We start from the raw sequence: 115,343 nt of genomic DNA on the forward strand, positions 1-115,343 counted from the left end.
GAAGGCGCAACCTGCCGAGGTGGTGAAACGGGTACAACCCTTGCACACCTCTGCATTCGACATCGCCTTGCCTGATAACTCGGTCGACAACATTTTCTGCATGCGTTTGCTCCATCACGTCGGTGAAGCCGAGCATCGACTGGCCATTTTGCGTGAATTCGAGCGCGTCACACGTGATAGCGTGATCCTTTCCCTATGGGTGGACGGCAATTTCAAAGCGTGGAAACGCAAGCGCCTCGAGAAAACCCGTGCGCAGGGAGGTTACCAAAATCGCTTTGTGTTACCGGCTGCTACGGTTGAAAAGGAATTTGAGCAGGCGGGTTTTCTCATTCAGGAACAACTGGACTTTTTACCGCTCTATGCCATGTGGCGGGTCTACGTATTACGCAAGAGGTAACAGAATGGCAGTGCAGTGTGCAGCAGAAACGGACGTCGCTCCTCAGGATCGCTTCGACTATTTCTGGAATCAGCGCGGTGAATGGGTCGAAGAACCCAACGTCCGTCGCGGTGGAGAAAGCGGCGTGCAGCGCGTCGTGAGCAGCAATGGACAGTTGCTTTACGTTAAACGTCAGACCGGGCATATCTATCGCAGCTTGCTGCATCCATTCGGTCGGCCGACAGTATTGCGCGAGCGCGATGCGCTCATCGGCCTGAACCTGCTCGACGTTCGCGTTCCGGAACTCGTTTTCTGCGGTGCACAGCGCGATCCGGTGCATAAATGGCGCGCATTGCTGATCACCAAGGCGCTGGACGGCTTCGAGGAAATCGAACACTGGTACGCTGGCGGCGGTCGCGAGCGTCACGGTGAGGCTGTGCATGATCGCGTGTTGAAGGAACTGGCCGAGAGCCTGGCCCGGATGCACAAGGGCCGCTGGCAGCACGGCTGCCTCTACTTCAAGCACGTATTCGTGGGCATCACCGGCGAAGGCGAGGCTTGCAAAGTTGAAGTGGCCTTGATCGATCTGGAGAAAGGCCGGCAGCGTTTGACCGCCCGGCAAGCGGCGACTCATGACATGAAGCAATTGCGTCGCCACTCGTCGTTCAGCACGACGGACTGGCAGAAACTCGTCTACTTTTATAGGACGGCGTTTGGCAGCGCTATCAAGGGTTTATAGCAATGAAACTCGAAATTGCACGAGGTGTATTTTTATTAGGTGCCTTGGCAGTTGCTTCTCTGGCGGTGGCGGCTTGGGAGCAGCCCCGCACGCAAGTCCTCAGTTCAGTGAATGGCGACGCGCACTGTCCGTTGCCACGTGTTGCGAAGGCATCCGTGGCATCCCAACCCGATCATGATTTATTGCTGTTCATGTTCGGACTTTCTCAAGGATTGAGGCCACAAAGTTGAACAGATTGAAGCCCAAATAAAAGGCCTCGCTAATGCGAGGCCTTTTTTTATGAAGAAGACTTGCACAACTCAATGTGGGAGCGGCGGTGCGGCGATCCGACTTGCTCGCGAATGCGGTGTGTCATTCAGCATTGATGTGACAGGTACATCGCATTCGCGAGCAAGCCCGCTCCCACAGGTTATGTGTGTTCCCTAGGGTTTATCGGGTTTTGCCAAAAGCGTGTACACGCACGGCAGCACAAACAACGTAAACAACGTCCCGATCGACATCCCCGTGGCGATCACCATGCCGATGTCGAACCGGCTGACGGCGCCCGCCCCCGTGGCGATGATCAACGGCACCATACCGAACACCATCGCAGCGGTGGTCATCAACACCGGACGCAAACGAATGGCCGCCGCTTCCTCCACGGCTTCGCGCGGCGTCAGGCCTTTGTCCTTGCGTAACTGGTTGGCAAATTCGACGATCAGGATTCCGTGTTTGCTGATCAGCCCGATCAACGTCACCAGGCCGACCTGGGTGTAGATGTTCATGCTCGACCAACCCAGGAACAGCGGGATCAGCGCGCCACAGATTGATAGCGGCACGGTGACCAGAATCACCAGTGGATCGCGGAAGCTTTCGAACTGGGCCGCCAGGACGAGGAAAATGATCGCCAGCGCCAGGGCGAAGGTGACCCACAGCGCACTGCCTTCCTGGACGTATTGCCGGGATGCGCCGGCATAGTCGAACGCATAACCCACCGGCGCCTCTTCCCGGGCGATCTGGCGCACGGTGTCGATGGCTTCACCCATGCTGACCAGCGGCACCCCGGACAGGATGGCCGAGTTGAGTTGCTGGAACTGGTTCAACTGCCGTGGACGCGCCCGGTCGGTCACGGTGATCAGGGTCGACAGGGCCAGCAGTTCGCCTTTGGTGTTCTTGACGTAATAATTGTTCAGCCAGTCGGGGTTGTCCCGGAAGGGCCGTTCGACCTGCGCAATGACTTTGTAGCTGCGACCTTCAATGGTGAAACGATTGATCTCCGACTCACCCAGCAATGTCGCGAGCGTCCCGCCCAGGTCCTGCATGGAAACACCCATCTGTGCGGCCTTGGCACGATCGATATCGACCACCACTTCCGGTTTGTCGAAGGCCAGGTCGACGTCGACGAAGGCGAACTTGCCGGATTCCATTGCCCGCTTTTTCACCCGGTCGGTCACTTGCAGCAGCGACTCGTAATCCTTGGCGGAGTTGATGACGAACTGAAACGGCAGCCCCTCGCCGGTACCGGGCAGGGAAGGCAGGTTGAAGCCGAAGATTTGCAAACCGGAAATGCTCTCCAGTTTGGCCTGTACCTCGGGCAGGATCTGCATTTGCGTGCGGCTGCGTTCGTTCCACGGCTTGAGCAGGAAGCCGCCGATCCCCGATTGCACGCCGTTGAAGCCATTGATCTGGAACGACGAGTAGTACTCGGGAAACGTCTTGAAGATCGTGACGAACTCGTCAGTGTAGGCGCTCAGGTAGTCGAGGTTGGCCGGTTGCGGGGCGTTGGCCATCATGAAAATGATGCCCTGGTCCTCATCCGGCGCCAGTTCCGACTTGGTGAATTTGAGCAGCACCGGAATCAGGCACAGCACGATCACCGCGAACACCAGCACCACCGGCCGGGTGTTGAGGGTGCCGTGGAGTATGCTTTGGTAACGGCGCTTGAGGCCTTCGAAAATCATGTCCAGGCGATGGGCCAGACCGCTGGGATTTTCGTCGTGACGCAGCAGGAGGGCGCACATCATTGGCGACAGGGTCAGGGCGACGATGCCCGAAATCACCACCGCGCCGGCCAGGGTCAGGGCGAACTCCTTGAACAACGCCCCCGTGAGCCCCGTCAGGAAGCCGATCGGCGCATAGACCGCCGCCAGGGTGATGGTCATCGAGACCACCGGCATGGCGATTTCCCGGGCGCCTTCGATGGCCGCATCCAGCGGCGTCTTGCCTTCTTCGATGTGCCGGTGGATGTTTTCCACCACCACAATGGCATCGTCCACCACCAGACCGATGGCCAATACCATCGCCAGCAACGTCAACAGATTGATCGAGTAGCCCATCATCTGCATGAAGAACATCACGCCGATCATCGACAGCGGGATGGTGACGACCGGGATCACCACCGAACGCAGTGCGCCGAGGAACAGGAACACCACCACGATGACGATCAGCACCGCTTCGAACAATGTTTTGATCACCTCGTTGATCGAGGCCTGGATAAACAGCGTGGCGTCGTAGGCGATTTCACCTTTGAGGTTCGGCGGCAGCTGGGCTTCCAGGTCCGGCATGATCTTGCGCACTTCCTTGATCACGTCCAGCGGGTTGGCGCCGGGTGTGGCCTTGATGCCGATGTACACCGAAGGGGTGCCGCCGAAGGAGCTGATCGAATTGTAGTTTTCCGCCCCCATTTCAACCCGCGCCACATCGCTGAGCAGCACGCGACTGTCGCCCTCGACCTTGAGCGGAATCGCGGCAAAGGCTTCGGCGGACTTGAGCTCGGTATTGGCGTTGATGCTGGTGACGACGTACTCGCCTTTCACTTCGCCGGCGGCGGAGAGGAAGTTGTATTTGCGCACGGCATCGGTCACGTCGCTGGCACTCAGGCCGAAACCGGCCAGCTTGACCGGGTCCAGCCACAGGCGCATGGCAAATACCTGGTTGCCGAGAATCTCGGCTTCAGCCATGCCCGGCAGGGTCGCCAGTTTCGGCTGGATCACCCGCGACAGGTAGTCGGTAATTTGCGGGTTGCTCAGCTCCTTGCTGAAGAAACTGATGTACATCAGTGCCGAGGCGTCGGCGGCTTCCTTGCTCAGCACCGGGTCTTCGGCGTCCTGAGGCAGCTGGTTTTTTACCTCGTTGGCTTTGGCCAGCAGTTCGGTGAACAAGCGGTCGCTGTTGGAGCCGATGCGCGCGTAGATGGAGATCACCGAGAAGTTCTGGCGACTGACCGAGGTCATGTAGTCGATGCCCTCGGCGCTGGCCAGACTTTGCTGCATCGGTTGGGTGATGTAGCCCTGAATGGTTTCGGCGTTGGCCCCGGGATAAGCGGTGGTCACCGTGATCAGGGCGTTTTCCATTTGTGGATATTGGCGCAGCGGCAATTTGCTCCAGGCCTGGAAGCCCAGCAGCACAATCAACAGGCTGACCACGGTGGCGAGCACCGGGCGGCGGATGAACGGGTCGGTAAAAGCCATGGGGATTCCTTGATCAGTCCGCGCGCGGCGGGCTGTTCTTCTCGGCTAAGGTCTTGTCGTCGCTGATCGCAATGTGTACGCCGTTGTCCAGTTTGATCTGGCCGGCCGTGACCACTTTTTCGCCGTTCTGCACACCTTTGGTGATCATCACTTGCCCATCTCGGCGCTCGCCGGTTTCGATGAAACGCCGTTCGGCGATCAGGATCGGTTGGCCCTTGTCGTCTTTTTCCAGGCTGCCGTCTTCGGCTTTTTTCTGCGCGACGACATAGACCGAGTTGCCGTACAGCGTGTAAGTGATCGCGCTTTCCGGCACGACGATGCGCGGCTGCGGGTCGGGCAACAACACTTGCAGGCTGGCGAACATCCCCGGCAGCAGTTTGCCGTCGGGGTTGGCCAGGGTCGCGCGGACCTGGACGTTGCGCGTGCTGTTTTCGACTTTCGGGTTGATCGCGCTGATGGTGCCGGGAAAGGTTTGTGTCGGGTAGGCCGCGACAACGATCTGCACCGGTTGGCCGAGGGCGATCTTCGGTACCGACTGCTCGGGCACGAAGAAGTCTACATAGAGGCTGCTGAGGTCTTGCAGGGTGGCAATCATGGTGCCGCTGGCGAGATAGTCACCGATGTCCACCTGACGAATGCCGATGGTCCCGCTGAACGGTGCGAGCAAGCGTTTTTTGGCCAGCGCCGCCTTGAGCTGATTCACCGTGGCCCGGCTCTTTTTCAACACGGCAGAGAGCCGGTCGAATTCGCCTTTGGAAATGGCCTGGCTGCCCACCAGTTGACTGCCGCGACCGTAATCGAGCTGCGCCAGCCCCAGGTCTGCCTCCGCGGTTTCGAGCAGGGCGGTTTCTACCACGCTATCAAGCACAAGCAGCGGTTGGCCGACCTTGACCTTCTGACCTGACTCGAACTGCAAATCGATGACGGTGCCGTCGGTCTCCAGGCTCAGGTCCACGCCTTGCAGCGCCTTCAGGGTGCCGACGGTGGGCAGGCGAGCTTGCCACGGCCGTTCGGTGGCAGTGGCCACAGCGACACTGATCGCTGGTTTCGGCACAGCAAAACCCTGAATCATCGTATAGATGGAGAAGGCTTTGTAACCGGCCAGGACCAGCACGATCAGCAAAACAACACCCAACATGATCAGCATGCGGCGACGCAGCATATTTCCACTTCCTTGGAGAAAATCAGGTGACTCAGTCGGGAACATTACTCCGAGTGGGAGCTTGATTCCAACTGGCAGAACTTACAGGTGGGCCAGCACGTCTGCGCGGAAGGGATTGAACACAAACCTGTGGCGAGGGGGCTTGCCCCCGTTCGGCTGCGAAGCAGTCGTAAAACCATTGCATGCGGTGTGTCTGATTCACCGGTGTTGCAGGTTTTGGGGCCGCTTCGCGACCCAACGGGGGCAAGCCCCCTCGCCACAGGGAGCATAGAAGTCAGATGAGGTGAAGGTGGTTGTCCCAGAGCCCTGCGGGTAGGTCGAGGGGTTTTGCAACAAGGCTTGTCTGGCGGCAGTCGTAGAACCGGCAGCGCCCCTGACCCGAGGTCACGACAAAGCCATCGGCTACCGCGCCGACCCCGGCGCAATCGGGAAGCGGCGCGTCCAGTCGCACTTCACCGCTGTCCAGGTCCCAGATGAAAAAGCGGTTGCCCCGTGGCGCGGACAACGCCACCAAACGCAGTTCGCTGTGCACCGCGACGCTGGCGGTGTAATGCCCCATGGCCTGCAACTGATGTTCAGGCACCGGGAAGGCTACGAACGGCTGGCCGGGACGCTTGATCGCCAGCAGCTCCGACGACTCGTGAGACGGCCCCATGAACTGCTGACCGGCGACGATGGTGCCGTCGCTGGCAATTCCCAAATGACGCACGCTGTTCATCTGCTGGGCGAGGGTTTCCTTGCTCAGCAGGGTGCCGTCGCGTTGCATCAGCACCAGGCTCGGTTCCATGGCGTTGAGGTTCATCTCGACGCGGCTTTCGGCCTCGGTGCGAATGCCGCCGTTGGCCACTACCAGGGTTTCGCCATCGGGCATCCACGACACCTGATGCGGGCCGACGCCGTGGGTCGAAATCTCGCCGCTGTGCACCAGCCGCTCGCCTTCGAACTTATACACACCGAGCAAGCCGCGACCCGGATCGGAGGTGTCGTTCTCGGTGGCGTACAGCCAGTCGCCGCTCTTGTGAATCACCGCGTGACCGTAGAAGTGCCGGTTCGGCAGCGAGGTCACGGTTTGCAGCAGCGTGCCATCGCGCAGGTCGATCAGGTAACTCTCGGTGCCAGGACGACGGGCGACGAACAGCGCAATCGGCAGCGTCGGGTGGTTGATGATGTCGTGGCAGCGCTGGCCGACCTGGGTGGCAAACACCCGAGTGCCGTCCAGCCGGTAACCGACGGCGTAATGCTTGCCATCGGTATCGTCCCGCGCCGAGAGCAGCAGCGGGCTTTTGTCCTTCTGCCTGAACAGCGTCCAGCCGCCCAGTGTCACCGCACCCAGCAGCAAACTACCTAACGTCAGAGCCTGGCGTCGCAGCATGGAACTTGCCCTCATCAGTCACCGTCGTTGGCGTTGAAGCCCAGTTGGATGCCCAGCGCCTTGGCCAGTTCGCCTTCGTGCAGGCGGTGGACGGCGTTGAGGCTGTCGTAGAGGTCGTTGAGTTGCTGGCGACCGGCATCGTCGTTGAGCATCTCGGTCAGCGAGCGCTGGTTGCTGGCGAACAGCGTCAGGGACGCGGCGTAAGCGGCGTCGATCTTGTCGGCCAATGGTTTCTGCTCGTTCGGCAACAGACCACGCAGGCCTTTGTTGTCGACGCCTTCCCACACTGTTTTGGCGGCGGCGAGGCTGGCTTCCAGGCCAGTCAGGGACGACTGGCTGCGCCATGCATCGGCCTGGAACGGTTGCGGCACACCCTTCGTCTGACGGCCCATCGGCGTGCCGAGTTTTTTCTTCAGGCTGTCGAGGGCGGTGACTTGCACACGCAGCAGATCGGCGATGGCTTCGTGGGAATCGGCGTAGCGCTGGTTCGGGAATTTGCTCATCTGCGCGAGCATGCCGTCGGTGTTGTTCCAGCTTTTCAGAATCTCTTCGGCCAGTTGTTTCTGACGCTCGCCGATCGCGATCAGCAGCGGGCAGTACTTGGCTTTCTGTTCGGCGTTGGCCACATCAGGCTTGCTGTCGAACAGGATGTATTCGTAGGCGGAAAGGCCTTGAACCACAACGCTGGATTTGGCCAGCGCGGCGGCATCGATCTGCGGCTGTGCGGTGACCAGTTGCTCGACCTGACGGCCGACGAGGTTTTTCTTGTCCGGCCAGAACTGCACCTGCCAGGCGCGATTGCCTTCGGCCAGCGGCCCGATCAGCAATGGTTGCAGCTCGGCCCAGGCTTTCTGCGCATGCAGGAAGTCGGCGCGGGCGGTGTCGAGGTTTTCCTTGCCTTCGCAGTAGGCCAGAGCGCTGACGGCCAGTTGGCGGTCGGCTTCAACCCAGCGTGTGTAGGTCGGCAGGATCACCGACTTGGCGATGGCTGCTGACGTCACGGCCTGCGGATCCTGAGGCGAACAGGCGCCCAAGGCTAGTGCGGCGAGGCTGGTGAACAACAATTTGGGACGGAACATGTCGGGCTCCCGCTATGGAATACGTATTAAAGGGAATTCAAGAACGCCAGCAACGCAGCGCGCTGCTCGGCATTGAAAGACAAAACCTGTTGCTGCGCCGCTGCGGCTTCGCCGCCATGCCAGAGCACGGCTTCGAGCAGATTGCGGGCGCGGCCATCGTGCAAAAACTGGGTGTGGCCACTGACCGCCTGCGTCAGGCCGATGCCCCACAACGGCGGGGTGCGCCAGTCGCGGCCACTGGCCTGGAATTCGCTACGGTGGTCGGCCAGACCGTCGCCCATGTCATGCAGCAGCAAATCGCTGTAAGGGCGAATCACTTGATTGGCCAGTTCAGGTTCTGCGGCGTTGGCGGCGGTGGTGTATTTCGGGGTGTGGCAGGACTGGCATCCGGCCTGGAAAAACAGAGTCTTGCCGGCCAGCACCTCGGGGGCGCTGACATCGCGGCGAGCCGGGACGGCGAGGTTACGGCTGTAGAACAGCACCAGACGCAGGATGTTGTCGCTGACTTCCGGTTCGCCCTGCGCGCCATTGCCGTTGGGCGCTTGCTTGCAAGCGGTTTGCGCGGCGGTGCAGTCATCGACGGGGCGCAGACGGGTGGTGAGGCCCATGTCGCCGGAGAACGCATGAACGTTCTGTTGATTGAGGTTGGGTTGGCCGGCCTTCCAGCCGAATCGCCCGAGAACGGTTTTTTGCTGCGCGTCATCCCAGACCCGGTTCGGGCGTCCGGCGATCCCGTTCTTCGCTTTTGCCTGAGCCTCGGCATTGGCCAGGACCGCCTCGTCGGGGATCGCTTCAAGCAGGCCCAGGCCAATCATTGGCGGCGCGACCCTGGCCGAGAAGCGCGTGTCAGGGTGCATCGGGCCGTAGCCGAGCTGGGTGATCTGCAACGTCGGCTTGCGCAACTCGACTTCGGTGCCGTCCTTGAAGCGAATCGGAACGGGCGTGTAATCGACGCGCACTTTGCCTTCCGGCACGACACCCGGCACGGACATGTCCTGCAATTGTCCGCCGTAGACCGGTTCCGGGACGACACCGAGCTGCTCGATGACCTTGGCATAGGCCGGCGCATCGGGAATCGACAGGCGTACCAGCATCGACACGGCGTTCTGCGCATCAGGCGCGGGCGGATGACCGCGGCCATCCTTGATGTGGCAGCCCTGGCACGCGTTGGTGTTGAACAACGGCCCGAGGCCATCCCGGGCGGTGGTGGTCGACGGGGCGATCACCCAGGGACTACGGAAAAAGCTGTTGCCGACACTGAAGTCCACGCGCCGTGACGGCGGCAGGTTGGCAGACGGCAGGGAAAATGCGTTCTGATCGGTCTTGCGCACGGTTGCGCTGCCACCGGACCGGGCTTCACCGGGTTCGGCTTGGGTAAAACGCGGGGCGTCATCGCAGGCACTCAGGCCCAGGGCCAGAAACAGTGCGGACAAGCGAAGAGGCAGCGAGGGCATCAGACATCCTGCAAGACGAGCAAAACAAGGGCGCAAAGTCTAACAGGGCAGGGGAGATTGAATAAGAGGAATTATCGTTTGGTTGATGTAGCGCAGGGTTTACTTGAAACGGTGATCCCCTGTGGGAGCGGGCTTGCTCGCGAAGGCGGACTGTCAGCCAACATCAATGTTGAATGTAAAACCGCTTTCGCGAGCAAGCCCGCTCCCACATTTTGATCTGCGTTAGGGCCAATAAAAAGGCGACCCGAAGATCGCCTTTTTATTCAGCCAGCGTTGATCAGAATTCGTGATCAGCGTTGTCCGGGTTCAGGTCGCTGATGCCCAGTTTGCCAGCGGCGGCTTCGATCGAACCGGTCTGCTTGACCAGCGAAGCGATAGCGTCGCGCACGATCTGGTTGCCAGCGGTGTTGCCGGCGGCGATCAATTGGTCATAGTGCTCACCCTTGTTGGCGTGATCGACCATGATCTGGATTTTGGCTTCGGTGGCGGCCAGGTCGGCTTTGAGCGCGGTGTCGGCAGCCGGGTCGGCTTTGGCCACCAGGGACGACAGGCTGGCGCCAGTCATTTTGGTGCCGTCGACGCGGGTGTATTCGCCCAGGTACACGTTACGAATGCCTTTGGCATCGTAGAAGTGCGAGTTGTGGGTGTTGTCGCTGAAGCAATCCTGTTCGTCTTCCGGGGAGTTCGCTTCCAGGGAAACCTTCATGCGCTCGCCCGCCAGTTCGCCCAGGGACAGGCTGCCCATGCCGAACAGCATTTTGCGCAGGCCGGATTCAGCTGGCTCGGTTTCCAGGGTGGCGCGGTAGTTGTCGGCCACGTTCGGCTTCCAGTTACCGACCATTTCTTCCAGGTCGCTGACCAGCAGTTGGGTCACCGACTTCAGGTAAGCGCGACGACGATCGTTATGACCGCCGGTGGCGCCTTTGCCTTCCAGGTAATCGGAAGCTGGACGGTTGCCGGCGCCAGGGCCGGTGCCGTTCAAGTCCTGGCCCCAGAGCAGGAATTCGATAGCGTGGTAGCCGGTGGCGACGTTGGCCTCGGAACCACCCAGCTCGTTCAGGCTGGCAAGTTTTGCCGGGGTGATATCTTTCACGTCGACCTTGTCTTCGCCGACCTGAACCTGGGTGTTGGCGATGATGTTGGCCGTGGCGCCCGGGTTACCCAGTGCGTGCTCGTAGGATTTGTCGACGTAGTCGATCAGGCCTTCGTCCAGCGGCCAGGAGTTCACCTGACCTTCCCAGTCGTCGATGATGGTATTGCCGAAGCGGAACACTTCGCTTTGCAGGTAAGGAACGCGGGCAGCGACCCAGGCAGCCTTGGCCGCTTTCAGGGTGTCGGCGTTCGGCTTGGCGAGGAAGGCGTCGACGGCGGTTTGCAGGGTCTTCGCGGTAGATTCGGCATCGCTGTAGACGGCGAAGACGATGTCGGCGTAATGCGCGACAACGGCTTTGGCGGCGGCCTCGTCGACTTTGCTGGCAGCGGCGGGTGCAACAGCCGGGGCCGTGGTGCTGGTGGCCGGCGTCGGTGCTTGCGCAGCGGCAGCTTTGTCTTTGCCTTCGCCACAACCGGCGAGGGAAATAGCGATGGCCAACAGACTGGCGGTAGCCAGAGGCATACGAATCATGGCGAACATCCTGCTTCGAGAGGGGTGGAAAGGCGCAGCAAGCGCGCAAAACTGCGACATAATGCAAATCTTTCGCATTATCTGTAAAGGGTTGTACCTGGAAATATTTCTTATTCAGGGGGGAGTTGTGTCGTGGATCAAGAGCGCGCAGCTTCGTTTCACTCGACAGCTGCTACAGAGTGAAACGAGGCTGCGATCTTTTGATTTCTACAAAATAGCCGCGTTACTGCGTTGGGCCTGTTTCAGATACGCGCTCAATTCCCGCGCCGGCAGCGGCTTGCTGTAGAGGTAGCCCTGACCTTCGTGGCAGCCCTCGGAAATGATGTAGGCCTCTTGCTCGGGGGTTTCCACGCCTTCGGCAATCACCTGCATGCCCAGGCTCTTGCCCAGCTGGATGATGGCCCGAACGATGGTCGCGTCGTCGTCGTCATCGAGCAGGTCCTGAACGAAGCTCTTGTCGATCTTGATCTTGTCCAGCGGCAGGCTTTTCAGGTAGCTCAATGACGAGTAACCGGTGCCGAAGTCGTCGATCGCGATCAGTGCACCGGAGCGACGCAGGCTCAGCAGGTGCTGGGCGGCCGTGCTGATGTCTTCCATCAAGCCGGTTTCGGTGACTTCCAGCTCCAGGCTGCGCGGTGGCAGGCGGTACATCTGCAGCAGGTTGTTGACCACCCGTGGCAACTCGGCGTGGTGCAACTGCACCGTGGACAGATTCACCGCCATGCGCAGGTCGACGAAACCCAGGTCATGCCACTCGCGCAATTGCTTGCACGCCTGATCCAGCACCCATTCGCCGATGGCGATGATGGTGCCGTTCTGCTCCGCCAGGGGGATGAACAAGTCCGGCGGAACCAGCCCGTGCTCGGGATGCTGCCAGCGAATCAGCGCCTCGACACCCACCACCCGGTGATCGCGATAGCTGATCTGCGGCTGGTAGACGAGGTAGAACTGACCACGGACCAGAGCGTCGCGCAGGTCTTTTTCCAGCTCGCGACGGCGGCGCATCTCGGTGTCGACGCTGGCGATATAGAACTGATAACGGTTGCGCGAGCGAGTCTTGGCCAGGGTCATGGTCTGCTCGGCTTTTTGCAGCAGTTTCTCGGTGCTGTCACCGTCCTCGGGGAACAGGGTGATGCCGATGGTGGCGCGCAGGCGAATCTCCTGATGATCGAGGGCAAAGGCCGCTTCCAGGTCATCGAGAATGCTTTGGGCCAGTTCGGCCGCTTCGTAGGGTTGTTCGATGTCGGCCTGGACCAGGGCGAACTGGTCGCCGCCGAGGCGGGCGAGGGCGCCAAGGCGTCCGCTGTGAGCTCGCAGGCGATCGGCCAGGGCCAGCAGCAGTTGGTCGCCGGTCTGGTAGCTGAATTGTTCGTTGATGCCCTTGAAGTCGTCCAGGCCGACCACCAATACCGCGACCCGACGTTGCAACTTGCCGGCGTCTACCAGGATTTTGTCCAGTTGCTGCTGTAATTGCTGGCGGTTCGGCAGGCCGGTGAGGAAGTCGTACTGGGCCATGCGTAGCAGGCTGTTTTCCGCTTCGTGGCGCAAATGGGTGTTGCGCTCGATGGACTCGAGCAACTGGTTGGCGGTGTTGATCCAGATTCCCAGTTCGTTCTTTTCGTGCCCCTTGAGCAGCGGGATTTTGTGTGCGCTGGGGCGATCCGGATTGATTTCCGTGAGGTGTTCGATGATCCGCGACAGCGGCTTGGTCAGCAGCCAGTGATAGACCAGGTACAGCACCAGCCCCATGGCCATTGCACGCAACACGCCGGAGATGAAGATGATCACCGAACTGACGATGAAACCCTGGCCGTAGGTGGCGGTGTCGAGGGTGATGCTCAGGTCGCCGTAATATTCGCTGTAAGGGCCGCGACCCACCAGTTGGGTGGTGAAGGTGCGTTCCTTGCCGAGGATCAGGTCGGTCAGCCAGCGACTGTCGGAATGCTGCAACTCGCGGGTCTTTTGCGCGAGCATGGCTTCGTTGGGATGGCCAATGGAGGCCTTGCGCACAGCGTCGTCCTGAAACAGGCCTTCGATCACTTGCATACCCATTTCCCGGTCCAGGCTGTAGACGGCCTGGGTCGAGGGGTCGCGGAACATGTCGAGGATGCGTTGGGCATCGCTGGCCACGGCCTGGCGTGTTTTATAGGCATCGAAAACGATCTGCGCGCAGCTCAAGACCACGCCAACGATCAATGCCGACAGGAGCACGACCCGGAGCAACTTCACCGACAAGCTGTTCTTGAGTTCCAGCTTCAAAGAGTCATTCCTTGTTCCGTGCGGGTAGCGTCAAGTTGTCTGAGTATTGGCAATCCGGTGATGGCAGTCAAAGGGACAATCAATCACATGGGGTTTTGCTTGTAGCTTGGCCGAAATGCTGGCGTTTGGACTATTTGCGCTGTTTGTACTGTGTCGGTTGTTGGAGCCTTCAACTTGAGGGGGATTTGGACATATTTTCCGTTTGGTTGATGTTAGACGGCTGTGGCGTTGGGGCAAGGGGCTGAAGACTGGTTTCATCGTGGGAAATCGGTCTGGTTTTTGCGGATGTACCTGTTGAGTGGTGAGGGGCGAAAGGCGAACGCCGATCCCCCTGTGGGAGCGGGCTTGCCCGCGATGGCGGCCTGACAGCCGACCAATCTCTTCCTGCCAAACATCCAATCCCTGTGCGAGCCTGCTCGCGAATGCAGGCGACACGGTCCTTCTACCGAACCTTGTCCTCGCGCCCACGCAATATCCTATCCGGCATGGCAATCGCCGCCGCCAGCCCCAGCAGCGACACCGCCGCACTGACCATCAGCAAATGCCGGAACGTCAGCAACAGCTCAGCACGCAAGGCGTTCTGCGCATCTCCCGGCGCGGCGTTCAAACCATCGAGCAAAACGTTCCCCGAACTGCCCTCGGCAATCATCGAAGAGCCGGCCAGGTGGGCGAAACTTGAGTCCTGCAACAACGCCAGCAGCAGTGCCGACATCAACGCCACGCCCACTGCACCGCCCAGTGAGCGGAACAGGTTGGTGGTGCTGGTGGCGACACCGATGTCCCGTTGTGCCACCGAGTTCTGCGTTCCGACCAGGGAAGTCGGGAACTGCATGCCGCTAGCGATCCCGCTGAGCAACATGAACAGACTACTGAGCACAAAGGCCTGGGGAGGACTGAATGCCATACCGAGAATCGAGATCGGCATGAGCAGGGCGCCGGTCAGAATCATGGGCTTGTAGCGCCCGGTCACCGAGGTTCGGCGGCCGGCGAAATACGCGCCAATCGGCAAACCCATCGCCAGCGGCAACAGGTGCAACGCAGCGCTGTCGGCCCCAGCGCCGGTCACGCTCTGGAAGCGCAGCGGCATCAACACAATCAGCGAGATCGCCTGGAAGCTGGTGAAGAAGATCGTGCACCAGCACAGGATCGCATTGCGATTGGCGAACAAATGCATCGGCAGCAGCGGCTCCCGCGCCCGGCGTTCATGCCAGACGAACAGCGCCAGTACCAACACTGCACAACCGAGCAGGCCCAGCACGTTGGCACTGCGCCACGAATGGCCCTGGCCGACCTGGGTGATGCCCAGCAACAAGGCGGTCAAGCCGATGATCATCAGCACCGTGCCGAGGTAATCGATGATTGGTTTGCGTTGCGGCACTGGCAAACCCACCAGCGTTCTATTGGCCACCAGCCAGGCACCGAGGCCCAACGGCAGGTTGATCAAGAACACCCAGCGCCATGACAGGTACTCGGTCATGTAACCGCCGAGTACCGGGCCGGCCACGCTGGCCACGGCGTACATGCTGCTGAAATAGCCTTGATAGCGGCCACGTTCCCGGGGCGGCACGATGTCGCCAATGATCGCCTGGCTGACCGAAATCATCCCGCCAGCACCGATGCCCTGAAGAATCCGCGCCAGCACCAGCTGCTCCATGCTCTGGGCCATGCCGCAGAAAAACGATGCGACCGTGAACAACCCCATGCCAAACAGCATCAACGTGCGGCGACCGTACAGATCGCCCAATTTGCCGTAGATCGGCACGGCCACCGTCATCGCCACCATGTAGCCGGAAATTACCCAGGCCAGCAGGCTGACGTCCTTGAATTGTGCGGAAATGGCCGGCATCGACACGGCGACGATGGTCTGGTCCAGCGCGCCCAGAAAGATTGCCAGCATCAGGGCGATCAACACGCTGCGAATGGCCGGTTTGGGCGTTTCAGGCTGGTTGAGATTGGTCACGGGTTTGAACCTGCGGACAGTGATTGACCCGCAAGGAGCAAGGCGAGCGGGGATGCTCGCCAGTGTAAGTCGGTAGCAGGCTATTCGATAGCCTCGTATGGAAGGCCGACGTAATTTTCTGCAATGGTTTTTCGACCGGCCTCGGAGTCGACGAAGTACTCCAGTTCTGACTCGGCAATCCGCTGGCTGAAGGCGTCGTGATCATCGAAACGGTGCAGCATCGAGGTCATCCACCAGGAAAACCGTTCGGCTTTCCATACCCGACGCAGGCAGACCTCGGAGTATTTCTCCAGCAAATCCACACGGCCTTCCCGGTAAACCTTCAGCAGAATGTTGAACAGCGTACTGACGTCGCTGGCCGCCAGGTTCAGGCCCTTGGCGCCGGTGGGCGGGACGATGTGCGCGGCGTCGCCGACCAGAAACATCCGCCCGTACTGCATCGGTTCGACGACAAAACTGCGTAACGGCGCGATGCTTTTTTCGATGGAAGGCCCCGTGATCAACGATGCTGCCAAGGCGCCAGGCAGACGGGATTTGAGTTCATCCCAGAAGCGCTGATCAGACCAGTTCTCGACGTGCTCGTCGGCCGGCACCTGGAGGTAATAGCGGGTGCGGGTGGCCGAACGCATGCTGCACAGGGCAAAACCGCGCTCATGCCGGGCGTAAACCAGCTCTTCGTGGACTGGCGGCGTGTCAGCGAGAATGCCGAGCCAGCCAAACGGATAGACCCGCTCGAACACTTTCAGGCACTCGGCGGGAATCGACTGCCGGGCCACGCCATGGAAACCGTCGCACCCGGCGATGTAGTCGCAATCGAGTCGATACAGCTCGCCGTCCTTCTCAAAAGTCACGAACGGTTCTTCGGTTTTCATCCCGTGAGGAACGACGTTGCGTGCCTCGTAAATCGTCTGCGCACCGGCCTCCCGACGAGCGGCCATCAGGTCGCGGGTGACCTCGGTCTGACCGTAGATCATCACCGTTTTGCCACCGGTCAGGGCTTGCAGATCGATGTGTACGCGGCGTCCGTCGAGGGCCAGTTCGAAGCCTGTGTGGACCAGCCCTTCGGCGTCCATGCGCTGACCCACCCCGGCCTGGCGCAACAGCTCTACCATGCCTTGTTCGAGGACACCGGCACGGATTCGTCCGAGCACATAGTCCGGGGTCTGGCGTTCGAGAATGAGGGTGTCGATGCCGGCGTTGTGCAGCAATTGGCCGAGCAATAAACCGGACGGACCGGCGCCGATAATGGCGATTTGGGTTTTCAGCATTTTCATTGTTTTTATGACTCGCAAGCTTCACACGACCAGGGCCGGTGAATAATTTTTATGGATCGAGTGCTTGCATTTTTCTCTCGCGAGTCTGTCAATTGAAGGGGAAAACTGAGCCGATACCTGTACATTCTGCCAATCGGTGCGATTATCGCCCGCCTACCCCCGAGGCCTGGATTGAAGTGATGAACAAGCCTGACCTACCTTCGATTCCAGTGTTCAAGCTCTACGGTGAAAGCCTGGATTGGCCGACCCCGGACTTGCTGCACTGTGAAACCATTTCCAAACGCAGCCGCGAACACCAATGGGAAATCAAACCCCACCGCCACGCCGATTTGTGTCAGTTGCTCTTCGTATTCAAAGGTCAGGCAGAGCTTGAAATCGAAGGCAAACGTACGCAGCTGACCGAGCCGGCGATCCTGGTTTTGCCGCCGTTATCGGTGCATGGCTATCGGTTTTCCGAGGACGTCGAAGGATTTGTCGTGACCCTTGCCGCGCCGCTGATTGCTCATCTTCAGGCGCAACTGGGCAACTCGGTGAACGCACTGGCCCAGGCCGAGAGTTATCCGGCGGGCAAGGAAGGCGAATACCTCAACAGTCTGTTTTCAGCGCTGCAAGACGAATACACCGGCCACCAGCCGGCTCGCGAAATGCTCATGCATTCGCTGGTCAGCGTGATCATGGTGTGGGTCAGCCGCCAGGTGATTTCCCGCCGCAACGCCAGCCAGCGTCCGCAACGTGCCCGGGAATACCTCAACGGTTTTATCCAACTGGTGGAAGAGACCTATCGCCAGCACGTCAAGGTCGAAGACCTGGCCCATCGGCTGGGGATTTCCGTGTCCCACCTCAACGGCACCTGCCGTGAGCTGGCGGGACAACCGGCGCTGCAGATCATGCACGAACGTCAATTGCTGGAGGCCAAGCGCTTGCTGACCTACACCAGCATGACCATTTATGAAATGTCCGACGTGTTGGGGTTCTCTGATCCGACCAACTTCACGCGCCTGTTCCGGCGTCGAGTGGGGATCTCGCCCAAGGCATTTCGCGACCGCTTGAAGGCTGATCAGGATAACGAGGCCTGATCCCCTTCGTTACTTGAGGGCGTTGAGGGTCGCGTTGTGGGGAATACAGCGTTCGAAGTTGCAGCTTGCGTATTCACGGGGTACTTGTCGCAACTGCTCAACGCGCCAGGCCGCGGTGCCATACAGCGCGAGCGTGGCCGCGCAGGTGATGAAAATCGCGAGGTATCTTCTTGTTTTGATGTTCATGGCGTTGACCTCTGAACGAATACCCTTCGGTACTACTTTCAGCATAGGTCAGCACCAGTGAGTTGCCAGCAACGCGGCTTGCGTATGTACCCCGACATTCAGAGCGCTGATACCCCCTGTGGGAGCGGCGGTGCGGCGATCCGACTTGCTCGCGAATGCGGTGGGTCAGCAACATCGTTATTGAATGATCAACCGCTATCGCGAGCAAGCCCGCTCCCACAGGGGTCTCCTTAAAGTCCGATATCCCACTCCGGCTCCTCGGGGAATCTGAGCACCAGAAAATCCAGCATGCTGCGCAACGCCGCCGGCATGTGTTTGCGTGAGGCATACACCGCGTAAATGTTCATCTGCCGGGGTTCGGCGTGGGGCAGCAGGCGGATCAGTTCGCCGCTGTGGATATGCACGCCGGCCTGATAACTGGGGAGCATCGCCACCCCGGCGCCGGCCATTGCCGCGCGCGCCAACGTGCTGGCTTCGTTGGCGCTGATGTTGCCTTGCACCGGCACTGACACCTGCTCACCGTCCTCCTCGAAATGCCAGAGGCTTTTGCCGAAGTAGGAGTGGGTCAGGCAATTGTGCTGGCTCAGGTCTTCGACCCGCAGCGGTGTCGGGTGTTCGAGCAGATAAGCGGGGGAGGCGCAGATCACCGAGCGGCAGACTGTCAGCCGTCGCGCGATCAGGTTCGGGTCCAGGTCGTTGCTGGTGCGGATCGCCAGATCGATGCGCTCATCCACCAGGTTCACCGTGCGGTCGAGCATCTGCAGGTCGATGCTGACGCCGGGATAACGTTTGACATAAGCGGCCATGGCATCCGCCAGTTGTGCCTGACCGAACGAAGTACTGACGCTGATCCGCAGCAGCCCGCGCGGCGCATCGTCCGGTTCGGTGACAGCGGCTTGCATGTCTGTGGACAGGTCGAGCATCTGCCGACATCGAGGCAGGATTTCACTGCCGGCGGCCGTCAGGCTCAGCTTGCGCGTGGTGCGATGCATCAGGCGGGCGCCGACCCAATCCTCCAACTCCGCCAGATAGCGCGAAACCACTGGCCGAGACAGGTCCAGGTGATCGGCGGCAGCCGACTGGCTGCCGAGGTCAACCACCGTGACGAACACCCGCATTGCTTGTAGACGATCCATGATTTGCCCGCTTTCAGAAACAAACTATGTTCAAGCATCGCATTTTTTGTACTGAGTCATGCAACTAAGCTCTGTCCATCGCCAAGCACGGCATTCGGACACCGGAGCAACAGATGATCGGCTTCACCTCGCTTAAACGTATTTTGCTGGCCACCGCCACCCTCGGTTTCGCCGCCCACGCAGCGGCTGCATCGACCCTGACCCTGGACGTCTACAACCCGGGCGACAAGGCGATCTTCCCGGTGACCTCGGTGTTGGTCAGCGGCGAGAAAGACGCGATTTTGGTGGACGCACAATTTGGCAAATCCCAGGCCGAGCAAGTGGTCGAAAAGATCCGCGCCAGCGGCAAGCAACTGACCACCATCTACATCAGCCACGGTGACCCGGATTACTACTTCGGCCTCGACACCCTGACCGCCGCATTCCCCAACGCCAAAGTGCTCGCCTCGCAGCCGACCGTGGACCACATCCAGAAAACCATCGACGGCAAACTGGCGTTCTGGGGGCCGAAAATGGGCGCTGACGTGCCAGCCAAAACCATGGTGCCGGATGTACTCAAGGGCGACACCCTGACGCTTGAAGGGCAGAAGTTGCAGGTGGTGGGGCTGGACGGCAAGCAGCCGGATCGCAGCTTCGTCTGGATTCCGTCGATCAAGGCTGTGGTCGGTGGCGTCGTCGTCGCAGAAAACATTCACGTGTGGATGGCCGACACCCAGACGCCGCAGTCCCATGCCGATTGGCTGACTACGCTGCATTCCATCGAAACCCTGAAACCGAAAACCATCGTGCCGGGTCATTACCTCGGTGAGAGCGCTCGTTCGCTGGCCGCCGTGCAGTTCACCGCCGATTACATCAAGGCCTTCGACGAAGAAACCGCCAAGGCAAAAGACGCTGCCGCGCTGATCGCCGCGATGAAAAAACGCTACCCGACGCTGGGTGAAGAAAGCTCGCTTGAACTGAGCGCCAAAGTCGCCAAGGGCGAGATGAAGTGGGGTGAATGAGTAATGTGGTGAGGGGATTAACTGTTGCTGTTGGACTTGTCTGTGGCTGTAGGGCTTTCCTGTGGCGAGGGGATTTATCCCCGTTCGGCTGCGAAGCAGTCGTCAACGCTTGGGACTGCTGCGCAGTCCAACGGGGATAAATCCCCTCGCCACAGATAAATCCCCTTTCCACAGATAGAGCCCTTCACCACAAAGTCCTTTCATCATCCAGATTTGTACTGATTCACCAAAATCCAACTGGAGAATGTCATGAGCAAAATCGCAATCATTGGTGCCACCGGTCGTGCCGGTAGCCAACTGCTGGAAGAAGCCCTGCGTCGTGGTCACAGCGTTACCGCGATCGCCCGCGACACTTCGAAGATCAGTCAGCGTGCCGGTGTGGTCGCCAAGAATGTCGATGCCCTCGATGCCGAAGCGTTGCAAGCGGCAGTCGCTGGTCATGACGTGGTGATCAGCGCTGCGCACTTCGCGACCCTTCCTGCCAGCGCCGTGATCGGGCCGGTGAAACAGGCCGGCGTCAAACGCCTACTGGTGGTGGGCGGTGCCGGTTCGCTGTTGCTGCCGGACGGAACCCGGGTCATCGACAGCGAAGGGTTTCCGCAGGCGTACAAGGCTGAGGCCAGTGCCGGTGCGCTGTTCCTGGAAAACTTGCGGCAGGAAAAAGACCTGGACTGGACCTTTGTGTCGCCGTCGGCAGAGTTTGTCGAAGGTGAGCGCACGGGGACGTTTCGGGTTGGCAAAGATGATTTGCTGGTGAGTAGCGAAGGGCGGAGCTGGATCACTTTTGCCGATTATGCGATTGCGATGATCGATGAAGTGGAAGCGCCGAAGCACCCTCGGCAGCGGTTCACAGTCGGATACTGAATCCACTGAAAACTAATGTGGGAGCGAGCCTGCTCGCGAAGACGGACTTACATTCAACATAGATGTCGACTGTCTGGACGCCTTCGCGAGCAGGCTCGCTCCCACAGGGTTACGCGCCAAGCCTTCAGAGCATTAGCGCGCCTGAGCCTGCTCCACCAACCACCCCATCAATTCACGCAACTTCGGCGAAGGCCCGGGTTTCTCGGGGAAAACCAGGTAATACGCCAACCCGGTTTTCACCTTCAATTCAAACGGCATGACCAGCCGCCCGGCACTCAAATCATCGCCGATCAACGACCAATCCCCGATCGCCACGCCTGTCCCTTGGGACGCCATCGACATCGCCAGGTCCAGCGTTTCGAAATGCTGACCCTTGCCGACATTGCTCAAGCGAATATCCGCAGTGGCCAGCCAGGCCTTCCAGTCCCGTTCATCCCGTGTCGGGTGCAGCAGCATGTGCTGTTCCAGATCCTGCGGCGTCATCAGCGGCACTGGACCTTCCAGCAGAGGTTTGGAGCAGACCGGCGTCAATTGCTCATCGAACAAATGAAAAGAGGCCAGCGCGCTGTCCGGTGGTGCGCCGTACATCACCGCCGCATCGAACTGCTCGCGATGAAAATCCACACCGTGCTTGACCGTGGTGGTCAATTGCACCGGCACATCCGGGCGCTCCCGTTGCCACTGCACCAACCGTGGCAACAGCCAGCGCATGACACACGTCGGGGCCTTGAGTTGCAGGGTTTCGCGCTTCTCGCCGATCTGCTCCACGGCTTCGTCGATCAAGCCGAAAATCTGCTGGACCCGTGGCAGCCATTCCCGTCCTTCGGCCGTCAGGTCAAGGCCGCGGGCCTGGCGAATGAACAGTTCATAACCCAGATGTTCTTCCAGCCCGGCGATCTGCCGACTCACCGCACCTTGGGTGATGTACAGCTGTTCGGCAGCACGGGTGAAGTTGCAGCACTGCGCGGTAATCAGAAAAGTGTGCAGCGCCGGCAGGGGAGGCAATCGTTTCATTGGGATCCAAGGTATGACGTGAGGACATGGCTAGTATGACTTTTTATCCATTGTTGCGGCTACGTGTCGCCCGTTCCAATGAGGCCATCCCTGGACCTGCCCACTCATCATAAACACTGCGCAGGTCCGGCGTCTCAAACGAACAAAAAGGGCAAAGACATGGCGACGTGCGGCGAAGTATTGGTCAAGTTACTCGAAGATTACGGGGTTGAGCAGGTGTTCGGCATTCCCGGGGTTCACACCGTGGAGCTGTATCGCGGGCTGGCCCGTTCGAGCATTAACCACGTCACTCCGCGTCACGAACAGGGCGCCGGTTTCATGGCCGACGGTTACGCTCGCACCAGCGGCAAACCGGGTGTGTGCTTCATCATCACCGGCCCTGGCATGACCAACATCACCACCGCCATGGGCCAGGCCTACGCCGATTCGATCCCGATGCTGGTGATCTCCAGCGTGCAATCGCGCAGCCAGTTGGGCGGCGGTCGCGGCAAGCTGCACGAGCTGCCGAACCAGAGCGCATTGGTCGGCGGTGTTGCGGCGTTTTCCCACACCTTGATGTCGGCGGCTGAATTGCCGGGCGTCCTGGCTCGCGCTTTTGCACTGTTCCAGGCCGGCCGTCCGCGTCCTGTGCATATCGAAATTCCGTTGGACGTGCTGGTAGAAGAGGCCGATGACCTGCTCGCCAGCGTACCCGTGAACATCGACCGCGCCGGTGCCTCGCCGAGCGCAATCAGCCGCATGACCGCGCTGCTGGCCGGTGCCAAGCGTCCACTGATTCTCGCCGGTGGCGGCGCCATCGATGCCGCCGCCGAGTTGACTGAACTGGCCGAACGGCTGGACGCCCCGGTGGCCCTGACCATCAATGCCAAAGGCATGCTCGAATCCAATCACCCGTTGCTGATCGGCTCGACCCAAAGCCTGGTCGCGACTCGCGCTTTGGTGGCTGAAGCCGACGTGGTGCTGGCGATCGGCACCGAACTGGCCGAAACCGATTACGACATCACCTTCGCCGGCGGTTTCGAGATTCCTGGCGTGCTGCTGCGTGTGGACATCGACCCCGACCAGACCGTGCGCAACTACCCGCCGAAAGTCGCATTGGTAGCCGACTCGCGCAACGCCGCCCAAGCCTTGCTGAGCGAACTGTCCCGCCACTCGCTGGCCGAGCGCCGCAACGATTGGGGCCAGGTCCGTGCCGCACGCTTGCGCGACGAACTGGCCGCCACCTGGGATGCGCCGACCCTGGCCCAGACCCGTTTCCTGGAAACGGTTCTGCACGAACTGCCAAACGCAGTCTTCGTCGGCGATTCGACCCAACCGGTGTACACCGGCAACCTGACCTTCAATCCGGAGCGCCCGCGTCGCTGGTTCAACTCGTCCACCGGTTACGGCACCCTCGGTTACGCCTTGCCGGCAGCGATTGGCGCCTGGCTCGGCGGCAGCGTTGAAAACGGCGCACGACCTCCGGTGGTGTGCCTGATCGGCGACGGCGGCCTGCAATTTACCCTGCCGGAACTGGCCAGCGCCGTTGAAGCGCGCACGCCGGTGATCGTCCTGCTGTGGAATAACCAGGGCTACGAAGAGATCAAGAAATACATGGTCAACCGCGACATCGAGCCGGTTGGCGTGGATATCTACACCCCGGACTTTATCGGTGTGGCCAAGGCGTTGGGCTGTGCAGCCGAAGCCGTCTGCGGTGTCGAGCAACTGCGCAGCGCACTGCGCGCTGCCACCGATCGCCAGGGGCCGACCCTGATTGAAATCGATCAGACTGTTTGGATGAAGGCGGTGTCGAAATGAGTTTTCCAACCACTCTTGATGGCCTGTACATCAACGGCCAATGGTCCGCGGGCAACGAACACCTGCGCGTGATCAACCCGGCGACCGAAGCCCTGTTGACCACCGTGAACGGCGGCGATGAACATGCAGTCGATCAAGCCGTTACTGCCGCGACCAACGCCTTCAAGGAATGGTCGACAACCACCGGCGCCGAGCGCGGCGCGATCCTGCGCAAAATCGCTGCGGGCGTGCAGGCCGGTCGCGAACAGTTGATGCATCTGCAATCGAGCAACAACGGCAAACCGCTGTTCGAAGCGGCCATCGATGTCGACGACGTGATCGCCACCTTCGAGTACTACGCAGGTCTGGCCGAAGGCCTCGATGCCAAGCAAGACAGCAACGTCGAGCTGCCAACCGACGACTTCAGCGCTCGTGTACGCCGCGAGCCGTGCGGTGTCGTCGGCCTGATCGTGCCGTGGAACTTCCCGATGGTCACCACCGCCTGGAAACTCGCCCCGGCCCTGGCCGCCGGTTGCTGCGTGGTGCTCAAGCCGTCAGAAGTGACGCCGCTGCCGGAACTGGAACTGGCGACGATCATCGCCGAGGCCGGCCTGCCCAAGGGCGTGTTCAACCTGGTGTGCGGCACGGGTCTGGCGGTCGGTGCGCCGTTGTCGGCCGACCCGCGCATCGCCAAGATTTCCTTCACCGGCAGCAACGCGGTCGGTGTTCAAGTCATGCAACGTGCCGCAGAAACCGTGAAGGGTGTGAGCCTGGAACTGGGCGGCAAATCCTCGCTGCTGGTGCTCAAAGACGCTGACATCGAGCTGGCCGTGGAAGTGGCCTGTGGTGGCGGCTTCTTCAACGCCGGGCAGATGTGTTCGGCCACCAGCCGCGTGCTGGTCGCCGATGAACTGGCGGACGAATTCCTCATCCGTTTGAAGGCCCGCGCCGAAGCCATTCGCGTGGCCGACCCGTTCGACCCGAACGTGGAAATGGGCGCACTGGTCAACCAAGCGCAATACCAGCGCGTGCTGGGGCACATCGATCGCGGTTTGAGTGCCGGCGCCAAACTGGTGTGCGGCGGCAATCGTCCGGCAGACCTGCCGCGCGGTTATTTTTTGCAGCCGACAATTTTCACAGACGTGCCCCCAGGCAGTGCGCTGTGGTGCGAAGAGATTTTCGGCCCGGTGCTCTGCGTGCGCAGTTTTGCCAGCGAAGCCGAGGCGATTGCCCTGGCCAATGACAGCCAGTTCGGCCTGGTGGCCAGCGTGGTCACCCGCGACGCCGAAGCGGCAGATCGGGTCGCCAACGCCTTGCAGGCGGGGCTTGTGTGGATCAACGCGCCGCAAGTGATCTTCCCGCAGACCGCTTGGGGTGGCTACAAACAGAGCAGCATCGGCCGCGAATTGGGGCCTTGGGGCTTGCAGGCTTTCCAGGAAATCAAACACGTGATTCGGGCTGTCTGACGGCACGAAAAAGGTGAGCGCATGCCTCGTGATGAGGCATGCGCTGGCGTCATGGCTTCGATGAGTTTTTATCGATAGTCAGGTGTTTTACACGACCTCAGGATGAACTCGCTGGCTCAGCCAAACCCCCGAAAATACGGGGGCTAATGCTGAATCGGTCGCGCGGATGCAACAGTTTCGACCTGCCTTATACCTACAAAAACAAAGGGAGTCCGTAATGGGCGAACATGATCTGAACAGACGTCAATTCATCAAGACCGTAGGCGTAGCCTCGGTGGCCGCGGCCGCCATGAGCATGCCGTTCATCAAGGCCAATGCCAGCGACACACGCTTTGCGGGCAAGACCCTGCGTTTGCTGACCTGGTCCGATGACACCGGCCTGGCAGCCCTGCGTAATATCGCCGCGACCTTCGAAGACAAGTACGGCTGCAAGGTCATCGCTGACCGCACCGGCAGCACCTCGGAAATGGTCGCCAAACTCAAGGCCGGCGGTGATCGTCCACAGTACGACATCATCACCCTGGCCGGCGTCGGCGCCGAAGGTCTGGCCGCCGCCAACCTGCTGGAAAAACCCGACCTCAACCGCATTCCCAACCTGGTCGACGTGCCGGAAAAATACCGCACCGGCGCCAATGGCCACGGCATCGGTTACCTGCTCTGGTGCAACAGCCTGGTTTACAGCACGCGCACTCAGAAAGAAGCGCCGGACAGCTACGCCGCCCTGTGGGACGCGGACCTGGCACCGAACATCTTCCTGCCGCCGCCAAACTGGACCGAGGCCATGGACCTGATCATCATCGCCGCCAAACTGGCCGGTGGTGACGAACACAACATTGAGCCGGGCTTCAAGAAACTCGCCGAGCTGAAAGATCGCGTAGTGACCCTGGGTGAAAACCCGAACCAGATCGCCGAACTGTTCCGCACCGGTTCGTTGGACATGGGCGGCCTGTATGCGCCGGCATTCTTCCCGAAACAGATCCGCGATCCAGCCTACGGTCTAAGTGCAACCTTTGGCATGAAGGAAGGTTTCTACACCGACTTGATGCAATCGGTGATGCCGAAGAACCGTCCGGGCGACACCGACATGGCCTACGCCTTCATCAACCACTCTCTGGACCCGTTGGTGCAGGGCAAGATGGCTGAAGACATCTACAACGGCCCGGTCAACGCCAAGGCGATCATCTCCGCCGAAGCGCGCAAGAGCCCGTTCATCCTCACGCCAGAGCAGATTGCCGAGAAGGCGATCATGCACGACAACGCCTTCCTGGCCACCGTGCATGACCAATGGATTCGTCGTTACACGGAAATCTTTTCTTCCTGATCGAGTGGCGTACGCAAGCCTTCTGGGACACCACAAATCCAATGTGGGAGCGGGCTTGCTCGCGAATGCGGTGTGACATTCAACATTGATGTCGACTGACACAGCCTCTTCGCGAGCAAGCCCGCTCCCACAGGGTTCAACGTGGTTTCAAGTCTTGTGTTCGTTCAGCTGCTTTCCATTGACGAGACCCTTGCTATGGAACACCAACCTCTGACTCATCCGGTCGTCGCCGCTACAGTGCGCACCAATCGGGGTGTTTCGCCGACGACGCGTGCCTGGATTTTCCTCTCGCCGTCGATGCTGTTTCTGGGCGTACTGATCGCCGCCAGCCTGCTGGTACTGCGCATGAGCGTGGGCACCAAAGGCGCGGAATGGACCGGGTTCAGCCTGGCCAGTTATGCCCAGCTGCTGGAACCGTACTACCTCAAATCCTTGCTGCTGACCCTGCGCCTGGCCTTGATCAGCGCGGTGATCGCGGTCGTGTTGGCGATCCCGGTGGCCTACACCATGTCGCGGCTGACCTCGCCGTTCGTGCGGCGAATCTTCCTCGCGGCGGTGCTGCTGCCATTGCTGGTCAACCTGTTGCTGCAAAGCTATGGCTGGCTGGTGATTCTGGGACCTGGCGGGATGCTCAATCAGGCGTTGATGGGCCTGGGCCTGATCAAGCGTCCGATCATGCTGCTCTACAACCAGAACGGCGTACTGATGGGCCTGGTGCAAACCGCGTTCCCGTTGGCTGTGCTGCCGATTGCCAGCGCCATGCGCGGCGTCGCCCGTACCTATGAAGAAGCCGCTGCAACCCTGGGTGCCAGCCGTTTGCAGGTATTCCGTCAGGTGGTGCTGCCAATGAGCATGCCGGGGATCATTACCGGCGCGACGTTGGTATTCGCCTACAACGCCAGCAGCTTCGTGGTGCCCTTGCTGCTCGGTGGCCGACGCGTGCCGATGCTGGCCGTGATGGTCCATGACCAGATCGCCCCGCTGATGAACTGGCCCGCCGCCTCCGCTGCCGGTGTGGTGCTGATTGTCACCACGCTCGCAATCATGACCTTGTCCGAATACATCACTGGCCGTCGTCGGCGCATGCTGGAGGCTTCCCAATGAGCACCCTGATCAAGAAACGTTATGGGCTGCTGCCCGGCGAGACCGGCAAGTTTGCCGGCATCCTCTCGGGCTTCATCCTGCTGCTGGCGGTGTTGCCGATCCTGACCATGATCGTGATGTCGTTCAGCGGTGCGTCGAACCTCGACTTCCCACCGAGCAGTTACAGCCTGCAATGGTACAAGGCTGCCTGGCACACCTTCGTGTCGCCGGATGCAAGCGATGTGCTGAGCCTCGGTAAAGCCATGACCACCAGCCTGATGGTGGCGTGCCTGACCATGGTGTTTGCGACGATTGTGGCGGTGCCGGCCGCTTACGCGCTGACCCGTTGCGAGTTCCGCGGCAAAGCCGTGGCGCTGCAACTGATGTCGCTGCCATTGGTGTTCCCGATGGTGGTGTTGGGGTTGGCTTTATTGCTGGTGTTTGACAGCCTGCCCTTTCAAATCACAACGTCGCGGCTGGTGATTGCCCACGTGATCCTGGCGCTGCCGTTCGTGGTGAAAAACTGTACTGCTGCGATGCTCTCCATCGGCAGCGAAGTCGAAGAAGCCGCGCAAATGCTGGGTGCTTCACCGACCCGGGCGATTATCGATGTGGTGGTGCCGTTGATGAAGTCGGGGATTCTGGCGGGGATGCTGCTGGCGTTCATCGTCTCGTTCAACGAATTCACCGTGACCTACTTCCTCTACACCATCGACGTCATGACCGTGCCGATCTGGATGTACAGCCGCACCGTGTCTTCGCTCGACCCAACCGTATTTTCGTTTGCCGTGCTGATCGTGCTGATCGACTTCGTGCTCATTTGGGCGCTGGAAAAGTTGGTTGGCGAAGGCGGCGTTTCGTTCTGATTTCTTGAGGTGATTCAAATGACTGGTCTGATTCTGGAAAACGTCGAGAAACATTACGGCTCGGCCTGCGCGGTAAAGGATGTAAACCTGCATTTGCCTGAGGGCAAACTGGTGTGTTTCCTCGGCCCGTCGGGCTGCGGCAAAACCACCTTGCTGCGAATGATTGCAGGGCTCGAAACCCTGAGCGGCGGCGAGATTCGCCTGGATGGTGAAGACATCGGCCACACGCCGGCGCATCAACGTAATTTCGGCATGGTGTTTCAATCCCTGGCGCTGTTCCCGCACATGACAGTGGGGGAGAACATCGCCTATCCGCTGAAACTGCGTGGCGTCAGCAAGGCCGATCAGCAGGCGCGGGTGGTGGAGTTGCTCGAACTGATTCAGCTGAGCGAGATGATTGATCGCCCGGTGGCCAAACTCTCCGGTGGTCAACGTCAGCGCGTTGCGATTGCCCGGGCGATTGCCTCGCGGCCGAAAATCCTGCTGCTGGATGAGCCGCTGTCGGCGCTCGACGCCAAGCTGCGCGAATCGATGCAGGTGGAAATCCGTCAGCTGCAACAACGCTTGAACATCACCACCATCATGGTGACTCACGACCAGCGTGAAGCCATGACCATGGCGGATATCGTTGTGGTGTTGGGTGAACATCGGGTGCAGCAAGTGGGCACGCCGATTGAGATTTATCGTCATCCTGCCAATGAATTTGTTGCGGACTTTATTGGCTCGGGCAACATTTTCCCGGCCACCGCGCTGGGCAACGGCAAGGTCGGGTTGCCGGGTGGCGATGCGTTGGAAGTGCCGATCTGCAGCAGCATTGTGGTGGGTGAGAAGGTGAAGATGCTGATTCGCCCTGAGGACCTGCAACTGTCGCATCCACAGGCGACGGCGGGGAATCGGCTGCTCGGTAAGGTGACGTTTGTGCGTGATATTGGCGCGACGATTGAAACGACCGTGGAGTGTTCCGGGGTGTCGTTTACGGCGTTGAGTACGCCGTGTCAGGGGTTTGGGTTGAGCATTGGCAATCCGGTGTCAGTGACCCTTCCAGCGGAGGCGTGCCGAGTACTAAGCGCCTGACTCTTAGAGGTGGATTGACTGTAGTGGCCTCTTCGCGAGCAAGCCCGCTCCCACATTGGATTTGTGAACACCACAGATCACTGTGGGAGCGGGCTTGCTCGCGAAGGCGTAAGTCGCAGCACCACAAAAACTGAATCAGACTGACAACCGCAACCGCGCCAAATCCCGGAGCGGCGGAGCCCCGAACAATCGGCTGTACTCACGGCTGAATTGCGACGGACTTTCATACCCCACCCGATACCCCGCCGCCGAAGCCTCCAAGCCTTCCGCCAGCATCAACCGTCGCGCTTCTTGCAGGCGCAGTTGCTTCTGATACTGCAACGGACTCATCGCCGTCATCGCCTTGAAGCGGTGATGCAACGTCGACACGCTCAGGTTCACTTCCTTCGCCAGATCATCGATGCGCAGCGGCTGTTCATAGTTGCCATTGAGCCATTTGATCGCCTGGCTGATGCGATGGCTCTGGCTGTTGGCGATAGCGATTTCGTACAGCCGATGGCCCTGCTGACTGCGCAACAACCGATAAAGAATCTCCCGGCGAATCAGCGGCGCGAGCATGGCGATGTCTTTCGGCGCATCCAGCAAGCGTGCCAGACGCAACACCGCATCGAGCATCGCGGTGTCGATCCGTTCGACGTACAAGCCGCGCCCCGTTGGCCGGGTGGGCACACCGAGAGGACCGGCATCGGCAATCAGCGCGGAGATTTCCGCCGGGTCGATATCCAGCCGCACCGCGAGGATCGGTTCTTCAGACGTGACGTTCACCACGCGTCCGCTCAATGGCATCGAGACGGAGACCACCAGGTAGTTCAGCGGATCGTAATTGAAGTATTCATCGGCCAGCCTGACCTCTTTACGGCCCTGCGCCATGATGCACAGCGCGGGTTGCGCCAGTACCGGGGCAAACTCATGGGACTGGCTATGGCGAGACATGAAGAGCGAGCCGACGGCAGTGGCATAAGTGCCATCCTCCGCCGTGTTATGGCGAATGATAGCGGCCAGTTCTGCGCGCTGTTTCTCCATGTCGGCGTCCAGCGGGGCTTGAAAATGATCGAGCGACGACATGCAAGGCATCCTCGGTGGGGCGTCAGTAATGAGGTGAGCTTAAGTTTGTGCAAGACGAAGCGGTAGACACATCCTGCCTCAACCTTGCCTGATTCTGCACGGAGTGAATTGACGGCACCTCTATGACAGGCCAACCCAAGGAAAACTTGCTTGAAAGCCCTGTTTCATTGGCACCAAAGCTTTTACAGGTTGTTACAGGTTTTTCGAGAAGCCGCGCAGGATTGTGCAATAAGCCGGCAGGAATCGACTAACCGCGCTTCCACCGGCGCGCTTAACCTTTGATCCTGTCGCAGCCCGTCCCACGGCTGCCACTCGAGTACCTGGGAGGGTTGAACATGTCTACGCAGATCCCCGTCAGTCATATGGCCTTTGTACGCGCCCGCGCCGGGCGTTCGGCGGAACTCGGTGCGCGCCTCAGCGCCTTGATCGAGCCGTCCCGCAGCGCACCGGGTTGCCTGAATTTTGCCCTGCAACATTCGCAGTGCGATCCGGAGTTGTGGCTGGTGTCCGGTTTCTGGATGAACCAGCAGGCCATGACCGCTTACTTCAGCACCCCGGCCATGCAGATTTTTGCCGGGTTGGTGCAAGACCTGGTGGTCAACAGCCTGGATTTTCATACCTTCAAGGACGTGTCGGCTGCCCAGGCGCAGGGGCAGTCCCAGTCGTGGGTACACAAAATGGCGGGTTGAGGGTTTAATGGCTCAATTCTCCATTCAGCAGGATCCGCGACATGGCACGCAAAGCCTTTGAAACCTTCGAAGCCGTATCGGCCGTAGTACCCCGTGAAGGCGGTTATAACGCCGCGATTGCCACCAAGGCCATCGGTGGTTCGGGCGCACCGCGCTTTCACAAGCTGCTCGAAGAACAGACCTTCAAAACTGCCCGCGAGGCCGATGAAGCCGCCGCGCTGCAACTGACCCACCTCAAAGATGTCAGTGAAGACGGCGACCTGATCTGGTAATTACCTTTTCGCCCCCGGGCGATACATCTTGAACAACGCCTCAGGCCCCAGCTGGAAATAATCCGCTGGCCCGCCGCCGCGCAGAATCGGTTCTGCCGCGGCGGTGTCGTACACCCCATCCTTCAACAGCCACTTGGCGATGTGCACGGCGACCACTTCGCCGAGAATCAGCCAGCTCGGCACCACGTTGCCATCAGCCCGCTGCAACTGAATGATCTGCGTGACCTTGCACTCGAAGGACACCGGACTTTCGGCGACGCGCGGCACCTGAATGATTTTCGACGCTGCCGGGGTGAGTCCGGACAGCTCGAACTCGTTGACCTCAGACCCGACCATGGCAGAGCACTGGTTCATCTGCTCGGCCAGCGGACGGGTCGCCAGGTTCCAGGCGAACTCGCCGGTGCGCTCGATGTTATTCAGGCTGTCTTTGCGCCCGACACTGGAAAAACCAATGATCGGCGGAATGTAGTTGAAGGCGTTGAAGAAGCTGTAGGGCGCCAGGTTCAGGCGGCCATCGGCATCCTGGGAGGAAATCCAGCCAATGGGGCGCGGGCCGACGATGGCGTTGAACGGGTCATGCGGCAGGCCGTGGCCGTTGGCGGGTTCGTAGAAATGGATGTCGTCGGGCATGGCGTAAATTCCAGGAGCTCTCGGGAGACGCCATGGTGCAAGGACGAGCCGATAATTTCCAGCAATGAGCTCCAAATCCGGGATCGACCCAGAACCCTGTGGGAGCGGGCTTGTCTCCGGGCGGCGTTCCGACGAAGACGGTGTCACATCCAACAAATAAGTTGCCTGTTAAACCGCTTTCGCGAGCAAGCCCGCTCCCACAGGGTTTGGGTTGAGGCAAATAAAAAAGGGGCAGACCCGTTAAGGTCTGCCCCTGTTTTTATGGCGCGGGCGGACTCAATCCGTCTCGATCCGCGAATGCTTGCGGGTATCTTTCATGGTCACGTAGACCAGCAACGACACGGCAATACAGGCGGTGACATACCAGTAGTAACCGGTTTCCATGCCGATGCTCTTGAACCACAGTGCGATGTATTCAGCGGTGCCGCCGAAGATCGACACGGTCAGCGCGTACGGCAGGCCGACGCCCAGCGCGCGGATTTCGGTCGGGAACAGTTCGGCTTTGACCACCGCGTTGATCGAGGTGTAGCCGCTGACGATGATCAGCGCCGCCATGATCAGGAAGAACGCGCCCCACCAGGTCTGCACGGTGTGCAGGGTGGTCAGGATCGGCACGGTGAACAGCGTCCCGAGAACACCAAAGGCAATCAGGATTGGCCGGCGACCGACTTTATCCGAGAGCCCGCCAATGATCGGTTGCAGGCACATGAACAGGAACAGCGTGGCGGCCGAAATAGTGGTGGAGTCGGAGATGCTCATGCCGACGGTGTTCACCAGGTATTTCTGCATGTACGTGGTGTAGGTGTAGAACGCCAGGGTGCCGCCCATGGTCAGGCCGACCACAGTCATCAGTTCCTTCGGATGACGCAACAAGGTGCGCATCGCGCTTTCCTTGGCCTTCTCTTTCTTGGTGAACGACTCGGTTTCTTCCATGCCACGACGCAGGTACAGCGCGACAACGGCACACAGCGCGCCAATGGCGAACGGGATGCGCCAGCCCCAGGCATACAGCTGTTCGGTGGTCAGGGTCTGTTGCAGCACGATCAGCACTGCCAACGCGATGAGCTGGCCGGAGATCAGGGTCACGTACTGGAAGCTGGAGTAGAAGCCGCGACGATCCTTGGTCGCCATCTCGCTGAGGTACGTCGCCGAGGTGCCGTACTCGCCACCGACCGACAGGCCCTGCAGCAGGCGGGCGAAAATCAGCAGGATCGGTGCGCCAATGCCGATGGTTTCATAACCAGGGCTCAGGGCAATCAGCAGCGAGCCGAAACACATCAGATACACCGAAGCCATCAGTGCTTTCTTGCGCCCGGCCTTGTCGGCGTAGAGGCCCATCAGCCAGCCACCGATCGGGCGCATCAGGAAGCCCACGGCGAAGATCGCGGCGGTGTTCAGCAGTTGCGCGGTGGTGTCGCCTTTGGGGAAAAAGGCCTTGGCAAAGTACAGGGAGAAGGCGGCGTAGACGTACCAGTCGTACCACTCGACCATGTTGCCGACGGAGCCGCTGAAGATCGATTTGATGCGACTGGCAGTGGTTCTTTCTTTGGCAGGCGAAGCTGCCGACCCAAGAGGCAGGGTTTGTGAGTTATCCATGACGGATCCTTCATTTAATTGTTTTTGTGGAGCGCGTTGAAACGCAGCCTGCTGGGGCTATAGCAGGAGATGTGCCAAAGGGAGGAGGGCCGGTTTAGAGGGGTTTTGCAGCTTGAGCGAGCGGAAATCCGCTTATGCTGGATGGTGTGTGAGCGGAAAATTGCCTATGGGTCATGAAGTGCGTTGTTTGTGCCGGCCTCTTCGCGAGCAAGCCCGCTCCCACAATGGTCCGGTGTACACAGTTCAAATGTGGGAGCGGGCTTGCTCGCGAAGGGGCCTGGTCAGGCAACGCAAAAATCAGCTGTCTTGCAGGAACATCTCGCGGGTCAGGCCATGGCGCTGCATCTTTTCATTGAACGTCCGGCGCGGCAGTTGCAGTTCTTCCAATACCGCTTTCACATCGCCCTTATGCCGGGTCAACGCCGCGCGTAAACAATGCGCTTCAAACGCTTCCTGCTGCGCCGCCAGCGACTGCCCAGGGTCGATCCCCACCGGTTCCGGCTCGCCCAGCCCCAACACTTGTCGCTCAGCGACGTTCGCCAATTCGCGTACGTTGCCCGGCCAGTCATGGCTCAACAGATGGCTCAACTGCGGGCCGCTCAGTGGTGGAAACGTGCGCCCCAACCGCTCGGCGGCATTTTGTGCGAACGACTCGAACAACAACGGAATGTCTTCACGCCGCTCGCGTAACGGTGGCAGCCGCAACTCGGCCACGTTCAATCGATAGGCCAGATCCTCGCGAAAGCGTCCGGCCCGGGCTTCGTCCAGCAAGTCGGGTTTGGTCGCGGCGATGATTCGCAAATCCACGCGGATGCTCTGATTGGAGCCCAGCCGCTCCAGCTTCTGCTCCTGCAACACCCGCAGCAATTTCACCTGTTGGGCCAGCGGCATGCTTTCGATTTCATCGAGAAACAGCGTGCCGCCATCGGCGTATTCGAGCTTGCCGATGCGTTTGCCCGAGGCGCCGGTGAACGCGCCGCTCTCATGGCCGAACAGCTCGGCCTCGAACAGCTGCTCGGGGATCGCCGCACAGTTCAACGCCACAAACGGTTTGTCGGCGCGCGGACCAAAGTCGTGCAGGCAACGGGCGACCAATTCCTTGCCGCTGCCGGTTTCACCGCGAATCAACACATTGACCGGCAGCGTCGCCAGGTCCAGCACTTGCCGACGCAGCGTCTGCAAACCACGGGACACGCCCAGCAACGTCGCATCGAGTTTGGCGCGGTTGTCCGCCTGCTCATGCAGGGCGCGGTTTTCCAGCACCAGCCACCGCTTGTCCAGCGCACGACGCAGACTGCCGAGCAGGGTTTCGGGGCTGAAGGGTTTTTCCAGGAAGTCGTAGGCGCCATCGCGCATCGCTTCGACCGCCATCGGCACATCGCCGTGACCGGTCAGCAGAATCACCGGCAAGTCGGCATCGCGGCGCTGAACCTCGGCCAACAGTTCCAGGCCGGTCATGCCAGGCATGCGCACGTCGCTGAGGATCACCCCGGGGAAATGCTTCGGCAACTGCGCCAGGAACTCATCGGCGCGGCTGAACAACTGCACCTCGAACCCCGACAGGCTCAGCCATTGTTCGACGGCACTGCGAATGCTGCTTTCGTCGTCGACCACCATCACGGAATTCAGCATGAGCCAGGGGCCTCCAGGTCGATGGGTAAGGTCACGGTGAACACCGCGCCGTTGGCATGATTGTCGGCGCTCAGGCGTCCGCCCGATTCGTGAACGATGGCAAAGGATACGGCCAGCCCGAGGCCCAGGCCATCACCCACCGGTTTGGTGGTGAAAAACGGATCAAACACGTTGGCCAAGTGCTCTTGGGCAATGCCGCCACCGTTGTCAGCAACCGTCAGGCGCCAGAGTTGTTCGTCGGCTTCGAGACGGATTTCCAGGCGTTTGCAGGGTTTGTCCTGCATGGCGTCCAGGGCATTGCGCAACAAATTGATCAGCACCTGCTCCAGGCGAATCGCATCGCCACGCACCCAGGCCGGGCGCGTCAGGTGCAGCACGGTGCTGATGCGCTCGTCACGCAGGCGCGCATCCAGCAACTGCAAGGATTGATCGACCACCGCCGCCAAATCCAGGCGTTCGCGCAAGCCGCTGGGGCTTTTGCGGGCGAAGGTTTTCAGGTGGCCGGTGAGGGCGGCCATGCGCGTCAGCATGTCATCCACCGGTTTGAGCGCCTTGTAAGCGTCGTCGACCCGGCCGTGATCGAGCAGCAGCCTCAGCGTAGCAAGCTGCATGCGCTGGGCGGTCAACGGCTGATTGATTTCATGGGCCAGCGCGGCAGACATCTGGCCGAGGGCGGCGAGTTTGGCCGACTGCACCAGACCGTCCTGGGCGGTGCGCAGGTCGCGAGTGCGCTCTTCCACCAGTTGTTCCAGCTCTTCACGACTGCGCTGGCGCAGCTTGGCCAGACGCCAGCGCTGATTGAGAAACAGCAACAGAAACACCACCGCCAGCCACAACCCGGCGGCGGCGAGCCCGGCGTTGCGCCTGTCTTCGAACGCGATTTGCGGGCGGCGCAGCAGGTGCAAGGTCCAGCCTTCAGTGCTCAGCGGTAGCGATTCCCACAGGTAATTCGCCGTCCCGTCAGGCCCCACAACCCGCGTCAGGTCACTGTTGTCGTCGAAGCGCTGCACCGATTGATACTCGAGCGGTGTCAGCGGTTGTTTGTCGTATTGGCGGGTGACCTTGAGTTCGGCGTGATCGCTGTCACTCAGCGGTTTCAACAGGCGATAGCGCCAGCCCGGCTGATTGGCGATGAAGATAATCCCGCGTGCATCGCTGACCAGCAACGTGTCGCTGCCCTGACGCCACTCGCGCTCCAGTTCCGGAAATTCGAGCTTCACCACCATGGCGCCGAGGAACTGACCGTCGTCGCCGGTGACTGCGCTGGACAGGAAGTAACCGGGAATTCCGCTGGTCACGCCCACCGCGTAAAAGCGCCCGGTGCCCTGGGTGCGTGTTTGGCTGAAATAGGGGCGAAAGCCATAGTTGTGACCGACGTAACTGCTGGGTAAACGCCAATTACTCGCGGCCACCGCCAGACCGGTGTGGTCGAGCAATTCCAGGGTCGAGGATTGCGCCGCGCCGTTGATCTTTTCCAGTTTGCGGTTCAGTGCCTCCTGCTGTTCAGCGGACACGGAACCCTTGAGCGCGGCGCGTAACTCCGGGTCCAGCGCAAGGACTGCCGGCAGGGCGCGGTAGCGGTCGATCAGGGTGTGCAGGGAATTGGCGTAGAGCGCCAACTGCTGATTGGCGCGGGCGGCGTCTTCGACCAGCGCCTGGCGCTCGGTGTGGCGCACGGCAAGCCCGGCTGCCAGCGCTGCGCCAGCAACAATCAGCAAGGTGTACAGCATCAGACGTACCGTCCGGGAGGTCGCAAGCATGGCGTAGTAAACAGTCAGCAATACGGGCGCGCACCATAGCATGCACGCCGCGTGTGGACAGCGTTGCCCGTGTAAAGCTCATCCGTTTATGCGGCGGCTTTACCGCTGTTTCTATGAGTTCGAATAGTATTCACCAGACTGTACAGCATGCCGGTGATTTTACCCGTTTCCTTATCCAGGCTTTGAATATCGATCCCATTGATACTGGTGTCGGAAAGGGCGTCGGCATGCTCGTGAATGCTATCAATACTGGACTCAATAGCATCTGCGAGCCCGAGAATACCTCTTTCGAACGCATCCATTTTTTCGCCAGATTTCTCCTTGCTGGCCCCAATTGTTTCATTGAATATTTCCGGTAACCCCAATATGACGCCTACGCCACTGCTGATTGCACTCACTGCTTCCGAAGGAAGTCCTGTCAGCGTTCTCTTCAATATTTCACTGGAGGCCAAGGCAGTAGCTTCTTTTGTAAGTTTCAACCCCGACTTCTGAGAGCCCAAGTTCATGTTTCGATATTTTGCTTTTATATATTCAACCGGCTCCATCTGCTTATATTCAGCTTTCCCTATTATTCTTTCTGGGCTCAGTCTTGTGGTTTTCAAGTTTACGGATGCGCTCAAGCCTGTTCTTTCGGCAACGTAGTCCACGAGGCCGCTGACGGCGAGTTTGGCGCCGATCCCTAATCCTGCACCCACCACGTTTCCGACCCCAGGGGCCACTATGCCCAAGGACTGAGCCCCAATGCCGACGGCAATCCCCACGCCATAACTGATGGCTTTACCTGCGACCAGCACCATCGCTCTGCGCGTCGCCGCAAGCGCGATGTCTGTACCTGAGCCCATCGAACTGAGTTGCTGGCCGGCGTCTCGTGTCCGGCGTTTGGTAATCCCGAGTATTTCTATATGACGAGCCACTTGCTTGTTCATTTGCTGTCTTAAACGGCGTGTCGCTAACGCCTGGCCATATTTGGCGTAGCTGGCGTTTTCCGAGGCAATAATCCTGTCTGTCCCCGCGTGGAAGTCAGCCATACTCGGCCATTTGACTTCGCCATTGACGTCGACGTAACAGACTGGATTGTTCCCCACAAACCCATACAAGTTCAGCCCATCCACATCCCCCGCCGGATCGGCACTGACCCAACGCTGCAACCACGGCGCGTAATACCGCGCACCGTAGTAATACAGCCCGCTGTCATCCATTTCCTTGCCCGAATAGCGGATGGTTTTGTAGTCGGCGTCCACCTCGCTGCCCCGCGCGTACCAGGCCGTGGCGCCGAACGGGTAATAACCTTCCTGGCTGATCACTTGTGCCTGTTGATCGAGTTCCAGCGTGGAGGAGCCCAAGTGGTCATCGAGGCTGTAGCGCACTTGATCGGCGGCGATGGTCGCGGGTTGGCCGCTGACCCAGTGCAGGCAACGCACGTTGCCGTGCCCGCCGGGCAGGGTGATCACGTGCAGTTCTTCGCCGTTGTCGCGGGTGCGGATTTCCAGTCCCGGCAGGTAGATCACTTCCTGGAAGTGAGTCAGCGAAGGTGTGTGGGTTTCATGCCGTTTGAACACGCGCACGCCCTGGCTGTAGCGGTAGTACTCCTGGTCATTGGGGCCGTTGTCGCGGTTGACCAGCGTCACCGCTTCCAGCTGATCCAGGCTGTTCCACGTCAAGGTCTTGCCCGGCTGCAAGGCCTGGAGGTTGCCATGAACGTCGAACAACGCGGGGAAAACCGGGGCAGGATCTCCCTCTTTCCAGCGCACACCACGGTTGCTGCCAGGGTCGATGAACATTGCGCGGGTGTGTGAGGCTCCCGCCCGCACGTGCCGCAGTTCGATCAGGTTGTTACCGGCGTCGTACTCGTAGTGTTGCGTGTAGTTGAGCCGATTGTTCGGATCCCCGGGCAGGGGCCGGCCCGGAATGTCCGACGGCGGCGCATCGTCGTAACCGCTGGCGCGGGTCAGGCGGTACAGCGAGTCATAGGTGAAATCGCGGTGGCCGTCGACCAGCTGGTTGGCGAAAAAAATCGGCTGGAAGGTGTGGTCTTCAAGACGGGTGATGTTGCCGACGCGATCGTAGAAATATTCCAGGTCCTGCAGCGCCGGCTCGGCGTTTTTTTGTGCCCGTTGCGTGGACAGGCGCCCATCGGCCGGGTCGTAGGTCCAGGTGCTGAGCACCTCATTGCCGGCGTGTTGTTCGATGATCTGGCCGGCGGCGTTGTACTGCGCGTCTTTGAGCACCAGCTGCCAGTTCGGGCTGCCTTTGATCCGCAGTTCAACCTGCTTGAGTTGTCCGGCGATGTCGTAGCGCGACTGTTGCTGGTGCTCTCGGGCATCGGTCTGGCTCAGCACTGTTCCGATTGGGCTATACATTCGGCTGCTGCGGTAGGGGGGGCCCTCGACCAGGGTTCGGGTTTCGCGCAAGGGTTGTCCGAGCAGGCTGTAGCTGTCGAAACTCAAGGTGCCGGAGCGGTCGAGTTGCCCGGTCAATTGGCCGCGCAGGTTAAATGCGGGATCGGCGGAGTCATCGGCATAGGAGAAGGTTTCGACGTTCGGCGTATCAATTTCCTCGACGGCAATCGGCCGCAACTGACGGTCGTAGGTGGTGCGCCAATGACTGCCGCGTTGGTCCCAGCGCTGCAATGCTTCCCCGGCCAGCCCCGGCAGGCTTAAACGCCAGCCTGCATCGACGGAGTCGACTTTGAGCGATTCACCGGACAGGCTATAGATGGTGGCGAGGTTGGGTTTGGAAGCGGTGCCGAACAGGCGCGGATCCCATTGCTCTATCAGTCGCCCGGTGGCGTTGTAATGCTGGCGGTTGATCAGGGTTGCGAGTGGCCCGTTGACGACCTTGCACAGGTAAGCCACTTGCCTGATCGGTAAGCCTCGACTGTCATAGGCAATCAGCTTCGGCGCGCAACGCGAGGTCGATATACTCATTGCTGAATCTCAGGCGGCATTTTTTTTCATCAAGTACTGAGACATCCGATCAGTTAGGTCGAGTACCCGTATGATTCTGCCGCTGGTGACGAGCTCCGCTTCACGCAATACCTTGAGCGTCCCCGCGGCTTCACCCTCGTGTCCGCTATTTTCAAGTTCTGTCAGGGCCACATTGGCTAGGTCTTCTTGCTCGTCAAGGTGGCTGAGCAGGGCAGTGAGTTCATCACGGATTACATCCAGGTCTCTTTGGCCGAAACTGTCATTTAAGGCTTCTGTCACCTGGATACCTAGTCGCAAAAAGCCGAGTGCCTTTTCCAGATGCGAAGCGTATTTGAACCCTTTGTCGGCTAACCCGACGCCCGCCACGATCGCCGTCTCTTTGATTCCTTCTGCGGTCCTCGGGTCGTACTTGCTGACTAATTCTTGCACTTCTTCCAACGCACTGAAGGGCGTGATGTTGGCTGTCTTGTTCAGGCTTTCCAGGCTGAAGTCACCGGATCCGGGCAGCAATGGATACCCGAAACGGGTATTTTTGGCAGCTTCGTCCAGAGCGTTGCTCGTGATATCCGCAGCTGCGGCACCCGCAACAACGGCGGCGACGGCTGCAACCGGTCCGAGGGGGGCCGTCGCCGTTGCAGCCAGCATACCGGCCGTCGTGGCCGTTACGGCCTGTGCGGAAAGACTGACTGCTGTAAAGCCGAGTTTTAATCCAGATCTTTTATAGATATCTCGTGTTCGGGTCATGTTGTAGAGCTGATAAATCGCCCTGTCCGCCCTCTGACTGACCACTGACAAGAGACTGACATATTCATTGAGGGACGCTCTTAGTTCGGCGGGAGAGCGTTCGGCACCATTCTCATCGAAGTAATTCAGGGGATTGTTCCCCACAAACCCAAACAAATTCAGCCCATCCACATCCCCCGCCGGATCGGCACTCACCCAACGCTGCAACCACGGCGCGTAATACCGCGCACCGTAGTAATACAGCCCGCTGTCATCCATTTCCTTGCCCGAATAGCGGATGGTTTTGTAGTCGACGTCCAGCTCGCTGCCCCGCGCATACCAGGCCGTGGCGCCGAACGGGTAATAACCTTCCTGGCTGATCACCTGTGCCTGTTGATCGAGTTCCAGCGTGGAGGAGCCCAAGTGGTCATCGAGGCTGTAGCGCACTTGATCGGCGGCGATGGTCGCGGGTTGGCCGCTGACCCAGTGCAGGCAACGCACGTTGCCGTGCCCGCCGGGCAGGGTGATCACGTGCAGTTCTTCGCCGTTGTCGCGGGTGCGGATTTCCAGTCCCGGCAGGTAGATCACTTCCTGGAAGTGAGTCAGCGAAGGTGTGTGGGTTTCATGCCGTTTGAACACGCGCACGCCCTGGCTGTAGCGGTAGTACTCCTGGTCATTGGGGCCGTTGTCGCGGTTGACCAGCGTCACCGCTTCCAGCTGATCCAGGCTGTTCCACGTCAAGGTCTTGCCCGGCTGCAAGGCCTGGAGGTTGCCATGAACGTCGAACAACGCGGGGAAAACCGGGGCAGGATCTCCCTCTTTCCAGCGCACACCACGGTTGCTGCCAGGGTCGATGAACATTGCGCGGGTGTGTGAGGCTCCCGCCCGCACGTGCCGCAGTTCGATCAGGTTGTTACCGGCGTCGTACTCGTAGTGTTGCGTGTAGTTGAGCCGATTGTTCGGATCCCCGGGCAGGGGCCGGCCCGGAATGTCCGACGGCGGCGCATCGTCGCAACCGCTGGCGCGGGTCAGGCGGTATAGCGAGTCATAGGTGAAGTCACGGTGGCCGTCGACCAGCTGGTTGGCGAAATAGATCGGCTGGAAGGTGTGGTCTTCGAGACGGGTGATGTTGCCGACGCGATCGTAGAAATATTCCAGGTCCTGCAGCGCCGGCTCGGCGTTTTTTTGTGCCTGTTGCGTAGCCAGGCGCCCATCGGCCGGGTCGTAGGTCCAGGTGCTGAGCACGTCGTTGCCAGCGCGTTGTTCGATGATCTGGCCGGCGGCGTTGTACTGCGCGTCTTTGAGCACCGGCTGCCAGTTCGGGCTGCCTTTGATCCGCAGTTCAACCTGCTTGAGTTGTCCGGCGATGTCGTTGCGCGACTGTTGCTGGTGCTCACCGGCATCGGTCTGGCTCAGCACTGTTCCGATTGGGCTATACATTCGGCTGCTGCGGTAGGGGGGGCCCTCGACCAGGGTTCGGGTTTCGCGCAAGGGTTGTCCGAGCAGGCTGTAGCTGTCGAAACTCAAGGTGCCGGAGCGGTCGAGTTGCCCGGTCAGTTGGCCGCGCCGGTTAAACGCGGGATCGGCGGAGTCATCGGCATAGGAGAAGGTTTCGACGTTCGGCGTATCAATTTCCTCGACGGCAATCGGACGCAACTGACGGTCGTAGGTGGTGCGCCAATGACTGCCGCGTTGGTCCCAGCGCTGGAGCTCTTCCCCCGACAGCCCAGGCAGGCTCAAACGCCAACCGGCGTCGACGGAATCGACTTTCAACGGCTCACCGGACAGGCGATAAACCGTGGCCATGTTGGGGACGACACCGAACAGTCGCGGATCCCATTGCTCGAGCAGTCGCCCGGCAACGTCGTAGCGCTGGCGGCCGATCAGAGTTTCCACGGGGTCGGCAGCGACCTTGCGCAAGTACGCGACCTGGCGAATCGACAAGCCCCGACTATCGATGACCGTCAGGTTCGGGGTGCGCCAATGAACCGAGGTCGTCATGGCTTGCCTGCTTTCAGCTCACCTTCAGGCGGTACAACGTAGGTGTCGTTGAAATCCAGGCTGGTGGTGTACCAGGGATGGATGATCTCGAGCGCGACATCTCCTTTGGCGTTGATGACTTTGTACAGACGACCCAGCACGTCGTAAAAGTTCTGATCGTGATGGCCGAACTCCCGGAAGGAATGGTCATTGATATAGCAATGTCTATCGGCGAAATAAGGGCGAAATACCCGAACGGCCGACCCCTTGTTGTATTCCACACGTTCGCTGACGCGCCAGCGCGGATCGGCGTGCGCGACCTTGGGTTTGCCGTCTTCAATCACCAGCTCACCGTTTACCACCACAAAAGCCAGCCCTGGCTCGACCAACTGTTTGGTCTGCAGTGTCCGGCCGAAACCGTCCACAAAGACTTTGACGATCTGGATTTGTTGCAGCACATCATCCCAATAGCGGTCGGCGGTGAGGACGACGCTGTGCACCGGTTCGCGGGGCACCGTGCGGATCAGGTCGAGCAGTGCTTGTTCAGGCGCGGTCAGGGACTTGAGCCGGGACAGGCGACGGCGGGCGCTGGCGCAAATGTGCAGGCTGGGTAGCACGTAACCCTGGTCGATCCAGGTGGCCAGCCAGTCAGGTGTCTGGCTGACGGACGGGGGGAGTTCGCCCATCCAGCTGAACAGGTCCTTGCGCAATACGCTGGCTGCTTTTTGCAGGGCGCCTTTGGGATCTTCGATGGCCGGGTCTGGACGATGGTCAATGGGACGTTCGTGTTCGTCGAGGGGGCGAAAACCAACTTTTTCGCCGCCTTCAGTGCCATAAAAACTGATGGCAAGGGGTTGTCCGGACGGCTCGTAAAGGGCTTCCTCGACATTTTCATTGGCATCGAAGCTGCGCATGAGTTGCAGCGCGTGGTAGTCATATTCGAAACGGGCTTCGCACAAGTCCGGCTGGGTGATGCTTTTCGGCAGCAGACAGTAGGCGTCGTATTGGGCTTTCGTGATGCCGTAGCTGGGGGTTTCGTTGTACTCCATCACTTTATAAAAGCTATCGAGCTTGCCGTATTTGGCAAAACCGTACCGCGACGACCATAGATTTCTCTCCTCGTCCTCTTCCCGGTCTGCCGCCGGGTTTATCCCCAGCACCAGAGGCATGGCCGAATAACCGATTTTTCCCAGTTCGTCCCGAATATCCAGCGACTCCACCGTGTCATAGGCTTGCAGTGCGGTCTTGTCCAGTTGGGCAATTTCCAGCGGCGCCCGCAGTGCCTCGAAATCCGCCTCGCCGTCGGCAAGCAGTGCCCGGCCGTCAGTCTTGAAGTAGCGATAGACCGACTGCGTGGTCAGTAGCCGCTGAGCCACCCATTCGGGCGAGGCGTACAGTTCGAGCAAGCCCTCATAAGAAATGTCTGCGGGAGCGAGCCCCCCGGCGGCTGGCTTCTTGGGCAGTACCAACGCATTGCCCCGTTGCAGATAGGGCAGACCCAGTCGCCAGCCTTGCCAGTCCTCCAACTTCTGCAAATGAATGAACTTGGCGCGGGTTTCGTTCAGGTAATAAGACTGTTGCGCCGGGTCATGGGCATCAAGCCACCATTTCTGCTCATCGACGTCGTCGAAGGGCGGTTCATCCTGCTCGGTCTGGCGTCGCGCATAGCTGACCGTGATGGCATGCACAGGCAGGCCGAACTCGTCGTGGCTCAAGGTGATTTCATGTCGGCACAGCGGGTCATTCACGAAGCGTTCGTACTGGTAGCTGATCGTTTCCAGTTGCAAGGGCTGCATGACCGGATGCGCGTCATGGTCTGCCTTTTTGCGCAGTTCGCGAACCTTGTAACGGCTTTCCTCCACCGCGAACGGCACCGCCGTGGCCAGGTCATCGTCGGCGGCGTAGGTCTCCACGCGCAACACCGAACCGGCGAGGGCGTTGGCGATTTCGTGGGCGGTGGCTTCGTCGGGCGGCGGGATCGGCTCATCGAAAGCGTCGTTGTGGTGGTACTGGCAGAACAGCGTGGGTTTCAAATCACAGGCTTCGGAGTCACGGTTGAAATAGCCATCGCGTGGCAGGTCGATTTGCCGTCCGGTGTGAAACCAGGTGCAGACCAGCGCCGGGGCGGTAAAACCGGTGTCATCTGCCCGTGTGGCCGTTTCGCTGTCGGTCTGGCGCAGCAGGCCAAAGCCACGAAACTCGCGGTTCTGGCCATCGTAATAACCCTGCAAATACTGGAAAAACTGGTTCAGGCAGTTGCCGGTGATTTCATCGAGCTGGTTTTGTTGCTTGACCACGGGCACCGGGAACGGCAAGTAGGAAATCGGCAGACGTTTGAACGTGAGTATCCGATTCTTTTCATCCAGCCATTCCTGCGCCGAACTGCGATACACCACCTGAGTGCTGCAGCCCATGTTGTTGTTGCTGGCGACCAGCATGTACGGCTTGGCACTGACGAAATCGTAGCGCCAGTGCCGTGGTTTCATGTGCGGCACGGTCAAGATCAGGCTCGCGCATCCCAGGCCTTGCAGGTCGGCGAGGGTGACCTGGCACAGGTTGTCGTAGCGGATTCCTTCGGGCCACGGCACCGTTACAGGGGTTTGCTCCAGACCATTGCCGCCGTGATTGAAATAGATCTCGAAACAGTCGGATTTCAGATAAATCAGTGCCGGTGCACCGGAGCCGTCCAGATCGGCAATCCGCACCCGCGCCGCGTCGAATGTCGCGTAGTCGAAGGGCAGGGCACTCATGACGAAGCCTTTGCCGAACCGACCGTGACCAAGGTTCGGCCAGCATTTGATTTCGTCGTGCCGGATGCGGCACAGCTCGGTCATGTCGCTGCCCAGTAAATTACCGAGCAATACCAGTTCGCTGCGAGCGTTGCTGAACAGCGGCAGGCGATCGGTGTCCGGTGTGTGCTCGACGTCCTGGCCCGGCGCGAAACCTTCCTCACGCCGATTGGCGTACAGGCGCACGCTGCGCGGGCCGATCAGCGCCATCGAACTGAGCCCGTCGCCCATCAAATCGCCAGACTGTGTAAGCGTTTGGAAAAACTCCACCGGGAATGCTGTAAAGGGAATGAACCCTGACCAGCTGCGATCGGGGTTGAGGGTGTGGAAACCGCTCATGCCGGGGGACGCGAGGATCCAGTCCAGCCGGCCGTCGCCGGTCAGGTCGGTCAACGCCTGATAGGTCGGTTGATTGCGATTGGCTACGGGGATTCGGGACAGTTCTGTCCAGGGACCGTAGTGGATGTCATCGGCCCCTGTCAGCGCGCGCAAGGGTTCGCGGTAATACCAGCTCTGGTCGTAACGACAGAGAAAACCCGGCACACCTTCACCGAACAAATCAACGCATTGATGAAGCGCGCCGTCCTCGATGCCGGGCATGTTTTCGAACGGGAACGGTTTCGACTGCTTGTTGAGTTCGAACTCTGAATAGTCGAACTCAACTGGCGGCATGTTTTCCACGGCGCCGCTGGCGTCGTATGACTGATAGTGCGCTTTTTTCAGTTGGTTATATGTCCGGTGAGTCGTAGGGTATTCCAGCAACAATCGCCGAACCAGCACAGGTTTCGGACCTAAGTGCTCGGGGAAATGGTGAAACATCAAGACCTGATGGCACAGGCGGCGGGTCCCTAGTTCAAATCCGTAGGTGTAGCTATGGAAGGGATCGCTGCGCAATTGCCACTCACCATGACCATTGCCGGGAGCATCGAACGGCGGGCCGTAGATCGGCTTCGCTTCCAGGTCGAGGGTGCGTTCGCCGTAGTCGAACAGCAGGTGGAAATGCCAATCCAGGCTCGCCGGGTTTTCCACTGTCCAGGCATACAGGTCTTGGCTGGCCTTGGCATTGCCGTAATACACCCGGTGCAGGTAACGCTGGGCACGATAGTCGTGTTTGTCCTCCGGGGTGTTAGCCTGATCCTCGGGCTTATAGTCGAAACAGATGTGTTCGCCATGAGGGTTCATGCTTTCTAGCAGCAACCACACACCGATACGCAGCGCCGCGACAGGGTTGGTTGTGTCTATAGGTTCGGCGCGCCGCGAAGCGTCGGTCTTACCGTAGACATGCAGGCTGCCATCGGCCCCGTGCACCAGCCAGAAGGGCGGCTTTTCCTCCGGTTGCCACAGCTCGATCAGATCGAACGAACTCTCGACCCGCGGCCAGTAGCGCACAACGTCGTGCTTGCCAATGGAGAGGCCGCGATATTCGGTTACTTCTCTGGACGTTGGCTTGCCCTCGGCATCCAGCTCGGGCATCAACTCCTCGCCACCTGGGCCGACCATGATGTCGGTGGCGAGGTAATCGGGCACGCCCTTGCTGGTCTGGCGAGTGATGGCACTGGAGCCCAAACGCCAGCCAATGCCGAACGGACCGTTACCACCCTGGCTGTCATAGCCCAGCGCCATGGCGGGGTCGAAACCGCGCCCAGCTGAAAGGGGCAGCGGCAATTCGAATGAAGCACTGCCCGTTACGCCGACCGATCCCCAGCTTTTGCCGATCGTGGCAATGGAAGCGCTCTTGGCGATCGAGGGTTCAGTGATGCTCAGGGACGCTTGCTCTTCCATGGGGCTGATCCTGTATCGGCTTTGCGCTCTCCCGTAGCAACGGAGTCGCGTGGTAGAGCGACGCTAACAAAATCAGGGGAAGGTGTGACCTGTCACATCTGACAGGTGAGGCGGGTTTTTTAGAACGAATACCTTGGGGAATGCTGCGCTTTATCGCGAATGGTAAAAGTGGCGCACAAAAAAACGGCCGGGGCATCTGAAAGACACCCCGGCCGTATTGGCAAGCTCAAGCGTTTACTGCACTTCTACCGCCAGGCTTTCACTGATCTTTTTCTGCCAGATGGCAGGACCGGTGATGTGTACCGACTCACCCTTGCTGTCTACTGCAACAGTCACTGGCATGTCCTTGACGTCGAACTCGTAGATCGCTTCCATGCCCAATTCGGCGAAAGCCACCACGCGGGATTTCTTGATGGCTTGCGCCACCAGATAAGCCGCGCCGCCGACTGCCATCAGGTACACGGCTTTGTGGTCCTTGATCGCTTCGATCGCAGTCGGGCCGCGCTCGGATTTGCCGATCATGCCCAACAGGCCGGTTTGCTCGAGGATCTGACGGGTGAACTTGTCCATCCGCGTCGCGGTAGTCGGACCGGCAGGGCCAACCACTTCTTCGCGCACCGGATCAACCGGGCCGACGTAGTAGATGAAGCGACCCTTGAGGTCCACCGGCAGGGTTTCACCCTTGTTCAGCATCTCGACCATGCGCTTGTGCGCCGCGTCGCGACCGGTGAGCATCTTGCCGTTGAGCAGGACGGTTTCGCCCGGCTTCCAGCTCTGCACGTCTTCAGCCGTCAGGGTATCGAGGTTGACGCGACGGGCCGACGGGCCGGCTTCCCAGACGATTTCCGGGTAGGCGTCCAGCGGCGGCGCTTCCAGGGAGGCCGGGCCGGAACCGTCGAGCACGAAGTGCGCGTGACGGGTGGCGGCGCAGTTGGGGATCATGCACACCGGCAACGAAGCGGCGTGGGTCGGGTAATCCATGATCTTCACGTCGAGCACGGTGGTCAGGCCACCCAGGCCCTGGGCGCCGATGCCCAGTTGGTTGACCTTCTCGAACAGCTCCAGGCGCATCTCTTCGATACGGTTGGACGGGCCGCGCTTTTTCAGCTCGTGAATGTCGATGGATTCCATCAACACTTCCTTGGCCATGACGGCGGCTTTCTCGGCGGTGCCGCCGATGCCAATGCCGAGCATGCCCGGTGGGCACCAGCCGGCGCCCATTTCCGGAACGGTTTTCAGCACCCAGTCAACGATCGAGTCGGACGGGTTGAGCATGGCCATTTTCGACTTGTTCTCGGAACCGCCGCCCTTGGCCGCCACGTCCACTTCCACGGTGTTACCCGGAACGATGGAGTAGTGGATAACGGCCGGGGTGTTGTCCTTGGTGTTTTTACGAGCGCCCGCCGGGTCGGCGAGGATCGAGGCACGCAGGACGTTTTCCGGCAGGTTGTAAGCCCGGCGCACGCCTTCGTTGATCATGTCGTCCAGGCCCATGGTGGCGCCATCCCAACGTACGTCCATGCCTACGCGAACGAAGACGGTAACGATGCCGGTGTCCTGGCAGATCGGGCGGTGGCCGGTGGCGCACATCCGCGAGTTGATCAGGATTTGCGCCATGGAGTCACGGGCCGCTGGCGATTCTTCGCGCAGGTAGGCTTCGTGCATCGCCTGGATGAAGTCAACGGGGTGGTAGTAGGAAATGAATTGCAGGGCGTCGGCAACGCTCTGAATCAGGTCGTCTTGCTTGATCACGGTCATGAGTCGCGCTCCTCTAAAAGACGGGAACATTCAATAAGGTGCTTGCAGCTTGGGTGCATCGGTCGGTTGCAAGCACCTTTACAAGGCACGCCGGGGCTGCTGGCGCGACGCTAAAAAGGCGCGGCAGTATAACGCGCCTCGGTTCCGGGCACACCCGCCGGTAGTCAATCTCGTGGCGAGGGGATTTATCTGTGGTGAGGTGGATTCAACTGTGGTGAGGGGATTCAACTGTGGTGAGGTGGATTCAACTATGGTGAGGGATTTATCTGCGGCGAGGGATTTATCTGTGGCGAGGGGATTTATCCCCGTTCGACTGCGAAGCAGTCGTCAATCCGACACACGCGGTATACCTGAACCAACCGGGGTGCAGGTTTGGGGGCGGCTTCGCCACCCAACGGGGATAAATCCCCTCGCCACAGATAAATCCCTCATACCAGATAAATCCCTCATACCAGATAAATCCACTCATCACAGGTATTGCACTTGGCGATAAACAGGGATCGGGAGGTCATGCCTTTGACGCCAGTATTCCGCCCTTAAAATTGAATGGTCATTTATCAGGCACGCAACTAAAGTGGCATTCGGTCTGTAGAGTAGGACACTCAAGCAGCCTCCCTTCGCACGGTGAGTCAACGATTGACCCATAACGCCATCCAGCGCTTGTTGCTCAAACGCTTCGCCCTCGCAGCCGGCACCTACGCCCTGGCTCTGTTGCTGTTGTGGCTGGCGTTTTTTACCGGTCATTACGATGAATCCCTGTCCAACGTGGTCATCGGCAGCGCGCTGGTGGTCATCAGCCAGGCCGCGTTGTTTGCGGTGTTTTATAGCGGCTGCAACCTGCGTTTTTCCGATCCCAGCCTGACCGAAGCGCAAGTGTTGCTGGGGCTGGGTTGGCAAACCTGGCTGATCGCCCATCTGGACGAAGCACGCGGCGCGTTCCTGGTGTTCTACGTGCTGATTCTGCTGTTCGGCTTGTTTCACCTTTCGCGCTTTGCCTTCTTGCGGTGCGCGCTGTTGGTGTTCGTCAGTTTCAGCGCGATCACGCTGTGGGAGGGTTACCACTTTCAGTTACCCGACCCGGCACTGGCCGCGTTGCAGGTGTGCGTGCTGCTCATCGTGCTGGTATGGCTGGAACTTTATGCCCGTCACGTCCAGGCCTCCCGTCAACGCATGCGTCAGCGCCGATTTGCCTTGCAGGCGCATCAGGACACCCTGCGCGGGATGATGCGCCAGCTCGAAGACCTGGTGGCCACCGACGAACTGACCGGGCTGTTCAATCGCCGGCATTTCCTGCGCCTGGCCTCCCGGGAGCTGAGGGCCATGGACGCCGATGTCATGCATGGCCTGGCGCTGATCGACCTGGACCATTTCAAACGCATCAACGACGTGCACGGCCATGCCGCCGGTGATCAGGTGCTGCAAGCCTTTGCCGCCGTGGCCACCGCCTGCTTGCGCGATGGCGATGTTCTGGCCCGTTACGGTGGCGAAGAATTCGTCGTGCTGTTGCCCGATTGCAACCCCGAGCGCTTGACCTCCTGCTGCGAGCGGCTGCGCATTGCGTTCACCGATGTACAACTGATCGGACTCGACGTCGCCCATCTCAGCTTGTCGGCGGGCATGACATTGCTCGAAGTGGGCGATGATCTCGACGAAGCCTTGCAGCGCGCCGATCAGGCGCTTTATCGCGCCAAGCGTGACGGCCGCAATCGTTGCGCGGCCGCGTGGGAGAACGTCGATGCCTGAGTTACGGGTCGGCGAACGCCAATGGTCGGTGGCGGCGGGCAGCAACCTGCTCGATGCGTTGAATCAGAACGGCGTGTCGGTGCCCTACAGCTGTCGCGCCGGCAGTTGCCATGCTTGTCTGGTGCAATGTGTCCAAGGGCTGCCGAGCGACAGCCGCCCCGACGCCCTCAGCGCAGAGCAACGACAGCAAGGCTGGCGCCTGGCGTGTCAGTGCCAGGTGGTCGAGGACTTGCAAGTCCACACGTTCGATCCGCTACAGGACGGCCGCCCGGCCGAAGTGGCGGCTGTCGATTGGTTAAGCGCCAATGTGTTGCGTTTGCGCCTGATCCCCGAGCGTCCGTTGCGCTACAGCGCCGGGCAGCATCTGGTGTTGTGGGCAGGCAATGTGGCGCGCCCGTATTCATTGGCCAGCCTGCCGGAAGAAGACCGTTTTCTGGAGTTCCACCTCGATTGTCGCCAGTCGGGGGAATTCAGCGATGCGGCCCGTCAGCTGAAAATCGGCGATGCGCTCCGCCTCGGCGAACTGCGCGGCGGAGCGCTGCATTACGACCCGGACTGGAACGCCCGACCACTTTGGCTGCTGGCCGCCGGCACGGGGTTGGGCCCGTTGTTCGGCATCTTGCGAGAAGCGTTACGGCAAGATCACCAAGGTGCCATTCGCGTCATTCACCTGGCCCATGATGCCGAGGCGCATTACCTGGCCAAACCCCTGCAAGCCATGGCCGCCAGCCGCCCTAACCTGAGCATTGAGCTGTGGACAGCGGCCGAGTTGCCCGAGGCTTTGGCGCAACTGCGGCTTGTTTCACGGCAAACCCTGGCCTTACTCTGCGGGGCCCCTGACAGCGTGGACGCCTTTGCCCGGCGCTTGTACCTGGCGGGATTGCCGCGCAATCAACTGCTGGCGGACGTCTTTGTTCTGCGCGGTTGAGCGCTGATTTTTCAGACGCGAGACCGACCATGAGCGATGCCATCCAGTTTGAACGCGAGCGCGGCCTGCTGACCCTGCGCTTCAACCGCCCCGACAAGAAAAACGCCCTGACCCGCGCCATGTACAGCCACTTGGCCGAAGCGCTGCAACTGGCGGATACCGACCCTGAAATCAATGCCGTGCTGATCACCGGGACTACCGAGTGCTTCACCGCCGGCAACGACATCGCCGACTTCATCCAGCAACCGCCGAGCAACCTCGACAGCCCGGTGTTTCAGTTCATGCTCACCTTGCTCGAATGTCGTAAACCGGTGATCGCCGCCGTCGCCGGTGCAGCCGTGGGCATTGGCACGACGATGTTGCTGCATTGCGATCTGGTGTATGTCAGCCGCGATGCGCGCCTGCGCATGCCGTTCGTGAATCTCGGGTTATGTCCGGAGTTTGGTTCCAGCCTGATCCTGCCGCGGTTGCTCGGGCAGGCCAAAGCGGCGCAATTGTTACTGCTGGGTGAAAGCTTCAGCGGTGAACAAGCCGCGCAGTGGGGGATTGCGACCGAAGCCCTGGACAGTGGCGAAGCGGCGTTGGCCAAGGCGCGGGAGGTGGCGTTGCGTTTCGAGTCGCTGCCGCCGGAAGCGGTGCGCATCAGCAAGCAATTGATGAAAGCCGCGGACCGCGAACAACTGCACAAGGCCATAGAAGAAGAGAGCGCACAGTTCACCCAACGGCTGCGCTCGGCGGAAGCGATTGCGGCGTTGACCGGGTTCATCAAACGGCATTGATTCTGCGGTGACTGGGCGGGCCCCTTCGCGAGCAAGCCCGCTCCCACAGGGGGGCGAACGCCACAGATCCAATGTGGGAGCGGGCTTGCTCGCGAAGGCGTCCGTCAAGACGACACCTCTTACGGATCAGAAACTAAAAAGCCCCGCCATTCACATGGCGGGGCTTTTTGCGTATGTGCGCCCAAAAACTGAAAAAACACGGGCCGTCTACTGTCAAGTCTGACAGTAGACGGCCCCCACCTTCACTGTTCAGATGCTTTGACCCGGCACAGTCTTTAAAACACCCGGTGATCATTCATTTTTTGAAGGAGAACACTATGTCAGCACAAGACCTGCTCTCTGGCACGCTCGATCCTGCCTTTGGGGTAAACGGCAAGGTCCACCTTGACTTCGACGCAGCGACAAGCGCCACCATCAAGGGACTGACCGTGGCGACCGATGGAAAAATCTATTTCACCGGGCGTTACATCGCTAACGAACAGGCCGGGTACATGCTCGGACGCCTTAATGCCGATGGATCGCCTGACCCGACATTCGGCACCCATGGTCTTGTCATTGACTCGTTCGCAGGTGAACCCGACTCCGCTGGCAGTACCATTACCCTTCTTGAAAACGGGAGCATTCTTCTTCAAGCCTCAACCCGTGTAGAACAGTACCCCGCGTACGTCCCGGCGTTGGCCCGCTGCAACCACAACGGCAGCCTTGATCCAGATTTTGGCACTGGGGGGAAAGTCATCATCGACACCCCGCTTGCCACTGCCATTGACCCACCGGGTCAAACGGCAATGACCACGACAAGCCCGGCATCAGACATTGCCCAGGTACTTCCCGACGGTAAAATCCTGGTCTGCACCTATCGTCCCCGGGTAGGAGCGATTTTCCGACTCCAGAGCAACGGTTCACTCGATCTGAGTTTCAATGGTGTTGGCTACATTACCTTGAGCCACCCTGATGCACCTGATCAGCCGGTATTGATCGACAATGTATTGCTTCAAGCAGACGGCCAGTACCTGGCCTGTGGCAGTTTTAACCAATCAAAAAATGCGTTTGTCGCTCGTTACAACACTGACGGCAGCCTGGATCGCACCTTTGGTAAAGACGGCTTCGTTCTCGTTGCCTCCTCTCCCTCTGACGACAAACGCCTGCGCTTCACACAGATGTCGATGCAACCTAATCAACGAATTCTCGCTATTGGCGAAGTTATCTCCAGCCCCTCTGAAGGCGTGATGGTGAGTCTTGAGCCTGATGGAAGTCCAAACATCCAGTTCAATGGCGCGCGCCCGGTTTACACGCAACTGGATGACAAAACGACCGGCTGGGTAGGTGCTGCAATGCAAACCGACGGGAAGATCGTCGTGGCGGGAGCCATACAGGGTTCAGACGCCATTCACTTCGACGGCGTTGTCGCTCGTTTCCAGAGCAATGGCACCCTGGATCCAGTGTTCAACGGATCGGGTTGGACCCGTACCGGTTTCGACAAAGGTGATGGTGTCACTGCGATGACGCTGCAGACCGACAATAAGACGCTGCTCGCGGCTGACGATCAATCGCAAAAATCAGCCATCCTGCGTTACCTGGCGTAGCCCTTCGCCCGGGTCCGAAAGGGCTCGGGCACGATTGTCATCATCCTCAGTCGGGAGAGCAGGACCATGTCCAACGTACACAACCAGTCACCTTTAGCTTCTGGCGATCTAGATCCCGGCTTCGGCGATGGCGGCCGAATTTACTTGAGTGTTGAAGGCTATGGCGAAACTGTAAAAATACAACCCGACAATAAAATCGTCGTTGGATTTCGCACTGGTCCCGGCTTCGGGCTGGCTCGTCTACAGCCAGATGGCTCGCCAGACATGACCTTTGGTATCGATGGATACGTCATTGGAGAGTTCGGCCAGGATAACGAGATCACCCCGGTGACTGATCTGCACCTGCTGCGCGATGGTCGAATTCTACTCGTCGCAGAGAAGACGACATCAATGCGCACGTACCCGGCACTGGCCATGTTCCATCGCGATGGCAGTGCAGATACGACCTTTGGCCAGAACGGACAACAAATCGTCCAGCTCAAACCTGACGGACAAGACGAGCTGCAAACAGGATTCTGCCGCCATTCAACGGTGTTGGCCGGCGATAAAATACTCCTGACACTCACCCCCCCAAAGGGTATTGAACGACCGATACGAGGGACTGCTGATTCGACTGGAACCCAATGGTTCTCTGGACACCACATTTAATAGCCGAGGCTATGTCCCTGTCCCTTACAAAGACACTGGGCTGACGACACTTGAAGGTGTTGCCGTGCAAGCCGATGGCCGTTACCTGGTCGCCGGTACGACGCGAATACGTACACACACGTTCAGTTTTATGACACGAGTTCATGAGAACGGGGGCATCGACGCGACATTCGGAGAGCTAGGTTATGCCACGGTCGAGATACCAGGGGTAAACACTTATCTGGGACCGATAGCCCTCACCCAGGACGGCAAAACGGTCGGCGCAGGACATCTGGGCGGGGCGTGGTATACCGGCCGTGGGCTTCTATCGGTTATCGACACCGAAGGCCAACCGGATGCGCAGTTCAACAATGGAATGCCTGCCCTGCTGTCCATCCCGCAAATGGATGTGAGCTGGCGCGATATCATTGTCCAGAATCAACACCTCACACTGGTCGGCGGTGGCCAAACATCGGAAGGCATAACCCGGTATGCCATCGCCCGCTACCTGCCCTCCGGACAATTGGATAGCCGTTTTGGACAAGAGGGCGTTATCCGAGGGGAACCCAGGGTATCTATCGCTGCTGCAACGCTACGACAGCACGACGCGAATATCATCACCGTCGGTACCACTGAAGGTAACGGTGAACGTGTGACGGTCAGTTGTTATTCGGGATGAGCCGGCCATAGAAGAAGAGAACGCACAGATCACCCAGCAGCTGCGCTCGGCGGAAGCGATTGCGGCGTTGACCGGGGTCGCCAAACGGCATTGATTCTGCGGTGACTGGGCGGGCCCCTTCGCGAGCAAGTCGAGTCGTCGCACCGCCGCTCCCACACTGGATCTGTGGGTACACAACCCCCCTGTGGGAGCGGGCTTGCTCGCGAAGGCGTCCATCAAGGCGACACCTCTTCCAGATCAGAAACCAAAAAGCCCCGCCATTCACATGGCGGGGCTTTTGTTTTTCAGCAACCGATCACTCAGACCATCTTGTCGCCAACGTGCAGGATTTTCATCCCGTTGGTGCCGCCGATGGTGTGGTAGCTGTCGCCCTTGGTCAGGATCACCCAGTCGCCTTTCTCCACAACACCGAGTTTGAGCAACTCGTCGATCGCGGCCTGGCTGACTTGCTCAGGCGGCAGCGATGCCGGGTCGAACGGCACGGTGTAGACGCCACGGAACATGGCAGCCCGAGCCTGGGTTTCGCGGTGCGGGGAGAACGCGTAGATCGGGATCGAGGAACGGATGCGCGACATGATCAACGGCGTGTAGCCACTTTCGGTCAGGGCGATGATCGCCTTCACGCCCGGGAAGTGGTTGGCGGTGTACATGGCTGCCAGCGCGATGCTCTGGTCGCAGCTTTCGAAGACCTTGCCGATGCGGTGGCTGGAGGTCTTGCTGGTCGGGTGCTTTTCAGCGCCGATGCAGATGCGCGCCATGGCTTGCACCGCTTCCAGCGGGTACAGGCCGGCAGCACTTTCCGCCGAGAGCATCACGGCGTCGGTGTAGTCGAGCACGGCGTTGGCTACGTCGGACACTTCGGCACGAGTCGGCATCGGGTTCTGGATCATCGACTCCATCATCTGGGTCGCCACGATCACAGCCTTGTTGTGGCGGCGTGCGTGCAGAATGATTTTCTTCTGAATGCCCACCAGCTCGGCGTCGCCGATTTCCACACCCAGGTCACCACGGGCAACCATCACGGCGTCGGAGGCTTTGATCAGCGCGTCGAGGGTTTCGTCGTCGGCCACGGCTTCGGCGCGTTCGATCTTCGCCACCAGCCAGGCAGTACCGCCGGCTTCGTCGCGCAGTTGACGGGCGTATTCCATGTCGGCGGCGTCACGCGGGAAGGACACGGCGAGGTAGTCGACCTGCATCTCGGCAGCGAGCTTGATATCGGCCTTGTCTTTTTCAGTCAGGGCCGGAGCGGTCAGGCCGCCACCGCGACGGTTGATGCCTTTATGGTCGGACAGCGGGCCGCCGATCAATACGGTGCAATTGAGTTCGGTGGCATTGGCGGTATCAACGCGCATCACCACACGGCCGTCGTCGAGCAGCAGCTCGTCGCCCACGCCGCAGTCTTTAACCAGGTCCGGGTAGTCGATGCCGACGACGGTCTGGGTGCCTTCGGTCAGAGGATGGCTGGTGGAGAAGGTGAATTGATCACCGATCTTCAGCTCGATCTTCTTGTTGGCGAATTTGGCGATACGGATTTTCGGGCCTTGCAGGTCACCCAGCAGGGCGACGAAGCGGCCGTGCTTGGCCGCGAGGTCACGCACCAGCTTCGCGCGAGCCTTGTGCTCGTCGGGGGTGCCGTGGGAAAAGTTCAGGCGGGCGACGTCCAGGCCAGCCAGAATCAGCTGTTCGAGAACTTCCGGCGAGTTACTGGCCGGGCCAAGGGTAGCGACGATTTTGGTGCGACGGACGGACATGCATAGACTCCTGAGTTCAAGCGCTGGGTGAGGCTACTATGGTCTCTGGTTGTAGTCATTGTTCGTTTGCACTACTTATTCGTTTGTTTCTTGAAACGAACAATCCCGAAAGTTTTCAGCCACACCGATTTCAATAGGCCTACCGTTTGTCGGCACTGTCAGTTCTATCAGGTAGGCAGGCGCTTGAGGGCGGGATTGAATGCGCTGGAGCTTCGTCAACAGGTGACGAGTCAGGGAGATGACAACATGACTACAAACTCTCAGCAACCGGCGGAGCCGGTAATCGTTGAACCGGGAACGGCCGCTACAGTGGAAAACCCAGTCAGATTAAAGGGAACCGGTGTTCCAGATGCCATCGTTGAGGTTAGAACGGAAGACAAGCTTTTGTTATTGAAAGTCCGCGTATGGTCGGACGGTACTTGGTCAGGTAATGCTTCTGAAAACCTGCCTGAGGGTCGGAATACTATTTCGGCAGTCCAGACCAATAATTATGGGCCTTCGCCTGCGTCGCGGAGTCGATCCTTCGTAGTCGAATGACCGGAACGTCTTCGTTCATTTGCAAGCCCACTGAGCCTTGGCGGCTCAGTGGGTTTTTTTTCGCTCGGTCAGGACGTTGAGTGCCACCTTGCGCGAATACTCCGAAGCGGGTGATTCGTTACCGCTTGTCTTATGCTGCTACACGCTCATTCCGGCACCCGATCATTGAAGATTTTCGCCAACGGGTCGATACAGAGCTCAAGACAGGAGAACCCCCATGCGATTCGTGCTCATTGCCGCCCTTGCCCTCAGCGTCACGGGCTGCACCCGTTGGTCGATGAACCATCATTTGAATAACGCCTACAGCGCCTATGACCGTGGCAATTGCGAGCAGGTGATGCTCGAACTGTCCAAAGTCGAACGCGCCAGCCGAGCTCGGCCTTACGTGTGGCCGGAAGCATCGATGATGCGCGGCTTGTGCCTGGAACGACAGAAACTGTTTGTCGATGCGGCGCAAACCTACCAGTTCATCATCGCCGCGTACCCGCAAAGTGAGTACGCCTACCGCGCCCGCGCCCGCCTGGAAACCTTGCAGTCGCTGGGCCACTATCCGCTGCGCAGTGCGGCTGCGGTCGTGCGCCCGACGCAGTTCTGATGGTCCTGATCGTTCAAAGGCTGGCTCACCGGCGGTGGTGAGCTATAGTCGAATAGATCGATTCAGAGCCTTGCCTCTGATCGACGCAACACCTGTGATCGGCAGGCGTAAGCGGCAGCGGCGTTATGGACTGTCGCACCGGGATCGGGGAGAGCGCGCCCATGCCTCTGTATAAAAGAAGCCGGCCCGTTCCGAAGCATTAGTGCGGCTCTGCTTAAGAGCCTTGCTGGGCCATTTGCGCATGTTTACTGACCGCCGGATCGAGCGGCATCAACTGCCGTATTTTCTAAGAGTGTTCAACAGTGTCACCGACAAACCCATCGGCTTTCTGGGCAATGTGTCCGAAGACGGGCTGATGCTGATCAGCCAGCTGCCGATGATGATCGGCGCCGATTTCGATTTGCGCCTGAAAATCCCCGACAGCGATGGCTGCATGCAGGTCATCGATCTTCAGGGGTGTTGTTTGTGGTGCCATGAAGACACGACCCCTCACCATTACGACGCCGGGTTCAGCCTGCAACGGGCACCGCCGGAGTATGGGCAACTGGTCAGCGCCTTGAAGCAATACTTCAGTTTTCAGCCGTTGCCTGCTTCTGCGTGATGCCCTGCAGTGCCTGTACTGGCGCCTTCGCGGGCAAGCCCGCTCCCACAGTGATCGCGTCGAACAAAATGTTGGCGTACACCACCGAACCTGTGGGAGCGGGCTTGCCCGCGAAGGCGTTAGCGCAGGCGCCTGATATTTAAGCTCAGGTCACCTTGATCGCCGCCTCGTTCGCCAGCGACCGCTCCACCAGCATCAACCCCAACTCACTCAACTGATAAATCGCCATCGCCAGATGCCGCGGCTTGTCCTCCAGGCTTTCGGCCAGGTCGAGCAGCAGAATGCTGACCGAGGAAAAGGTTTCGTAAGTCTGGATGGTCAGGGCTTCGGGGTTTGCATCGGGGACGACGGTGAACATTTCCATGGCACGGTCCTGGGATGAAGGGAGGCGGTTGATGTGGGGTTTGAGGTAATGGTCCAGCGCCTTGTTGGCGGCGGCGTTGAGCTTTTTTGAATGGAGGGTGGAATAGGGGGAAACCGGGTCGGCTTCGGGGGGATTGGGTGTTGCCTTGAACATGATCATTGTTCCTTTTAGTGAAGCTGCCACCGTCTCGCGACTAAACGAGGGGTGGCGGCTGGACGCAGGTTAGTCGACCGGGAGGAACATGAAAAAACCGGCGCGCCCGAGGGCGCCCTGCGCACAGCCACCATTGAGTGCGGGGATAGGGAATACCCGACTGAATGACGCTTGTGCACCTTCATGTTACCTACCGGGCGACTAAACCCGATCGCTGATTGGCAGCGACGCGGATCAAGTTACGGGGCAATACCAAGGCGCACAAGCCGGCGGATTCTGGCGGATCTGTAGGCAAATGCGCAAGGCGCTGTAGTCGAGGACTGAGGACTGAAACACGGGGAAGGGTTGGGGGGGAGGCGGTGACCGTTTGTCGGGACTGTCAGTTTTTACAGGTGTCAGGCTTCGGAATAAGCGGTGACATTAGCTCATCAAAAAAATGAGGCAGGAGTCATGAACGACGATTATGAGGCATCAACCGAACCAAAAATGCCGAAACCCCATATGATTCGTCCCCTTGAGGGAAAAGGATATGTACTTCCTTTGAATGTTGAGGGTTACGGGGATTTCGGCTCGGTGGGCAGCTTCACCGCTACTTACGAGGCCGCGTTCTACCCTGTGTATCAGCCCTTCAAGGATTTGGTCGGTCCCAACCGTCTATTTGGATTCTCTGTCGCAAGTTTGCCGCTGGGACGAAATTATTTACATTTGCGTTATCGCTGGATGGACTCCTCGGTATGGCCTCCTGGAACCGGCGAGTCTGATTGGTATGACACGGGATACTTCTATGTAATGACCAAACCGGTCATCCAGTCTCCAAGTCCTGGACAAAATATCTCTACTAAACGTCCGGTAGTTACTGGGACGGGGCATGCAGGTGCTTCACTCAGGGTGGTAAAGGCGGACAGTCATGGCACAGTATTAAGCCCTACCATTACGATACCAAGCACAAACGACTGGAGCGTTACGATCAATCAGGATTTGCCTGCCGGCAGTAACTCGATTGTGGTTGAACAATCTGTTTCCGGTTATTCAGCTGTTCACTCTGATCCTGTGACATTTACGGTGCTCTACCCAGCCACTATCACTTCGCCGAAAAAGGACGAGGTCGTACGCGAGCTCAGACCGGAAGTCTCAGGAGCAGGCTCTAACGGTACAACCGTCACGGTATATCGGCAGGGTGGGGCCGGCGGGTCCTATGGCAACGGTACGGTCGCCAATGGTATTTGGAAAGTAAGACTGACCAAAGACCTGCCTGAGGGGCCGTTTGTTTTTCATGCTGAAACAAAGAGCGGCGCGCAGCTTGTTGGCTGGTCAGACCCGGTACCCGTCACCGTGCGGTATCCGGCCCCCAATGCACCTGTAATTACCGCGCCAGGGGCAAGCACGGTACAGAATCAGACGTTTACGATTTCAGGAACGGGCGGTGCGGCAGGTGCCACCGTCGAGATTCTTAAGGATCTAGACAAACACATCGTTCTTGGTACCGGTCCAGTGAAGGCTGGCGGATATTGGGACGTCACTGTCACCGTACCACCGGGACCTATTTCCCTAGCGGCGGAGCAATTCATTGGCAGCGGTGAGCATTCCGGGCGCAGTCGGGAGCGCAGCTACAATATCCGCCCACCCAAGGTCGAGTTACTTGATGCCGTTGCAACAAACGGCACGGTAACCATTACCGGTACGGGGTATATCGGTGCCAGGCTTGAAATTTGGTATACCCAGCGAGATGTTGTAAAAACCTTTGACGTCACCGAGACCCTCTGGACGAAGACTTACCCTGACTGGCTACCAGGCTCCTACAGCATCGATGCGAAACAGAAAGTTCTAGGTTTGAGCAATGCCTGGATTGATTCTGAATGGAACACCAAGCCGGTCATTTTTGACGTAAAAGTCCCACCTCCGACGCTCACACATCAAGTCGGTATCGACCAGAAGCCGAAGTTTTCCGGCACCGGTAACGGTTGGGCTGGCCACGCGCCGGCCAAAGTCGAACTGCGGATCACCAGTTCCTCGAACTCCATACTTCCTTCGATGCCGATCGTCGATGTGAAGAACAATAGGTGGAGCAACGATGCGCTCGAGCAGTGGGACCCGGGCACCTATTCTGTTGAGGCGCGGCAGCTGTTCACGCCCACCGGAAAACCACAACTTTCGTCGGACTGGACGGGGCCACAACAAGTAGTTATCAAGGCCCCACTGCCCGCCATCGATCCCATCGTCGAAAACGGCTTGTCCCCGGACATCACCGGCACTTGCTGGAAGGGCGCGGTGGTCACGCTCTTCTTCAGTGACGCCATCACAACGGCCCATCCCGTGCCCGACAGCGACAGGGACGGTCGATGGACCTTCCGCCGCCCGGCGCTTTTCAAACCAGGTTCCCACACCGTCAAGGCGACCCAAACCTTTGGCGGACAGACCTCCAACGAGGTGACCAAACCCTTCACCGTGGACGTTCCCACACCAGTCATCAAACCGATGACGCCGCCAGTGGGCTATGAGCCAATCATTACAGGCACCGGCGGATATGCCGGTGCCGAGATGACGATTTACGATTACGCGAACAACCGGCCACTGGGCAAGGCGATGGTGATTGGAGAGGCTTGGACGGTTCCGCTTCTGGAGCTCGAATTTCGCGAGTATCAGATTTACGCCGTGCAGTCGTTCGACAAACTGCCTTCTGGCAGAAGTGAGCTCATCAGCTTTAAAGCGGTGTTGTTGCCGCCCACGGTCGACACGCCGAAACCGGGGGATACGGTTGCCCGCACGTTCCGAATCGAAGGTCATGGCAGTCGCGCGTCGGGTTCGGAGGTGGCGCAGGTGTGGGTGTGGCGGGGGGAGGAGCCTGAGCCTTGGGACCGGATTCGAGTGAAGTACGACGGCACTTGGTACTACGACGCGACCTTGCCGTTGGGGACCGAAACCTTGCGGTTCAAACAGTTCTTCAAGGGGCAGGCATCTGAATTCACGCTGGATCATGTTCTCGGCGTCGTGCCTGCTCACCCGGTGATCGAAACACCGGCCCGCGGTGAAGCCATCGAGTCACGTGTGGCGATTTCCGGCTTTGGCTACGGGGGCGATACGGTCAGCGTTGCCTTCGCTGACGCACTCGATGTGATTCTCGGTACGACGCAGGTCCTGGAAAACGGCACCTGGTCGCTCTGGTTGTTGCTTGACCGACCGGCCGGTCATCCCTCGCTGGTGGCTCAACAAAGCTTCAGGGACTACCTCTCTGGATGGACCACGCCGCGACCGGTTGAACTTCGGCCCCAGCCACCGCAGTTTACCGCGCCGCTCCCTGGCCGATGGGTCAAATCCCAGCCGACGTTTGCCGGCACGGCAAGGCCGGGGGCAGAGATTCGGCTGCAAGCCTGGTTCAACCCGGACATAGACCTGATCACATCCCCTGCTGTCGGCGAAGACTGGGAAGCGACACCGCCGAACGAGTTACCCCGAAGCGAGCACTGGGTGTGCGCGGTGCAAAGCGTGAAAGAGGGTGGGGAGCAGGTATCTGCCACGGCTGACAGCGCTCGATTTGAAATCATGCCCGCTCAGGGCCGCGGCGCTGATTTGAACCCTTAGCTCCCCGACAAACGGTAGCGTCTACTGTCATTTGTGACAGTAGACGCTACACCTGTCATGTCACCTAATGGAGCCACAGGGAATGACAGGCCCGTCATTCGTTTCACGTCGATGATGCCCAGGACACAGGAGTAACAGCATGACCCACTCCCCCAATCAAATTGCTCGACAGCTGTACGAGCAACTCTTCGACGAGCCTTTGCGCAAAGAGTTTTCAGCACTCGGCAAGTACCTGAACGAAGAGGGTTCGGTGTGCGTTCTGGCGCAAAAAGGCGTGAGTGGGCTGGTGTCAGAGTACGGGATGAGCGTTCAGCAGGCTCGCGCTTTTCAAGAACGAATCAACGGTCTGGCGACGCAGGTTGTACGTCGGTTCATCGAGTACCGGCTGGCCGATGAAGAAGCACCGGTGCAAGCGTATGCAGGGCTCAACAGTGGTCCGAACTATTCACTGTTGTTCAAACCAAATTTCGAAGAAATGTGCCCACCCAGTGCAATTGAAGCGATTCATTCGCCCGCAGCTTATCTGGTGTGTTTGATGCATTGGGCGCTGTATCGGCTGGGGAGTGCGGATAATACGAAGTTACCCCTGACAGGACGGCGCCCCGACCTGGAGGCGCTGTCGGTTGACACTCTGACGGTCAATGGCACGGTGTCTTCGGTGGAGGTCATTACACGCGTAATGGAAACCTTCATCGAGAACATGAGCGGCACGACGCAGAACATAGACAAGGACTTGAGCGAACGCTTTTTCCCCAATGCATTGCCGTTTCACACCCCTTGGGAAACGCTCGATTATGTGACACGGCGATGCGACGAGTCGGTCGGCAGTGTCGTGCGCCTGTGTGATCCGTCGTTTCCGTATTTCATTCGCCCACTACCTTGGGGTGCCAAGTATGACAAGTCATTCATCCAGGCCGCGAGACTTAGTCCTGCGCAGCGGAAAATACTGACCGAGACGCCACGCGAACCGGGGGATTTTTATCAGCGCTACTTTGGGCTGCAGGCGCCGTTGGGAGGCGACCTCAGGCAAGTGAAAGTGTTCAACGAGCGAACGAAGCTGGACTATGAGCGCCTGGAAGCGTTGTTGTCGATTGAGGGATTTTCGATCGGTTTGTCTGAGAATGTGTCAGGCCCCGGTTCTGTGGATACATTTGTACTGCCTGTATCGGGGGTGCATGCCGGATCGGTCTTCATTCATAAGGGGCTCAATCCCCCTATATCCATTGTGTATGAAACCAGTGAGTCTGAGATTTTCAATTACTTCCGGAACCTTAGCCACGACCGTTTCGACCGCATAAACCGAAAACTGCGCCTGGACGCCTGGCTGCAATTACCCAGCCACGAAGTCGATGCAGTGATCGTCGCAGCCATGAACGCTGAAGAGAGATCGAACGCTGAAGATAAATCGGTTTCTGATCCAACGTACGAGATGACGGCCAACACCATTCGGACACTGGGTCTGTTCCAGGAATTACGCGAGCAGTTTGCCTGCACGTCCGAGGATTTTGCGGCGTTTGTCGGGGTAATCTCGATCTTCGGTCGGGGCACTGAAAAGGCTCAGTTCGATCGCATTTTCAACGAGGGCGGGAGTCTCCTGAACCCTTTCAAAATCGACGATGTCGGGTTTCCGATTATCCCGGTAACCAACGCGGACTGGGTCACGGTCCACCAGTTACGCAAGGGGCTGAGCATCGACCTGGAGACCTATTTCTGCCTTGCGTATTTTGTGGCCAATGCCCATGGAGTCTCAGAGCTTGCGCGCAGTTTGCCGATAGTTTCCAGTTTCTATCGAATGGCCAGGTTACCGCGCCTGCTGGGGATTACGCCCATCCAGGCCGTCCTGCTGCTTGCCATTCTCGGCGGCGAAGATTGGGTTACTCGGCTGGCCGGCACCCCCCGGACTAACACCAATCGAAGTGAAACAACACCGGATGCACTCACTGTGATCCACGGCCTCATGGACTGTGTTCGTTGGTGTCGCGACGCCGAGTTGCCGGTGCATTGGGTCATCAAGCAGGTGACGCCCATCGTGGAGCCGGCACAACCGACAGACGCGCAACTTGGCTTGTTTACCCAATTGCAAGTCCAGCTCCTGCCCGTGTTGTTTACCGAGCAAGCACTGATCATGGTGGGTGTACCGACCCTGTCGAATAATCGCCAATGGCTGGACGTGTTGCGGGCGCTGGTGGATGAACACGGGCTGATCGTTCACTTCACCGAAACGCCGGAACAATCGTATGAGTCCTATGCCCGGGAAATGATCGATCGAGCCGTGGCAGCCGCTATTGGTGGTATCGACGACGACGCGCGACTGATCATCGTCGAGAAAATCCTCGCGGTGATGCTGCGCAGCGAGGCCGGCCAGCGCAATGTCGTGCAAGCAAGCCTGGGCGCGCATGCCGGGCTTACCTCGGAACGGGTCCTGCCAGTGCTGACATGGTCCGGTTCTACGGTGTACGGCGTACTGTCCGAGGTGCTTAATCGTTTGCCAGCCGCCGCAGACAGTGCCACTCGCCGGCAGGCCGCCGAGGCGCCGGGCGATCCGTTCCTGAGTGTGCTGGCCGAGTTTTCGCGACGCAGTAACGTGGCCACGACGCTGCAACTGAGTGCGGGTTTCCTCGTGCATTTCACGCAGGTGGGTTACCAATGGTTCGGGTTGAAGACAGTGCAGGAGTTCACCCTCTCGACCCTTTATTACCTCACGGTTTACAAGCGTGCGGTCAAGTTGACCGGTCAGCCGGAGGAAAAACTGCTCGAATACCTGAAGCGCGTCAACGCTTTGCCCGACCCCCTTGCCGGCGACGGGAAAGAGTTGGTTAAGGAACGGGCGGCGAAAATGCTGGCGGAGCTTTTGGCCTGGAGTGTCCGGGAAGTGCGCGCCTGCGCGGTCCACGCGAATGAGTCCGAAGGTTTTATCCGCACATTGGTGCAGCTTGATGTGCTGACCCGTATTCGAGCGTTCGCGCAGCGAAGTGGACTGGACGCCGAAACCATTCTGGACGTGGCGAATGTGGGCCCGGATAGCGTCTTCGATGATTACGAATCCGTTGCGGATCGAGTCAGTGCCAATTTGTCCGAAAGCGCCGACCCGACTCTGGCCGATGACGTCGAAGCGATAGGTCAGGATGTGCACGTCACATGCGAGGTGTCCCCATCACAGTTGGTGGCGAACCATCCTACGCAATTTGCCACTTACACCGTGACGGTAAAAAACCGTGCGGACGTGGGGCAGAGATTCGTCAATGTTCATTGGCGCTGCGAGCTGGGTCGATTTGAGTCGCCAATGGTTACCACCAACAATGAGGGAGTCGCCACGGCGAGATTTTACCCCGGCCCGCTGATGGGCACGGCTGTTCCATCGTTGGAGCTGGACCTGGGCAAAAAACGCGTCGCGCCGGAAGTCGAGATCGGTCCGGATCGCGAGTCGCTGGACCTTGATACGGACAACCCTTTTCCGGAGCCTCCCGGCCCTGTGCTGCTCGGGACACTGGTTACCTTCAGAGCGACGGTGCTCGACCGGTATGGGAACCGCTTTGTGGGTGAGCAGGTGGCGTGGACAATTGAGCCCTTGCGTCAAATCCCCATCAATACTCTGACCAACAGCAAGGGTGTCGCTGAACTGACGTTCACCAGTGACGAAGAGGCGCAGGTGAAGGTCAAGGCTTTGGTGGGCGAAAACTCCCTCGTATTTCGAACCATCAAATTCGTTAAAGAACTTCCTTAACCCGGATGAGTTCGCTGGCTTGCGCCATGGCGAGGGGCAGGGCGAGCCGTGAAAACTTAACACTGACAGGAGACGGTGATGGCCAAGCAATCGTTCGGTGAACTGGCGGCTTTGCGGCGCAATGCGTTGATTGACCTCTGTTTGAATGCGAAACATACCCAGGAAGAATTTCCTTTTCCGATGGGTCTGCAAACGGCTGATGATTTGTTCGCATGGTTACGCTCAGATCCTCTGGACAGCGAGCAGGTCAATACCTCTTGGGTGGCGGAAGCCGTGAGCTGCCTGCAGCAGTACATCCATGCGGTTTATCAAAAGCTCGAGCCGGGTTACAGCGACCGCAAATTTGACCCGGATGATCTGCAAGAGTGGGATATCGCCAGCAGCTACGGCCCCTGGTCGGCGAGCCAATTGCTCAAGTGCACACCGGAAGATTACATCACGCCTTTTGTGCGCATTCGCAAAAGCAGTTTGTTCAAGGCCCTTGAAGGTCATCTGAATCAGGCCCGCCTGACCGCAGACTCAGTGCAGCAAGGGGTGCAAGAGTACCTGCGCACCTTTGAGGAAACCTGCAACTTGAATGTTCTCACCTGTTATATGGACGGCTCCAACCCGCTGAAGAGCGATTACTACTTCGTTGGCAGGGAGCGTATCGAGCCCTATCGTTATTTTTGGCGCAAAGCCGCCATAGAGCTTGCCGCCAACTCTGTCGCGGTTAACCCCACGGCGTGGGGAGAGTGGCAGCAGGCGGACATCCCCACCGACGATAGCGTGCTGGACAGCCGACTGGTGTTCTGGGAAGGGCGTTTGTGCATGGTTTGGGCCGAATGGCGCACTGGGCTGTTTGACAGGTCTGCGGGCAGGGGTTTGCTCAAGCCTTATGAACTGGAAATCAAAGTGGCGTTTATTGCGTTGAATGGACGTTGGTCACCTCCCATCCGGTTGCACCTGTCTCAGTTGGACAAGGACGTATCAAAGGACTGTCGGTTGGTGGCGGTGGTCTTGCGAAATGAACAGGACACTCAATACCCTGAGGGCCGGTTGGCTGTGCATCTCACCAATGGTACGGCAGGCGCGACGGCGAAGTCGGACAGTTCCGTTGCGATCTACGAAACCCGTGATCCGCTGATGCGCAAACTGCCGGACGAAGGGCCTGTCATGGATTATCTGGCCAATGTGTTGTTTGCCGAGCCTCTCAGCGTACAGAAAAGGGTAGCACCAGGCGATTTTCCTTCTCTTTCCAGCTCCACCGCCACAGATGAATTCGCCGATTATCTTGGCATCAAGGCTTACATCGTTGCTGACGGTTCTGGCTACAAATTGCGTGTTCAGGGGCATTGTGCACTTAAGGAACCTGGCGAAACAGGGGCCGAGAAGGAATTCACGCTGAAGGTGGAATACTCGGGAGATAACGGATCTTCCATCACCGGAAGCTACTCCCTCAACGGAGGTTGGTCGACTCCATGGCTAGAAGTAAACAGGCCTTCGTTTGCAAATTTCACGATTACTTGCACACTAAAAAAAGGTGATGACGGGAAAACCGTTGTTTTGACGGTCCCTACTTCACTGCCTGCGCAGGGGCCCTTGCCAAGCATTCATAAACCCCTTGCAGGTGCGACGGATAAAGGCGCTCAGTTTCTGGCATTCAACCAACCGGACACAGTACTCGAGCTCAAGTACGTTCGGTTGAACACGCTGATCGGCGCCGACCTGGTGTTTCGCTCCAATGTATCAATGGGGGCAGTGCTCGACTGGTCGACCCAGTTCCCGAATGAGCCAACGCTTCCAGAATTGACTGAACCGAACGGCCCGTTCGACAGCAGCAACGGTGTGTATTTCTGGGAGCTGTTCTTCCATTTGCCGCACTTGGTGGCGTGTCGCTTGCGTGACGAGAATCGTTTTCTCGAGGCCCAGCAGTGGTTGCATTACCTGTTCGACCCTCAGGCGCCCGCCAAGGCGGTCGATGGCAGTATCGGTGCGCAGCTTGCTTACTGGCGATGCCGGCCGTTGGCGGTGAAACAGGCCAGGATCGAGTACGAAGCCTTTGCGCCAACCGACCCGGACGCGATTGCCTACTCGTCGCCCCGGCATTATCAAATCGTGATCTTCCTCGACTATGTGAACAACATCATTGCGTGGGGCGACTGGCTGTACCGCCAACTGACGCGCGACAGCCTTGTAGCGGCCAAGTTGCAATACGTGCGGGCCCTGAACTTGATGGGCCGAGTGTCTGACAGTCGAACCCGCTACGAATGGTCACCCCAAGCACTGAAGGATCTGGTGGCGGAGCTCGAAACCCGATCGGCACTGGCTGACTTTGAAAAAACACTGTCACTGGAGCCCGACCAGTTGCCCGTCACGACTGCCCAATTCGTGCATCCCGGGGTATACGGCACGACATCCTTCAAGTTGCCGGTGAGCTCGCGGTTGCTCGAGTCCTATGACCTGCCGGCCAAACGTATCTATAACCTGCGACATAACCTGACTATTGACGGCAAGGCTTTGTCGATGCCGTTGTTCACCGCTATGGACCCAGGAGCATTGTTGAACCATCTGGCGGCTGGCGGTACGGGAGCCGTACGACCGATGGGCGGCCAATTGCGGGTGCCGGCGTTTCGCTGGCGAGTATTGTTTGAAGTGGCAATGCGTTCGGTGCAATTGCTACAGGAGTTTGGCAACGAGGTGCTCCGCTTGATCGAGCAACAGGATCGTGTCGAGCAGGAGGAAATGCAGCAGCGGCATCTGACCGAACTGGGCGATTTTGCCCGTCAGGTGCAAGAAGAATCCCTTGCCCAACAGCGCGCCAGCCTGATTGCATTGCAGCGCAGTCGGATAATGGTCGAGGAGCGTCAACTACATTTCAAACAGCTGTATGAGGGGGGGATCTCCGAAGACGAGTATGAAGTCATGACGTTGCTCGATGTGTCAATCGTTCTGGCGAGCGGCTCTACCGGATTCAGGACCGCAGCGAGCATCCTTGACGCGATTCCCAACATTTTTGGGGTTGCAAGCGGCGGCCATAGGCCGGGAGGTGTGCCCGAGGCTGTAGCTTTGGGCTTCCAGATTGCAGCAGATGGCGTACGCCATGCCGCCGATAAAATGGCGACGTCCGAAAGCTATCGTCGTCGCGAGCAGGAGTGGGAGCTGGCACGGGCCCAGGCCAGCGCCGAAATAAACGCGATCGATGCTCAAATCACTGCTCAGGAGCGAGCCATCGATTCGGCCCAGGCCAGTCTGGATCAAACCCTCAAGGCCAACGCTCAGGCGCTGAGCCTCTTCGATTTCCTGAAAAAACGGGCCACCAACCTGGAGCTGTATCGCTGGTTGATCGGCCAAATGAAGACCTTGCACTTTCAGGCCTACGACGCTGCTGTGGCGTTGTGCCTGAGCGCACAGGGGGCGCTCCAGGCAGAAACGTGTGAGTTCACGTCAAGCATCATCCGGCCAGATGTCTGGCTCGATCAGCGTCACGGTTTGACGGCCGGCTCCTCATTGCAGGCGGATCTGTTACGGATGGAGTCTGATTATCTGCGGCGCTATGAGCGACGCCAGGAACTGGTCAAGACAATCTCCCTGCGCCAGTTGTTCGATGACCCCACCAGCAGGCAAACGGGTTTTGAATCTTGGCTTGACGCGTTCGCTAATTTGAGAAAAGAAGGCATCCTGAATTTCGAGCTGCGCCAGTTACTGTTCGATCGTGACTACCCGGACCACTACTGTCGGCAGATCAGTTCCGTCGAAGTCACGCTGCCGGTGCTCAAATCCGCTTACGAGGATGCCAGGGCCACGCTGTTGCAGGTGGGCAGCTTCACGGCCACGCAACCGTCGTACGAATCGCTGGCGTACTTGCACGGTCCTCGCGACGGGGTAGCGCCTGCGGATGTGCTGATCAACTTGAGCAGCGGCCAGCAAGTCGCCTTGTCTGTCGGGCTGGACGACAACGGCATGGCTGTCTTCAAGCCCGATGAAGGCTTGCTCAATCCATTCGAGAACACCGGCGCGGTTTCCCGATGGAAACTGACTTTTCCCTGGCACTTGCGAACCCAGCAGGCCGCCATGCTGGCATCGATGACAGACATCGTGATCAAGGTCCGTTACACAGCCAAAGTAGGCGACGCTGCGTTTGCCAAAAAAGTCCAGGAGTGGGTAATCCAGGCCGATCCGAAGCTCGAGCCGGAGGTGGAGCCATCATGAAGACGCGGCCAAACAACACGAACAGTAACCTGGTGCTCAATGGGTATTTTGAAAAGTCCTACTATAACTGGGAGAGCCTCAACAACCCGGCCGGCTTCTCGGTGGAGGGAGCTACTTGGGAAGGAAATCCCATCTACTATGCGCAACTCAAGAACGAGGCATCGATTTTTCAAACGCTGGAAGTTGAAGTCGAGCCTGCAGAGGGCGCACGTTACCACCTCGGTTTCCTATACAAAAACACGCACAAGACAGCGCTGGGCAGAGTGCTGATCGGCAAAAAAGGTGCTGAGGATAAAGATAAGCTGAGCATCGACTTGCTCCCCACTGGAGGGGCCAGCGACGCGGATCCCTTGGAGCTCGATTTGCATCAAGGGGGGGCGTATGTGCCGCTTGAGTTAGACCTTCATAAGGGCGACGACCTTGACGTTACCCTGATCAGTCCGAAGAGAACGTCGAGCGACGCTTCCATTGCGGACATACGAATCACCCGCATTGAACTTCATGTTGAACTGCTGCCGCTGCAATTGCTGAAGTTGGTCAATGACACTCAGCGGATAGATCCTGACCAGGTGCTGTATCTGTGTCTGGGAGCTACACAGGAACAACGTCATGAATTGAGTTTTGAAGTCCATTCCGACAGCGATTGGGTGGACACCGACACTGCCTTATGGGCCGATGACAACCCGCAGGAAGCGATGATTACATCGCCTGAATTGGGGATCAACCAGCGGATCGAATTGCCATGGTTGCTTGATTGTCCTGAGCTGGAGGGGGAGGCCCCTTATCTGTTCGAATTAAATATCTACAGCAAGTACACCGCCGATCCTTATCCGATTGCGGTATCGCTGGGGCACCATCGGTTGAAGTTGAACGTACTCAAGCGTGCCACTTTTTGGCCGGTTCTGGAATATGGCCAGACAGTGCCGCTGGAGGTCCAGGTGTTGTCGCACTACACCGGCAAGCCGGTTTCGGGTGTGAAGGTTACCTGGCGCCTGGGTGAAGACGATCTGCATGTCGCCCTCTCCGATGGCGAGGGGAAAGCGGTTTTCGACTACACACCCGACAGTGATGGGTTACAGATAATTAAAGTATCGGTGCCGAGTCCTTACTACCAAGACCTTGCAGTCCAGGAATTGCTTGAAGTCCGTGTACTGAAGGACGATCCATTGAAGACGGTGCAGGTCCAGTTTGAGGGTGGCGAAGCCGCTGTCTGGGGCGAAAAAACCGGCTATCCCGACCGTGGCACGACCTACCCGGTTACCTTGATCATTCCAGCGGATAGCCCGTTATCAGACACTCAGATTGCCGTGGAATGGCGCGAGGGTGGGTACGGACCTGAAGACCTGGAGATTACTTCAGTGCCTGACTTTGGCGAGCCGAGGGATGTCACGGGCACCGAACTTGAATGGACGCTTGAATGCGGCGATGTGCTTGACGCGCCATTCGGTCTGTTTCTCTCAAGTCCAATGCTCTTGCACGACTCGCGTGATAATGCAATGTCGCTGGCATACAACAACCTCAAGATTGGCGAAGTGCGGGAGGCCAACAAGTCACCGGCGGTGGATGAAGGCGATAGCGTGTACTGCATGGTGCAGGTACTGACACTTAACAATAAACCGGCACTCAATGTTCAGGTGGAGTGGATCTGGCCCCATGGCAGCTTCACCACTTACACCGGCATCGATGGCTGGTCCAGTGCCTTCGATAAACCGGCTGAGGCTGACCCGTACGAGATGGTGGCACATATCAAAGTACGGGAAGATGCCACCCCTCTGATGCGTCCATTCCCGATCGTTGCGTTGACCACCAGCGAGTGGAAAGACGACATTGATTTCTTTTTTGATACCAAGCCTATCGTGAGCCAAGGGGCGGGCATTTTGTGCTGGCGCGGCAAACCCCATACCTTTGGTATTGCCCCGAAACGCTCGGACAGCCCGTTCATTGGCCAAATGATTACCCTGAATTGGCGGAAGGGCGTCGACCCGGACCTGGGTCTGGTTTTCGAACCACCCCTGGGGAGTCCTGTTTTACTGACCAACGAGGGTTTGCAATGGACAATCAGCTCCGGCAACGAACGTAGCGGCATTTTTGAGCTGGAGGTTGAAAGCGCCTATTTGCAGCGCAAGCGGGAACTGACAGGCCGTTTGATGGCTGAGAATTTCGATGATGAAGTGACGCTGGTGTTTGATCAAATGCCTTCGCCGATCGGTCGCAGCCCTCTATATCCTTGCATCGGTGCGATTCACCTGTTGACCCTGTTACCCAATGCATTCAGTCCGTTGCAGGGGATTGAAATGTTTTGGAGTTCAATCACTGAGCCATTGCCGCAAAAGATAGAGATTACTCCAAACACTCAAACGCCCGCACTTGTCACGGCAGGCGGCGTGCGATACGCGTTTGACTGTTCAAAAAGTTCGGGAAAGGCACATTTCAAGCTTCAGTTCCATCCGTACTCGATTTCTTCCTATGAGTCTTCTGAGCAGCTTTACCAGCTGGATCACAACAAACTCAAGGTGGGTGCTGTGCGTCACGCAGCAATTGACCCCGTGTTGAGTAAAGGTGAGCACGCCTGGCTAGAGGTTCAGTTCCTGTCATGGTTCACCGGCTTGCCGGCTTCGGGAATGCCTGTGCAGTGGCGCGATTCGACATCCCGACAAATGCAGTCCGAGACTGATGCGGATGGATGGGCTGGTCATGACTATGACGCGAAGGTGCCTGGATTAAATCGTGTCGACGCGCGGGTCGTGAATCCATATGACGGCACTTTCGCCAATGAGATCTGTGAGGTCTTTGCTCTGGATCACGATCCCTGGCTGGACCTTGACGTTCAGTCGGAGGACAACTCTACCGTTCGTAAATGGGCAGAGACGACGTTCTTCCCCCGACGAAACAGTCAGTTCGATTTTGTTGTATCGGCGAACGCGGACAGCTATTTGCATGGTCAGCACCTGGCCCTTGGACTGACGGGAACCGGGCCAAGTGAACTGGCTTTGACAATGAGCCCGGTCACGTTCGGGCAATGGCGGCCGTTGCAGGATGAACTGCCCTTCACGCTGATTGCCGGTGACGAGAAGGACGGAGGCTTTTCCTTCCGGCTCGCAGCCTCGCGACTGCTGGCGCTGTCGCCTCTTAATGCGGTGTCACTGGGGGGCAGTTCGAGAGTCATAAAAATGTCCGCCATCAACAGCCGTTTCGAGTTTATTGACTGGGGCTCAGAGTTTGAGGCACAGGTGATGATTGTATCTGCTTTGTCAGGCAAGCCGATGGTTGGAATTGCCGTTGTCTGGGAAGGTTCGGAGCTGGAGCCGGTGTCTGTCAGGACCAATTTTTATGGAGTGGCGAAAATTCGCTTTACTCCAACCACTCCGGGAGCGGGCGAACTGACCGCGACGGTGGGCGAGGAACTTCACTCGGTGTCGGTTTCTTTGCCGTATTTCTTGAACCATCCACGGGAAATACAGGCGCTTTCCAGTCCGAATCCAATTGCTCCCATAGGGACTCTGGTTTCAGCGGTCGTTACTGTAGTTTCGGCCATGACAGGTGAGCCTTTGCAAGATGTTGAGGTGATGTGGGATTACCCAATCATCACACTTCTTCCGTCGCGCACGGATGACAAAGGGATCGCCCGGGTGTCGTTCAGGTTGCCAGGTGTAAGACGGGGGCGTTTAGCCGCTACCGTGCGGGGTGGATATGGTGGTTGGGATGCAAAGCATATTGTATTTGAGTTGGTTCCAACTTCTTCCACGAGTAAAGGGGAAGTTTGATAGTTGCCAGGAGATTTTCGAACCACCGTACAATAATGATGAGGCAGTTTGGTTGGCTACAATTATTTATGACAATAACGGGTGATGCTGAATATCCAAGCATTAAGGCTGCTGCGACGAGAGCAGGTGCCGAAGGGAATGCCCGGGTACCACGTGATTAACACTTCTAGAGTGAAGTTGGCGTTTTAATGTGAGCAGCGGGCATAAAAATCATTGTTAGTAAAGCGTGGATAAGAACAGACGCCGGCTATCAGTAGGGTTGTGCGGGCTGTCGTGCCGGTTGTGGATATCGAACAGGAGGTTATCCAGTGAGCACTGAATCTAAACAAATCAATTTTTCTACCTGGTATCAGGAATTCATGCCGTACGTAAATGGCCAGAGGATAAGGTGGGACGACCTGGATCTGAAATTATTTGCAGGAGGAGTTTGCGAGCTGAAGCTGGACTATGAATACAGTTGGCTGATTGGCGATCCGGATGCCCAGATTGCGCTGGAGTACCAACCTGGCAACGAGGGACAAGGCCTGGTTTTTGACCCACCTTTGGGGCAGTTGGTTGAAATGGCGGAAGGAACCACTTCTTTAAGTTGGACTATCAAAGCGACTGCGGCGTCTAGCGGATCTTTTGCATTGCAATTTGCCATGCCTCAACTTGTTGAAGTGCCGAAGTCACCGCCGGTGCCGGGCGCAATATTAGATTTTGCGCAGGAGTTGGAGGCTAAGTTCGACGAGTTTCCGGTGCCCTTCGGAGCGAATGCCTATCCCTGCCATGGGGCAAAGCACACGTTTACGGTACTGCCAAAACCTGGCAGCCAATGGCTGAACAAAAAAATCAGGCTGTTAATGCGTGGGGAAAATCTCGGCGTGGTGGTCAGCCCGTCACTGGAGAGCGAGCAGTTGCTGACGCCGGAAGGGGTGATGTGGGAACTGGATTGTCTGGGCACTACCCAGAAGGGAAGTTTTTCCTTGCAAGTGATGTTGGTGGAGTTTGAGGGAAATATTCCGCCATTGAATATGTTGTTGGCACATAATTTAGTAACGGCTGAACATTGGATAACTGGGCCACATTGGGCCTTTCCAGATTTGGAGTATTATTTGTGGCATGTTCGTGCCACCTCCGTATTTTTGAAGACCCTTGCACCTGGCGTTGCAACAATGTACGAAAATGGCACTCCGTCTAATTCCGTTACTGGTAAGAATGGTGAGGACAGTTCACGTGTTAGCTGTTTGAAGATTATCAATCGATACGACGGAAGTGTTGTCTGAATTCGCTTGTTGTTTCACTGAATAAATTGCCTTGCACGCAGTTATCTGGTTTTAGGGTGACGCGCAACACTATAGTTTAAACGGGGCGAATCCAAAAGCGCCGACGCTCAATCACTATGATGGAAGCCGGTTGTGGATATCGAACGGGAGGTTACCCAGTGAGCACTGAATCTAAACAAATCCATTTTTCTACCTGGCATCAGGAATTCATGCCATACGTAAATGGCCAGAGGGTAAGGTGGGATGACCTAGATCTGGAATTATTAGCAGGAGAAGTTTGCGAGCTGAAACTGGACTATGAATACAGTTGGTTGATTGGCGATCCGGATGCCCATATTGCGCTGGAGTATCAACCTGGCAAAGAGGGACAAGGCCTGGTTTTTGACCCACCTTTGGGGCAGTTGGCTGAAATGGCGAAGGGAACCACTTCTTTGAGTTGGACTATCAAAGCGGATGGGGCAGTTTGTGGATCTTTTGTATTGCAATTTGCCATACCTAAAATTGTTGAAATGTCGAAGTCACCGCCGGTAAATTTTGGAATGTCAAATTGGGAGCAGGAACTGGAGATCAAGTTCGACGAATTTTCGGTGTCGTTCGGAGCGAGTGTCTATCCCTGCCATGGTGCACAGCACACGCTCACGGTACTGCCTAACCCTTGCAGCTGGTTGCTGAACAAAAAGATCAGGCTGTTAATGGGTGGGGAAAATCTCGGCGTGGTGGTCAAACCTTCATTGGCAAACGAGCAGTTGCTGACGCAGGAAGGGGCGACGTGGGAACTGAATTGTCTGAACACTACCCAGAATGGAAGTTTTTCTTTGCAGGTGATGTTGGAGTCTGGGGAAAAGACATCGCCATTAACAATGTCGTTGGCGCATAACTTGGTGACTGCTCAACATTGGAGCGAGCCAGCCGAGAGTTTTCCAGGATACCCGCGAACATTGCATGGAATTCGTTCGTCCTCCTCGTTTTTGAAAGTGCCAGTAAGTGGCGTTCCAGTCAGCCAACAAGTGGGCAGCGATACTTCTCGCAGCAGCACTGACGTAAACGGTGAGGTTACGGTAAATGTGGACGCGGATGTTTATGTCAAAATGTGGATCGTCAACCGGTACGACGAAAGCGTTGTTTGATGTTCGTTTCTGAGTTCTCGCAATCAATGCCTTTTATCGATGAAAAAAGGCATTGAATGCGAGCCGTTATTAGCCTCCGGCCTTCTTCCATTCCAAATACTTCGTTACTAATGCCGCCCCCAACTCCCCGGGCCGAGCATCCGCCACCGACACTCCATGAGCACTCAACCGATCATGGAGTTCGGCCCGTTCATTCAAGTAATCCACAGTCCCGCAATAGGCCAGCGCTTCGGGCAAGGTTTTCACGGGGTCGTGGTGTAACCGGTCGAGGATGTCTTCGCGCAAACTGGCCACCAGTACCCGATGCTGCTTGCCCAGACGTTTGACGGCGTTGAGCAGTTCTTCATCATCTTCATCCCGCAAGTTAGTCACCAGCACCACCAACGCCCGGCGTTTTTGTCGGGCCAGCAGTTGGTTGGCGGCGGCCTGATAATCGGCTGGGCGCTGGGTGCTGTTGAGGTCATAGACAGCGTTGAGCAAGACCTTGAGTTGCTCGGTGCCTTTGACCGGCGCAAGGTAATGCGGTCGGTCACTGGCGAAGGTGCTCAGGCCTACCGCATCGCCTTGGCGCAGGGCGACGTAGCTGAGCAGCAGGCAGGCATTGAGGGCATGGTCGAAGTGCGACAGTTCATCATCCTGGCTGCGCATGCGTCGGCCGCAGTCGAGCATGAAGATGATCTGCTGGTCGCGCTCGTCCTGATATTCGCGGGCAATTGGAGTGCGCTGGCGGGCGGTGGCTTTCCAGTCGATCTGGCGCAGGCTGTCGCCCTCGCGAAATTCACGCAGTTGATGAAATTCCAGACCCAGGCCGCGACGCTGGCGTTGGCGTACGCCGAGTTGGCTGAGCCAGTTGTCCACCGCCAATAATTGGCCGCCGTAGAGGCGGGCGAAGTCGGGGTAGACGCGGGCGTTATCGGTCACGCTGAGCAGGCGTTTGTCAGACCACAGGCCCAATGGGCTCGGCAGGTTGATTTCGCAGTGTTCGAAGGTGAAATGACCGCGTTTTAGCGGGCGCAGCCGATAGCCGATCTGGCTGTGCTGGCCGGGTTGCAGTTCGACCGACAGGGGCAGGTTTTCGAAGCTCAGGCCGTGCGGCACATGGTCGAAAATCTGTATGTTCAGTGGTTGGGCAAAATCATGCTCGACCTCCAGTCGCACTTCACCCCAACGGCCGAGTGCAAGGCTGCCGGGCATTTGTCGGTGGAGTCGGAGCGAGGGCAGTCGTTTGAGACGGACGGCGTCGAGTATCGCCAGGGCCAGCAGTGCCAATAACAATCCCCAGTGGATCGACAACAGGCTTGATGGAACCTCGATGTCCAATGCCCGCAATGTGCCCAGCACGATGCCGATGGCCAGCAATACTGCCAGCCAGATCAGCAGCAGGCGCGAGGGTTTCACAGGCGTGGCGCCGGCACTTGATCGAGCAGTTGCTTGAGCACTTGATCGACCTCCAGACCTTCGATGTCCAGCTCCGGGGCAATGCGCACCCGGTGGCGCAGTACCGACAGCGCGCAGCCCTTGATGTCATCGGGAATCACAAATTCGCCGCCACGCAACAAGGCGCGGGCGCGGGCGCAACGTACCAGCGCGATGGACGCCCGAGGCCCGGCGCCGAGGGTCAAGCCCGGCCATGTGCGGGTGGTGCGGGCCAGGCGCACGGCGTAATCGAGCACCTGATCGTCCAGCGGCAGATCACTGGCAATGCGCTGCAAGGCCAGCACATCCTTGGCTTGCAGGACGGTGCGCAACGGCTGCACATCGAGCATGTCGGCACGGGTCGAGCGGCTGACCTGGCGCACCATGTTCAGCTCCTGATCGGCGTCGGGGTAGTCCATGCGTACCTTGAGCATGAAGCGATCGAGCTCGGCTTCCGGCAACGGGTAAGTGCCTTCCTGTTCGATGGGGTTTTGCGTGGCGAGCACCATGAACGGTTGCGCGATCGGCAGGGCGCGACCTTCGAGGGTGACTTGGCGTTCCTGCATGGCTTCGAGCAGTGCGGCCTGGGTTTTCGCCGGGGCGCGGTTGATCTCGTCGGCCAGCAACAGGTTGGTGAACAACGGCCCTTTGCGCAGTTTGAATTGCTCGGTTTGCAGGTCGTACACCGCATGCCCGGTGACATCGCTGGGCATCAGGTCCGGGGTGAACTGGATGCGCGCGAATTCACCGCCGAAGCAGCGGGCGAGGGCGCGTACCAACAACGTCTTGCCCAACCCCGGCACGCCTTCGAGCAGCACATGGCCGCCAGCGATCAGGGCGGTGAGCACATCGTCGATCACGCTGTTCTGGCCGATCACGGCTTTTTGCAGTTCAGTTCTTACCGCCTGGGCCAACTGGCTGGCGCGCTGGCGTTGCTGCGCAGCGTGGTTCAGTGTGCCGGGCTCGATCTCACTCATAAGGCATTCCTCAAGGTTTGCAGGTGGGCGACCTGACGGCTGAATTCAGCGCTGGACAGCCGCTGCTTCGGTCGCGGGCTCATGGCCTGGCTGATAGCGCGTGTGGGTTGGCCGGTCAGGCGTGCGAGCACCAGCCATTGTTCGGCAACGCCGAGTTGTTCGAAACCGGGATGACGGCGCCGCACACGACGCAAGATGTCGTGCTGCAAGGCGTGCAACAGGTGCTGCTGACCGTTGCGGCGCAACATGAAATCGGCGCTGGCGCGCAGGTGTTCCTGAAGTTGACGGCGGGCCCTGGGGGCAGGTTCCAGCAGCGGACCCTGGCGCACGCCGACGTGCCAGAAGCCAAGGCCGATCAGGGCAAAAAGGGCGACCAGTGCTTGAGGGAAATAGCGCAGGAGCAAGGTCAGCAGACTGTCGTGATCGGTGTTGAACAGCAGGGTCACGTTCGTGTCCGCGGTCAGGTACCAGAGCAGCCAGGCGTTGTCGTACTGGTCTATGGTCGGGGTTTTCCACAGGTCGGCGTCGGTGACCACGATGATCGAACCGAGCCCGTGATTGAGCTGCATCATGTGCGTGGCCTTGCCGCTGTTGGCCCAGGCTTGCGCGAGGTTTTTCGGGTCTTCGAGATGGAACGCGGTATCGAAACCGGCGTAGGCCGGCGCGTTTTCGTCTTCCAGATACAACTTGGTCAGCTTGGGGTAAGGATCGTCGTCGATAGCGGGCGGCGGGTCCTTGAGGTCCTTGCTCAGCGACTGGTGCAGTTGCACCCGGTCGAGCAACAGGTCGTTGCTTTGGCCTGTCTGTTCATCCCACAGCGACTGGGCAACAAACAAAAGTCGCCCGCCGGCCCGGGTCCAGTTCAACAGCTGATCGACCTGGCGCGGAGTCATGTTGTCGCGGTCTCCGAGCAATAACAGGCTGTGCTGATGCGGCTCCAGGGTGGGCAGAATGTCGAGGCTGTTGGCGTGGTTCACCGACAAGCCCTGTTTGCGCAGGAAATGCTCGGCGGCGAGATAGGGGTTGGCTTGGGCTTCGGGCGAGGGGCCGTGATCGATGTCTGCCTGATAGGGCGTCGCCTTGACGTACAGATAAACACTCAGCGCGATCAATAGCACGGCGATGAACACGCCGATCGCCAGCCCGCGTTGCCGGTTCAACGCGACGCTCCCGGGCCGAACAGGGCTCGCCAGCCGTCACAGAGTTCCTGTTGCAAATGCGCGGGAGGCAGGCGATGCCCGTAGGCCATGTTCTGCCAGTGCCCGGTCAGGCTTTTACTGAAGGCCAGCAAGGCAGGTTGGTGCAGGTGCTCGATGCGCTCCAGGACCTGGCCTTCGGTGTCGGCGGGTTTGAGCAACAGGTTGAAGTCGTGCAGCAAGTGGCTGAGCAGACCGCGATAGAGCAATCCGAGGGCCTCGCGAGGGTGGGTTTGCCAGAGGCGTTCGGCGCTGGCGGCGATGTCGGCGGGCAGGGTTTCGCGGTTGAGGTCCAGGCCGAAAGCCTGTTGCGGTAACGGCCGCGTGACTTTGCTGTTCAAGGCCGGTCGACGCCTGACGAAGGCTTGCATCCAGTCACGGTAATGCCAGATCAATAAACCGATGGCACCGATCACGACACCCCACAACACCACTTCAATCAGGGTGGCCGCTGCGCCGAAGCGTTGGTTGTCCAGAAGCTTGAGCAGCGCCTCCAGCCATTCGGTTGTTGGTTCATCGTCCGCCTTGTCGGTGGCGGGTTGGTCCTCGCCAAAACGATAGCGCGTGACCGATTCCTTATTCTTGAACGGAGGCTGATCGAGGATCGCCTTGATGCTGTCCCGGGAGGCCTGACTGGTCAGTGGCTGGTCCAGCAGACGCGGGGTGTCGGGTGAAATGACTGGCTCGGCGGCCCACACGGTTTGTGCTGTCGGCAGCAACAGGAATGCTGCCAGCAGCAGGGGGACGGCGGCGCTGCTCAAGCGTTGGCGCATGCGGCGGAACACCAGCTCGATATCCCAGGCCTCCAGCACCGTGCGCCGGTTCAGATAAAGGCTGAAGCCGCAGGCGACATACACCGGTTCCCAGACAATCAGCACCAGCGCGTAAAAGGCGTTGGTCAGGTGTTCCAGCCATCGCCAGTCCTGTGTGGCGGCGGTGATCAAGGTCTGCCAGCTCCAGTCGAGTTCGACCTGTTGCGGCAAGAACATGTAGAACAGCACCATCAGGCCGATCCACAGCGCGGTTTCCAGATGTACGCCGATGATCGTCAGCCAACGCGCGGCACCGGCGTTGCGCTGCAACAGCACCTGCAAGCGCTGTTGTCGTGGCTCACCACTGAGACCTTCGAGTTGCACCACCGGCATCAGGAAACTGCGACTCAGGCTCAGGCGTCGCCAGGTCAGGCTCACCAACAGTTGCGGTTGGAGCAGCCGTGGAAATTGGCGCAACGCCTGCTTTAGCGTGGGCGTTTCGCCGAACATGGCTTTGGACAGGATGTACAGCGGCAGGCGGTCGAACGCCGGTTTCAGCCACCAGAAAATGAACACGGCGAGGGAGGGCGAATCCCACAGCGCCCAGCTGAGCAGGGCGAACACCGGCAAGGTCACGATGGCCCAACTGGTCATTAGCAGACGCCGGTGTCGCTGGCTCAGCAGGACGCCCAGGTCCATGGCTTCCCAGGTGGTGCGCGGGCGGATGACAGCTGTGGCGTCACTCAGGCGCATGGCGGGTCCGTCCGGCAAACAGCAGATAAACCGCCACCAACAACCAGAGTGCTGCACCGACCAGGTATTTGGTCATGGGTGCGACCCCGATCGTGGATGACCAGTAAGCTTCGATAAACGCCGCAATCAGCAGAAACAGCATGACCCCGCAAATCAGCAGCACGCTCTTGCGTGCCGCCAATCGCAGGGCTTCGGAGCGGGGCAGGCGTCCCGGCGCGATCAAGGCCCAACCCAGTTGCAGGCCGGCGGCACCGGCCAGTGCGATGGCACTCAGTTCGAAGGCGCCGTGGCCAACCACGAATGACCAGAAGGTCTGCCCGTAGCCGATGTGCGTCAGGTGCCCGGCCACCGCACCAATCATCAAACCGTTGAAGAACAGGAAAAACGCGCTGCCCAGGCCAAACAGCAAACCGCTGGCGAAGGTCTGAAAGGCGATGCCGATGTTGTGCATGATGTAGTAACCGAACATCACCCAGTCTTCGCTGGCCGCCCGTTCTGCCGAACGCCCCAGGTGACCGGCCTCGGGGTCGTACATGCCTTGCATCTCGCTGACCTGCTCGGCCGGGATCAGGTTGTAGACCAGGTCCGGGAACAGATACACCAGCAACGCGAAGCCAATCAGGCTGCCAAAAAACATCAGGCTGGCGGCGAGCACGAAACGCCACTGTTCGCGCACCAGTCGCGGGAAGTCAGCCAGGATGAAGCCCAGCACGTTGGCCCCCAGTCGACTGCGATGGCGATAAAGCTGTTGATGCCCGCGCAGCACTTGTTGCTGTAGTGAATCGATGAGGAAGCTGCTGTAACCCCGTTCCTGGGCCAGCGCCAGATGCTGGCAGAGACGACGATAATCGCTGGGGAAACCGGCGACTCGCTGTGCTTGCTTGCCTTGCTCCAGCTGTTCAAGCACGAGGGTAAATTGCGCCCATTCGGCCTTGTGGCGACTTTCGAAAAGGCTTTGCTTCATGTCGGGCCCAACAAGCCGCGGGCGATGCCATTGAGTTCGTCCACGGCCCCTGACGCCGACACCTGCAACGGTTGCGCGAGTATCGCCGCCAGCTCTTTGACCCGTGCTTCAGAGAGTTCACCCTGACGCTCGGCAAACCCGAGGATGGCGCGTTGTTCGGTCAGCGTCAGCGCAAAGGTCGGGCGCCGGGGCTGGACGGCGGGCAGTTGTGGTCGGGCGAGCGGCTGTTCGCGGTAGATCACCAGCGTGCCGGCGGCCAGATCGCCGAGGCGCTTGAAGGTGGGTTGTTGCAGGCAACTGATGGCGCCGAGGAAATAGCCGAACGGCAGCATGTCGACAAATCGCAGCAGGTTGCGCAGCAGCGAAGCAGACCAGCCGATCGGTGTGCCATCGTCCTGCACCACCCGCAGGCCCATCCATTGCTTGCCTGGCGAACGACCCTGGTTGAGCACTTCGAACAGCACCATGTACCACCAGCTCACCACGAACAACAGAATCGAGCCGAGCCCGGCACCGAGTTTTCCGAGGAACGCCAGGACAATGAACAGCAGGCCGACGATCAACCCGCGCAGCCCGAGATCGATGGCGAACGCCAGCGCACGAACCATCAACCCGGCCGGGCGCAGTGGCAGGTCGATGCCTTCCGGCGTTTCGACTTGATACCGCGTATCCAGTGGCGGGGCCAGCGTCGCTTTCCTTGGCAGTGCTGTGGTCTCGAGCATGGGCAACCTTGATGTGGCCTGTTCGGGATTCGATGTCCGTCCGATGCTAGCAGCCTCTCGGGGGGAAACGACATAACTATGTATTGCACGGTACGTAGCCATAGGTGTTTGAATGACAAGATTACTGGCCGGGGCGGGATGTGAACGCCTAGACTTCGCCGATCTTCAGTTCAGGAATAGCCCGTGACCTCTATCTTCTGGTACGACTATGAAACCACTGGCATCAACCCCCGTTGCGACCGCCCGCTGCAGATGGCGGGGATTCGCACTGACTTCGATCTCAATGAAATAGACGAGCCAGTCAACCTTTACTGCCAGCCCAGTGAAGACATCCTGCCCCATCCGGCGGCCTGTGCGATCACCGGTATCACGCCCGGCCGACTGGCCGAGCAAGGCTTGAGCGAAGCCGATTTCATGACCCGGGTGCATGCCCAACTCGCTACGCCCGGCACGTGTGGGGCGGGGTACAACACGTTACGTTTCGATGACGAGATGACTCGTTACAGTCTTTACCGAAACTTTTTTGATCCTTATGCACGCGAGTGGCAGGGCGGTAATAGCCGCTGGGACCTGATCGATGTGGTGCGTGCAGCCTATGCCTTGCGCCCTGACGGCATCGTTTGGCCGACGGACGACGAGGGGCGGATAACGCTCAAGCTCGAACGCCTGACCGCCGCCAATGGCATTGATCACGGAAATGCTCACGAAGCGCTGTCGGACGTTCGCGCCACCATCGCCCTGGCGCGTCTGATCCGGGAAAAGCAGCCGAAGTTGTATGACTGGTTGTTTCAGTTGCGCGGTAAACAAAAGGTGATGGATCAGATTCGTCTGTTGCAGCCGATGGTGCACATCTCCGGGCGCTTTTCAGCGGCGCGCAATTATATCGGTGTGGTGTTGCCCTTGGCCTGGCACCCGCGCAACAAGAACGCCTTGATTGTCTGTGATTTGCACCTGGACCCTCAGGGCTTGCTCGACCTTGATGCCGACACCTTGCGTCAACGGCTGTATACCCGCCGCGATGACTTGGCCGAGGGCGAGTTGCCGGTGCCGCTCAAACTTATCCACATCAATAAATGCCCGGTGGTGGCGCCGTTGTCGGTACTTCGCTCTGAAGATCAGCAACGTTTGGGGCTGGATATGTCGCTCTACCAAGAGCGCGCGCTGCGGCTAAGTGACGCACAAACAGTTTGGCTGGATAAAGTTCAGGCGATTTATGCCAGCGAAGCTTTCACCTCGAGCCAAGACCCTGAGCAACAGTTATACGATGGTTTTATCGGTGATCGGGATCGGCGTCTTTGTGAGCAAGTCAGGTCTGCCGACCCTGCTCAATTAGCGCAACAACAATGGCCTTTCGATGATGAACGACTGCCTGAATTATTGTTTCGATATCGCGCACGCAACTTCCCCGATACGTTGAATTTCGAAGAGCAAGAACGCTGGAGACTATTCTGTCAGCAACGTTTGTCAGCACCCGAGTGGGGGGCGCCAAATACGCTGGAAACTTTTGCAGAAGCCGCCGCCCAATGGAGTAATACGGCTACATCGTTTCAGCAAGAGGTGCTGAATGAATGGCTGAATTATGTCGAAGGATTACGCAAACGTTTGAATCTTTGAAACCGAAAATGTTCGGGCTGAATACCGGGCATAAAAAAACGCCAGCAGATGCTGGCGTTCTTTTTTGTCGCGGATAAACCTGCGACAAGCGCTACGGCTTAGCCCAGCAGGGTAGCCCAGCCTTCAACCACGTCACCGCCCCACTTGGCTTTCCACTCTTTCAGCGTCTTGTGGTTGCCACCTTTGGTTTCGATGACTTCGCCGTTGTGCGGGTTTTTGTATTGTTTAACTTTGCGAGCACGCTTGGTGCCAGTAGTTTTTACTGCGCCGCCGCGTGGTGCTTTGGTTTTGGACTCTGGATCCAATAGCGCAATGATGTCACGCAGCGACTTGGAGTATTCGCCCATCAGGGTGCGCAGTTTGCCTTCGAATTCCAGCTCGGTTTGCAGTTTGTCGTCTTGGGACAGGTTCTTCAAACGGGCTTGCAGCTCTTTGATAGCTTCTTCGGTGGCGCGATATTCGTTGATCAAGGACATGAGGACTACCTTATGTTGGGACGCTGGATGGCAGGTGACAGTGCGGCAATAATAGTCAGGGTGTTTCATCAAGTAAACATATAACCGGAGTTTTATTTAAATTAGTTCCGGTGAATAGGGCATAAATTGCAGGTGAAGTTGATTAGTGTGATGCAGTCATCACAGATATTCACAATTGGGCACTTGAAGATGGGTAACGGGAACACCATCGCGCGGGTAGCGGGTGCTGCCAGAACGTCACTTGCCACCTTCGTGCCGGGCCAACCGTCATCAATACTGCAGTTTTGCTGCGCAATCGCTAGAATGGCCGCCTTTGCGAAGTTCTGGAGTTTGACCCTCATGCGCACTTTTCGGCTGGTGATTGCTTGCCCGGACCGCGTCGGTATCGTTGCTAAAGTCAGTAACTTTCTGGCGTCACATAACGGCTGGATCACTGAAGCGAGCCATCACTCGGACAACCTCAGTGGCTGGTTCTTCATGCGTCACGAAATTCGTGCCGATTCGCTGCCCTTCGGTATCGATGCCTTTCGCGAAGCGTTTGCACCGATTGCCGAAGAGTTCTCGATGGACTGGCGCATCACCGATACCGAGCAGAAAAAGCGCGTGGTACTGATGGCCAGTCGCGAGTCTCACTGCCTCGCCGACTTGTTGCACCGCTGGCACAGTGATGAGCTGGATTGCGAAATTTCCTGCGTGATATCCAATCATGACGACTTGCGCAGCATGGTCGAGTGGCACGGGATTCCGTATTACCACGTACCGGTCAATCCGCAGGATAAAGAGCCGGCCTTCGCCGAAGTCTCGCGACTGGTCAAACAGCACGATGCCGAAGTGGTCGTACTGGCCCGCTACATGCAAATCCTGCCGCCCGAGTTGTGCCGTGAATACGCTCACAAGGTGATCAACATTCACCACAGCTTCCTGCCGTCGTTCGTCGGTGCCAAGCCGTATCACCAGGCATCGATGCGTGGCGTGAAGTTGATTGGCGCTACTTGCCACTACGTGACCGAAGAGCTGGATGCCGGTCCGATCATCGAACAGGACGTCGTTCGCGTCAGCCACAGTGACAGCATTGACGACATGGTGCGTTTCGGCCGGGACGTCGAGAAGATGGTATTGGCCCGTGGTCTGCGTTATCACCTGGAAGACCGGGTGCTGGTGCACGGCAACAAAACCGTCGTGTTCTGACAGCTTGCTGTTGATCGCTACCGCGCACCGCGTGGGAACGATCTGTGTAGAACGAGGGCATGACCATGGCCGATCCACTGGACAAAGCCACATCCAAGGCTCCCGCCACGTTGGGCGAGGGGTGTTTGAGCCGTTACGATCCGGATGACATGAACCCCGAAGACGGCACGGAGTTTCCCGGTGCCGCCGAGTTGTGGGAACAGTTGAATCCGGAGTCCGACGATTAAATCGCAGAGGCCTAAAAAGATCGTCCGAACGCGGCCCGAGCCTCCGCCAGCTCATGGAGATTTTCGGTGAATGATCCACCGTCATCGCGAGCAGGCTCGCTCCCACATGGGTCCGATGCCACACCGAAGATCCCCTGTGGGAGGAGCCTGCTCGCGATGAGGCCCGAATCGGCGCTGCAAATCTCCATGTAGGGCTGCTGCGAGCTGCAATCTTTCAGGCTTGTTTGAATTTCATCAGTTTTTTGAGCAGCGGCCGCCCGAGCATCAGTAAAAACACCGGCCCGCCCACCAGCAAATAGAAGTAATAAGTCACCGCCCGCCAGATCAGAATCGCCGCCGCCGCGGTGGATTTCCCCACCATCGGCGCCAGCAGCGCCGCCGACGTCAACTCTGCCGCCCCGGCACCGCCCGGCAACAGGCTGAACTGCCCCGCGCTCAGCGAAAGCATCTGGATCAGAAAGCTCCAGGCCCACTGCAAATCCGCCCCAAGCCCACGCAACGCCAGATACAGCACGCTATAACGCAAGATCCAATGCAGGCACGTCAGGGCAAACACTGTGATAAGCGTCTGAAAGGGCAGCTTCAGTGTGTCCGTGAACGCCGCCAGAAAGTGCAGGAGTTTTCGCGCCCAGCGCAGGCGCGTGGTGGTTTTGACATTCAGGCGAGCGAGCACCCGACCGCTCAGACGAATAAGTATTCGATGGTAGCGGGCGACCGCCACGCAACTGAACAACCCGCCGAACATCGAAATGGCGCTGACGGTCAGCAGCCATTCCATGCGTTGGCTGAGGTGCTGGAACAACGCATAAATCAGGATTGCGCTCAGCGCGCAGAGAAAGAACAGCAAATCGCTCAGCTGATCCATGGCAAACACGGCGCTGCCCCTGGCCGGACGCACGTCATGGCGCGCCAACAACGCCATGATCGTCAGCGGCCCGCCGCTGCCACCCGGTGTGGCGCAATAAGCGAACTCGGCGGCCATCACCACCCCAAGACTTCTGAACGGGCTCACCTTGTCGCGCTGATCCCCGAGCAACAGGCGCAAGCGCATCGTGTTCAGCACCCAGCACAGCAGGATCATGCCGAACATGATCAGTAACCATGTCAGCGGAAAGCTTTGCAGTCGAGACCAGGTTTCGGTACCGCCCAGCAGCGACGGAATCAGCACCGCAGCGAGCAGTGCGACGAGCAGCAGAATCCCGCGACTCATGCGGCGCGACCCATACGGTCGCTTTGCAGCGCCAGCCAGCGTGCCTTGGTCATCGGTACACGTCCCTCGTTGAGCAAGCGCTTGAGGGTTCGTAGCCAGTAAGTGCGCGAGAACTCGTGGCGCATGTCCACCGGGTGCAGGCCAAGACGAATCACCGGTGCTTGCTGCCAGCGTTGTTCGCGTTGATCGCTGACGAGCTTCGACAGCCCTCGGCGCCAGGCACTGCGCGCACTCCAGACCAGTCCCGGTGCGTCGACCGCGGTGAAGTCCGGCAGGCGATACAGATGCTGCGAGTCGCTGGTGTAACTCAGGGGTAACTGGCGCAAGGCCTGGCGCGTCCCTTCGCTCATCAACCAGGCCGGGGCGACGAAGCCCTCCAGCGGCCAGTGATAACGGTGGAACACTTCGATGCCGGCGCGCAGGCGGGCGAGGGCGACTTCTTGAGACAGGCTGTAAAACTCGCCTTCGTGGGTGTAGATCCGGCGCATGAACCAGTCTCGTGGCGTAGTGGGAGTGGGCGCTTCATCGCAATGAAAGTAACCATGCAATGCCAGTTCGTCACCTCGGGCGATACGACGGGTGAGCAAACGTCGAAATCCCGGATGCTCCTCCAGATCGTTGTGTTTGTGGAAATTGGGCACCACCAACCAGGTCATCGGCACCTCGCCCAGGGCGTCGACGGCTTCGACAAAGGGTTGATAATCAGCCCAGGTTTGCGGTGCGACGTCGTGCAGCACGAGTAACAGGCTGGGCGGGTTCATGGGCTCAACCATTGGCCGTCAGCGGCCAGTGGCTGCGGAGCACGGCGTGATAGTGGCCCAGCAGGCTGGTGACCACCGTGTCCCAGGAGTAATGCCGTTCGACATGGCAACGGGCCTGTTTGCCCAAAGCCACGCTGCCCGAACTGAACAGCTCGCGGACTGCGTTGGCCATCGCCAATGGATTATTCGGCGGGCAGAGCAGGCCGCATTGATCGGTGATGATTTCCTGAAAGGCCCCGGCCGCCACGGCCACCACCGGAATGCCACTGGCCATGGCTTCAAGAACCACCAGGCCAAAGGTTTCTTGGTCGCCGGCATGCAGCAGCGCATCGGCGCTGGCCATCAACCGTGCCACCTGTGCCGCCGGACAGAACTCATCGATCACGGTGACGTTGTCCGGTACCACGGCCGGCATCGACGAACCTACCAACAGCAGGTGATAGCGTCGACCCAGGCGTTTCATGCAGTCGAGCAGCACTGGCAGGTTTTTTTCCTTGGAGCCGCGCCCGGCGAAGATCAGTAAATGAGTGTTTTCATCAATGCCCAATTCGGCCCGCAGGCCCGAGTCTCGTGCCGTGGGATTGAAGGTTTGCAAGTCGACGCCCAACGGTTGCACGAAAACGTTCTTGACCCCCAGCCCGATCAGTTTGTCGGCCATGACCTGGCTGGGTGCCAGAACCCGATCGAAGTTGCCATAGAGCTTGCTGACATAAGCTTCGACGTTGGTGGTGACCCAGTTGCCCATGCGATTGCTGACCAGAAGCGGCAAGTCCGAATGATAAAAGCCGATCACCGGGACATCGAGTTGCCGCCGGGCATCGAGGGCCGCCCATGCGGTGAGGTAGGGGTCGCCGACCTCGATCAGGTCGGGCTGTAAATCCTGCAGAACATTGCGCCATGGCGCGAGACGGAGAGGGAAGCGATAGCCTTTGCCAAAGGGCAGGGCGGGGGCCGGAACCGTGTAGACGCCATCTTGTTCACTGAAGTAAGCCCCAGGAATCAACAGACTGTGGCGAATGCCCGGCTTGATGCTCAGGCGACGGTGTTTTGCATCCAGATAAGTGCGCACGCCACCGCTGGCAGGGGCGTAGAACATGGTTATGTCAGCGATATGCACGATGAACATCCCTCCGGTCCGTTGTTCTCCCTTGGTTGACCTTTATGAAGGATAGATGTTCGGTTGGGGTTTTGTGGCGGGGCAGCGAGGTTTGCGGTGTCTGGAAGGCCGCCTTCGCGAGCAAGCCCGCTCCCACATTAGATCTCATTGCCGCCGCAGATCAATGTGGGAGCGGGCTTGCTCGCGAAGAGGGCGGTTCAGACACTAAATACGGAAACTGCCCACCAATTGTTTAAGCCGCGCCGCCTGCTGCTCAAGATCCGCACACGCCCGCAACGTCGACTGCAGGTTTTCCACCCCTTCCTGATTCAGTGTGTTGATCTCGGTAATGTCCACATTGATCGACTCCACCACGGCAGTCTGCTCTTCGGTCGCCGTGGCCACCGACTGGTTCATCCCGTCAATCTCGCCGATACGCAACGTCACGCTGTTCAACCGCTCGCCGGCCAGGTTGGCGATTTCGACGCTGTCCTGGCTGTGGCGCTGGCTGTCGCTCATGGTGCTGACGGATTCGCGGGCGCCGACTTGCAGCTCCTCGATCATGGTCTGCACCTGTTGCGCCGATTCCTGAGTGCGGTGCGCCAAGTTGCGCACCTCATCGGCCACCACGGCAAAACCCCGTCCGGCTTCACCGGCGCGCGCCGCTTCGATGGCCGCGTTCAGCGCCAGCAGGTTGGTTTGCTGGGAGATGCTGGTGATCACTTCGAGAATCTGCCCGATGTTCACGGTTTTGCTGTTCAGCGATTCGATGTTGGTGCTCGAGGCGCTGAGCATGCTCGACAGCTGATTCATCGCGACAATGCTGCGATCCACCACTTGCTGGCCATCTTCGGCCAGGCTGCGGGCATCGCTGGCCTGACTCGATGCTTGTGCGGCGTTACGGGCGATTTCCTGAGCAGCGGCGCCGAGCTGGTTGATCGCCGCGGCCACGCTGCTGGTGCGCGAAGCCTGTTGGTCGGAGTTGAACATCGACGAGTTCGAGGCGGCCACTACCCGCAGCGCCACTTCGTTGACTTGCCCGGTGGCCGACGACACTTCGCGAATCGAACCGTGAATGCGTTCCACGAAGCGGTTGAACGCGGTACCGAGGACACCGAATTCGTCGTTGTTCACGATGGTCAGGCGTTTGGTCAGGTCGCCTTCGCCGTCGGCGATGTCTGCCATGGCGCGGGTCATCACGTGCAGCGGCTGGATCAGGATGCGGATCAGCATGCCCAGCAGCGCGATGATGATGGCCACGGCAATCACCGTCGCAACGAGCGCCGAGGCGCGGAATTCGCTGAGCTTGGAGAAGGCTTTGTCCTTGTCCACCGACAGACCGATGTACCAGTTGACTGAGGACAGCCCTTTGATCGGGGTAAAGGTCACGATGCGAGTCTTGCCGTCGACGTCGACTTCACTGAAGTCGCTGCTGATACGTGGGGTGTTTTTCGGATACGCCTCGCTCAGGGACTTCATCACCAGCGCTTTGTCCGGGTGGACCAGGATTTTTCCGTCGGCGCCGACCAGAAAGGCATAACCCATGCCGTCGAAGTCCAGAGCGTTGAGGCTGTCGGTGATCACCTGCAAGCTCAAGTCACCGCCCACCACGCCGATGTTTTGACCGTCCTTGAGTACGCTGTCAACGATGGAAATCACCAACTGGCCAGAAGCCAGGTCGATGTAGGGCTCGGTCAGGGCAGAACCGCTGGTGCTTTGCGCGCTCTTGTACCAAGGGCGGGCACGAGGGTCATAACCGTCGGGCATCTTGCTGTCCGGGCGAATGATGAAGGTGCCATCTTTGTTGCCCAGGTAGGCGCCCATAAAGGTCGACGACACGGCCTTCTGTTCCAGCAGGTTGGAAACATTGGCTGTATCTGCGTTCAAGGCAACGGTTTGCGACAGGTTTTCGATCAGCAGGCTGCGACCGGCCAGCCAGGTTTGAATGTTTTTTGCAGTGACGCTGCCCATTTCCTGCAAGTAGTTGTCCAGATCGCGGCGTATCGCATTGCGCTGCAAATAGTCGTTGTACAGCGTGAACGAGGCGAAGGCGGCAATGACGATGAGGGCGGCGGCCAGCAGGATTTTATGGCTGAAGCGCAGATTTTTGTTCATGGCTCGGGGTGTCCGCTAAGGTCTTATTGTTCGGGGCGCGTTGCTGCTGATGCGCGCAAAATGAGTGCGCAATGGAGCGAGTCGGTAATTCCTGCTCTCCATAGGGGAATGTCGGACCTTGCTTTCAATTGGGTCTCTCGCTTATTTCTATCGGCCGTGAAGGATCAAAGATTAACCATGGGTGACAAAATGCCTGACTCATTACAACTCGTTATCGGTGCTGACCTCGCCGGGCAGCCGATTGCCCAGGCCATGCGTCTGGCGAACCGTCATGGTTTGATCGCGGGCGCTACCGGGACGGGCAAAACGGTCACCTTGCAACGGATGGCCGAAGCCTTCAGCGATGCCGGCGTGGCGGTGTTCGCCGCCGATATCAAGGGTGACCTGTGCGGTCTGGGCGCCGCCGGCAACCCTCAAGGCAAAATCGCCGAGCGGATCGCCGGGATGCCCTGGCTGAACCACACGCCTCAAGCGTATCCAGTGACCCTGTGGGACATTCACGGTCAGTCCGGTCATCCGTTGCGCACAACCTTGAGCGAAATGGGGCCGTTATTGATTGGCAGCCTGCTGGAGCTGACCGACAGTCAACAGTCGGCGCTGTACGCCGCGTTCAAGGTGGCGGACCGTGAAGGGCTGTTGTTGCTGGACCTCAAGGACCTGAAGGCACTGCTCAATCACCTGCGTGACAACCCCGAATTGCTGGGTGACGACGCTGCGCTGATGACCACCGGTTCCAGTCAGGCACTGTTGCGGCGTCTGGCGACCCTTGAACAGCAGGGCGCCGAAGCGCTGTTCGGTGAGCCGGCGCTGCAACTCGAAGACATTCTGCAGCCGACCGCCGAGGGGCGTGGGCGCATTCACCTGCTCGATGCCAGCCGTCTGGTGCATGAAGCGCCGAAGGTCTACGCGACGTTCCTGTTGTGGCTGCTGGCCGAACTGTTCGAGCAATTGCCTGAGCGCGGCGATTCGGACAAACCGCTGCTGGCATTGTTTTTCGACGAAGCGCATTTATTGTTCGCCGGTACGCCAAAGGCTTTGCAGGAACGTCTTGAGCAGGTGGTGCGGCTGATACGCTCGAAAGGCGTTGGTGTGTATTTCGTCACGCAATCGCCGGGCGACTTGCCGGATGACGTGCTGGCCCAGCTCGGTCTGCGCGTTCAGCATGGCCTGCGTGCGTTCACCGCCAAGGAACAGAAATCCTTGCGAGCGGTGGCCGAAGGCTTCCGGCCGAACCCGGCGTTCGATGCCTTGGCGGTACTGACCGAGCTTGGGATCGGTGAGGCGTTGGTCGGCACGTTGCAGGACAAGGGCACGCCGGAGATGGTCCAGCGGGTGTTGGTGGCACCGCCGCAATCGCGGATCGGGCCGCTGAGCGAGACTGAACGCACGGTGCTGATCGCCGGTTCGCCGTTTAAGGGGCGGTATGACAAACCCATCGATCGTGAATCGGCTTATGAAGTGTTGATGGGGCGCAAAGGGTTGGCGCCAGAACCTGACGCTGTTCCGGGCAAACCGGCAGCCGAAGAGCCAAGCTTCACCGACAAGGCCGGGGAATTCCTCGGCACCGCGGCGGGGCAGGCACTGAAATCAGCGATGCGCCAGGCGGCCAATCAATTGGGCCGACAGTTGGTACGCGGTCTGATGGGCTCGTTGCTCGGCGGCAGCAAACGCCGCTGAACATCTGGTGGGGCGCAATCAATGTGGGAGCGGGCTTGCTCGCGAAGAGGGAGTGTCAGTCGACATATATGTTGCCTGACACACCGCATTCGCGAGCAAGCCCGCTCCCACATTGGGTTCTATGTCAGGTTTTGGGTTTAGCGTGCGCCGCCAGCCGTTCCAGCGCTGCCCGAAGATTCGGATCGCTGATCCCGTCGGCCGTGGCCTGAATGGTCGCGCCTGCATCGGTCGACAAGCTGATGGTATGGCCAGCCGCCCCTTGCTGAACCGTAGGAGGCTGAACCTTGAACAGAATCCGCGTCAAACTGGCGAATTCGTCGAACATCTGTAATTGCCGTTGCAGACGCTTTTGCTGATAACGCAGGCGGGTCGCCCAATGACCGTCGGTCACTATCAGCAACAAACTGCCTTCGCGCCACGACGCCACATGGCAATGCTCGCGGGCGGCGGGTTGCAATTGGCTTTCCAGCAGACGTTGTAAATGACCCAGGCGTTGAGCGTGGCCGAAGATGGCTTTCAGCGGTTTGGCTTCGCGAAGCAGGACGGCGGGTGCTCTGGCCGTAAGAGGGCGGAATGCCATGATCAGACACCTGAAGTAACAGAGCGGCCATGGTAGCAGAAAGCACCGGATGCACCCGAGCCATTGCTTTGCGAGCGCTTTACCCATTAAATCAACAAGTAACTTCTGCCGTGAATGGCTTGAAGTTCAGCAAAAAGCCCTTATTTTAAGTGAGCCCCGTCAAAGCGCTGAGCCAGCATCGTGGAATAACGCCACTTTCCTCACCACCGTTTCCGGGTAGAATGCTCGTTCGCATGCGGCCATGAGGGCTGCTCGGGCGACTCACGGGGCCGCCCTCCATCCCTTTAGTGTGGAAGATCCTGCCGATATGTTTGCGCCTTTGTTAAAGAAACTTTTTGGAAGCAAGAACGAGCGTGAAGTCAAACGCATGCTCAAGACGGTGCAACTCGTCAATGCCTTCGAAGAGCAAATGGTGGCCCTTTCGGACGATCAATTGCGTGCCAAGACAGACGAGTTCAAGGCCCGCATCGCCAAAGGGGAAACCCTCGACAAGCTGCTGCCAGAAGCCTTTGCGGTCGCCCGCGAAGCCGGTAAGCGCGTCATGGGTATGCGCCACTTCGACGTCCAGTTGATCGGCGGCATGACCTTGCATGAAGGCCAGATCGCAGAAATGCGTACCGGTGAAGGCAAGACCCTGGTGGCAACACTGGGCGTTTACCTCAACGCGCTGTCCGGCAAGGGCGTGCACGTTGTGACGGTGAACGACTACCTGGCCCGTCGTGACGCCAACTGGATGCGTCCGCTCTACGAATTCCTCGGCATGACGGTCGGCGTGGTCACACCATTCCAGCCGCCGGAAGAGAAGCGCGCTGCTTACGCCGCCGACATCACCTACGGCACCAACAACGAATTCGGTTTCGACTACCTGCGCGACAACATGGCGTTCAGCATGGAAGAAAAATTCCAGCGCGAACTCAATTTTGCCGTGATCGACGAAGTCGACTCCATCCTCATCGACGAAGCCCGTACCCCGCTGATCATTTCCGGTCAGGCCGAGGACAGCTCCAAGCTGTACATCGAGATCAACAAACTGATCCCGCAGCTTGAGTTGCACATCGAAGAAGTTGAAGGCGAAGTCACCAAGGCCGGCCACTACACCGTCGACGAGAAGACCCGTCAGGTCGAACTCAACGAAGCCGGTCACCAGTTCATCGAAGACATGCTGACCCGCATTGGCCTGCTGGCTGAAGGCGAGAGCCTGTACTCGGCGCACAACCTCGGTCTGCTGACTCACGTCTATGCAGGTCTGCGCGCTCATAAACTGTTCAATCGCAACATCGAATACATCGTGCAGGACGGTCAGGTCGTACTCGTCGACGAACACACCGGCCGTACCATGCCGGGTCGCCGCCTCTCCGAAGGCCTGCACCAGGCCATCGAAGCCAAGGAAGGGCTGAACATTCAGGCCGAAAGCCAGACCCTGGCCTCGACCACGTTCCAGAACTACTTCCGTCTGTACAACAAGCTGTCCGGCATGACCGGTACCGCTGACACCGAAGCGTTCGAATTCCACCAGATCTACGGTCTGTCGGTGATGGTTATCCCGCCGAACAAACCGCTGGCGCGTAAAGACTACAACGACCTGGTGTTCCTGACCGCTGAAGAGAAATACGCAGCGATCATCAACGACATCAAGGAATGCATGACCCAGGGCCGTCCGGTGCTGGTGGGTACTGCAACCATTGAAACTTCCGAGCACATGTCTGCGTTGCTGCAGAAGGAAGGCATCGAACACAAGGTTCTGAACGCCAAGTTCCACGAAAAAGAAGCCGAGATCATTGCCCAGGCCGGTCGCCCAGGCGCACTGACCATCGCCACCAACATGGCCGGTCGTGGTACCGACATCCTGTTGGGCGGCAACTGGGAAGTGGAAGTGGCCTCGCTGGAAGAGCCAACCCCTGAGCAAATTGCCCAGATCAAGGCCGACTGGCAGAAACGTCACCAGCAAGTGCTCGAGTCGGGCGGTTTGCAGGTGATTGCATCCGAGCGTCACGAATCGCGCCGTATCGACAACCAGCTGCGTGGTCGTGCCGGTCGTCAGGGTGACGCCGGTTCCAGCCGTTTCTACCTGTCGCTGGAAGACAGCCTGATGCGCATCTTCGCCTCTGATCGGGTGAAGAACTTCATGAAGGCCCTGGGCATGCAGCCTGGCGAGGCGATCGAGCACCGCATGGTGACCAACGCCATCGAGAAGGCTCAGCGCAAGGTTGAAGGCCGCAACTTCGACATTCGCAAGCAACTGCTCGAGTTCGACGACGTCAACAACGAACAACGTAAAGTGATCTATCACATGCGTAACACGTTGCTGGCCGCCGACAACATCGGTGAAACCATCGCCGACTTCCGTCAGGACGTGCTCAACGCCACCGTCAGCGCACACATTCCACCGCAATCGCTGCCTGAGCAGTGGGACGTGGCCGGTCTGGAAGCGGCGTTGCAGAGCGACTTCGGTGTGGCACTGCCGATCCAGAAATGGCTCGACGAAGACGATCACCTGTACGAAGAAACCCTGCGCGAGAAGCTCATGACCGAGCTGCTGGCCGCGTACAACGAGAAAGAAGAGCAGGCGAGCGCCGAAGCGCTGCGCAGCTTCGAGAAGCAAATCGTTCTGCGTGTGCTCGACGACCTGTGGAAAGACCACCTGTCGACCATGGATCACCTGCGTCACGGCATTCACTTGCGTGGTTATGCACAGAAGAACCCGAAGCAAGAGTACAAGCGCGAGTCCTTCACGCTGTTCTCCGAGCTGCTGGATTCGATCAAGCGCGACTCGATCCGTGTGCTGTCCCACGTTCAGGTTCGCCGCGAAGATCCGATCGAAGAAGAGCAACGCTTGCGTCAGGAAGCCGAAGCGCTGGCTGCGCGCATGCAGTTCCAGCACGACGAAGCACCGGGGCTTGAGCAACCGGAACTGCTGGGTGAAGAGGTCGATGTCGCCCTTGCCGCCGCGCCGGTACGCAATGAACAGAAGCTGGGCCGTAACGAACTTTGCTACTGCGGCTCGGGCAAGAAGTTCAAGCATTGCCACGGGCAGATCCAGTAAAACCCGTTTCATACGCTGAAATACCCGCGCCGCGACCGGCTTATGCCGTCGCGGCGTTTTGCCATTTAAACCACCGTTCTTCCTGAAAGCGGTGCTGACATCATTTATTAAGGAGCGCATTCATGGCTGTTGGTCTTGGTCCGTTGCCAACGTTGCACCCGGTTGCCGGTTTTGAACTCGGTATCGCCTCGGCTGGCATCAAGCGCCCTGGGCGCAAGGATGTTGTGGTCATGCGCTGTGCCGAAGGCTCCACGGTCGCTGGCGTGTTCACCCTGAACGCCTTTTGCGCGGCTCCCGTGATCCTGGCCAAGCAGCGTGTGCAAGGTCCGGTGCGTTACCTGTTGACCAATACTGGCAATGCCAACGCCGGCACTGGCGAACCCGGCCTTGCCGCCGCCGAGCGCACCTGCGCCAAACTGGCTGAGCTGACCGGCGTCGACGCCAGCCTGGTGCTGCCGTACTCCACTGGTGTTATCGGCGAGCCGCTGCCGGTCGAGAAAATCGAAGGGGCCCTGCAAGCCGCCCTCGACGACCTGTCGGTCAACAACTGGGAAGCTGCCGCCACCGGCATCATGACCACCGACACCCTGCCCAAAGGCGCCAGCCGCCAGTTCCAGCATGACGGCGTGACTATCACTGTCACCGGTATCAGCAAAGGCGCGGGCATGATCCGCCCGAACATGGCGACCATGCTCGGCTATATCGCCACCGACGCCAAAGTCTCCCGCGACGTGCTGCAAAACCTGCTGCTGGACGGTGCCAACAAGTCGTTCAACCGCATCACCATCGACGGCGACACGTCGACCAACGACTGCTGCATGCTGATCGCCACTGGTCAGGCAGCACTGCCGGAAATCACTGAAGCCAGCGGTGATTTGTTCGCCAAGCTGAAACAGGCCGTGTTCGAAGTGTGCATGGACGTGGCCCAGGCCATCGTTCGTGACGGCGAAGGCGCGACCAAGTTTGTGACCGTTGAAGTCAACGGTGGCGGCAATCACCAAGAGTGCCTGGACGTTGGTTACACCGTGGCTCACTCGCCGCTGATCAAGACCGCACTGTTCGCTTCCGACCCGAACTGGGGCCGCATTCTGGCCGCCGTGGGCCGTGCCGGCGTTCCGAACCTGGACGTGAGCAAGATCGACGTGTTCCTCGGTGAAGTGTGTATCGCCAGCCGTGGCGCTCGTGCATCGACCTACACCGAAGCCCAGGGCGCGGCCGTGATGCAGCAGGAAGAAATCACGATCCGTATCGAGCTGGGTCGCGGTGATTGCAGCGAAACCATCTGGACCACCGACCTGTCCCACGAATACGTGAAAATCAACGCCGAATACCGCACGTAACCGGCGTCAAGACCGAGTTGCGCCCTTCGCGAGCAAGCCCGCTCCCACAGGATTTACGCTGACCCTGTGGGAGCGGGCTTGCTCGCGAAGGCGGTCGACCAGACACTAAAGATTCTGGCCCATACCCCTATCAAAAGGTCCCGAACATGAGCCTTCACCTGATCATCGGCGACAAACTGCATTCCTCCTGGTCCCTGCGTGCCGCTTTGGCCCTCGACCTGGCCGGCGCCCCCTACACCGAAGAACTGATCAAGCTGAACCAGCCGGATACGCGTGAGCGTCTGCTCAAGCACTCGCCGACCGCAAAAGTCCCGTTGCTGAAAACCGACCACGGCACCATCGCCGACTCCCTGGCGATTGCCGAGTATCTGGCAGAGCAGTTCCCCGGCGCCGGCCTCTGGCCCGAAGACACCGCTGCCCGCGCGCAGGCGCGTTCGGCGTGCGCGCAGATGCACAGCGGTTTCTTCGCCATGCGCGGCAACATGCCATTCGACTTGAGTCACGACGCTGCGCTGTCGCCGACACCGGCTGACGTCCAGGCCGACATCGAGCGCATGTTGGCGTTGTGGGCCGAGTGCCGCGCCGTTGCCACCGAAACCGGTCCGTACCTGTTTGGCGGCGCGACCCTGGCGGATGCCTTCTTCGCCCCGATCGCCGTGCGCCTGCGCACCTATCAGGTGAGGCTGCCCGCAGCGGACGCGGCCTACGTCGACACCCTCTATCAATGGCCGGCCTTCAAGGCTTGGCAGAAGGCGGGACTGGAGGAAGTAGAACGGTGAAACGAGTCCACGTAGCTGCCGCTGTTATCCGTGATGGCAGTGGCAAGATCCTCATTGCCCGCCGTGCCGACACCCAGCACCAGGGTGGCCTGTGGGAGTTCCCCGGTGGCAAGGTCGAGGCCGACGAATCCGTCGAAACCGCCCTGGCTCGCGAGCTCCTTGAAGAGTTGGGCATCGTGGTCAACGCGGCTCGCCCGTTGATCAAGGTCCGACACGATTACCCGGACAAGCAAGTGTTGCTGGACGTTTGGGATGTGTCGGCCTTTACCGGCGAACCGCACGGTGCCGAAGGCCAGCCGTTGGAATGGGTCGCGCCCCGGGATCTGCTGAACTACGAATTCCCGGCGGCCAACCAGCCGATTGTCGCGGCTGCACGGTTACCCGCGCAGTATTTGATTACCCCGGAAGACCTGGAAACCCCGGCCTTGCTGCGCGGTATTCAAAAAGCCATTGCCGGCGGCATCAAGCTGATCCAGTTGCGGGCACCCAACGGCTACGATCCGAAGTACCGTGATCTGGCGGTGGACGCGGCGGGGCTGTGTGCGGGCAAGGCGCAGTTGATGATCAAGGGACCGTTCGAGTGGCTGGGAGATTTCCCGTCTGCCGGTTGGCACATCACCTCCGCGCAGTTGCGCAAATACGCGGCGGCTGGCCGCCCGTTACCGGCGTCGCGCTGGCTGGCGGCGTCCTGCCATAACGCTGAAGAGCTGACGTTGGCCGAGCAGATGGGGGTGGATTTTGTGACCTTGTCACCGGTGCAACCGACCCTGACTCATCCGGGGGCTCAGCCGCTGGGTTGGGAGCAGGCTTGCGCGTTGATCGAAGGTTTCAGCAAGCCGGTGTTCTTGCTCGGCGGTGTTGGCCCGGCAGATCTTCAGAAAGCCTGGGAAGCGGGCGCACAGGGTGTGGCGGGGATCCGGGCGTTTTGGCCTCAGGCTTGATTCTGCGGTGAGTTGACTGGCCCCTTCGCGAGCAAGCCCGCTCCCACAGGGGATTGTGGCGCACACAGATCCAATGTGGGAGCGGGCTTGCTCGCGAAGGCGGCCTGACAGGCGCCGATTAAACCTCAGGCTTCGGCGCCGGTTGCCACAAAATCTCGGCAATCCCTTGCCGTTTGGCAATCAACCGCGCCACCACAAACAACAAGTCCGACAACCGATTGATATACGCCAACCCAACCCCGGCCAACGGTTCGACTGCATTCAAATGCTGACACCGCCGCTCGGCACTGCGCGCCAGGCATCGGCACACATGCGCCTGGGCAATCAACGCCGAGCCACCTGGCAGAATGAAATTCTCCAGCGGCCCCAGTTCTTCATTCCACACATCGATCGCGGCTTCCAGCCGTTCGACTTCTGCCGTATTCAGTGCCTGATACACCGGCATCGCCAGCTCGCCGCCCAGATCAAACAACCGATGCTGGCAAGGCGCCAAAACCTCGATCACTTCGTTCAAGCCCGGATACTCGCCACTTTCCGTTGCCAACCCGGCCAATAGCACACCCACCTGACTGTTCAGCGTATCGACTTCGCCAATGGCTTCGATCCGCGGATGGTCCTTGGGCACACGGCGGCCGTCGCCCAGCCCGGTTTCGCCTTTGTCGCCGGTGCGGGTGTAAATCTTCGACAAGCGAAAGCCCATGGTTACCTCGATAGCTGATTGAGTTCTTGAGAGGCGAGCGGGGTGCCCGCCAAGGGCAGGCGCAAGGTGAAACACGTGCCTTGGCCCAGGGTCGATTGCACTTCCATCTGACCCTTGTGGTTGTTGGTAATGATGAAATACGAGACCGACAGGCCAAGGCCGGTGCCCTGACCGATTTCCTTGGTGGTGAAGAACGGCTCGAAGGTGCGTTTGCGCACGTTCTCGCTCATGCCGATGCCGTTGTCCTCCACCTGGATTTCCGCCCACGGCGGGTTCAGCTTGGTGCGCAGAATGATCCGTCCCGGCTCGCGGTCGTCTTCACGTTGGTGAATTGCCTGTGCGGCGTTTTTCAACAGATTGAGCAGCACTTGCTCCAGTTCGTTCGCGGTCCCGGGCACCGGGCCCAACGCTGGATCGAACTGGCGAATGATCGCCTGGCCCTTGAAGTCGAAACCGATCGCCAGGTCGAAGTCGTTGCCGGCGATTTCCACTGCCTGATCGATCAGCGCCGGCAGGTCGCACGGGGCCATTTGCCGGTTACTGCGGCGGCTGAAGCTGAGCATGTGGGTGACGATTTTCGCTGCCCGGGCACCCGCCTGTTGAATGCCGTCGAGCAACTGCGGCACTTCGCGCGCTTGCAGGTATTTGTTGACCGTTTCCAGCGCGATCCCGATTTGCTCGGCTTGTTCGAGGTTCTTCGGCAGATCAGGCGAAAGGCGTCGGCGAATGTTTTGCACGTTGTGCAGGATCGCGCCTAACGGGTTGTTGATCTCGTGAGCCATGCCCGCGGCAAGGCCGCCGACCGAGAGCATTTTTTCCGACTGCACCATCATCTCTTCCAGCGACAGGCGCTGAGTGATGTCGTCGATCCGGATCACCACACCGCGCCCGGCACCGCCCATCAGCGGGTAGAACGTCAGGGCGTAGTGCTTGGGTTCGTCGTCCTTGAGCCACGTCACCCGTTCAATCTTGGCCACCGTGTGCTGCTCGACGGTTTGCTTGAGTTGCGGCAGAAACGGCTTGAGCGGTTCAAAGGCCAGGAAGATCGGCTGGTTCAAGGCTTCGTCGAGGCGCGTGCCGGAGAGGGCGCTGGCCTCCTGATTCCACTGCGTCACGTAGAGTTGTTCATCAAGGGCGATAAGCGCCGAGGGCATGGAATCGATGATGCTGTTGAGGTAGTTCTGGAAACCGGTGAGCTTCTTCTCGATCTTGCTGCGCACCTGAACTTCGAGTTCCAGTTTGCGATTGGTATGGCGGGTTTCTTCGGCCAGGCCCTGAGCCTGGTCATACGCCGCCTGGGAATCGTCCCGGGCCCGCTTGAGTTGCTGCTCCCGGGCTTCGATCCGCGAGAGCATGGTGTTGAACGCCTCGGCGAGGCTGCCGATTTCGTCATGGTTACCGCGGGAGGCGCGCAGGGCGTAGTTCTCTTCCCGGGTCACTTGCCGGGACAGCTCTTCGAGCTGATGAATTGGCCGGGTGATCAGGCGTTTGATCTGTCGGGCAATCACCAGCCACAACAGCACACTGAAGATCAGAATCCCGAGACTGGCGGTCAGGGTCCCGGTGTAGAACGCCATTGGCAGTTCGCTGCTGGCGACCAGTAACAGGTGGCCAGGTGCGGTGCCGGGGCGGGGCAGGGTGATGATTTGATTGCTGCGAAACTCGGTAACTTGCCAGGATTCAATGTGCCGGTAATGCGTTGGCAGGCTCAGATGCTCGCCATGCTGCAACTGCGCCAGGCGCTCGCCCTTGCCGTCATAAAGGGCCGCCGCGCGCAGCGGTGAATAGCTATTGAGTTCATTGAGCAGGCGTTCGGCGCTTTGCGGCGACTGCAAGGCTTCGGACACCAGGCTGGGGTTGGACACCAGGCGGCCGATGGTCTGCAAGGCCTGAGGTGCCATGCTTTCCTGGGAGATGTAGTACGCGGCGCTGATAAAGGTCAGGTTGGCGACCAGCAGGACGGTGGTCAACAGCACCAGCAGGGCGGCCAGCAATTTCTGGCCGACCGGAAGGTTTTCAAGGCGCTGGCGCAATGGCATCAGGTTTATCGCTGAAAAGGAACAAGTGGCCAGCGTAGCCGCTGCTCAGTCGCTGGGCAATCCAAGGCTGTGCAGATGGGTGATCAACCTTTGTTCAAGTTGATTGAGGTGCGGCAGGTTCAGCTGATGCCTCGCGGCGACTTTGCAGGCGTGACCCAATAGATAGCTGATTTCGGTGCGGCGCTGGTTCGCGACGTCCTGGTACATCGAAGAGTAGTTGGCGGCGGTCGCGTGAATCACCCGTTCGACTTCCTGTTGAAGGTCCTCGGCCGCTGCTGGCTGACCGCACCGCTCAAGCAACTCGGTCAATTCGCCGCAAAGGGTGGCGACTTCGCAGCGGTGCTCCTGTAAACCGCCATTGCGGCAATTGTGCAGGACGGTCAGCGGATTGATCGCACAGTTGAGTGCCAGTTTTCGCCATAGCCGGGTCAGAATATCGGTGCTCCACTCGTGGGGAATACCGGCGGCGCTCACGTCATCCAGCCAGATCGGCGCCACGGGATGCCCGGCATCCCCCAGCCAGGTGTAACCGTGGCCGGCGAATACCACGCGCCAGTCGCCATCGCGAAAGGCACCTTCGGTGCTCGACGCATAGATGCAGCGCGCCTGCGGCACCTGTGTGGCGACAGCGTCCTGGCTGCCAAGGCCGTTCTGCAACAGGATCAGCTCGGCGTCGGGGGCCAGGCGCGGTGCCAGTTGGGCCACGGCTTTCTCGGCATCGTAGGCTTTACAGGCCACCAGCAGGCGGTTGATCGGTTCATTGTTGTCGGGTGTCTCGGCGGGCACCGGGTAGCACTTCGCTTCACCGTGTTCGACCAGCGTCAACCCACCCGCCGCCTCATACGCCTGCAAGCGTGCCGCGTCCCGCACGATCAGCTTGACCGGCACGCCGGCCCGCGCCAGCCGAGTGGCCCATAAGGTGCCAAGGCTACCGGCGCCCAGAACATGCCAGGTGGTGGACATCAGCTTTTTGCTCTGTTTATCGCGCGCATGGGAGGCTCGCAGTGAATGATGGGAAAGACCCGTTATAATCAGCGCGGATTTTAACCGCAAGCCAGGCGTGCTCCATCGTGATCGAGCATGCCCTTTTATTGGAGAGATTACATGCCGTCGTTCGACGTGGTATCCGAACTGGACAAACACGAAGTCACCAACGCGGTCGAGAACGCCGTCAAGGAACTCGATCGTCGTTATGACCTGAAAGGCAAAGGCACCTTCGAGTTCAAGGAAAAGGACCTGACCGTCAACCTGACCGCTGAAGCCGATTTCCAGCTCGAAGCGATGATTGAGATCCTCAAGCTGGCCCTGGTCAAGCGCAAAATCGACGTGCAGTGCCTTGAAGTCAAGGATGCGTATGCGTCGGGCAAGCTGATGAAGCAGGAAGCGGTCCTCAAGGAAGGCATCGACAAAGAGCTGGCGAAGAAAATCGTCGCTCATGTCAAAGACGCCAAGCTCAAGGTTCAGGCTGCCATTCAGGGTGAGCAAGTGCGCATTACCGGCAAGAAACGTGATGATTTGCAGGAAGCCATCGCGGCCCTGCGCGCCAAGACGTTCGACATGCCGCTGCAGTTCAACAACTTCCGCGACTGACTTTCAAGCGGGAACCTGTGGGAGCGGGCTTGCTCGCGAAAGCGGTGTGTCATTCAACAGTAATGTCGACTGATACGCCCTCTTCGCGAGCAAGCCCGCTCCCACCCCGATTGTGCTTAACCCAGGAGAATGTAGATGGATTTGAATGCTGAAGTGGACAACCTGGTCAAGGCATCCCAAGCCTGGATTCCGATGATCATGGAATACGGCAGCCGCGTGCTGCTGGCGGTGATTACCCTGGCCGTCGGCTGGTGGCTGATCAACAAGGTCACACAAAAGCTTGGCGGCCTGCTGGCGTTGCGTAATGCCGACCTGGCACTGCAAGGTTTCATCAGCAGCCTGGCGAACATCATCCTCAAGGTTCTGCTGATCGTCAGCGTCGCCTCGATGATCGGTGTGGAAACCACTTCGTTCGTCGCAGCCATCGGTGCTGCCGGCCTGGCGATCGGTCTGGCCTTGCAGGGCAGCCTGGCGAACTTCGCCGGTGGTGTGCTGATTCTGTTGTTCCGCCCGTTCCGCATTGGTGACTGGATCGAAGCCCAAGGTGTTGCCGGCACTGTCGACAGCATTCAGATCTTCCACACCGTGCTGCGTACCGGCGATAACAAAACCATTATCGTGCCGAACGGCAACCTGTCGAACGGCATCATCACCAACACTAACCGTCAACCGACGCGCAAAGTTGTGTTTGATGTGGGCGTTGATTACGAAGCGGATCTGCAGAAAGCTCGTCAAGTCTTGCTGGACCTGGCCAAAGATGAGCGTGTTTTGGTTGACCCGGCACCTCAGGCAGTGATTTCTACCCTGGGCGACAGTTCGATTACTGTTTCCCTGCGAGTGTGGGTGAAGACTGCGGATTATTGGGATGTGATGTTCATGTTTAACGAACAGTCCCGTGATCGTTTGAAAACGGCTGGTATCGATATCCCGTTTCCACAGCGGGTGATTCGAGTGGTTCAGGAATCTGCGGTGCAGTAAGCAACAAAAAAGGCCCATCCGAAGATGGGCCTTTTTTTTATTGCTTGCGAACTAACTTTCGGTAATTACAGAACCGAGAGCGGGTAGTCAATGATCAGACGGAACTCGTCGATGTTACCTTCAAACGCGTCGTCATGGTTGGCGCGATGCCATGCTTGACGAACACGGAAGGACAGATCCTTGGCCGGGCCGGTTTGAACGACGTACTTGGCTTCGACGTTGGTTTCGTGGTGTTTGCCATCTGCACCGTACATGCCGGTATAGGCACCGTCTGTTGGCGCGTTGGTGCCGTCGATGTCCCAACCTTTCACGTAACGGGTCATGAAGCTCAGACCAGGTACGCCGTATTCGGCCATTTTCAGGTCATAACGGACTTGTACCGATTTCTCGCCAGGGGCGTTGAAGTCAGAGTACTGGATGGAGTTGGCGAGGAAGATCGAGTCGCCACCGCGGTTGTTTTTACCCACGCCGATATAGTCGAACGGAGTATCGCCATTCACTTTCTGGAAGCCCAGGGTGACGGTGTGCGCTTTCAGGAACGAGTAAGCAGCGGCCAGCGAGTAGGCGGTGTTGCTGATTTCGCCCGCTTTAGAGTTACCGGTGTCCTTGGTGTTGTAGATGTTACCGTCGAAGTTGATCGAGTTGTCGCCACCCAGTGCGAGGGTGTAGTTCGCGTTGGCGTAGTACTGGTTCCAGATGTCTTCGAGCTTGGCGCCATAGAGCGACACGCTCAGGTCTGGGGTAATGCCGTACTTGCCACCGACGTAGTCGATCGAGTTGGCAGCTAAGCCATTGCCTTGGTTCGCGTAGGTCGCCCACAGATCGCCGTCACGGGCGTTGCTGTCCTGGCTGGTCGCCGAAGTGAAGTGGCCGCCTTCGAGGTCAAGGTCTTTGACTTCGCTGCTCTGCAGCTGGATGCCGGTGGCAGTTTGGTGAAGGATGCGGGAGCCGCCAACAGCGAACACTGGGGCAGTGCTTGGCTGCATGTCGCCGATTTTCAGCTCGGTCTTGGAGATGCGGAACTTGGCGGCAGCGCCGGCCTTGCCCTGGCTGTTGTTAACTTCGCCATCAGAGTCCACGGACATGTTGCCGGTACCGGCATATTTGTCGGAACCGTCCAGTTTAATGGCCAGTTGACCCCAAGCTTCAACACCGACACCGATCAGACCTTGAGTGTAGCCAGAGCTGAACATGCCCTGGATGCCCTGGGTCCAGTCTTTGTCGTCGGTTGCGCGGTCTTTCTTGTTACGGTTGTAGTAGTAGTTGCGAACTAGCAAGTCGAGCTTGCTGTCTTCAACAAAACCTTTGGCTTCTGCCTGGTCGCTTACGAAAGGTGCGGCTACTGCCAACTGAGTACTGGCTGCTGCTGCAACTGCCAGTGCGATCATGCTCCACTTCATCACGCGCATCGTGATTTGCTCCTTTGGTTTTAGAAGAGTACTGCCGTCCCACCTGATTTATTATCTGGGCGGCTCTTTCTTTTTGTGTCGGCGCAAACTTATATCACGCCGACCATGTTGGCGATACTTGCGTATCTAACCTTTCAGCTTCTTTACGACCCTGTCGCAAACGGCTTGGTAGATGTCGCAAATTTACAGCCCCGACGCAAGCGGACTGACAACTTTTAGCGTTGTTTCCAGGGCCTGAGCATCGGTAAAAAGAGTCCCTGGTGAAACGCTTGAATCTCCATCGGGCAACCCTGCCACTGTTTTTATTTGCCTTAAGGCTTCCACTTCCAGCGGACGCTTTAGAGGCGATGTGGGTGTGAATGCAACAAGCGTGCACAAATCAGAATCCTGCTGGTTTTTTTTCTGAAAGCCTGCCTGTCGCTGTAAAAACCTCATAAAACCGGGGTGTTCAAGCACGTTTTGTTCGGGCTTGACGCCATGGTTTGCATCGTGTTGTACCCTTGTGGCCGACTCCGTGACAACCCAAAACGTTACCGGTTCACCCCACCAGTGAGTAAATGGCGGATGCCTGACCGACTCAGCGTAGACGCACTGTGCGGTTTTGGTGCAAAAAATTTTTATCGCTGTACTGAATTCATACAGTGCGGCCGTCTGCCAAATTCGAACGCGTCGTTGTTTATCAGTCAGTTCGGCGTTTTTTGTGTGGCTGCCGGTTCTGTAATGGTGCGGCCTGAGCGAAAATGACTCATGTCGGGGCGCGTGACCGGTCGTTTGTAGTTTCTCGGGTTGGCTTTGACCATGGTTGATCGTGAAGCCAGCGGCGTTCGCAGGTATGCTGCCGTCCTGTCGCTTGGTGCGCCGTCTCTCGGGATGGACGCTAAGCTGAAATTGATGACCAGGCGGGAGTGCGCGCAGTGTTCGCTTTAGATCCACGACTTCAACAAGACACGTTACCGATTGGGGATTTCCCACTGTGCCGGTTGCTGCTGTCCAATGATTCGAACTACCCCTGGTTCATTCTGGTGCCACGTCGCGACGATATCAGTGAGATATTTCAGTTGGATGTCGCAGATCAACAGCAGCTGTGGCGGGAAACAACCGCACTGGCGGAGATGCTCAAGGATTCGTTCGACGCGGACAAATTGAATGTCGCGGCCCTGGGCAACGTCGTCAGTCAGTTGCACATGCATGTGATTGTGCGCAAGCGTGAGGACGCCGCCTGGCCAGCGCCGGTCTGGGGTAAACACCCAGCCAAGCCTTATGGTCCAGAGCAGATCGCGTTGATTCGCGAGCGGTTGCGCCTGGTATTGACCGATGATTTTACGTTTCTGGAGGGTTGAATCATGAGCCTGGAAGCACGCGTTACCGATCTGGAGAGCCAGCTGGCGTTTCAGGATGACACCATCCAGGCATTGAGTGATGTGCTGGCGACGCAGCAGCGTGCGGTTGAACGCCTGCAACTGCAAATGGCCGCCTTGCTCAAACGGCAAGAGGAAATGGCCGGTCAGTTCGAGACGTTTGAAGAAGAAGCGCCACCGCCGCATTACTGAGTGCGACCAACTGACGGGCAATAAAAAACCGCGAACAGCCAGGCTGTTCGCGGTTTTTTTTTAGCCTTGAATCAGCGACGCGGCAGTGCGGCGATCACATCTTCGGCTTGCAGGCCCTTGTCACGGTTCATGACAGAGAACTCCACACGCTGGCCTTCGACCAGAACGCGGTGACCTTCGCCACGAATGGCCCGGAAATGCACGAAAATATCATCGCCGGAATCACGGGAAATAAAGCCGAAGCCTTTGGATGTGTTGAACCACTTTACGGTACCGGTATCGCGGTTGCTCATGTCATAGCTTGGCGAGGCGGCGGCCGGTGAAGATTTGTAGAAGCTGATGGCCAGGTGCAGAAGAACGGCAATCAGGGCAGCGACCAGGCTGAACAGAACAGCAGGTTGACCGGCAATGACAGGCATCGGCGCGATCAGCGTCAGGGTTTGCAGGACGACGGCCAGAACCAGCAGGGCGCTGACCAGGTTTTGCAGTTGATGACGCGGGCCTTTGTTCCAGTAAGGGATAACAGGAGCGAGGGTGAGGTTGAGCAGGCCGAAAAAGGCCAGGTACAACGCATCAGGTTGTTGCAGGTAAGGTACGGCTTCGGATCGCAGGCTAGGGATGAAGGACAACAGCAAGGCTGCTGCGCCCATTAGCAGGTGGACAATTTTCAACATTTTGAGTAACTCACGTTAAGACGGATCACAAGGAAGAGCTGAGTGAGCACGGTTCGCTTCAGAACAATAGGAGGCGTTGGACACGTACCCGGCATCAGCCTATGCGCAGCCCCCGGAAAATAGGCGGTAGCGACACACTGCCTATTTAACAGCAAAGCCTGCAGCTACTCAAATCAGGCAGTCCAGCGGTGCTCTGAGGGTCGATTAGTCGCAGATAACCTTCGTTGGCGTTATTCGCGTTCGACCTCTTGTCTCTTTAAACCCATTTCGCGCTAGTCAAATGGCGTCTGACTATGTAGGAAAACATCCGGCCTAGGACGGTCTCCATGATCGCTCTTCAATTGTTGGCTTCTCCTACGTTGATGGTCATAAAGTCATCTGGATATACCTTTGCGCCTGCGCTTCTATAGGGCAACAGATATTGCTCTTAAAGAAGGCAAGGACGGCTAAGGAGTCTCAACGAAATGGATGACGAAGACAGGAGAAACGAGGGGAGGGTCGGTCCGGTCAAGGAGATAAGGATCGATCCATTCGTCAGCGAATTTGATATGGGCCTGGCCCAGCCTTTATCCCGATCAGTGCGCTTGAATGGTTTTGCCACCTGCTTGCGACTTGAACAGGTGTACTGGGATATTTTGAATGATATGGCCAAGATCAACTGCTGTACCGTCAGTGCGCTGTTGTCCCATGTGGACCGCGAGGTGCATTTGCGTCACGGCGGGGTCAAGAACTTCACCGGGCTGGTGCGGGTTGTGTGCGTCGTGCACAGCCTGAAGGAAGGCGGCTGCGTCGCCATGCCTTAACCACAGGGGTGGAACGGGTAGAGTGTCGGTCTGTGCAGTCTTACGGCTGCACAGGCTGCATTTAATGGATATAATCCCGCTCTTTGCCGCAAAACCCAGCGTGTGCGGTAGCAATCTGATCGCCGAGACAACCCCCATGCCGATGTACGACTATCAATGTGCTTCCTGTGGTCATCAGTTGGAAGCCATTCAAAAGATCAGCGCAGCACCGCTGGTCGACTGCCCTGCCTGCCAGGCGCCAGAGCTTAAGAAGATGCTGTCCATGCCGGGCTTCCGCCTTAGCGGCACCGGCTGGTACGAAACCGATTTCAAGACCGGTTCCAAGAAGAATCTGGCCGGCGGCGACAAAGCTGACTAGGGTCTTGAGCCTGAGTTGAACGACACGTGCGAGCTCTTGCATCATCTGGCGCCTTTCTTAAGGGCGGGGCTGTTGCAGGATCTCCAACCGAATTTCGAATTACGAGAAGCGAAACTACGACCATGATGCGCAGCCATTATTGCGGCCAACTGAACGAAAGCCTGGAAGGCCAGGAAATTACCCTTTGCGGATGGGTTCACCGTCGCCGTGACCACGGTGGGGTGATTTTCCTCGATATCCGTGATCGTGACGGTCTGGCCCAGGTGGTGTTCGACCCGGACCGCGCTGAAACTTTCGCCGCCGCCGATCGCGTGCGCAGCGAGTATGTGGTCAAAGTCACCGGCAAGGTACGCCTGCGTCCGGCCGGTGCCGGCAACGCCAACATGGCGTCGGGCATGATCGAAGTGCTGGGCTACGAGCTGGAAGTATTGAACGAAGCGGAAACCCCGCCGTTCCCGCTCAACGAGTTCTCCGACGTCGGCGAAGAAACCCGCTTGCGTTATCGCTTCATCGACCTGCGTCGTCCGGAAATGCTCGAGAAGCTGCGTCTGCGTTCGCGCATGACTACCAGCATCCGTCGTTACCTGGACGAGAACGGCTTCCTCGACGTCGAGACGCCGATCCTGACCCGCGCTACTCCGGAAGGTGCTCGCGATTACCTGGTGCCGAGCCGTACTCACGCCGGCTCCTTCTTCGCCTTGCCGCAATCGCCGCAGCTGTTCAAGCAACTGCTGATGGTGGCCGGCTTCGATCGCTACTACCAGATCGCCAAATGCTTCCGCGACGAAGACCTGCGGGCCGACCGTCAGCCTGAGTTCACTCAGATCGACATCGAAACCAGCTTCCTCGATGAAAAAGACATCATTGGCATCACCGAAGGCATGATCCGCAACCTGTTCAAGGAAGTGCTGGATGTGGAATTCGGCGAATTCCCGCACATGACCTGGGAAGAGGCCATGCGTCGTTACGGTTCCGACAAGCCGGACCTGCGTAACCCGCTGGAACTGGTCGACGTTGCCGATCAGCTGAAAGAAGTCGACTTCAAAGTCTTCAGCGGCCCGGCCAACGACCCGAAATGCCGCGTTGCCGCCTTGCGCGTTCCTGGCGCGGCGAGCATGCCGCGCAAGCAGATCGACGACTACACCAAGTTCGTCGGCATCTACGGTGCCAAGGGCCTGGCGTACATCAAGGTCAACGAGCGCGCCAAAGGCGTCGAAGGCCTGCAATCGCCGATCGTCAAGAACATCCCTGAAGCCAACCTCAATGTGATCCTTGATCGCGTGGGTGCGGTCGATGGCGACATCGTGTTCTTCGGTGCCGACAAAGCCAAGATCGTCAGCGAAGCCCTGGGCGCGCTGCGGATCAAGGTCGGTAACGATCTGAACCTGCTGACTTGCCAGTGGGCGCCGATGTGGGTGGTCGACTTCCCGATGTTCGAAGAGAACGACGACGGCAGCTTCGCGGCCTTGCACCACCCGTTCACCGCGCCGAAGTGCACCCCGGAAGAACTGGAAGCCAACCCGGCGACCGCTCTGTCCCGTGCCTACGACATGGTACTGAACGGCACGGAGCTGGGTGGCGGTTCGATCCGTATCCACCGCAAGGAAATGCAACAGTCGGTGTTCCGTCTGCTGGGTATCAGTGAAGCGGAACAGGAAGAGAAATTCGGCTTCCTGCTCGACGCCCTGAAATACGGTGCGCCGCCGCACGGTGGCCTGGCCTTCGGTCTGGACCGTCTGGTGATGCTGATGACCGGCGCCCAGTCGATCCGTGAAGTGATCGCCTTCCCGAAAACCCAGAGCGCCGCTTGCGTCATGACTCAGGCCCCGGGTGTGGTAGATGCCAAGGCACTGCGCGAACTGCACATTCGTCTGCGCGAAACGCCTAAGGCTGAGTAAGGCTGACCAGAAGGGCGCATCTTCGGATGCGCCCTTTCTTTATAGAATGGTCGAGATTTTTATTTGCTGGCTGGCGCATCATGGCGCGGCGGGCAATGTTTCAAAGAGAATTCGGAGCGAGATATGGCGGGTCATTCCAAGTGGGCGAACATCAAGCACCGCAAAGAACGTCAGGATGCCAAGAAGGGCAAGATTTTCACCAAGTGGATTCGTGAGCTGACCGTTGCGGCCCGTCAGGGCGGTGGCGATCCGGGTTCCAACCCGCGTTTGCGTCTGGCGCTGGACAAGGCCCTCGGCGCGAACATGAGCCGGGACATTATCGACCGTGCGGTCGCCCGCGGCGCCGGTGCTGCCGACACCGACGACATGGTCGAGCTGACCTACGAAGGCTACGGCCCGGGCGGCGTGGCGGTGATGGTCGAGTGCATGACCGACAACCGCAACCGCACCGCCGCCGCTGTTCGCCATGCGTTCAGCAAATGCGGCGGCAACCTCGGTACGGACGGTTCGGTGGCCTATCTGTTCGAGCGCAAGGGGCAGATTTCCTTCGCTCCGGGCGTCGATGAAGATGCACTGATGGAAGCGGCGATGGAGGCCGATGCCGATGACGTGGTGACCCACGAAGACGGCTCCATCGACGTGTTCACCTCGTTCGCCGGTTTCTACTCCGTGCGTAACGCGCTGGAAGCGGCCGGTTTCAAAGGTGATGACGCGGAAATCGTGATGTTGCCGACCACCAGTGCCGAACTCGACCTGGAAGGCGCCGAGAAGGTGCTCAAGCTGATCGACATGCTTGAAGACCTGGATGACGTGCAGAACGTCTACTCCAACGCGGACATCCCTGAATCGGTAGCCGCGCAGCTGGGTTAAGGGCGACTAAGATCCAATGTGGGAGCTGGCTTGCCTGCGATGACGGTGTGTCAGGCTGCATCATTGTTTGATGTGCCTACGCCTTCGCAGGCAAGCCAGCTCCCACAATTGTTATTCGCTGTATTGAATATCGTGCTCTTACCTAACCCGCAGGCGTTATGACTTTAATTCTTGGTATCGACCCCGGTTCGCGCATCACCGGTTATGGCGTAGTGCGTGATACTGGGCGGGGATGCGTCTACGTGGCGTCGGGCTGCATTCGCACAGGTTCCGGCGAGCTGCATGAACGCCTGCAAATCGTCTATCGCGGCGTGCGCGAAGTCATCCAGACCTACGGCCCGGTGACCATGGGGATCGAAAAGGTCTTCATGGCGCGCAACGCCGACTCTGCGCTGAAACTTGGCCAGGCCCGCGGCGCAGCCATTGTTGCCGGGGCGGAAGAAAGCCTGGAAATCGCTGAGTACACGGCGACCCAGGTCAAACAGGCGGTGACCGGGACCGGCGCGGCGAATAAAGAGCAGGTGCAAATGATGGTCATGCACATGCTGAAACTGACCAGCAAACCGCAAATCGATGCCTCGGACGCCCTGGCCATTGCCATTTGCCATGCTCATACCCGCTCCAGCCTGTTGCCCCATGGTCTGGGCACGGCACGCAGTCGTGGCGGGCGCCTGCGTCTCTGATAGCATCAGCAATCATTTTTTACGGAATGAGGGTTTTGCGCCTGTGTCGTCGGCGCAAAACCCTTGTTCTGTCAGTCGCCAGCACTGATCTGGCCAACGCTCAAGGATCTGAAACGTGATTGGACGCTTGCGCGGCACACTGGCTGAGAAACAGCCGCCGCACCTGATTCTGGATGTAAACGGTCTGGGGTATGAGCTGGAAGTGCCCATGACCACGCTTTATCGCTTGCCGTCGGTCGGTGAACCGCTGACCTTGCACACCCATTTGGTCGTACGCGAAGACGCGCAGTTACTCTATGGCTTCTTCGGCAAGCGTGAGCGAGACTTTTTTCGCGAGTTGATCCGTCTCAATGGTGTAGGGCCGAAATTGGCCCTGGCCCTGATGTCGAGTCTGGAAGTCGATGAACTGGTCCGCTGCGTACAATCCCAGGACACCTCGGCGTTGACCAAGGTGCCGGGCGTGGGCAAGAAGACTGCCGAGCGTTTGCTGGTGGAACTCAAGGATCGCTTCAAGGCCTGGGAAACCGTGCCGGCGATGTTTGCCTTGGTGCCAAACCAGCCGGGTGGGCCAGATACGACGCCGGTTGCCACCGCCGAAAATGACGCGGTCAGCGCGCTGATCTCCCTGGGCTACAAGCCGCAGGAAGCCAGCAAGGCAATTTCTGCGATCAAGGAGAAAGGCTTGAGCAGTGAAGACATGATTCGTCGTGCCCTGAAGGGAATGATCTAAGTGATTGAAGCTGATCGTCTGATTGCCGCC

The 115,343-nt window shown here is 58.8% G+C and carries 88 protein-coding genes (2 of these 88 running past the window's edge); 47 read left to right on the plus strand and 41 right to left on the minus strand.

Annotated features, from left to right (window positions below; genetic code table 11):
• The 3 genes in view from KGB03_RS20625 to KGB03_RS20635 are tightly spaced (at most 4 nt apart) and all read left to right on the plus strand, a layout consistent with a single transcriptional unit that may run on beyond the window.
• Window positions 1-397: the 3' portion of a class I SAM-dependent methyltransferase gene (locus KGB03_RS20625; RefSeq protein WP_223528755.1), read on the plus strand. It extends 272 nt beyond the left edge of the window; the window shows 397 of its 669 coding nt (coding positions 273-669); its start codon lies off the left edge, out of view; its stop codon occupies window positions 395-397.
• A gap of 4 nt (window positions 398-401) precedes the next feature.
• A complete protein-coding gene (locus KGB03_RS20630) occupies window positions 402-1,115 on the plus strand; it encodes a lipopolysaccharide kinase InaA family protein (RefSeq protein ID WP_218538382.1) in 714 nt (237 codons plus the stop codon).
• A 2-nt stretch (window positions 1,116-1,117) separates the two neighbouring features.
• Window positions 1,118-1,345 (plus strand): hypothetical protein, encoded by a 228-nt coding sequence (locus KGB03_RS20635; protein WP_111451973.1) that lies wholly within the window; start codon window positions 1,118-1,120, stop codon window positions 1,343-1,345.
• A 192-nt stretch (window positions 1,346-1,537) separates the two neighbouring features.
• Here the strand turns inward: KGB03_RS20635 and KGB03_RS20640 are convergent, their stop codons facing one another.
• The 9 genes from KGB03_RS20640 to pobA form a co-directional block, all read right to left on the minus strand.
• Window positions 1,538-4,564, minus strand: coding sequence for a multidrug efflux RND transporter permease subunit (locus tag KGB03_RS20640; protein WP_223528613.1), 3,027 nt, complete (start codon window positions 4,562-4,564; stop codon window positions 1,538-1,540).
• 13 nt (window positions 4,565-4,577) lie between these two features.
• Window positions 4,578-5,726 (minus strand): efflux RND transporter periplasmic adaptor subunit, encoded by a 1,149-nt coding sequence (locus KGB03_RS20645; protein WP_111451971.1) that lies wholly within the window; start codon window positions 5,724-5,726, stop codon window positions 4,578-4,580.
• A gap of 274 nt (window positions 5,727-6,000) precedes the next feature.
• Entirely contained in the window at window positions 6,001-7,098 is a 1,098-nt protein-coding gene (locus KGB03_RS20650) for a DUF1513 domain-containing protein (protein WP_223528617.1), read from the minus strand.
• Between the two features lie 14 nt (window positions 7,099-7,112).
• Window positions 7,113-8,177 carry an imelysin family protein gene (locus KGB03_RS20655; RefSeq protein ID WP_218538384.1) on the minus strand — a complete coding sequence of 355 codons (1,065 nt, stop codon included), beginning with the start codon at window positions 8,175-8,177 and terminating at the stop codon, window positions 7,113-7,115.
• Between the two features lie 26 nt (window positions 8,178-8,203).
• Window positions 8,204-9,631: a di-heme oxidoredictase family protein gene (locus tag KGB03_RS20660; protein WP_223528620.1), complete on the minus strand. Its 1,428-nt coding sequence runs from the start codon at window positions 9,629-9,631 to the stop codon at window positions 8,204-8,206.
• Between the two features lie 277 nt (window positions 9,632-9,908).
• Window positions 9,909-11,255, minus strand: a complete 1,347-nt coding sequence (locus KGB03_RS20665) for an imelysin family protein (RefSeq protein ID WP_223528623.1) — start codon at window positions 11,253-11,255, stop codon at window positions 9,909-9,911.
• Window positions 11,256-11,462: 207 nt separating this feature from the next.
• Window positions 11,463-13,514 (minus strand): putative bifunctional diguanylate cyclase/phosphodiesterase, encoded by a 2,052-nt coding sequence (locus KGB03_RS20670; protein WP_111451966.1) that lies wholly within the window; start codon window positions 13,512-13,514, stop codon window positions 11,463-11,465.
• 442 nt (window positions 13,515-13,956) lie between these two features.
• Window positions 13,957-15,474 (minus strand): MDR family MFS transporter, encoded by a 1,518-nt coding sequence (locus KGB03_RS20675; protein WP_223528626.1) that lies wholly within the window; start codon window positions 15,472-15,474, stop codon window positions 13,957-13,959.
• A gap of 80 nt (window positions 15,475-15,554) precedes the next feature.
• Window positions 15,555-16,739, minus strand: coding sequence for a 4-hydroxybenzoate 3-monooxygenase (gene pobA / locus KGB03_RS20680; protein ID WP_223528756.1), 1,185 nt, complete (start codon window positions 16,737-16,739; stop codon window positions 15,555-15,557).
• Window positions 16,740-16,927: 188 nt separating this feature from the next.
• On the opposite strand from pobA, the gene KGB03_RS20685 reads away from it, so the two are divergent.
• The gene (locus KGB03_RS20685; protein ID WP_223528629.1) at window positions 16,928-17,824 is read left to right on the plus strand and encodes a helix-turn-helix domain-containing protein; all 897 of its coding nucleotides are present in this window, start codon (window positions 16,928-16,930) and stop codon (window positions 17,822-17,824) included.
• A gap of 9 nt (window positions 17,825-17,833) precedes the next feature.
• Here the strand turns inward: KGB03_RS20685 and KGB03_RS20690 are convergent, their stop codons facing one another.
• Window positions 17,834-18,010, minus strand: a complete 177-nt coding sequence (locus KGB03_RS20690) for a hypothetical protein (RefSeq protein ID WP_008156066.1) — start codon at window positions 18,008-18,010, stop codon at window positions 17,834-17,836.
• 230 nt (window positions 18,011-18,240) lie between these two features.
• Window positions 18,241-19,146, minus strand: coding sequence for a LysR family transcriptional regulator (locus KGB03_RS20695; protein WP_218538389.1), 906 nt, complete (start codon window positions 19,144-19,146; stop codon window positions 18,241-18,243).
• 113 nt (window positions 19,147-19,259) lie between these two features.
• Here KGB03_RS20695 and KGB03_RS20700 point away from each other — a divergent pair, with 113 nt between their 5' ends.
• Both KGB03_RS20700 and KGB03_RS20705 read left to right on the plus strand, forming a co-directional pair.
• Window positions 19,260-20,147, plus strand: coding sequence for an MBL fold metallo-hydrolase (locus tag KGB03_RS20700; protein WP_223528632.1), 888 nt, complete (start codon window positions 19,260-19,262; stop codon window positions 20,145-20,147).
• A 249-nt stretch (window positions 20,148-20,396) separates the two neighbouring features.
• Window positions 20,397-21,011: an NAD(P)-dependent oxidoreductase gene (locus KGB03_RS20705; RefSeq protein ID WP_223528636.1), complete on the plus strand. Its 615-nt coding sequence runs from the start codon at window positions 20,397-20,399 to the stop codon at window positions 21,009-21,011.
• A 132-nt stretch (window positions 21,012-21,143) separates the two neighbouring features.
• On the opposite strand, the gene KGB03_RS20710 is transcribed toward KGB03_RS20705, so the two are convergent.
• Window positions 21,144-22,025: a LysR substrate-binding domain-containing protein gene (locus tag KGB03_RS20710; RefSeq protein WP_111451953.1), complete on the minus strand. Its 882-nt coding sequence runs from the start codon at window positions 22,023-22,025 to the stop codon at window positions 21,144-21,146.
• 159 nt (window positions 22,026-22,184) lie between these two features.
• Between KGB03_RS20710 and KGB03_RS20715 the strand changes: the two genes are divergently transcribed.
• From KGB03_RS20715 to KGB03_RS20740, 6 genes are all read left to right on the plus strand, one after another.
• On the plus strand, window positions 22,185-23,822 hold the full coding sequence (locus KGB03_RS20715) for a 5-guanidino-2-oxopentanoate decarboxylase (protein ID WP_223528638.1): 1,638 nt from the start codon (window positions 22,185-22,187) through the stop codon (window positions 23,820-23,822).
• Entirely contained in the window at window positions 23,819-25,267 is a 1,449-nt protein-coding gene (locus KGB03_RS20720; protein ID WP_223528640.1) for an aldehyde dehydrogenase family protein, read from the plus strand. The genes KGB03_RS20715 and KGB03_RS20720 overlap by 4 nt, the downstream gene beginning before the upstream one ends.
• A 217-nt stretch (window positions 25,268-25,484) precedes the next feature.
• Window positions 25,485-26,588 carry an extracellular solute-binding protein gene (locus KGB03_RS20725; RefSeq protein WP_111451950.1) on the plus strand — a complete coding sequence of 368 codons (1,104 nt, stop codon included), beginning with the start codon at window positions 25,485-25,487 and terminating at the stop codon, window positions 26,586-26,588.
• Window positions 26,589-26,783: 195 nt separating this feature from the next.
• Window positions 26,784-27,692: an ABC transporter permease gene (locus tag KGB03_RS20730; RefSeq protein WP_140893513.1), complete on the plus strand. Its 909-nt coding sequence runs from the start codon at window positions 26,784-26,786 to the stop codon at window positions 27,690-27,692.
• Window positions 27,689-28,537, plus strand: coding sequence for an ABC transporter permease (locus KGB03_RS20735; protein WP_033057537.1), 849 nt, complete (start codon window positions 27,689-27,691; stop codon window positions 28,535-28,537). Before KGB03_RS20730 ends, KGB03_RS20735 begins: the two co-directional genes overlap by 4 nt.
• 18 nt (window positions 28,538-28,555) lie before the next feature.
• Window positions 28,556-29,611 carry an ABC transporter ATP-binding protein gene (locus KGB03_RS20740; RefSeq protein WP_223528643.1) on the plus strand — a complete coding sequence of 352 codons (1,056 nt, stop codon included), beginning with the start codon at window positions 28,556-28,558 and terminating at the stop codon, window positions 29,609-29,611.
• Between the two features lie 135 nt (window positions 29,612-29,746).
• On the opposite strand, the gene KGB03_RS20745 is transcribed toward KGB03_RS20740, so the two are convergent.
• Window positions 29,747-30,676: an AraC family transcriptional regulator gene (locus KGB03_RS20745; RefSeq protein WP_111451946.1), complete on the minus strand. Its 930-nt coding sequence runs from the start codon at window positions 30,674-30,676 to the stop codon at window positions 29,747-29,749.
• 335 nt (window positions 30,677-31,011) lie between these two features.
• Between KGB03_RS20745 and KGB03_RS20750 the strand changes: the two genes are divergently transcribed.
• Both KGB03_RS20750 and KGB03_RS20755 read left to right on the plus strand, forming a co-directional pair.
• On the plus strand, window positions 31,012-31,365 hold the full coding sequence (locus tag KGB03_RS20750; RefSeq protein WP_192410323.1) for a putative quinol monooxygenase: 354 nt from the start codon (window positions 31,012-31,014) through the stop codon (window positions 31,363-31,365).
• A gap of 41 nt (window positions 31,366-31,406) precedes the next feature.
• Window positions 31,407-31,637 carry a hypothetical protein gene (locus KGB03_RS20755; RefSeq protein WP_033057544.1) on the plus strand — a complete coding sequence of 77 codons (231 nt, stop codon included), beginning with the start codon at window positions 31,407-31,409 and terminating at the stop codon, window positions 31,635-31,637.
• Here the strand turns inward: KGB03_RS20755 and KGB03_RS20760 are convergent, their stop codons facing one another.
• The 8 genes from KGB03_RS20760 to KGB03_RS20795 all read right to left on the minus strand — a co-directional run bounded on the left by KGB03_RS20760 (window position 31,638) and on the right by KGB03_RS20795 (window position 49,214).
• Window positions 31,638-32,267 carry a flavin reductase family protein gene (locus tag KGB03_RS20760; RefSeq protein ID WP_223528648.1) on the minus strand — a complete coding sequence of 210 codons (630 nt, stop codon included), beginning with the start codon at window positions 32,265-32,267 and terminating at the stop codon, window positions 31,638-31,640.
• A gap of 276 nt (window positions 32,268-32,543) precedes the next feature.
• Window positions 32,544-33,863: an MFS transporter gene (locus KGB03_RS20765; RefSeq protein WP_192410325.1), complete on the minus strand. Its 1,320-nt coding sequence runs from the start codon at window positions 33,861-33,863 to the stop codon at window positions 32,544-32,546.
• 297 nt (window positions 33,864-34,160) lie between these two features.
• Complete coding sequence (locus KGB03_RS20770) at window positions 34,161-35,495, minus strand: sigma-54-dependent transcriptional regulator (protein WP_223528652.1); 1,335 nt, start codon at window positions 35,493-35,495, stop codon at window positions 34,161-34,163.
• Window positions 35,489-37,255, minus strand: a complete 1,767-nt coding sequence (locus KGB03_RS20775) for an ATP-binding protein (RefSeq protein WP_218538856.1) — start codon at window positions 37,253-37,255, stop codon at window positions 35,489-35,491. The genes KGB03_RS20770 and KGB03_RS20775 overlap by 7 nt, the downstream gene beginning before the upstream one ends.
• Before the next feature lie 86 nt (window positions 37,256-37,341).
• Window positions 37,342-40,182 (minus strand): RHS repeat domain-containing protein, encoded by a 2,841-nt coding sequence (locus KGB03_RS20780; RefSeq protein WP_223528655.1) that lies wholly within the window; start codon window positions 40,180-40,182, stop codon window positions 37,342-37,344.
• A gap of 9 nt (window positions 40,183-40,191) precedes the next feature.
• Window positions 40,192-42,906, minus strand: coding sequence for an RHS repeat domain-containing protein (locus tag KGB03_RS20785; protein ID WP_223528659.1), 2,715 nt, complete (start codon window positions 42,904-42,906; stop codon window positions 40,192-40,194).
• Window positions 42,903-47,456 (minus strand): SpvB/TcaC N-terminal domain-containing protein, encoded by a 4,554-nt coding sequence (locus KGB03_RS20790; protein ID WP_223528663.1) that lies wholly within the window; start codon window positions 47,454-47,456, stop codon window positions 42,903-42,905. Before KGB03_RS20790 ends, KGB03_RS20785 begins: the two co-directional genes overlap by 4 nt.
• Window positions 47,457-47,690: 234 nt before the next feature.
• Complete coding sequence (locus KGB03_RS20795; protein ID WP_223528666.1) at window positions 47,691-49,214, minus strand: fumarate hydratase; 1,524 nt, start codon at window positions 49,212-49,214, stop codon at window positions 47,691-47,693.
• Window positions 49,215-49,850: 636 nt separating this feature from the next.
• Between KGB03_RS20795 and KGB03_RS20800 the strand changes: the two genes are divergently transcribed.
• The 6 genes from KGB03_RS20800 (at window position 49,851) to KGB03_RS20825 (ending at window position 55,553) form a co-directional block, all read left to right on the plus strand.
• The gene (locus KGB03_RS20800; protein WP_111451937.1) at window positions 49,851-50,957 is read left to right on the plus strand and encodes a GGDEF domain-containing protein; all 1,107 of its coding nucleotides are present in this window, start codon (window positions 49,851-49,853) and stop codon (window positions 50,955-50,957) included.
• Window positions 50,950-51,885, plus strand: a complete 936-nt coding sequence (locus KGB03_RS20805; protein ID WP_223528670.1) for an iron-sulfur-binding ferredoxin reductase — start codon at window positions 50,950-50,952, stop codon at window positions 51,883-51,885. The genes KGB03_RS20800 and KGB03_RS20805 overlap by 8 nt, the downstream gene beginning before the upstream one ends.
• 29 nt (window positions 51,886-51,914) lie before the next feature.
• On the plus strand, window positions 51,915-52,664 hold the full coding sequence (locus KGB03_RS20810) for an enoyl-CoA hydratase-related protein (protein ID WP_218538822.1): 750 nt from the start codon (window positions 51,915-51,917) through the stop codon (window positions 52,662-52,664).
• Between the two features lie 317 nt (window positions 52,665-52,981).
• On the plus strand, window positions 52,982-54,247 hold the full coding sequence (locus KGB03_RS20815; protein ID WP_223528673.1) for a delta-60 repeat domain-containing protein: 1,266 nt from the start codon (window positions 52,982-52,984) through the stop codon (window positions 54,245-54,247).
• A 66-nt stretch (window positions 54,248-54,313) separates the two neighbouring features.
• Complete coding sequence (locus tag KGB03_RS20820) at window positions 54,314-54,895, plus strand: hypothetical protein (RefSeq protein WP_223528677.1); 582 nt, start codon at window positions 54,314-54,316, stop codon at window positions 54,893-54,895.
• Window positions 54,828-55,553: a hypothetical protein gene (locus KGB03_RS20825; RefSeq protein WP_223528681.1), complete on the plus strand. Its 726-nt coding sequence runs from the start codon at window positions 54,828-54,830 to the stop codon at window positions 55,551-55,553. Before KGB03_RS20820 ends, KGB03_RS20825 begins: the two co-directional genes overlap by 68 nt.
• Before the next feature lie 299 nt (window positions 55,554-55,852).
• On the opposite strand, the gene pyk is transcribed toward KGB03_RS20825, so the two are convergent.
• A complete protein-coding gene (gene pyk / locus KGB03_RS20830; RefSeq protein ID WP_076028423.1) occupies window positions 55,853-57,304 on the minus strand; it encodes a pyruvate kinase in 1,452 nt (483 codons plus the stop codon).
• Between the two features lie 754 nt (window positions 57,305-58,058).
• On the opposite strand from pyk, the gene KGB03_RS20835 reads away from it, so the two are divergent.
• Window positions 58,059-58,436: a tetratricopeptide repeat protein gene (locus KGB03_RS20835; RefSeq protein WP_218538825.1), complete on the plus strand. Its 378-nt coding sequence runs from the start codon at window positions 58,059-58,061 to the stop codon at window positions 58,434-58,436.
• Window positions 58,437-58,677: 241 nt separating this feature from the next.
• On the plus strand, window positions 58,678-59,037 hold the full coding sequence (locus tag KGB03_RS20840; protein ID WP_074879553.1) for a PilZ domain-containing protein: 360 nt from the start codon (window positions 58,678-58,680) through the stop codon (window positions 59,035-59,037).
• Window positions 59,038-59,182: 145 nt separating this feature from the next.
• Here KGB03_RS20840 and KGB03_RS20845 read toward each other — a convergent pair whose 3' ends face one another.
• On the minus strand, window positions 59,183-59,554 hold the full coding sequence (locus tag KGB03_RS20845; RefSeq protein ID WP_223528684.1) for a DUF6124 family protein: 372 nt from the start codon (window positions 59,552-59,554) through the stop codon (window positions 59,183-59,185).
• Window positions 59,555-60,004: 450 nt separating this feature from the next.
• Between KGB03_RS20845 and KGB03_RS20850 the strand changes: the two genes are divergently transcribed.
• From KGB03_RS20850 to KGB03_RS20875, 6 genes are all read left to right on the plus strand, one after another.
• Window positions 60,005-63,133, plus strand: a complete 3,129-nt coding sequence (locus KGB03_RS20850; RefSeq protein WP_223528688.1) for a hypothetical protein — start codon at window positions 60,005-60,007, stop codon at window positions 63,131-63,133.
• A gap of 139 nt (window positions 63,134-63,272) precedes the next feature.
• Window positions 63,273-66,857 carry a Tc toxin subunit A gene (locus KGB03_RS20855; RefSeq protein WP_223528691.1) on the plus strand — a complete coding sequence of 1,195 codons (3,585 nt, stop codon included), beginning with the start codon at window positions 63,273-63,275 and terminating at the stop codon, window positions 66,855-66,857.
• A 78-nt stretch (window positions 66,858-66,935) separates the two neighbouring features.
• Window positions 66,936-71,048 carry a neuraminidase-like domain-containing protein gene (locus tag KGB03_RS20860; RefSeq protein ID WP_218538829.1) on the plus strand — a complete coding sequence of 1,371 codons (4,113 nt, stop codon included), beginning with the start codon at window positions 66,936-66,938 and terminating at the stop codon, window positions 71,046-71,048.
• The gene (locus KGB03_RS20865; protein ID WP_223528694.1) at window positions 71,045-74,812 is read left to right on the plus strand and encodes an Ig-like domain-containing protein; all 3,768 of its coding nucleotides are present in this window, start codon (window positions 71,045-71,047) and stop codon (window positions 74,810-74,812) included. Before KGB03_RS20860 ends, KGB03_RS20865 begins: the two co-directional genes overlap by 4 nt.
• Before the next feature lie 308 nt (window positions 74,813-75,120).
• Entirely contained in the window at window positions 75,121-76,077 is a 957-nt protein-coding gene (locus KGB03_RS20870; protein WP_223528698.1) for a hypothetical protein, read from the plus strand.
• Between the two features lie 158 nt (window positions 76,078-76,235).
• The gene (locus KGB03_RS20875; protein WP_218538832.1) at window positions 76,236-77,204 is read left to right on the plus strand and encodes a hypothetical protein; all 969 of its coding nucleotides are present in this window, start codon (window positions 76,236-76,238) and stop codon (window positions 77,202-77,204) included.
• A 69-nt stretch (window positions 77,205-77,273) separates the two neighbouring features.
• Here the strand turns inward: KGB03_RS20875 and KGB03_RS20880 are convergent, their stop codons facing one another.
• The 6 genes from KGB03_RS20880 to KGB03_RS20905 are packed head-to-tail and all read right to left on the minus strand — an operon-like array spanning window position 77,274 to window position 83,984.
• On the minus strand, window positions 77,274-78,602 hold the full coding sequence (locus KGB03_RS20880; protein WP_223528701.1) for a DUF58 domain-containing protein: 1,329 nt from the start codon (window positions 78,600-78,602) through the stop codon (window positions 77,274-77,276).
• The gene (locus tag KGB03_RS20885) at window positions 78,599-79,597 is read right to left on the minus strand and encodes an AAA family ATPase (RefSeq protein WP_111451421.1); all 999 of its coding nucleotides are present in this window, start codon (window positions 79,595-79,597) and stop codon (window positions 78,599-78,601) included. The genes KGB03_RS20880 and KGB03_RS20885 overlap by 4 nt, the downstream gene beginning before the upstream one ends.
• Window positions 79,594-80,757: a DUF4350 domain-containing protein gene (locus KGB03_RS20890; RefSeq protein ID WP_223528706.1), complete on the minus strand. Its 1,164-nt coding sequence runs from the start codon at window positions 80,755-80,757 to the stop codon at window positions 79,594-79,596. Before KGB03_RS20890 ends, KGB03_RS20885 begins: the two co-directional genes overlap by 4 nt.
• The gene (locus KGB03_RS20895; RefSeq protein WP_218538836.1) at window positions 80,754-82,298 is read right to left on the minus strand and encodes a DUF4129 domain-containing protein; all 1,545 of its coding nucleotides are present in this window, start codon (window positions 82,296-82,298) and stop codon (window positions 80,754-80,756) included. The genes KGB03_RS20890 and KGB03_RS20895 overlap by 4 nt, the downstream gene beginning before the upstream one ends.
• Window positions 82,285-83,262 carry a stage II sporulation protein M gene (locus tag KGB03_RS20900; RefSeq protein WP_223528710.1) on the minus strand — a complete coding sequence of 326 codons (978 nt, stop codon included), beginning with the start codon at window positions 83,260-83,262 and terminating at the stop codon, window positions 82,285-82,287. Before KGB03_RS20900 ends, KGB03_RS20895 begins: the two co-directional genes overlap by 14 nt.
• On the minus strand, window positions 83,259-83,984 hold the full coding sequence (locus KGB03_RS20905; protein WP_223528713.1) for an RDD family protein: 726 nt from the start codon (window positions 83,982-83,984) through the stop codon (window positions 83,259-83,261). Before KGB03_RS20905 ends, KGB03_RS20900 begins: the two co-directional genes overlap by 4 nt.
• A 183-nt stretch (window positions 83,985-84,167) precedes the next feature.
• On the opposite strand from KGB03_RS20905, the gene sbcB reads away from it, so the two are divergent.
• Complete coding sequence (gene sbcB / locus KGB03_RS20910; protein ID WP_223528717.1) at window positions 84,168-85,598, plus strand: exodeoxyribonuclease I; 1,431 nt, start codon at window positions 84,168-84,170, stop codon at window positions 85,596-85,598.
• A 98-nt stretch (window positions 85,599-85,696) separates the two neighbouring features.
• Here the strand turns inward: sbcB and mvaT are convergent, their stop codons facing one another.
• A complete protein-coding gene (gene mvaT / locus KGB03_RS20915) occupies window positions 85,697-86,074 on the minus strand; it encodes a histone-like nucleoid-structuring protein MvaT (RefSeq protein ID WP_007933316.1) in 378 nt (125 codons plus the stop codon).
• Between the two features lie 339 nt (window positions 86,075-86,413).
• Between mvaT and purU the strand changes: the two genes are divergently transcribed.
• Both purU and KGB03_RS20925 read left to right on the plus strand, forming a co-directional pair.
• Window positions 86,414-87,262 carry a formyltetrahydrofolate deformylase gene (purU, locus tag KGB03_RS20920; RefSeq protein WP_111451428.1) on the plus strand — a complete coding sequence of 283 codons (849 nt, stop codon included), beginning with the start codon at window positions 86,414-86,416 and terminating at the stop codon, window positions 87,260-87,262.
• A gap of 65 nt (window positions 87,263-87,327) precedes the next feature.
• Window positions 87,328-87,489 carry a hypothetical protein gene (locus tag KGB03_RS20925; protein ID WP_223528721.1) on the plus strand — a complete coding sequence of 54 codons (162 nt, stop codon included), beginning with the start codon at window positions 87,328-87,330 and terminating at the stop codon, window positions 87,487-87,489.
• 214 nt (window positions 87,490-87,703) lie between these two features.
• Here KGB03_RS20925 and KGB03_RS20930 read toward each other — a convergent pair whose 3' ends face one another.
• From KGB03_RS20930 to KGB03_RS20945, 4 genes are all read right to left on the minus strand, one after another.
• Window positions 87,704-88,699 (minus strand): YbhN family protein, encoded by a 996-nt coding sequence (locus KGB03_RS20930; RefSeq protein WP_218538841.1) that lies wholly within the window; start codon window positions 88,697-88,699, stop codon window positions 87,704-87,706.
• Complete coding sequence (locus KGB03_RS20935) at window positions 88,696-89,472, minus strand: DUF2334 domain-containing protein (protein ID WP_223528724.1); 777 nt, start codon at window positions 89,470-89,472, stop codon at window positions 88,696-88,698. Before KGB03_RS20935 ends, KGB03_RS20930 begins: the two co-directional genes overlap by 4 nt.
• The gene (locus tag KGB03_RS20940) at window positions 89,465-90,586 is read right to left on the minus strand and encodes a glycosyltransferase family 4 protein (RefSeq protein WP_223528727.1); all 1,122 of its coding nucleotides are present in this window, start codon (window positions 90,584-90,586) and stop codon (window positions 89,465-89,467) included. The genes KGB03_RS20935 and KGB03_RS20940 overlap by 8 nt, the downstream gene beginning before the upstream one ends.
• A 195-nt stretch (window positions 90,587-90,781) precedes the next feature.
• A complete protein-coding gene (locus tag KGB03_RS20945; protein ID WP_218538844.1) occupies window positions 90,782-92,671 on the minus strand; it encodes a methyl-accepting chemotaxis protein in 1,890 nt (629 codons plus the stop codon).
• 189 nt (window positions 92,672-92,860) lie between these two features.
• Here KGB03_RS20945 and KGB03_RS20950 point away from each other — a divergent pair, with 189 nt between their 5' ends.
• A complete protein-coding gene (locus tag KGB03_RS20950; RefSeq protein ID WP_223528731.1) occupies window positions 92,861-94,348 on the plus strand; it encodes a helicase HerA-like domain-containing protein in 1,488 nt (495 codons plus the stop codon).
• Between the two features lie 124 nt (window positions 94,349-94,472).
• Here the strand turns inward: KGB03_RS20950 and KGB03_RS20955 are convergent, their stop codons facing one another.
• On the minus strand, window positions 94,473-94,928 hold the full coding sequence (locus KGB03_RS20955; protein ID WP_008147416.1) for a DUF721 domain-containing protein: 456 nt from the start codon (window positions 94,926-94,928) through the stop codon (window positions 94,473-94,475).
• A 307-nt stretch (window positions 94,929-95,235) separates the two neighbouring features.
• On the opposite strand from KGB03_RS20955, the gene secA reads away from it, so the two are divergent.
• From secA to KGB03_RS20975, 4 genes are all read left to right on the plus strand, one after another.
• Window positions 95,236-97,971 (plus strand): preprotein translocase subunit SecA, encoded by a 2,736-nt coding sequence (gene secA, locus KGB03_RS20960; RefSeq protein WP_223528734.1) that lies wholly within the window; start codon window positions 95,236-95,238, stop codon window positions 97,969-97,971.
• Window positions 97,972-98,093: 122 nt separating this feature from the next.
• Window positions 98,094-99,311 carry a bifunctional glutamate N-acetyltransferase/amino-acid acetyltransferase ArgJ gene (gene argJ / locus KGB03_RS20965; RefSeq protein WP_008147411.1) on the plus strand — a complete coding sequence of 406 codons (1,218 nt, stop codon included), beginning with the start codon at window positions 98,094-98,096 and terminating at the stop codon, window positions 99,309-99,311.
• 146 nt (window positions 99,312-99,457) lie between these two features.
• Entirely contained in the window at window positions 99,458-100,090 is a 633-nt protein-coding gene (locus KGB03_RS20970) for a glutathione S-transferase (RefSeq protein ID WP_223528737.1), read from the plus strand.
• Window positions 100,087-101,031, plus strand: a complete 945-nt coding sequence (locus KGB03_RS20975) for a Nudix family hydrolase (protein ID WP_223528740.1) — start codon at window positions 100,087-100,089, stop codon at window positions 101,029-101,031. Before KGB03_RS20970 ends, KGB03_RS20975 begins: the two co-directional genes overlap by 4 nt.
• Before the next feature lie 118 nt (window positions 101,032-101,149).
• On the opposite strand, the gene KGB03_RS20980 is transcribed toward KGB03_RS20975, so the two are convergent.
• The 3 genes from KGB03_RS20980 to KGB03_RS20990 are packed head-to-tail and all read right to left on the minus strand — an operon-like array spanning window position 101,150 to window position 104,733.
• Complete coding sequence (locus tag KGB03_RS20980) at window positions 101,150-101,731, minus strand: cob(I)yrinic acid a,c-diamide adenosyltransferase (protein WP_223528742.1); 582 nt, start codon at window positions 101,729-101,731, stop codon at window positions 101,150-101,152.
• A 2-nt stretch (window positions 101,732-101,733) separates the two neighbouring features.
• Window positions 101,734-103,770 carry a HAMP domain-containing sensor histidine kinase gene (locus KGB03_RS20985; RefSeq protein WP_111451438.1) on the minus strand — a complete coding sequence of 679 codons (2,037 nt, stop codon included), beginning with the start codon at window positions 103,768-103,770 and terminating at the stop codon, window positions 101,734-101,736.
• Window positions 103,771-103,815: 45 nt separating this feature from the next.
• Window positions 103,816-104,733, minus strand: coding sequence for a putative 2-dehydropantoate 2-reductase (locus KGB03_RS20990; RefSeq protein WP_223528745.1), 918 nt, complete (start codon window positions 104,731-104,733; stop codon window positions 103,816-103,818).
• A gap of 141 nt (window positions 104,734-104,874) precedes the next feature.
• Between KGB03_RS20990 and KGB03_RS20995 the strand changes: the two genes are divergently transcribed.
• Together KGB03_RS20995 and KGB03_RS21000 are read left to right on the plus strand one after the other, a co-directional pair.
• A complete protein-coding gene (locus KGB03_RS20995) occupies window positions 104,875-105,360 on the plus strand; it encodes a YajQ family cyclic di-GMP-binding protein (RefSeq protein WP_007906601.1) in 486 nt (161 codons plus the stop codon).
• 135 nt (window positions 105,361-105,495) lie between these two features.
• Window positions 105,496-106,338: a mechanosensitive ion channel family protein gene (locus tag KGB03_RS21000; RefSeq protein ID WP_218538853.1), complete on the plus strand. Its 843-nt coding sequence runs from the start codon at window positions 105,496-105,498 to the stop codon at window positions 106,336-106,338.
• A 65-nt stretch (window positions 106,339-106,403) separates the two neighbouring features.
• Here KGB03_RS21000 and KGB03_RS21005 read toward each other — a convergent pair whose 3' ends face one another.
• Complete coding sequence (locus KGB03_RS21005; protein WP_223528748.1) at window positions 106,404-107,747, minus strand: OprD family porin; 1,344 nt, start codon at window positions 107,745-107,747, stop codon at window positions 106,404-106,406.
• 183 nt (window positions 107,748-107,930) lie between these two features.
• Window positions 107,931-108,680 (minus strand): hypothetical protein, encoded by a 750-nt coding sequence (locus KGB03_RS21010; RefSeq protein ID WP_218538857.1) that lies wholly within the window; start codon window positions 108,678-108,680, stop codon window positions 107,931-107,933.
• Here KGB03_RS21010 and KGB03_RS21015 point away from each other — a divergent pair.
• Both KGB03_RS21015 and KGB03_RS21020 read left to right on the plus strand, forming a co-directional pair.
• Window positions 108,662-109,087 carry an HIT domain-containing protein gene (locus tag KGB03_RS21015; protein ID WP_111451442.1) on the plus strand — a complete coding sequence of 142 codons (426 nt, stop codon included), beginning with the start codon at window positions 108,662-108,664 and terminating at the stop codon, window positions 109,085-109,087. The two genes, KGB03_RS21010 and KGB03_RS21015, sit on opposite strands and share 19 nt — an antisense overlap.
• Window positions 109,088-109,090: 3 nt before the next feature.
• Window positions 109,091-109,297: a SlyX family protein gene (locus tag KGB03_RS21020; protein WP_008147392.1), complete on the plus strand. Its 207-nt coding sequence runs from the start codon at window positions 109,091-109,093 to the stop codon at window positions 109,295-109,297.
• Window positions 109,298-109,368: 71 nt separating this feature from the next.
• Here KGB03_RS21020 and KGB03_RS31220 read toward each other — a convergent pair whose 3' ends face one another.
• Window positions 109,369-109,971: a cold-shock protein gene (locus tag KGB03_RS31220; RefSeq protein WP_111451443.1), complete on the minus strand. Its 603-nt coding sequence runs from the start codon at window positions 109,969-109,971 to the stop codon at window positions 109,369-109,371.
• A gap of 464 nt (window positions 109,972-110,435) precedes the next feature.
• Here KGB03_RS31220 and KGB03_RS21030 point away from each other — a divergent pair, with 464 nt between their 5' ends.
• From KGB03_RS21030 to ruvB, 7 genes are all read left to right on the plus strand, one after another.
• Window positions 110,436-110,774, plus strand: a complete 339-nt coding sequence (locus KGB03_RS21030) for a ribbon-helix-helix domain-containing protein (protein WP_192410362.1) — start codon at window positions 110,436-110,438, stop codon at window positions 110,772-110,774.
• A 136-nt stretch (window positions 110,775-110,910) separates the two neighbouring features.
• Window positions 110,911-111,132, plus strand: coding sequence for an FmdB family zinc ribbon protein (locus KGB03_RS21035; RefSeq protein WP_010457489.1), 222 nt, complete (start codon window positions 110,911-110,913; stop codon window positions 111,130-111,132).
• A 122-nt stretch (window positions 111,133-111,254) separates the two neighbouring features.
• Window positions 111,255-113,030 (plus strand): aspartate--tRNA ligase, encoded by a 1,776-nt coding sequence (gene aspS / locus KGB03_RS21040; protein ID WP_008147383.1) that lies wholly within the window; start codon window positions 111,255-111,257, stop codon window positions 113,028-113,030.
• A gap of 123 nt (window positions 113,031-113,153) precedes the next feature.
• Entirely contained in the window at window positions 113,154-113,900 is a 747-nt protein-coding gene (locus KGB03_RS21045; protein WP_008072427.1) for a YebC/PmpR family DNA-binding transcriptional regulator, read from the plus strand.
• Between the two features lie 158 nt (window positions 113,901-114,058).
• Window positions 114,059-114,583, plus strand: coding sequence for a crossover junction endodeoxyribonuclease RuvC (gene ruvC / locus KGB03_RS21050; protein WP_008147379.1), 525 nt, complete (start codon window positions 114,059-114,061; stop codon window positions 114,581-114,583).
• A 115-nt stretch (window positions 114,584-114,698) separates the two neighbouring features.
• Window positions 114,699-115,313 (plus strand): Holliday junction branch migration protein RuvA, encoded by a 615-nt coding sequence (ruvA, locus tag KGB03_RS21055; RefSeq protein WP_046049661.1) that lies wholly within the window; start codon window positions 114,699-114,701, stop codon window positions 115,311-115,313.
• Window positions 115,314-115,343, plus strand: the beginning of a protein-coding gene (ruvB, locus tag KGB03_RS21060) for a Holliday junction branch migration DNA helicase RuvB (RefSeq protein ID WP_223528751.1). The gene runs 1,032 nt beyond the window's last position; only the first 30 of its 1,062 coding nucleotides appear in the window; it begins with the start codon at window positions 115,314-115,316; the stop codon falls past the right edge of the window.

It is taken from the genome of Pseudomonas sp. BF-B-26, assembly GCF_019956495.1.
Taxonomy (GTDB): Bacteria; Pseudomonadota; Gammaproteobacteria; order Pseudomonadales; family Pseudomonadaceae; genus Aquipseudomonas.

Coding starts and splice junctions, on each gene's coding strand:
- KGB03_RS20630 (WP_218538382.1), top strand. CDS start 402: ATGGCAGTGCAGTGTGCAGCAGAAACGGACGTCGCTCCTCAGGATCGC.
- KGB03_RS20635 (WP_111451973.1), top strand. CDS start 1,118: ATGAAACTCGAAATTGCACGAGGTGTATTTTTATTAGGTGCCTTGGCA.
- KGB03_RS20640 (WP_223528613.1), bottom strand. CDS start 4,564: ATGGCTTTTACCGACCCGTTCATCCGCCGCCCGGTGCTCGCCACCGTG.
- KGB03_RS20645 (WP_111451971.1), bottom strand. CDS start 5,726: ATGCTGCGTCGCCGCATGCTGATCATGTTGGGTGTTGTTTTGCTGATC.
- KGB03_RS20650 (WP_223528617.1), bottom strand. CDS start 7,098: ATGCTGCGACGCCAGGCTCTGACGTTAGGTAGTTTGCTGCTGGGTGCG.
- KGB03_RS20655 (WP_218538384.1), bottom strand. CDS start 8,177: ATGTTCCGTCCCAAATTGTTGTTCACCAGCCTCGCCGCACTAGCCTTG.
- KGB03_RS20660 (WP_223528620.1), bottom strand. CDS start 9,631: ATGCCCTCGCTGCCTCTTCGCTTGTCCGCACTGTTTCTGGCCCTGGGC.
- KGB03_RS20665 (WP_223528623.1), bottom strand. CDS start 11,255: ATGATTCGTATGCCTCTGGCTACCGCCAGTCTGTTGGCCATCGCTATT.
- KGB03_RS20685 (WP_223528629.1), top strand. CDS start 16,928: ATGAACAAGCCTGACCTACCTTCGATTCCAGTGTTCAAGCTCTACGGT.
- KGB03_RS20690 (WP_008156066.1), bottom strand. CDS start 18,010: ATGAACATCAAAACAAGAAGATACCTCGCGATTTTCATCACCTGCGCG.
- KGB03_RS20695 (WP_218538389.1), bottom strand. CDS start 19,146: ATGGATCGTCTACAAGCAATGCGGGTGTTCGTCACGGTGGTTGACCTC.
- KGB03_RS20700 (WP_223528632.1), top strand. CDS start 19,260: ATGATCGGCTTCACCTCGCTTAAACGTATTTTGCTGGCCACCGCCACC.
- KGB03_RS20705 (WP_223528636.1), top strand. CDS start 20,397: ATGAGCAAAATCGCAATCATTGGTGCCACCGGTCGTGCCGGTAGCCAA.
- KGB03_RS20710 (WP_111451953.1), bottom strand. CDS start 22,025: ATGAAACGATTGCCTCCCCTGCCGGCGCTGCACACTTTTCTGATTACC.
- KGB03_RS20715 (WP_223528638.1), top strand. CDS start 22,185: ATGGCGACGTGCGGCGAAGTATTGGTCAAGTTACTCGAAGATTACGGG.
- KGB03_RS20720 (WP_223528640.1), top strand. CDS start 23,819: ATGAGTTTTCCAACCACTCTTGATGGCCTGTACATCAACGGCCAATGG.
- KGB03_RS20725 (WP_111451950.1), top strand. CDS start 25,485: ATGGGCGAACATGATCTGAACAGACGTCAATTCATCAAGACCGTAGGC.
- KGB03_RS20730 (WP_140893513.1), top strand. CDS start 26,784: ATGGAACACCAACCTCTGACTCATCCGGTCGTCGCCGCTACAGTGCGC.
- KGB03_RS20735 (WP_033057537.1), top strand. CDS start 27,689: ATGAGCACCCTGATCAAGAAACGTTATGGGCTGCTGCCCGGCGAGACC.
- KGB03_RS20740 (WP_223528643.1), top strand. CDS start 28,556: ATGACTGGTCTGATTCTGGAAAACGTCGAGAAACATTACGGCTCGGCC.
- KGB03_RS20745 (WP_111451946.1), bottom strand. CDS start 30,676: ATGTCGTCGCTCGATCATTTTCAAGCCCCGCTGGACGCCGACATGGAG.
- KGB03_RS20750 (WP_192410323.1), top strand. CDS start 31,012: ATGTCTACGCAGATCCCCGTCAGTCATATGGCCTTTGTACGCGCCCGC.
- KGB03_RS20755 (WP_033057544.1), top strand. CDS start 31,407: ATGGCACGCAAAGCCTTTGAAACCTTCGAAGCCGTATCGGCCGTAGTA.
- KGB03_RS20760 (WP_223528648.1), bottom strand. CDS start 32,267: ATGCCCGACGACATCCATTTCTACGAACCCGCCAACGGCCACGGCCTG.
- KGB03_RS20765 (WP_192410325.1), bottom strand. CDS start 33,863: ATGGATAACTCACAAACCCTGCCTCTTGGGTCGGCAGCTTCGCCTGCC.
- KGB03_RS20770 (WP_223528652.1), bottom strand. CDS start 35,495: ATGCTGAATTCCGTGATGGTGGTCGACGACGAAAGCAGCATTCGCAGT.
- KGB03_RS20775 (WP_218538856.1), bottom strand. CDS start 37,255: ATGCTTGCGACCTCCCGGACGGTACGTCTGATGCTGTACACCTTGCTG.
- KGB03_RS20780 (WP_223528655.1), bottom strand. CDS start 40,182: ATGAGTATATCGACCTCGCGTTGCGCGCCGAAGCTGATTGCCTATGAC.
- KGB03_RS20785 (WP_223528659.1), bottom strand. CDS start 42,906: ATGACGACCTCGGTTCATTGGCGCACCCCGAACCTGACGGTCATCGAT.
- KGB03_RS20790 (WP_223528663.1), bottom strand. CDS start 47,456: ATGGAAGAGCAAGCGTCCCTGAGCATCACTGAACCCTCGATCGCCAAG.
- KGB03_RS20795 (WP_223528666.1), bottom strand. CDS start 49,214: ATGACCGTGATCAAGCAAGACGACCTGATTCAGAGCGTTGCCGACGCC.
- KGB03_RS20805 (WP_223528670.1), top strand. CDS start 50,950: ATGCCTGAGTTACGGGTCGGCGAACGCCAATGGTCGGTGGCGGCGGGC.
- KGB03_RS20810 (WP_218538822.1), top strand. CDS start 51,915: ATGAGCGATGCCATCCAGTTTGAACGCGAGCGCGGCCTGCTGACCCTG.
- KGB03_RS20815 (WP_223528673.1), top strand. CDS start 52,982: ATGTCAGCACAAGACCTGCTCTCTGGCACGCTCGATCCTGCCTTTGGG.
- KGB03_RS20820 (WP_223528677.1), top strand. CDS start 54,314: ATGTCCAACGTACACAACCAGTCACCTTTAGCTTCTGGCGATCTAGAT.
- pyk (WP_076028423.1), bottom strand. CDS start 57,304: ATGTCCGTCCGTCGCACCAAAATCGTCGCTACCCTTGGCCCGGCCAGT.
- KGB03_RS20835 (WP_218538825.1), top strand. CDS start 58,059: ATGCGATTCGTGCTCATTGCCGCCCTTGCCCTCAGCGTCACGGGCTGC.
- KGB03_RS20840 (WP_074879553.1), top strand. CDS start 58,678: ATGTTTACTGACCGCCGGATCGAGCGGCATCAACTGCCGTATTTTCTA.
- KGB03_RS20845 (WP_223528684.1), bottom strand. CDS start 59,554: ATGTTCAAGGCAACACCCAATCCCCCCGAAGCCGACCCGGTTTCCCCC.
- KGB03_RS20850 (WP_223528688.1), top strand. CDS start 60,005: ATGAACGACGATTATGAGGCATCAACCGAACCAAAAATGCCGAAACCC.
- KGB03_RS20855 (WP_223528691.1), top strand. CDS start 63,273: ATGACCCACTCCCCCAATCAAATTGCTCGACAGCTGTACGAGCAACTC.
- KGB03_RS20860 (WP_218538829.1), top strand. CDS start 66,936: ATGGCCAAGCAATCGTTCGGTGAACTGGCGGCTTTGCGGCGCAATGCG.
- KGB03_RS20865 (WP_223528694.1), top strand. CDS start 71,045: ATGAAGACGCGGCCAAACAACACGAACAGTAACCTGGTGCTCAATGGG.
- KGB03_RS20885 (WP_111451421.1), bottom strand. CDS start 79,597: ATGAGTGAGATCGAGCCCGGCACACTGAACCACGCTGCGCAGCAACGC.
- KGB03_RS20895 (WP_218538836.1), bottom strand. CDS start 82,298: ATGCGCCTGAGTGACGCCACAGCTGTCATCCGCCCGCGCACCACCTGG.
- KGB03_RS20900 (WP_223528710.1), bottom strand. CDS start 83,262: ATGAAGCAAAGCCTTTTCGAAAGTCGCCACAAGGCCGAATGGGCGCAA.
- KGB03_RS20905 (WP_223528713.1), bottom strand. CDS start 83,984: ATGCTCGAGACCACAGCACTGCCAAGGAAAGCGACGCTGGCCCCGCCA.
- mvaT (WP_007933316.1), bottom strand. CDS start 86,074: ATGTCCTTGATCAACGAATATCGCGCCACCGAAGAAGCTATCAAAGAG.
- purU (WP_111451428.1), top strand. CDS start 86,414: ATGCGCACTTTTCGGCTGGTGATTGCTTGCCCGGACCGCGTCGGTATC.
- KGB03_RS20925 (WP_223528721.1), top strand. CDS start 87,328: ATGGCCGATCCACTGGACAAAGCCACATCCAAGGCTCCCGCCACGTTG.
- KGB03_RS20930 (WP_218538841.1), bottom strand. CDS start 88,699: ATGAGTCGCGGGATTCTGCTGCTCGTCGCACTGCTCGCTGCGGTGCTG.
- KGB03_RS20935 (WP_223528724.1), bottom strand. CDS start 89,472: ATGGTTGAGCCCATGAACCCGCCCAGCCTGTTACTCGTGCTGCACGAC.
- KGB03_RS20940 (WP_223528727.1), bottom strand. CDS start 90,586: ATGTTCATCGTGCATATCGCTGACATAACCATGTTCTACGCCCCTGCC.
- KGB03_RS20945 (WP_218538844.1), bottom strand. CDS start 92,671: ATGAACAAAAATCTGCGCTTCAGCCATAAAATCCTGCTGGCCGCCGCC.
- KGB03_RS20950 (WP_223528731.1), top strand. CDS start 92,861: ATGCCTGACTCATTACAACTCGTTATCGGTGCTGACCTCGCCGGGCAG.
- KGB03_RS20955 (WP_008147416.1), bottom strand. CDS start 94,928: ATGGCATTCCGCCCTCTTACGGCCAGAGCACCCGCCGTCCTGCTTCGC.
- secA (WP_223528734.1), top strand. CDS start 95,236: ATGTTTGCGCCTTTGTTAAAGAAACTTTTTGGAAGCAAGAACGAGCGT.
- argJ (WP_008147411.1), top strand. CDS start 98,094: ATGGCTGTTGGTCTTGGTCCGTTGCCAACGTTGCACCCGGTTGCCGGT.
- KGB03_RS20970 (WP_223528737.1), top strand. CDS start 99,458: ATGAGCCTTCACCTGATCATCGGCGACAAACTGCATTCCTCCTGGTCC.
- KGB03_RS20980 (WP_223528742.1), bottom strand. CDS start 101,731: ATGGGCTTTCGCTTGTCGAAGATTTACACCCGCACCGGCGACAAAGGC.
- KGB03_RS20985 (WP_111451438.1), bottom strand. CDS start 103,770: ATGCCATTGCGCCAGCGCCTTGAAAACCTTCCGGTCGGCCAGAAATTG.
- KGB03_RS20990 (WP_223528745.1), bottom strand. CDS start 104,733: ATGTCCACCACCTGGCATGTTCTGGGCGCCGGTAGCCTTGGCACCTTA.
- KGB03_RS20995 (WP_007906601.1), top strand. CDS start 104,875: ATGCCGTCGTTCGACGTGGTATCCGAACTGGACAAACACGAAGTCACC.
- KGB03_RS21000 (WP_218538853.1), top strand. CDS start 105,496: ATGGATTTGAATGCTGAAGTGGACAACCTGGTCAAGGCATCCCAAGCC.
- KGB03_RS21005 (WP_223528748.1), bottom strand. CDS start 107,747: ATGCGCGTGATGAAGTGGAGCATGATCGCACTGGCAGTTGCAGCAGCA.
- KGB03_RS21020 (WP_008147392.1), top strand. CDS start 109,091: ATGAGCCTGGAAGCACGCGTTACCGATCTGGAGAGCCAGCTGGCGTTT.
- KGB03_RS31220 (WP_111451443.1), bottom strand. CDS start 109,971: ATGTTGAAAATTGTCCACCTGCTAATGGGCGCAGCAGCCTTGCTGTTG.
- KGB03_RS21030 (WP_192410362.1), top strand. CDS start 110,436: ATGGATGACGAAGACAGGAGAAACGAGGGGAGGGTCGGTCCGGTCAAG.
- KGB03_RS21035 (WP_010457489.1), top strand. CDS start 110,911: ATGCCGATGTACGACTATCAATGTGCTTCCTGTGGTCATCAGTTGGAA.
- aspS (WP_008147383.1), top strand. CDS start 111,255: ATGATGCGCAGCCATTATTGCGGCCAACTGAACGAAAGCCTGGAAGGC.
- KGB03_RS21045 (WP_008072427.1), top strand. CDS start 113,154: ATGGCGGGTCATTCCAAGTGGGCGAACATCAAGCACCGCAAAGAACGT.
- ruvC (WP_008147379.1), top strand. CDS start 114,059: ATGACTTTAATTCTTGGTATCGACCCCGGTTCGCGCATCACCGGTTAT.